Annotated in this window: 106 protein-coding genes (1 of these 106 cut by a window edge); 49 read left to right on the top strand and 57 right to left on the bottom strand. The window is 70.8% G+C overall.

Annotated elements, in window-relative coordinates; all coding sequences use genetic code 11:
• From AB0L37_RS27445 to AB0L37_RS27435, 3 genes are all read left to right on the top strand, one after another.
• Positions 1-406 carry the 3' portion of a DEAD/DEAH box helicase gene (locus AB0L37_RS27445; protein ID WP_365510783.1) on the top strand. 1730 nt of this gene lie to the left of the window's left edge, so only the last 406 of its 2136 coding nucleotides appear in the window; its start codon lies off the left edge, out of view; it ends in the stop codon at positions 404-406.
• A 107-nt stretch (positions 407-513) separates the two neighbouring features.
• On the top strand, positions 514-1386 hold the full coding sequence (locus AB0L37_RS27440) for an alpha/beta hydrolase (RefSeq protein WP_365510780.1): 873 nt from the start codon (positions 514-516) through the stop codon (positions 1384-1386).
• 204 nt (positions 1387-1590) lie between these two features.
• Positions 1591-1743: a hypothetical protein gene (locus AB0L37_RS27435; RefSeq protein ID WP_338700211.1), complete on the top strand. Its 153-nt coding sequence runs from the start codon at positions 1591-1593 to the stop codon at positions 1741-1743.
• Between the two features lie 74 nt (positions 1744-1817).
• Here AB0L37_RS27435 and AB0L37_RS27430 read toward each other — a convergent pair whose 3' ends face one another.
• From AB0L37_RS27430 to AB0L37_RS27420, 3 genes are all read right to left on the bottom strand, one after another.
• Positions 1818-2423, bottom strand: coding sequence for a MarC family protein (locus AB0L37_RS27430; protein WP_365510777.1), 606 nt, complete (start codon positions 2421-2423; stop codon positions 1818-1820).
• Positions 2424-2488: 65 nt separating this feature from the next.
• On the bottom strand, positions 2489-3361 hold the full coding sequence (locus AB0L37_RS27425; protein ID WP_365510774.1) for a PHP domain-containing protein: 873 nt from the start codon (positions 3359-3361) through the stop codon (positions 2489-2491).
• 121 nt (positions 3362-3482) lie between these two features.
• A complete protein-coding gene (locus AB0L37_RS27420) occupies positions 3483-4121 on the bottom strand; it encodes a DUF6758 family protein (RefSeq protein ID WP_365510771.1) in 639 nt (212 codons plus the stop codon).
• Between the two features lie 171 nt (positions 4122-4292).
• Here AB0L37_RS27420 and AB0L37_RS27415 point away from each other — a divergent pair, with 171 nt between their 5' ends.
• The gene (locus AB0L37_RS27415) at positions 4293-5549 is read left to right on the top strand and encodes an MFS transporter (protein ID WP_365510769.1); all 1257 of its coding nucleotides are present in this window, start codon (positions 4293-4295) and stop codon (positions 5547-5549) included.
• 3 nt (positions 5550-5552) lie between these two features.
• Here the strand turns inward: AB0L37_RS27415 and AB0L37_RS27410 are convergent, their stop codons facing one another.
• Complete coding sequence (locus AB0L37_RS27410) at positions 5553-6143, bottom strand: suppressor of fused domain protein (RefSeq protein ID WP_365510766.1); 591 nt, start codon at positions 6141-6143, stop codon at positions 5553-5555.
• Positions 6144-6618: 475 nt separating this feature from the next.
• On the opposite strand from AB0L37_RS27410, the gene AB0L37_RS27405 reads away from it, so the two are divergent.
• Together AB0L37_RS27405 and AB0L37_RS27400 are read left to right on the top strand one after the other, a co-directional pair.
• Positions 6619-7749: a magnesium and cobalt transport protein CorA gene (locus AB0L37_RS27405; RefSeq protein ID WP_365510763.1), complete on the top strand. Its 1131-nt coding sequence runs from the start codon at positions 6619-6621 to the stop codon at positions 7747-7749.
• A gap of 22 nt (positions 7750-7771) precedes the next feature.
• Positions 7772-8290, top strand: a complete 519-nt coding sequence (locus AB0L37_RS27400; RefSeq protein WP_365510760.1) for a hypothetical protein — start codon at positions 7772-7774, stop codon at positions 8288-8290.
• A gap of 57 nt (positions 8291-8347) precedes the next feature.
• On the opposite strand, the gene AB0L37_RS27395 is transcribed toward AB0L37_RS27400, so the two are convergent.
• A complete protein-coding gene (locus AB0L37_RS27395) occupies positions 8348-9046 on the bottom strand; it encodes a hypothetical protein (RefSeq protein WP_365510915.1) in 699 nt (232 codons plus the stop codon).
• A gap of 241 nt (positions 9047-9287) precedes the next feature.
• On the opposite strand from AB0L37_RS27395, the gene AB0L37_RS27390 reads away from it, so the two are divergent.
• Genes AB0L37_RS27390 through AB0L37_RS27380 form a run of 3 tightly spaced genes read left to right on the top strand, consistent with a single transcriptional unit; the run spans position 9288 to position 12299 of the window.
• Complete coding sequence (locus AB0L37_RS27390) at positions 9288-10565, top strand: CBS domain-containing protein (RefSeq protein WP_365510757.1); 1278 nt, start codon at positions 9288-9290, stop codon at positions 10563-10565.
• Positions 10555-11121, top strand: a complete 567-nt coding sequence (locus AB0L37_RS27385; protein ID WP_365510754.1) for a DUF1003 domain-containing protein — start codon at positions 10555-10557, stop codon at positions 11119-11121. The genes AB0L37_RS27390 and AB0L37_RS27385 overlap by 11 nt, the downstream gene beginning before the upstream one ends.
• Before the next feature lie 44 nt (positions 11122-11165).
• On the top strand, positions 11166-12299 hold the full coding sequence (locus AB0L37_RS27380) for an Mrp/NBP35 family ATP-binding protein (protein ID WP_365510751.1): 1134 nt from the start codon (positions 11166-11168) through the stop codon (positions 12297-12299).
• A gap of 81 nt (positions 12300-12380) precedes the next feature.
• On the opposite strand, the gene AB0L37_RS27375 is transcribed toward AB0L37_RS27380, so the two are convergent.
• From AB0L37_RS27375 to sigE, 5 genes are all read right to left on the bottom strand, one after another.
• Entirely contained in the window at positions 12381-13037 is a 657-nt protein-coding gene (locus AB0L37_RS27375; RefSeq protein WP_365510748.1) for a hypothetical protein, read from the bottom strand.
• A gap of 154 nt (positions 13038-13191) precedes the next feature.
• Complete coding sequence (locus tag AB0L37_RS27370) at positions 13192-13662, bottom strand: sec-independent translocase (RefSeq protein ID WP_365510745.1); 471 nt, start codon at positions 13660-13662, stop codon at positions 13192-13194.
• A 154-nt stretch (positions 13663-13816) separates the two neighbouring features.
• Positions 13817-15727 (bottom strand): trypsin-like peptidase domain-containing protein, encoded by a 1911-nt coding sequence (locus AB0L37_RS27365; protein ID WP_365510742.1) that lies wholly within the window; start codon positions 15725-15727, stop codon positions 13817-13819.
• Between the two features lie 93 nt (positions 15728-15820).
• Positions 15821-16777 (bottom strand): zf-HC2 domain-containing protein, encoded by a 957-nt coding sequence (locus AB0L37_RS27360; RefSeq protein WP_365510739.1) that lies wholly within the window; start codon positions 16775-16777, stop codon positions 15821-15823.
• Positions 16774-17550 (bottom strand): RNA polymerase sigma factor SigE, encoded by a 777-nt coding sequence (sigE, locus tag AB0L37_RS27355; RefSeq protein WP_338700194.1) that lies wholly within the window; start codon positions 17548-17550, stop codon positions 16774-16776. The genes AB0L37_RS27360 and sigE overlap by 4 nt, the downstream gene beginning before the upstream one ends.
• Before the next feature lie 94 nt (positions 17551-17644).
• Here sigE and AB0L37_RS27350 point away from each other — a divergent pair, with 94 nt between their 5' ends.
• Positions 17645-18343 carry an O-methyltransferase gene (locus tag AB0L37_RS27350; protein ID WP_365510912.1) on the top strand — a complete coding sequence of 233 codons (699 nt, stop codon included), beginning with the start codon at positions 17645-17647 and terminating at the stop codon, positions 18341-18343.
• Between the two features lie 103 nt (positions 18344-18446).
• Here AB0L37_RS27350 and AB0L37_RS27345 read toward each other — a convergent pair whose 3' ends face one another.
• Positions 18447-18614, bottom strand: a complete 168-nt coding sequence (locus AB0L37_RS27345) for a DUF3117 domain-containing protein (RefSeq protein WP_003966491.1) — start codon at positions 18612-18614, stop codon at positions 18447-18449.
• Between the two features lie 319 nt (positions 18615-18933).
• On the opposite strand from AB0L37_RS27345, the gene AB0L37_RS27340 reads away from it, so the two are divergent.
• Positions 18934-19737, top strand: coding sequence for an enoyl-CoA hydratase-related protein (locus AB0L37_RS27340; protein WP_365510735.1), 804 nt, complete (start codon positions 18934-18936; stop codon positions 19735-19737).
• On the opposite strand, the gene AB0L37_RS27335 is transcribed toward AB0L37_RS27340, so the two are convergent.
• Positions 19734-20321, bottom strand: a complete 588-nt coding sequence (locus tag AB0L37_RS27335) for a DNA-3-methyladenine glycosylase I (protein WP_365510909.1) — start codon at positions 20319-20321, stop codon at positions 19734-19736. The genes AB0L37_RS27340 and AB0L37_RS27335 overlap by 4 nt on opposite strands.
• An 8-nt stretch (positions 20322-20329) precedes the next feature.
• Positions 20330-20728, bottom strand: coding sequence for a DivIVA domain-containing protein (locus AB0L37_RS27330; RefSeq protein WP_365510733.1), 399 nt, complete (start codon positions 20726-20728; stop codon positions 20330-20332).
• Between the two features lie 136 nt (positions 20729-20864).
• Between AB0L37_RS27330 and folP the strand changes: the two genes are divergently transcribed.
• Positions 20865-21725: a dihydropteroate synthase gene (folP, locus tag AB0L37_RS27325; protein ID WP_365510730.1), complete on the top strand. Its 861-nt coding sequence runs from the start codon at positions 20865-20867 to the stop codon at positions 21723-21725.
• 7 nt (positions 21726-21732) lie between these two features.
• On the opposite strand, the gene AB0L37_RS27320 is transcribed toward folP, so the two are convergent.
• Complete coding sequence (locus AB0L37_RS27320; RefSeq protein WP_365510727.1) at positions 21733-22482, bottom strand: TIGR00730 family Rossman fold protein; 750 nt, start codon at positions 22480-22482, stop codon at positions 21733-21735.
• A gap of 102 nt (positions 22483-22584) precedes the next feature.
• Entirely contained in the window at positions 22585-23667 is a 1083-nt protein-coding gene (gene dapE, locus AB0L37_RS27315; protein WP_365510724.1) for a succinyl-diaminopimelate desuccinylase, read from the bottom strand.
• A 71-nt stretch (positions 23668-23738) separates the two neighbouring features.
• On the opposite strand from dapE, the gene AB0L37_RS27310 reads away from it, so the two are divergent.
• On the top strand, positions 23739-24677 hold the full coding sequence (locus AB0L37_RS27310; RefSeq protein WP_365510722.1) for a heavy metal transporter: 939 nt from the start codon (positions 23739-23741) through the stop codon (positions 24675-24677).
• A gap of 312 nt (positions 24678-24989) precedes the next feature.
• Positions 24990-25475, top strand: a complete 486-nt coding sequence (locus AB0L37_RS27305) for an ATP-binding protein (protein WP_365510719.1) — start codon at positions 24990-24992, stop codon at positions 25473-25475.
• A 141-nt stretch (positions 25476-25616) separates the two neighbouring features.
• On the opposite strand, the gene AB0L37_RS27300 is transcribed toward AB0L37_RS27305, so the two are convergent.
• Both AB0L37_RS27300 and fdxA read right to left on the bottom strand, forming a co-directional pair.
• Entirely contained in the window at positions 25617-26720 is a 1104-nt protein-coding gene (locus tag AB0L37_RS27300; RefSeq protein ID WP_365510716.1) for a bifunctional succinyldiaminopimelate transaminase/glutamate-prephenate aminotransferase, read from the bottom strand.
• Positions 26721-26823: 103 nt separating this feature from the next.
• Entirely contained in the window at positions 26824-27144 is a 321-nt protein-coding gene (fdxA, locus tag AB0L37_RS27295) for a ferredoxin (RefSeq protein ID WP_111666449.1), read from the bottom strand.
• 140 nt (positions 27145-27284) lie between these two features.
• On the opposite strand from fdxA, the gene AB0L37_RS27290 reads away from it, so the two are divergent.
• Positions 27285-28289, top strand: coding sequence for a GNAT family N-acetyltransferase (locus AB0L37_RS27290; RefSeq protein ID WP_365510713.1), 1005 nt, complete (start codon positions 27285-27287; stop codon positions 28287-28289).
• A 37-nt stretch (positions 28290-28326) separates the two neighbouring features.
• Positions 28327-29169, top strand: a complete 843-nt coding sequence (locus tag AB0L37_RS27285) for a transglutaminase-like domain-containing protein (RefSeq protein ID WP_365510710.1) — start codon at positions 28327-28329, stop codon at positions 29167-29169.
• A 109-nt stretch (positions 29170-29278) separates the two neighbouring features.
• On the opposite strand, the gene AB0L37_RS27280 is transcribed toward AB0L37_RS27285, so the two are convergent.
• The 8 genes from AB0L37_RS27280 to AB0L37_RS27245 form a co-directional block, all read right to left on the bottom strand.
• The gene (locus tag AB0L37_RS27280) at positions 29279-29902 is read right to left on the bottom strand and encodes a response regulator transcription factor (protein WP_365510707.1); all 624 of its coding nucleotides are present in this window, start codon (positions 29900-29902) and stop codon (positions 29279-29281) included.
• Positions 29899-31065, bottom strand: coding sequence for a sensor histidine kinase (locus tag AB0L37_RS27275; protein ID WP_365510704.1), 1167 nt, complete (start codon positions 31063-31065; stop codon positions 29899-29901). The genes AB0L37_RS27280 and AB0L37_RS27275 overlap by 4 nt, the downstream gene beginning before the upstream one ends.
• Positions 31062-31805 (bottom strand): ABC transporter permease, encoded by a 744-nt coding sequence (locus tag AB0L37_RS27270; protein ID WP_365510906.1) that lies wholly within the window; start codon positions 31803-31805, stop codon positions 31062-31064. The genes AB0L37_RS27275 and AB0L37_RS27270 overlap by 4 nt, the downstream gene beginning before the upstream one ends.
• Before the next feature lie 14 nt (positions 31806-31819).
• Positions 31820-32728: an ABC transporter ATP-binding protein gene (locus AB0L37_RS27265; RefSeq protein ID WP_365510701.1), complete on the bottom strand. Its 909-nt coding sequence runs from the start codon at positions 32726-32728 to the stop codon at positions 31820-31822.
• A 107-nt stretch (positions 32729-32835) separates the two neighbouring features.
• Positions 32836-34989, bottom strand: a complete 2154-nt coding sequence (locus AB0L37_RS27260; protein ID WP_365510698.1) for a hypothetical protein — start codon at positions 34987-34989, stop codon at positions 32836-32838.
• A 153-nt stretch (positions 34990-35142) separates the two neighbouring features.
• Positions 35143-35520 carry a DUF6113 family protein gene (locus AB0L37_RS27255; protein WP_365510904.1) on the bottom strand — a complete coding sequence of 126 codons (378 nt, stop codon included), beginning with the start codon at positions 35518-35520 and terminating at the stop codon, positions 35143-35145.
• Between the two features lie 86 nt (positions 35521-35606).
• The gene (gene mshB / locus AB0L37_RS27250) at positions 35607-36533 is read right to left on the bottom strand and encodes an N-acetyl-1-D-myo-inositol-2-amino-2-deoxy-alpha-D-glucopyranoside deacetylase (protein ID WP_365510696.1); all 927 of its coding nucleotides are present in this window, start codon (positions 36531-36533) and stop codon (positions 35607-35609) included.
• 37 nt (positions 36534-36570) lie between these two features.
• Complete coding sequence (locus tag AB0L37_RS27245; protein WP_365510693.1) at positions 36571-36765, bottom strand: hypothetical protein; 195 nt, start codon at positions 36763-36765, stop codon at positions 36571-36573.
• Between the two features lie 177 nt (positions 36766-36942).
• On the opposite strand from AB0L37_RS27245, the gene AB0L37_RS27240 reads away from it, so the two are divergent.
• Positions 36943-39057 carry a prolyl oligopeptidase family serine peptidase gene (locus tag AB0L37_RS27240; RefSeq protein WP_365510690.1) on the top strand — a complete coding sequence of 705 codons (2115 nt, stop codon included), beginning with the start codon at positions 36943-36945 and terminating at the stop codon, positions 39055-39057.
• A gap of 132 nt (positions 39058-39189) precedes the next feature.
• Here AB0L37_RS27240 and AB0L37_RS27235 read toward each other — a convergent pair whose 3' ends face one another.
• From AB0L37_RS27235 to AB0L37_RS27215, 5 genes are all read right to left on the bottom strand, one after another.
• Positions 39190-40335, bottom strand: coding sequence for a dipeptide ABC transporter ATP-binding protein (locus tag AB0L37_RS27235; RefSeq protein WP_365510687.1), 1146 nt, complete (start codon positions 40333-40335; stop codon positions 39190-39192).
• A complete protein-coding gene (locus AB0L37_RS27230) occupies positions 40322-41305 on the bottom strand; it encodes an ABC transporter ATP-binding protein (protein ID WP_365510685.1) in 984 nt (327 codons plus the stop codon). The genes AB0L37_RS27235 and AB0L37_RS27230 overlap by 14 nt, the downstream gene beginning before the upstream one ends.
• A 6-nt stretch (positions 41306-41311) precedes the next feature.
• Entirely contained in the window at positions 41312-42328 is a 1017-nt protein-coding gene (locus tag AB0L37_RS27225) for an ABC transporter permease (RefSeq protein ID WP_365510682.1), read from the bottom strand.
• Positions 42321-43244 carry an ABC transporter permease gene (locus AB0L37_RS27220; RefSeq protein WP_365510679.1) on the bottom strand — a complete coding sequence of 308 codons (924 nt, stop codon included), beginning with the start codon at positions 43242-43244 and terminating at the stop codon, positions 42321-42323. Before AB0L37_RS27220 ends, AB0L37_RS27225 begins: the two co-directional genes overlap by 8 nt.
• A 61-nt stretch (positions 43245-43305) precedes the next feature.
• A complete protein-coding gene (locus tag AB0L37_RS27215) occupies positions 43306-44946 on the bottom strand; it encodes an ABC transporter substrate-binding protein (protein WP_365510676.1) in 1641 nt (546 codons plus the stop codon).
• Positions 44947-45087: 141 nt separating this feature from the next.
• Here AB0L37_RS27215 and AB0L37_RS27210 point away from each other — a divergent pair, with 141 nt between their 5' ends.
• Positions 45088-45807, top strand: coding sequence for a methyltransferase domain-containing protein (locus AB0L37_RS27210; RefSeq protein WP_365510674.1), 720 nt, complete (start codon positions 45088-45090; stop codon positions 45805-45807).
• Between the two features lie 252 nt (positions 45808-46059).
• On the opposite strand, the gene AB0L37_RS27205 is transcribed toward AB0L37_RS27210, so the two are convergent.
• The 7 genes from AB0L37_RS27205 to AB0L37_RS27175 all read right to left on the bottom strand — a co-directional run bounded on the left by AB0L37_RS27205 (position 46060) and on the right by AB0L37_RS27175 (position 57601).
• Positions 46060-47184, bottom strand: coding sequence for a dipeptide ABC transporter ATP-binding protein (locus AB0L37_RS27205; RefSeq protein WP_365510671.1), 1125 nt, complete (start codon positions 47182-47184; stop codon positions 46060-46062).
• 26 nt (positions 47185-47210) lie between these two features.
• On the bottom strand, positions 47211-48272 hold the full coding sequence (locus tag AB0L37_RS27200) for an ABC transporter ATP-binding protein (RefSeq protein ID WP_365510668.1): 1062 nt from the start codon (positions 48270-48272) through the stop codon (positions 47211-47213).
• Between the two features lie 9 nt (positions 48273-48281).
• Positions 48282-49259: an ABC transporter permease gene (locus AB0L37_RS27195; protein ID WP_365510665.1), complete on the bottom strand. Its 978-nt coding sequence runs from the start codon at positions 49257-49259 to the stop codon at positions 48282-48284.
• 109 nt (positions 49260-49368) lie between these two features.
• Complete coding sequence (locus AB0L37_RS27190; protein ID WP_365510662.1) at positions 49369-51165, bottom strand: ABC transporter substrate-binding protein; 1797 nt, start codon at positions 51163-51165, stop codon at positions 49369-49371.
• Between the two features lie 108 nt (positions 51166-51273).
• On the bottom strand, positions 51274-52305 hold the full coding sequence (locus AB0L37_RS27185; RefSeq protein WP_365510659.1) for an ABC transporter permease: 1032 nt from the start codon (positions 52303-52305) through the stop codon (positions 51274-51276).
• A 797-nt stretch (positions 52306-53102) separates the two neighbouring features.
• Entirely contained in the window at positions 53103-55010 is a 1908-nt protein-coding gene (gene typA, locus AB0L37_RS27180; protein ID WP_365510656.1) for a translational GTPase TypA, read from the bottom strand.
• Positions 55011-55276: 266 nt separating this feature from the next.
• Entirely contained in the window at positions 55277-57601 is a 2325-nt protein-coding gene (locus AB0L37_RS27175) for an ABC transporter family substrate-binding protein (protein ID WP_365510901.1), read from the bottom strand.
• Positions 57602-58120: 519 nt separating this feature from the next.
• On the opposite strand from AB0L37_RS27175, the gene AB0L37_RS27170 reads away from it, so the two are divergent.
• The 7 genes from AB0L37_RS27170 (at position 58121) to AB0L37_RS27140 (ending at position 65145) form a co-directional block, all read left to right on the top strand.
• Positions 58121-58414: a hypothetical protein gene (locus AB0L37_RS27170; RefSeq protein WP_365510653.1), complete on the top strand. Its 294-nt coding sequence runs from the start codon at positions 58121-58123 to the stop codon at positions 58412-58414.
• Between the two features lie 40 nt (positions 58415-58454).
• On the top strand, positions 58455-59297 hold the full coding sequence (locus tag AB0L37_RS27165) for a hypothetical protein (protein ID WP_365510650.1): 843 nt from the start codon (positions 58455-58457) through the stop codon (positions 59295-59297).
• Positions 59297-61234 (top strand): fumarate reductase/succinate dehydrogenase flavoprotein subunit, encoded by a 1938-nt coding sequence (locus AB0L37_RS27160; RefSeq protein ID WP_365510647.1) that lies wholly within the window; start codon positions 59297-59299, stop codon positions 61232-61234. The genes AB0L37_RS27165 and AB0L37_RS27160 overlap by 1 nt, the downstream gene beginning before the upstream one ends.
• Complete coding sequence (locus tag AB0L37_RS27155) at positions 61231-62007, top strand: succinate dehydrogenase/fumarate reductase iron-sulfur subunit (protein ID WP_365510644.1); 777 nt, start codon at positions 61231-61233, stop codon at positions 62005-62007. The genes AB0L37_RS27160 and AB0L37_RS27155 overlap by 4 nt, the downstream gene beginning before the upstream one ends.
• A gap of 35 nt (positions 62008-62042) precedes the next feature.
• Entirely contained in the window at positions 62043-62960 is a 918-nt protein-coding gene (locus tag AB0L37_RS27150; RefSeq protein ID WP_365510641.1) for a hypothetical protein, read from the top strand.
• Positions 62961-63096: 136 nt separating this feature from the next.
• Positions 63097-64194 (top strand): LacI family DNA-binding transcriptional regulator, encoded by a 1098-nt coding sequence (locus tag AB0L37_RS27145; RefSeq protein WP_365510638.1) that lies wholly within the window; start codon positions 63097-63099, stop codon positions 64192-64194.
• 192 nt (positions 64195-64386) lie between these two features.
• On the top strand, positions 64387-65145 hold the full coding sequence (locus AB0L37_RS27140) for a GNAT family N-acetyltransferase (RefSeq protein WP_365510898.1): 759 nt from the start codon (positions 64387-64389) through the stop codon (positions 65143-65145).
• A gap of 46 nt (positions 65146-65191) precedes the next feature.
• Here AB0L37_RS27140 and AB0L37_RS27135 read toward each other — a convergent pair whose 3' ends face one another.
• Both AB0L37_RS27135 and AB0L37_RS27130 read right to left on the bottom strand, forming a co-directional pair.
• A complete protein-coding gene (locus AB0L37_RS27135; RefSeq protein WP_365510635.1) occupies positions 65192-65530 on the bottom strand; it encodes a hypothetical protein in 339 nt (112 codons plus the stop codon).
• Between the two features lie 154 nt (positions 65531-65684).
• Positions 65685-66677, bottom strand: coding sequence for an acetylxylan esterase (locus tag AB0L37_RS27130; protein ID WP_365510632.1), 993 nt, complete (start codon positions 66675-66677; stop codon positions 65685-65687).
• A 227-nt stretch (positions 66678-66904) separates the two neighbouring features.
• Here AB0L37_RS27130 and AB0L37_RS27125 point away from each other — a divergent pair, with 227 nt between their 5' ends.
• The 4 genes from AB0L37_RS27125 to AB0L37_RS27110 are packed head-to-tail and all read left to right on the top strand — an operon-like array spanning position 66905 to position 71291.
• Positions 66905-68152, top strand: a complete 1248-nt coding sequence (locus tag AB0L37_RS27125) for a sugar ABC transporter substrate-binding protein (RefSeq protein ID WP_365510630.1) — start codon at positions 66905-66907, stop codon at positions 68150-68152.
• 50 nt (positions 68153-68202) lie between these two features.
• Complete coding sequence (locus AB0L37_RS27120; RefSeq protein ID WP_365510627.1) at positions 68203-69177, top strand: sugar ABC transporter permease; 975 nt, start codon at positions 68203-68205, stop codon at positions 69175-69177.
• Entirely contained in the window at positions 69174-70034 is an 861-nt protein-coding gene (locus AB0L37_RS27115; RefSeq protein ID WP_365510624.1) for a carbohydrate ABC transporter permease, read from the top strand. Before AB0L37_RS27120 ends, AB0L37_RS27115 begins: the two co-directional genes overlap by 4 nt.
• A 45-nt stretch (positions 70035-70079) precedes the next feature.
• Positions 70080-71291: a family 1 glycosylhydrolase gene (locus AB0L37_RS27110; RefSeq protein ID WP_365510622.1), complete on the top strand. Its 1212-nt coding sequence runs from the start codon at positions 70080-70082 to the stop codon at positions 71289-71291.
• A gap of 135 nt (positions 71292-71426) precedes the next feature.
• On the opposite strand, the gene AB0L37_RS27105 is transcribed toward AB0L37_RS27110, so the two are convergent.
• The 6 genes from AB0L37_RS27105 to AB0L37_RS27080 all read right to left on the bottom strand — a co-directional run bounded on the left by AB0L37_RS27105 (position 71427) and on the right by AB0L37_RS27080 (position 78379).
• A complete protein-coding gene (locus AB0L37_RS27105) occupies positions 71427-74078 on the bottom strand; it encodes a SpoIIE family protein phosphatase (protein ID WP_365510619.1) in 2652 nt (883 codons plus the stop codon).
• A gap of 211 nt (positions 74079-74289) precedes the next feature.
• Positions 74290-74718 carry an ATP-binding protein gene (locus AB0L37_RS27100; RefSeq protein ID WP_365510895.1) on the bottom strand — a complete coding sequence of 143 codons (429 nt, stop codon included), beginning with the start codon at positions 74716-74718 and terminating at the stop codon, positions 74290-74292.
• 149 nt (positions 74719-74867) lie between these two features.
• Entirely contained in the window at positions 74868-75263 is a 396-nt protein-coding gene (locus AB0L37_RS27095) for a (deoxy)nucleoside triphosphate pyrophosphohydrolase (RefSeq protein WP_365510616.1), read from the bottom strand.
• A gap of 23 nt (positions 75264-75286) precedes the next feature.
• On the bottom strand, positions 75287-75490 hold the full coding sequence (locus tag AB0L37_RS27090; RefSeq protein ID WP_365510613.1) for an SPOR domain-containing protein: 204 nt from the start codon (positions 75488-75490) through the stop codon (positions 75287-75289).
• A 228-nt stretch (positions 75491-75718) separates the two neighbouring features.
• Positions 75719-77428 carry a hypothetical protein gene (locus tag AB0L37_RS27085; RefSeq protein ID WP_365510610.1) on the bottom strand — a complete coding sequence of 570 codons (1710 nt, stop codon included), beginning with the start codon at positions 77426-77428 and terminating at the stop codon, positions 75719-75721.
• A 198-nt stretch (positions 77429-77626) separates the two neighbouring features.
• On the bottom strand, positions 77627-78379 hold the full coding sequence (locus AB0L37_RS27080) for a GntR family transcriptional regulator (RefSeq protein ID WP_365510608.1): 753 nt from the start codon (positions 78377-78379) through the stop codon (positions 77627-77629).
• Between the two features lie 288 nt (positions 78380-78667).
• Between AB0L37_RS27080 and AB0L37_RS27075 the strand changes: the two genes are divergently transcribed.
• The 3 genes from AB0L37_RS27075 to AB0L37_RS27065 all read left to right on the top strand — a co-directional run bounded on the left by AB0L37_RS27075 (position 78668) and on the right by AB0L37_RS27065 (position 83147).
• Positions 78668-79792, top strand: coding sequence for a threonine synthase (locus tag AB0L37_RS27075; RefSeq protein ID WP_365510605.1), 1125 nt, complete (start codon positions 78668-78670; stop codon positions 79790-79792).
• 183 nt (positions 79793-79975) lie between these two features.
• A complete protein-coding gene (locus AB0L37_RS27070; RefSeq protein WP_365510892.1) occupies positions 79976-82570 on the top strand; it encodes a discoidin domain-containing protein in 2595 nt (864 codons plus the stop codon).
• A 163-nt stretch (positions 82571-82733) separates the two neighbouring features.
• Entirely contained in the window at positions 82734-83147 is a 414-nt protein-coding gene (locus AB0L37_RS27065; protein ID WP_365510602.1) for a VOC family protein, read from the top strand.
• Between the two features lie 56 nt (positions 83148-83203).
• Here AB0L37_RS27065 and AB0L37_RS27060 read toward each other — a convergent pair whose 3' ends face one another.
• Positions 83204-83641, bottom strand: coding sequence for a PPOX class F420-dependent oxidoreductase (locus AB0L37_RS27060; protein ID WP_365510600.1), 438 nt, complete (start codon positions 83639-83641; stop codon positions 83204-83206).
• A 53-nt stretch (positions 83642-83694) separates the two neighbouring features.
• Positions 83695-84123, bottom strand: coding sequence for a MarR family transcriptional regulator (locus AB0L37_RS27055; RefSeq protein ID WP_365510598.1), 429 nt, complete (start codon positions 84121-84123; stop codon positions 83695-83697).
• Between the two features lie 173 nt (positions 84124-84296).
• Between AB0L37_RS27055 and AB0L37_RS27050 the strand changes: the two genes are divergently transcribed.
• Positions 84297-84887: a hypothetical protein gene (locus AB0L37_RS27050; RefSeq protein WP_365510595.1), complete on the top strand. Its 591-nt coding sequence runs from the start codon at positions 84297-84299 to the stop codon at positions 84885-84887.
• A 43-nt stretch (positions 84888-84930) separates the two neighbouring features.
• Here AB0L37_RS27050 and ychF read toward each other — a convergent pair whose 3' ends face one another.
• A complete protein-coding gene (gene ychF / locus AB0L37_RS27045) occupies positions 84931-86019 on the bottom strand; it encodes a redox-regulated ATPase YchF (RefSeq protein ID WP_365510592.1) in 1089 nt (362 codons plus the stop codon).
• Positions 86020-86195: 176 nt separating this feature from the next.
• Between ychF and AB0L37_RS27040 the strand changes: the two genes are divergently transcribed.
• Complete coding sequence (locus tag AB0L37_RS27040) at positions 86196-86816, top strand: DUF6542 domain-containing protein (RefSeq protein WP_365510590.1); 621 nt, start codon at positions 86196-86198, stop codon at positions 86814-86816.
• Here the strand turns inward: AB0L37_RS27040 and ppgK are convergent, their stop codons facing one another.
• On the bottom strand, positions 86817-87572 hold the full coding sequence (ppgK, locus tag AB0L37_RS27035; RefSeq protein ID WP_365510587.1) for a polyphosphate--glucose phosphotransferase: 756 nt from the start codon (positions 87570-87572) through the stop codon (positions 86817-86819).
• Positions 87573-87601: 29 nt separating this feature from the next.
• Positions 87602-88600, bottom strand: coding sequence for a 4-hydroxy-3-methylbut-2-enyl diphosphate reductase (locus tag AB0L37_RS27030; protein WP_365510584.1), 999 nt, complete (start codon positions 88598-88600; stop codon positions 87602-87604).
• 92 nt (positions 88601-88692) lie between these two features.
• Here AB0L37_RS27030 and AB0L37_RS27025 point away from each other — a divergent pair, with 92 nt between their 5' ends.
• On the top strand, positions 88693-90090 hold the full coding sequence (locus AB0L37_RS27025; protein ID WP_365510581.1) for an APC family permease: 1398 nt from the start codon (positions 88693-88695) through the stop codon (positions 90088-90090).
• Between the two features lie 5 nt (positions 90091-90095).
• Here the strand turns inward: AB0L37_RS27025 and AB0L37_RS27020 are convergent, their stop codons facing one another.
• Positions 90096-91499, bottom strand: a complete 1404-nt coding sequence (locus AB0L37_RS27020; protein WP_365510578.1) for a choice-of-anchor A family protein — start codon at positions 91497-91499, stop codon at positions 90096-90098.
• A gap of 113 nt (positions 91500-91612) precedes the next feature.
• Here AB0L37_RS27020 and xseA point away from each other — a divergent pair, with 113 nt between their 5' ends.
• From xseA to AB0L37_RS27005, 3 genes are all read left to right on the top strand, one after another.
• Complete coding sequence (xseA, locus tag AB0L37_RS27015; protein WP_365510575.1) at positions 91613-92830, top strand: exodeoxyribonuclease VII large subunit; 1218 nt, start codon at positions 91613-91615, stop codon at positions 92828-92830.
• A gap of 14 nt (positions 92831-92844) precedes the next feature.
• Positions 92845-93093: an exodeoxyribonuclease VII small subunit gene (locus tag AB0L37_RS27010; RefSeq protein ID WP_365510572.1), complete on the top strand. Its 249-nt coding sequence runs from the start codon at positions 92845-92847 to the stop codon at positions 93091-93093.
• Between the two features lie 129 nt (positions 93094-93222).
• Positions 93223-93813, top strand: coding sequence for a malonic semialdehyde reductase (locus tag AB0L37_RS27005; protein WP_365510569.1), 591 nt, complete (start codon positions 93223-93225; stop codon positions 93811-93813).
• 73 nt (positions 93814-93886) lie between these two features.
• Here AB0L37_RS27005 and AB0L37_RS27000 read toward each other — a convergent pair whose 3' ends face one another.
• Positions 93887-94423 carry a DUF4245 domain-containing protein gene (locus AB0L37_RS27000; protein WP_365510566.1) on the bottom strand — a complete coding sequence of 179 codons (537 nt, stop codon included), beginning with the start codon at positions 94421-94423 and terminating at the stop codon, positions 93887-93889.
• A 193-nt stretch (positions 94424-94616) separates the two neighbouring features.
• On the opposite strand from AB0L37_RS27000, the gene glpX reads away from it, so the two are divergent.
• The gene (glpX, locus tag AB0L37_RS26995; RefSeq protein WP_365510563.1) at positions 94617-95651 is read left to right on the top strand and encodes a class II fructose-bisphosphatase; all 1035 of its coding nucleotides are present in this window, start codon (positions 94617-94619) and stop codon (positions 95649-95651) included.
• 60 nt (positions 95652-95711) lie between these two features.
• On the opposite strand, the gene AB0L37_RS26990 is transcribed toward glpX, so the two are convergent.
• Positions 95712-96080: a WhiB family transcriptional regulator gene (locus tag AB0L37_RS26990; RefSeq protein ID WP_365510560.1), complete on the bottom strand. Its 369-nt coding sequence runs from the start codon at positions 96078-96080 to the stop codon at positions 95712-95714.
• A gap of 159 nt (positions 96081-96239) precedes the next feature.
• Positions 96240-96914: a DUF1707 domain-containing protein gene (locus AB0L37_RS26985; RefSeq protein ID WP_365510557.1), complete on the bottom strand. Its 675-nt coding sequence runs from the start codon at positions 96912-96914 to the stop codon at positions 96240-96242.
• 155 nt (positions 96915-97069) lie between these two features.
• Here AB0L37_RS26985 and AB0L37_RS26980 point away from each other — a divergent pair, with 155 nt between their 5' ends.
• Complete coding sequence (locus tag AB0L37_RS26980) at positions 97070-98740, top strand: fumarate hydratase (RefSeq protein WP_365510554.1); 1671 nt, start codon at positions 97070-97072, stop codon at positions 98738-98740.
• Positions 98741-98747: 7 nt separating this feature from the next.
• On the opposite strand, the gene AB0L37_RS26975 is transcribed toward AB0L37_RS26980, so the two are convergent.
• Positions 98748-99122, bottom strand: a complete 375-nt coding sequence (locus AB0L37_RS26975) for a VOC family protein (RefSeq protein ID WP_365510551.1) — start codon at positions 99120-99122, stop codon at positions 98748-98750.
• A 106-nt stretch (positions 99123-99228) separates the two neighbouring features.
• Between AB0L37_RS26975 and AB0L37_RS26970 the strand changes: the two genes are divergently transcribed.
• The 5 genes from AB0L37_RS26970 to AB0L37_RS26950 all read left to right on the top strand — a co-directional run bounded on the left by AB0L37_RS26970 (position 99229) and on the right by AB0L37_RS26950 (position 104766).
• A complete protein-coding gene (locus AB0L37_RS26970; protein ID WP_365510548.1) occupies positions 99229-100623 on the top strand; it encodes a class II fumarate hydratase in 1395 nt (464 codons plus the stop codon).
• A 73-nt stretch (positions 100624-100696) separates the two neighbouring features.
• Positions 100697-101350 carry a DUF402 domain-containing protein gene (locus tag AB0L37_RS26965; protein ID WP_365510545.1) on the top strand — a complete coding sequence of 218 codons (654 nt, stop codon included), beginning with the start codon at positions 100697-100699 and terminating at the stop codon, positions 101348-101350.
• A gap of 133 nt (positions 101351-101483) precedes the next feature.
• Positions 101484-102185, top strand: a complete 702-nt coding sequence (locus AB0L37_RS26960) for a class I SAM-dependent methyltransferase (protein WP_365510542.1) — start codon at positions 101484-101486, stop codon at positions 102183-102185.
• A 37-nt stretch (positions 102186-102222) separates the two neighbouring features.
• Positions 102223-104229, top strand: coding sequence for a SpoIIE family protein phosphatase (locus AB0L37_RS26955; RefSeq protein WP_365510539.1), 2007 nt, complete (start codon positions 102223-102225; stop codon positions 104227-104229).
• Positions 104230-104313: 84 nt separating this feature from the next.
• Positions 104314-104766, top strand: coding sequence for a hemerythrin domain-containing protein (locus AB0L37_RS26950; protein WP_365510536.1), 453 nt, complete (start codon positions 104314-104316; stop codon positions 104764-104766).
• 15 nt (positions 104767-104781) lie between these two features.
• On the opposite strand, the gene AB0L37_RS26945 is transcribed toward AB0L37_RS26950, so the two are convergent.
• On the bottom strand, positions 104782-105819 hold the full coding sequence (locus AB0L37_RS26945; protein WP_365510533.1) for an Lrp/AsnC family transcriptional regulator: 1038 nt from the start codon (positions 105817-105819) through the stop codon (positions 104782-104784).
• Between the two features lie 90 nt (positions 105820-105909).
• On the opposite strand from AB0L37_RS26945, the gene AB0L37_RS26940 reads away from it, so the two are divergent.
• On the top strand, positions 105910-107193 hold the full coding sequence (locus AB0L37_RS26940) for an MFS transporter (RefSeq protein ID WP_365510531.1): 1284 nt from the start codon (positions 105910-105912) through the stop codon (positions 107191-107193).
• Positions 107190-108455 carry an amidohydrolase gene (locus AB0L37_RS26935; RefSeq protein ID WP_365510528.1) on the top strand — a complete coding sequence of 422 codons (1266 nt, stop codon included), beginning with the start codon at positions 107190-107192 and terminating at the stop codon, positions 108453-108455. Before AB0L37_RS26940 ends, AB0L37_RS26935 begins: the two co-directional genes overlap by 4 nt.
• A gap of 73 nt (positions 108456-108528) precedes the next feature.
• On the opposite strand, the gene AB0L37_RS26930 is transcribed toward AB0L37_RS26935, so the two are convergent.
• Complete coding sequence (locus AB0L37_RS26930) at positions 108529-110775, bottom strand: transglycosylase domain-containing protein (RefSeq protein ID WP_365510526.1); 2247 nt, start codon at positions 110773-110775, stop codon at positions 108529-108531.
• Between the two features lie 289 nt (positions 110776-111064).
• Between AB0L37_RS26930 and AB0L37_RS26925 the strand changes: the two genes are divergently transcribed.
• Both AB0L37_RS26925 and AB0L37_RS26920 read left to right on the top strand, forming a co-directional pair.
• Positions 111065-112003, top strand: coding sequence for an SPFH domain-containing protein (locus tag AB0L37_RS26925; RefSeq protein WP_365510523.1), 939 nt, complete (start codon positions 111065-111067; stop codon positions 112001-112003).
• Positions 112000-112242 (top strand): hypothetical protein, encoded by a 243-nt coding sequence (locus AB0L37_RS26920; protein ID WP_365510520.1) that lies wholly within the window; start codon positions 112000-112002, stop codon positions 112240-112242. The genes AB0L37_RS26925 and AB0L37_RS26920 overlap by 4 nt, the downstream gene beginning before the upstream one ends.
• Positions 112243-112297: the final 55 nt, after the last annotated feature.

Here is a 112297-nt window from a genome sequence, read left to right as displayed (position 1 = left end):
GGAGGCCGTCGAGGCCAAGCCGGCCACGCGCACCCGTAAGAAGGCCGTCGCCGCCGCTCCGGTGGAGGAGGCGCCCGCCGAGGCCAAGCCGCGCCGCACGCGCAAGAAGGCCGAGGCCGCGGTCGACACCGCGGAGGCCGTCGAGGCCAAGCCCGCGACGCGGACGCGTAAGAAGGCCGTCGCCGCCGCTCCGGTGGAGGAGGCGCCCGCCGAGGCCAAGCCGCGCCGCACGCGCAAGAAGGCCGTCGCCGCGGTCGACACCGCGGAGGCCGTCGAGGCCAAGCCGGCCACGCGCACCCGCAAGAAGGCCGCCGCCGCTCCGGTGAAGGCCGAGGAGGCGCCCGCCGCCGAGGCCAAGCCGCGCCGCACGCGCAAGAAGGCCGTCGCCGAGGCCCCCGAGGCCTGACCGGTCCGGTGCTGAAGCGCTGAAGGCCCGGTTCCCGCACTGCGGGGGCCGGGCCTTCTGCCGTGCCCGCCGAGGCGCACGGCCCCCTCGCCACGTAATGTCGCGGCATGAGCAGGCCGCCCACCTTCACTCCGCCGCCCGGTACGCGTGCCCACCGTCTGGCCACCGCACGAGGCGAGTTCGCCGCCCTCATCGGTGAGCCCGAACGCGGTCCTGTGCGCGGCACCGCGCTGCTGCTGCCCGGGTTCACCGGCAGCAAGGAGGACTTCATCGCGCTGCACGCCCCGCTCGGCGCCGCCGGGTACCGGACGGTCGCCGTGGACGGGCGCGGGCAGTACGAGAGCAAAGGCCCGGCGGACGATGAATCCCCCTACGCCCAGGGCGAGTTGGCGCAGGACGTGCTCGCGCAGGCGGCCGCGCTCGACGCGGGCCCGGTGCATCTGCTCGGCCACTCCCTCGGCGGCCTGATCGCGCGGGCGGCCGTGCTCCTCGACCCGGCGCCGTTCGCGACGCTGACCTTGATGGCGTCGGGCCCCGGCCCGGTCACCGAGCCGCAGCAACAGCGGGTGAAGCTGCTCCGGGACGCGCTGGCCGCGCTGGACATGGCGCAGGTATGGGAGGCGATCCAGGCCCTGGAGACCCCGGAGGACGTCGCGGACGTACGCGGCGACGAGGAGGATCTGCGGCGCCGCTGGCTGGCCAACAGCCCGGCCCAGCTCATCGCCACGGGGCGGCAGCTGTGCGAGGAACCGGACCGCGTCGCGGAACTGGCCGCGGTGACGCCTCCGGTGCACGTCCTGTCGGGCGAGCGGGACGACGCGTGGCCGGTGCCGCAGCTCGACGCGATGGCGGAGCGGCTCGGCGCGGAGCGGACGTTGATCACCGGGGCGGAGCACTCCCCCAACACGGACCGCCCGCTGGAGACGGCCGCCGCGCTGGCCGCGTTCTGGGACCGCCACCCAGGCCCCACTACTCGCTAGTAATTAGTTACTCGAAAAATTTCCTTAGCGTAGGGAATGTTTGCTGGGGGCAACCCGTTGTACCCATAGAGAACGCGGGGCACTGTAGCCACGCAATCCACTCTTAACGGTCAGGCAACCGCCTGGCCGTACAGCTGGACCAGACTCGTGGTCAGCACCAGTAGTTCTCCTTCAGGAGGATCACCAGACGAAGGGAGAAGCCACATGCGCTTCGAAATCATGCGACTCGACGACGTCGACGGCACCGCCGTGGACAGCACCGTCGTGGACGCCGCCTCCGTCAACCGGATCGTTCAGCAGGCCGCCGCCATCGGGCAGCGCCTCTACATCCGCCCGGCCGAGTCGGCCGCCTCGTAACGGGCAGCGACTCCCACACTTCGAAGCCCCCGTACGCACGCTGCGTACGGGGGCTTCGCGCGTGCGCACGATGCTCAGGAGCTCTGGATCACCTGGGTCACGCCGTTGATGATCTGCTGCACGGCGATCGCCGAGAGCATCATGCCCGCGAGCCGGGTGACCAGGACCACGCCGCCGTCCTTGATGACGCGGATGATCACCAGCGAGTAGCGCATCACGATCCACAGGACGACGTGGATCGCGACGATCGCCGTCCAGACCGAGACCTGGGTCGCGAACGAGTCCGCCTTCTGGACGGCCAGGATGACCGAGACGATCGCGCCGGGCCCGGCGAGCAGCGGCATGCCGAGCGGGACGAGGGCGACGTTCACGTCCTTCGTCTGCTTCGGCTCGTCCGTCTTGCCGGTCAGCAGGTCGAGCGCGATCAGCAGCAGGAGCAGACCGCCCGCGATCATCAGGGCGGGCACGGAGACGTGCAGATAGTCGAGGATCTGGTGGCCCAGGACACCGAAGACGGCGATCACGCCGAAGGCGACGCAGACGGCCTGGAAGGCCATCCGCTTCTGGACCTTGGCGGGGCGGCCCGCGGTGAGGGCGAGGAAGATCGGGGTGATTCCGGGGGGATCCATAATCACAAAAAGCGTGAGAAAAAGGGATCCGAAGACGGCGACGTCGAACACAGTGGGGCTTGCCTTGCAGAAGAGTTGAGCGGTGGAGGGCGTACGAGAGCGACGCGCGGGACGCGTCAGGCGCGGCGTCCGCCGGCGCCCGGCACCGGGAAGGCGCCCGTGGCGCGCCGGGTGATCTCCCCGTAGATCTCGGGGTCGGTCGTGTACTCGCCGAGCACACAGGTCTTGCGGCTGCCGTGGTAGTCCGAGGAGCCGGTGGTCAGCAGGCCGACGTCGGCGGCGAGGGCGCGCAGCCGCTCGCGGGTGGCCGGGTCGTGGTCCATGTGGTCGACCTCGATGCCGTCGAGACCGGCCTCGGCCAGCTTCGCGATCGAGTCCTCGGGAACCGTCTGCCCGCGCTTGGCGGCGCCCGGGTGCGCGAAGACGGTGACCCCGCCCGCGGCCTTGACCAGGCGGATCGCCTCGAAGGGATCGGTCTCGTGCTTGTCGACGTACGCGCGCCCGTCGTTGGCCAGCCAGTCCTCGGTGAACGCGTCGGAGACCGTCGGTACGACACCGAGCTCGACCAGCGCGGTGGCGATGTGCGGGCGGCCGACCGAGCCGTCGCCAGCGATGCGGGCGACCTGCTCCCAGGTGACGGGGACGCCCAGCTCGTTCAGCTGGGCGATCATGCCCTTGGCGCGCGGCACCCGGTCGTCACGGACCAGCTCGCGCTCGGCGAGCAGCGCCGGCTCATCGGGGTCGAAGAGGTACGCCAGCAGGTGCATGCTCACGCCGTCGAGACGGCAGGAGAGCTCGGCGCCGGTGACGAGGGTGAGCCCCGTGGACAGCTCGCGGAGCGCGGCGATCGCCTCGGCGTGGCCGCGCGTGGTGTCGTGGTCGGTGAGCGCCACGACGTCCAGGCCCGCAGCCGCCGCGTTGCGCACGAGCTCGGCCGGGCTGTCCGTGCCGTCCGACGCGGTGGAGTGGGTGTGCAGATCGATGCGCACGGCTGCGTACTCCAGGCTCGGACGGGCCGCCGACGGGCAGCGGGGGGACGCTCAAGGATAACGGGGATTTCCGACACTCCCGTCACCGCCGAAACCGGCCCCCACCCCTTACCCGTACGCGCTACTGAAGCAGCCTCGGCGACAGCGCCCCGCACGGCAGCAGGTCCACCTCGGCGCCCGCGTCGCGCAGATCGGTGAGGACCAGTTCGTCGTACATGAGCAGCCCGGACTGCTCGGGCCACACGATCGCCCACAGCCACAGGCCGCGCGCCTCGCCGGCGAAGACGGCGCGGTCGTCCGGGGTGCCCGACACATGCCAGAGCGGAGTGGGCCGGCCGGCCGCCATGAGCTTGGCCTGCGGCGGCTTCTCGACGCTCATCCGGGGGCCCGGGTCGGGTCCGTCGATGCCCGCGTAGCGCGAGCCGAGTCCGACGCCCAGCTCCTCGGCGACGAGCACCAGCTCGCCGATGCCGCCGAGCGGTCCGGGTCCCGAGCAGGCGACGGCGGTGGCGCGGCCGCCGTGCCGGTCGTCCCCCGCGTTGGCCACGCCCGTGAAGAGCCAGCCGACCGGGAGCGGCCACGGCATCCACACCGGTACCCGCGCACGATGCACCACGACGCTGAGGGCCTCGACGCTGGGCGGGATCACGGGCTGCAGCGGATGCACGGTCCCGTGCACATCACACTGCCAGGAGTCGGCAAAGAGTCCGGGAGCCCTGACCCGGCCACCACACTTCGGGCAACTGGGTTCGCCCCTCATAAAGCCCCACGGTCCTCCCCGTCCCGCGCCGCGTCAAGGACGATCACCCGTCCGGAGTGTGCCGGGCCGGACCTGCATATTTACATGTAGCTTGCATTAATTAGCGCGTCTAACTTAATATGTGCATACGCCAACGACCTCGCTCGGCCAGGAGCAGAAGGAGCATCAGGCATGAGCCACAGCAGTACAGGAGGTCCCGCCGAAGGGGACCCGTTCGACGCAGGTGCGGCCGGCATCCTGCGTCAACCGAAGGCGGTCTGGGCTACCGCCGGGGCATCCGTCGTCGCCTTCATGGGCATCGGGCTCGTCGACCCGATCCTGCCGTCGATCGCCAAGGGTCTGGAGGCGACACCGAGCCAGGTCTCCCTGCTCTTCACCTCGTACTTCCTGATCACCGCGGTCGCGATGCTGGTCACCGGCTTCGTCTCCAGCCGCATCGGCGGCAAGAAGACGCTGCTCGCCGGCCTCGCGCTCGTCGTCGTCTTCGCCGCGCTCGCGGGCACGTCCGGATCGGTCGGCCAGCTGGTCGGCTTCCGGGCCGGCTGGGGCCTGGGCAACGCGCTCTTCGTCTCCACCGCGCTCGCCGTCATCGTCGGCGCCGCGGCCGGCGGCAGCGCCGCCGCGATCCTGCTGTACGAGTCCGCGCTCGGCCTGGGTATGGCGTGCGGGCCACTGGTGGGCGCCCTGCTCGGCAACGCCAGCTGGCGCTACCCGTTCTTCGGCACGGCGGCCCTGATGGCCGTCGGGTTCCTCTGCATCACGGTGTTCCTGAAGGAACAGCCGAAGCCCGCGCGCAAGACGTCGATCCTCGACCCGATCAAGGCGCTGGGCCACGGCGGCCTCGCGTCCGCGGCCGTCTCGGCGTTCTTCTACAACTACACGTTCTTCACGGTGCTGGCCTTCACGCCGTTCGTGCTGAACATGACCCCGTACAAGTCGGGCGGTGTCTTCTTCGCCTGGGGTGTGCTGCTCGCGCTGTTCTCGGTGATCGTGGCGCCGCGCATGCAGGCGCGGTTCGGTTCGCTGAAGGTGCTCGGCGGTTCGCTGGTGCTGCTCGCCGCGGACGTGCTCGTCCTCGGGTACGGCAGCCACACCGCGGCCATCGTCTGCACGATCCTGTCCGGCGCCTTCATCGGCGTGAACAACACCGTCTACACGGAGCTCGCGCTCGGCGTCTCGGACGCCCCGCGGCCGGTGGCGTCCGCCGGCTACAACTTCGTCCGGTGGTTCGCCGCTGCGGCCGCCCCGTACTTCGCGCCCAAGATCGAGGAGTGGACCGACATCCACATCCCGTTCGTGGTCGCCGCGGTCACGGCACTGCTCGGCGCGCTCGTGGTCTGGGTGCGCAGGAGCGCCCTCACCCACGAGGCCGAGGAGCTGGAGCCGCGACACGCGAGCGAGGACGGCGTCTCCGTCTTCGCCAACTGAGGACTAGTCCAGGGACACGGGCCTGCGCAGCGGATCGCGCAGGTCCGTTCCGCTGCTCAGCCACTTCTCCTGGAGGGCGGCCGCGCCGTGCACCCGCTTCCACGCCGCCTCGTTCTGCGTCATGGGCAGCAGGGGCAGGAACCGTACGGGATCCAGCGGCTCGTCGAGCTCCAGGTCCTCGACCAGGCCGCCCGACTCCGCGACCAGGACCGAGGTGAACGGGGCGCCGGGCCACAGCGGTTCGCCCACGTCCAGCGAGGCGCCCGGCGCGACGACGACGCCCTCGACCTGCGGGGACGCGGCGAGCACGGCGAGCGGGCGCAGCGCCTTGTCCGTGTCGGAGAGGCCGGCCCTGACCGTCAGGATCAGCTCCGCGCGCGGGCCCTTGACCGGGTCGGCGAGCGCCGCCGTGGGGTCGGACATCGGGGACGCGGACATGCCGAGCGTCGCGTACCGCACCACCCCTTGGGAGGCATCCGTGAAGCGCAGCACCTCGATCCGGTCCGTGCCGAGAAACGTGACGGCCGCGCGCGCGTCCGGCGCGCCCAGGGCCGTGGTCAGCCGGGCTTCCACCAACGCAAGAACTTCTGCCATGCCGCGAGCATAGAACTCGCATGCAACGGGTAAAGAAGGGGCTTGCTTCTTCAGTCGGCTGATAGTCTTGGCCGCTGGTCGGGATGGTACGCACCGAGTACCCGCCGAGAGCCCCTCAGAGGGCACTCGAAGAACCGACCCACCAGACGTCCCCCACGGGGGACCGGCCGGAGGAGGTGGGGCTGTCATGGATCGAAGTCGACCGTGCAGTACCACCCGTTCTTCCGGCCGATAGGCCCGCATTTCATCTCGCAGTCGCCTGTCCTGAGGGCTGCCCGCGCGTGCCGGAAGAGCGCTTCGTTTCCGCCTGATCTTTCTGATCTTCCTGATCTGAATCAGTAAGCGAAGCCGCCCCAGTGCCGGTGCGGTGCTCCCCGCTTTGTGGACGTGCAGCATGTCCCGTTGGCCAGGACGTCCTCATTCCGGGTAGTTCCACCCGTCCCTGCGCGGCTCCCGCCCGCGAAGGAGCCTGCCCATGTCGATGATTCGCGACCTGCGTGCCGCCGTCCGCCCCTCGCTGCGCAAGAGCGTGGCCCCGTACGAGAACGAGGGGCGTTCCTCGTACGACAGCACGCGTGACCCGTCCGCGGTCTCGGCGGTCGTGGACTGCGCCGTCTACCGCGACGGTGCCCGCGTCGAGTCCGGCGAGTGCCTCACCCCGCGCGAGGCCCGCTACCAGGTGCGCCGTGACGGCGGCTTCGCCTGGATCGGTCTGCACGAGCCGACCGAGGCCGAATTCTCCGGTATCGCCGCCGAGTTCGGGCTGCACCCGCTCGCCGTGGAGGACGCGGTGCACGCGCACCAGCGGCCCAAGCTGGAGCGGTACGACGACACCCTCTTCGCCGTCTTCAAGACCATCCACTACGTCGAGCACGCCGAGCTCACCGCGACCAGCGAGGTCGTCGAGACCGGCGAGGTCATGTGCTTCACCGGACGGGACTTCTTCATCACCGTCCGGCACGGCGGGCAGGGCTCGCTGCGCGCGCTGCGCCACCGCCTCCAGGACGACCCCGAGCTGCTGTCCAAAGGGCCGAGCGCCGTGCTGCACGCCATCGCCGACCACGTCGTCGACGGCTACCTGGCCGTGGCCGACGCCATGCAGGACGACATCGACGAGGTCGAGACCGAGGTCTTCTCGCAGACCGGCAAGGGCGCGCCGCGCGGTTCCGACGCCGGCCGGATCTACCAGCTCAAGCGCGAGGTACTGGAGTTCAAGCGCGCCGTCGCCCCGCTGCGCCGGCCCCTCGCCCTGCTGAGCGAGCGGCCGATGCGGCTGATCGACCCGGACATCCAGAAGTACTTCCGTGACGTCGCCGACCACCTGGAGCGCGTCCAAGAGCAGGTCATCGGCTTCGACGAACTCCTCAACTCGATCCTCCAGGCCAACCTCGCGCAGGCGTCCGTCGCCCAGAACGAGGACATGCGCAAGATCACCTCGTGGGCCGCGATCATCGCCGTACCGACCATGGTGTGCGGCGTGTACGGCATGAACTTCACATACATGCCGGAGCTGCACTGGCGGTTCGGCTACCCGATGGTGATCGCCGTCATCGGTGCCGTCTGTTTCGGGATCCACCGGACCCTGAAGCGGAACGGGTGGCTGTGAACGTCGCGGCTACGCTTGCCGCATGACGACTGCTGAACTGCTCGATGCCGCCCTCGTCGAGGAAGCCACGAAGAAGTCCGGGCTCATCTGGGTCCGCGGTGCCCGGGGCGTCGAGCGCGCCCTGTGGCACGTGTGGCACGAGGGCGCGGCGCACGTGGTCGGCGACGGGCCCGGCGAGCAGCCGCTGCCCGATCTCGTGGACGGGGGCTCGGCCACCGTCACCGTGCGCAGCAAGGACAAGGGCGGGCGGCTCGTCGGCTGGTCGGCGAAGGTCGTGGAGCTGGTGTCCGGGTCCGAGGCGTGGGAGGGCGCTGTCGCTGAGCTCAAGGGGAAGCGGTTGAACGCGCCGGATTCTGAGGAGATGCCGGCGCGCTGGGGGCGGGAGTGCCGGGTGCTGCGGCTTGAGCCGGATCTCGGTGCGGGCGTCGTGCCGGAGTCGGACGGGGCGTTGGCCGCCCCGCCCCTGCCGTCGCCTGCCGTCACGCGCAATGCCGTGCCTGCCGGGCTTCCCCGGTTGTTGGCTCGGCGGAAGAAGGGCTGAGGTCTCGGGGCTCTGCCCCGGACCCCGCTCCTCAATCGCCGGAGGGGCTTGATCCGCTCAGGACGACGGTAGCGCCTTGCCGTAGTCGACCGTGTCGCCGTCGCCCGGTTCCTCCAGGGTGAAGTCCTTGCCCCAGTCGGTCAGTTGGAGGGTTCCCGCGCCGCCCGCGCGCTCCAGACGCATGGGGAACGCCCTGCCCTCCAGGGAGACGTCGAGCGTGCCGCCCGCGCCCTCGTCGCCGGTGAGTTCGATCGTGCGGACGCCGCCGGCGGAGCCGTGGTCGCCCTTCGCCAGGTCGCCGTGGAGCGTGAGCAGTCCGTCGAGCAGGACGTCCTTGTCGGTGAAGGTGCTCAGGCGCTTGTACGCCGGGTCGCCCGTCGGCACCTTCACGTACTTGCCGTCGAGCTTCTCGGCCGCCGCTCCCTCGCCGTGCCCGCCCTGAGCCTCGTCCGAATGCGTCCAGAAGTCGGCGTCCGCCTTGAGGTACAGGTGCTCGCCGACCCGCAGCAGCCGGAACGTGCTGCCGTTCGTCGTCACCGATCCCGTGCCGCCGTCGTCCTTGAGGCGCATGTCGAGCTTGTACGACTTGCCGCTGCTGACGACGGTGCCGGACAGGTGCACGGCGTCCGCGCCCTGGGCCGCCTTGACCGTGCGGCTCTGGATCGTGGCCGGTTCCAGTTTGCCGACGCCGTTCGTGCCGGCGTCCGGATCCTCTCCGCCGCAGGCCGCGAGTCCGGCCGCGAGCCCCGAGCACATCACGCCGACCAGGACGGTCCTGCGGGTACGGGGGGCCAGGGAAGCTGCGGTCACGGGTGGGGCTACCTCTCGTACGGCATCGGGCGCGGCGGCAGACGGCAGCGTACCCCTGCCATCTGCGGATACCCGTCGGGGTCCGGGTGGCCGCAGCGCAAAGGCGTGTTCTACGGGCACGGGCTAGCCTGAACCACGGATTGCTCGTGTATACGGATGAATGCCGGCGAAAGGGAGGTGGGAGCGGATGGCTGGTGGCGCGCCTCGGATCTTCGTCTCGCATCTCGCCGGTGTCGCCGTCTTCGATCCGAACGGCGACCAGGTGGGGCGGGTGCGCGACCTGGTGGCCATGTTGCGGGTGAGCAAGCGGCCGCCGCGGCTGCTCGGGCTCGTCGTCGAGCTGTCGACGCGGCGCCGCATCTTCCTGCCCATGACCCGCGTGACCGGCATCGAGTCGGGCCAGGTCATCACCACCGGCGTGCTCAACGTCCGGCGGTTCGAGCAGCGGCCCACCGAGCGCCTGGTGATCGGCGAGATGCTCGACCGGCGGGTGCGGCTCGTGGAGAGCGGCGAGGAGGTCACCGTCCTGGACGTCGCGATCCAGCAGCTGCCCGCGCGCCGCGACTGGGAGATCGACCGGGTCTTCGTACGCAAGGGACGCAGCAGCGCGTTCCGGCGGAACAAGGGCGAGACGCTGACCGTGGACTGGTCGGCCGTCGACGGGTTCTCCCTTGAGGAGCACGGACAGGGCGCGGAGAACCTGCTCGCCACCTTCGAGCAGCTGCGCCCCGCCGACCTCGCCAACGTGCTGCACCACCTCTCCCCCAAGCGGCGTGCCGAGGTCGCCGCCGCCCTCACCAACGAACGCCTCGCCGACGTCCTCGAAGAGCTCCCCGAGGACGACCAGATCGAGATCCTCGGCAAGCTGAAGGAGGAGCGCGCCGCCGACGTCCTGGAGGAGATGGACCCGGACGACGCCGCCGACCTGCTCAGCGAGCTGCCCGAGGAGGACAAGGAGCGCCTGCTCGCGCTGATGCAGCCGAGCGACGCGGCCGACGTACGGCGCCTGATGGCGTACGAGGACAGGACCGCGGGCGGTCTGATGACGACCGAGCCGATCGTCCTGCGCCCGGACGCGACCGTCGCCGACGCCCTGGCCCGCGTACGCAACCCCGACCTCTCGCCCGCGCTCGCCGCCCAGGTGTACGTGTGCCGGCCGCCGGACGAGACGCCTACGGGTAAGTACCTCGGCACGATCCACTTCCAGCGGCTGCTGCGCGATCCGCCGTACACACTGGTCAGCGCCGTGCTCGACGAGGACCTCCAGGCACTGTCGCCGGACGCCCAACTGCCGGAGATCGCCGGGTTCTTCGCGACGTACGACATGGTGGCGGCGCCCGTCGTCGACGAGAGCGGCTCGCTGCTCGGCGCCGTGACCGTGGACGACGTACTGGACCACATGCTGCCCGACGACTGGCGCGAGCAGGAATTCCATCTGTCCGGGGATGTGAACCATGCCGACTGAGGAGACCCAGACCCGCACCGGGGAAACCCCGCGGCGGCCGCGGATCCGGCTCGACCAGCCGCTGACGCCCCGCCGCAAGCTCATCCCCGACTACGACCCCGAGGCCTTCGGGCGGATGTCGGAGCGGATCGCGCGCTTCCTGGGCACGGGCCGGTTCATCGTCTGGATGACGGTGATCATCATCGCGTGGGTCGCCTGGAACGTGGCGGCGCCGGACGCCCTGCGCTTCGACACCTACCCGTTCATCTTCCTGACGCTGATGCTGTCGCTCCAGGCGTCGTACGCCGCTCCGCTGATCCTGCTCGCGCAGAACCGGCAGGACGACCGCGACCGGGTCAACCTCGAACAGGACCGCAAGCAGAACGAGCGCTCCATCGCCGACACCGAGTATCTGAGCCGCGAGGTCGCGGCCCTGCGGATCGGGCTCGGCGAGGTCGCCACCCGCGACTGGATCCGCTCCGAACTGCAGGACCTCCTCAAGGAGCTCGAGGAGCAGCAGCGGTCCGGGGTATTCCCGGCCGAGCGCGAGCACGGACGTGATGTAGACGACCGCTGACGGGGCTTTCCGTGCCCCGGTTACCGCGCCGTACTATCGGTCGTATGGCTACGGAAGACGCGGTGCGCGAGGCGCTCGCGACAGTGAACGACCCCGAGATCCAGCGACCCATCACCGAACTGGGGATGGTCAAATCGGTGGACATCGGTGCGGACGGAGTCGTCGCGGTCACCGTGTATCTGACCGTCTCCGGCTGCCCGATGCGCTCCACGATCGAGAACAACGTGCGGGACGCCGTCCTGCGCGTCGACGGCGTGACCGATGTCCAGGTCACCCTCGACGTGATGAGCGACGAGCAGCGCAAGGAGCTGGCCGCCGCGCTGCGCGGCGGCACCGCCGAGCGCGAGGTCCCCTTCGCCAAGCCCGGCTCGCTGACCCGCGTGTACGCGGTCGCCTCCGGCAAGGGCGGCGTCGGCAAGTCCTCGGTGACGGTGAACCTGGCGGCGGCGCTCGCCGCCGACGGCCTGAAGGTCGGCGTCGTCGACGCGGACATCTACGGCCACTCCGTGCCGCGCATGCTCGGCGCCGACGGCAAGCCCACCCAGGTCGAGAACATGATCATGCCGCCGTCGGCGAACGGCGTGAAGGTGATCTCGATCGGCATGTTCACGCCGGGCAACGCGCCGGTGGTGTGGCGCGGCCCGATGCTGCACCGCGCGCTCCAGCAGTTCCTCGCGGACGTGTTCTGGGGCGACCTGGACGTGCTCCTGCTCGACCTGCCGCCGGGCACCGGTGACATCGCCATCTCGGTCGCCCAGCTCGTGCCGAACGCCGAGATCCTCGTCGTCACGACGCCGCAGCAGGCCGCCGCGGAGGTCGCCGAGCGGGCCGGCTCCATCGCCGTACAGACGCACCAGAAGATCGTCGGCGTCGTCGAGAACATGTCGGGCCTGCCGTGCCCGCACTGCGACGAGATGGTCGACGTGTTCGGCACCGGCGGCGGTCAGCTGGTCGCCGAGGGCCTGACCAAGACGACGGGTACGAACGTGCCGGTCCTCGGCTCCATCCCGATCGACGTCCGCCTGCGCGAGGGCGGCGACGAGGGCAAGCCGGTCGTCCTGACCGACCCCGACTCCCCCGCGGGTTCGGCGCTGCGCGCCATCGCCGCGAAGCTGAGCGGCCGCCAGCGCGGCCTGTCGGGCATGTCGCTGGGGCTCACACCGCGCAACAAGTTCTGATCGCGTTCTCGGGCGTACGAGTACGGGCCGCATCCGGATCGACTCCGGATGCGGCCCGTACTCGTACGTGACGTGCGCGAACTACGCGAGTTCCGCGATGTCCTTGACGACGGAGAAGCCGAGACCGTACGCGCTCATGCCGCGTCCGTACGCGCCCAGGTGCACCCCGGCCTGCGTGGAGCCGGCGAGGACCCAGCCGTACTCGGACTCCCGGTAGTGGAACGGCGTCGGCACCCCGTCGACCGGCAGCGACAGCGTCGCCCAGTCCGAGGAGCCGAGATCGTCCGCGAGCACCCAGGCCGTCTCGGTCTGCTGGTCGAGCCAGTCGTCGCGCAGGGTGTGGTCCATCTGCCCCGGCCAGGTGAACGAGAGCAGTCCGACACCGGCCAGCCAGGCCGCTGATGAGACGGACGTCGCCTCCAGGACACCCGTGCCGTCGGAGCTGCGCCGCACCGGATTCGCGGCGACGGTCACCACGACCGCGAACCGCTCGGTGTCCTCCGTGCCTTCGCTGCGGACGGAGGGCTCGTCACCGTGCCCGATCGAACCGTGCTCGACGGAACCGTCCGCCGTGGTGCCGACCTGCATCAGCCAGCGCGGTCCCGTGAAGGCCTCGTCGAGGCCGTACCACGGGAAGGGCGCCAGCAGGTAGCCGTCGACCGTGCGCCGGGCCGTGGGAACCTGACCGGCCCCCTCGGTGGCCGGCGCCTGCGCGCCCACCCGACTCGTCGTCTCCATGTACCCGGCCGCCTCCTCGCTCAGTTACGGACCGGAGCGGCCCGCCCCCCTCGGGCGTTCTCACGTCCGGTCCGCGCAACAACAAGGCAGGATGCCACACCGGGTCCAGGAGGCCCGGTTCCACCGGTGTGGTTCAGGTCGCGTCGGGCGGGGTTCAGGTCGCGTCGACGTCGAAGGGCGGCGGCTCGACGGCGGCCGGCTTGTCCGCCTTCTGCATGTCGATCTTCGCGGGCTGCTCGGTGCGCTTCTGCATGTCGACGCTGCCGGCCGCGGTGCCCGACGAACCCGATTCCTCCAGGTCGCCCACGGTCTTCACCGCGTCGCCGACCTCGGCCATCTCCTTCTTCAGGTCGAAGCCGTTGCGGATCTCCTTGAGCCCCAGCTCGTCGCTGTCCAGCTGCTTGCGGATGAACGTCTTGGGGTTCAGGTCCTCGAACTCGAAGTCCTTGAATTCCGGGCCGAGTTCATTGCGGATGTCCTGCTTGGCGCTGTCCGAGAACTCGCGGATCTTACGGATCGTGCGCGAGACGTCCTGGATGACCTGCGGCAGCTTGTCGGGACCGAAGACGAGGACGGCCAGCACGACCAGCGCTATGACCTCCGGCAGGCCAATGTCGTTGAACACCTTGATCTCCTAGCGTGTCCTCGGCCCGCGGTCGGTCTTCAGTAGCAGGTCTTCGGCAGGGTCCGGCATCGGACCGGGTCCACGGTACCCGCCGATCCTGTCCATTTGGTAGCCACTGGGATACGTCCGAGATCGGCTCGGCCCGTATCTCCGGTCAGTTGCCGTCGGCCGAACCGAGAACAAGCGTCACTTTCCGGTCTTTTCCGCCTCGTTCGAGTGTGAGGTCCAGCTTGTCGCCGGGGCGATGGGCGCGGATCTTGACGATGAGTTCCTCGCCGGAGTGGACGCGGGTGCCGTCCACCGCGGTGATCACGTCGTGCGGTTCGATGCCGGCCTTGTCGCCGGGGCCGCCGGGGCTGACGGCCGAGCCGCCGCTGTTGCCCTTCGCTCCGACGCGGGCGCCGTCGCCGTTGTAGTCCATGTCGAGGGTGACGCCGATCACCGGGTGGGTGGCCTTGCCGGTGTTGATGAGCTCTTCGGCGACGCGCTTGGCCTGGTTGATGGGGATCGCGAAGCCGAGGCCGATCGAACCGGACTGGCCGCCCTCCAGCTCCGAGCCGCTGTCGGCGGAGCGGATCGCGCTGTTGATGCCGATGACGCGGGCCCGGGAGTCGACGAGCGGGCCGCCTGAGTTGCCCGGGTTGATGGGGGCGTCGGTCTGCAACGCGTCGACATAGCTGACGTCGCTGCCGTCCCCCTTCTCACCGCCCGCCGTGATGGGCCGCTCCTTGGCGCTGATGATGCCGGAGGTGACCGTGTTGGCCAGGTCGAAGGGGGCGCCGATGGCCACGACGGGGTCGCCGACCTGCACGTTCTCGGAGTTGCCGAGGGGCAGGGGCTTCAGCCCGCGTACGCCCTTGACCTTGATGACGGCGAGGTCGTAGCCGGTGTCGTGCCCGACCACCTCGGCGTCGGCGCTCTCGCCTCCGGCGAAGGTGACCGATATCTCACCGCTGCTGCCCGCGGGTTTCACGACGTGGTTGTTCGTGAGGATGTGGCCGCGGCTGTCGAGGACGAAGCCGGTGCCGGTGCCCTGCTCCGCCGAACCGCTGGTGTGGATCGTGACGACGCCGGGCAGGGCGCGGGCTGCGATGCCCGCGACGCTGCCGGGAGCACGGTGCGTGGACTCGGCGCCGGCCTGCGGGAGTTGGACCTCCGTGCCGCCGTTGCGCTCCAGGTAGGAGCCGAGGGCGCCGCCGACGCCACCGGACACGACGGCGATCAGCACGGCGGCGAGCACCAGGCCGCGCCGCCGCCGCACCGGCTTCCCCCCGACGGGCCCACCACTCTGCGACAGGGAGACGGGCCCGGCCCAGGGGTCGTACTGCTGCCAGGGCCCGGCCGGGGGGGGAGGGGCGGCGGCCAGGTGCGGGGTGGTCTGCTGCGAGGTGGGCGGCTGCGGGGTCAGCGGGTGCGGGGCTGTCGGCAGGGGCGCCGGAGCCGTGGCGTACGGCGGCTGCGGGGCCGGCGTGCCGTGGGCCGGGGTGGCAGCCGGGTGCTGCACGGGCGGCGCGGGGGCCCACGGCCCCGGCTCCCCGTACGGCGGCGTGCTGTACGGGTCGGGGTCGTGCAGAGGACGCGGGGCGCCGCGCCCGGACTCGGCAACGGCACCGGGGGCGGGGCTGGTTGCGCCAGCCGCGGTGCCGGTGACAGCGGACGCGACGGCAGCCGGGTCCGGGCCCGGGCCGGTGCCGGTGCCGGTCGGCGCGGCAGCAGCCGGGGACGGGTCCGGGCCGGTGTCGATGCCGGTCGGCGCGGCGACAGCCGGGGTCGGGCCCAAGCCGCTATCGACGACGGCACCCGGCGACGAACCCGGCTCGCCGGCCATGTCAGCGGCGGGATCGGTGGCGTCCGGCGCGGCAGCCGGGGACGGGGCCGGGCCGGGCGGGGTTACGGCGTCCAGGGGCGCGGCAGCCGGGGACGCCCCGCCTCCCGCACCGGGCTCGGTGGCAGGCGCGGGTGCCTGGAGGTGCCAGTCGCCGTCACCGTCGTCCCCCACGGAGTGCCCCGTGTCCGGTCGGGGGCGGCTCCACCACTTGGCCTTCGTGGGCTTGCCCTCGTCCATGTCGCGCTGCTCTCCCCACACCTGGCCCGCGGCACCACGCCACGGGCTCCCACGCGCGATTCAACCAGGTTCGACCGCGGGAGCGCAGGGGCGTCAGCGGAGCGAGGACGGGCGGGACGACGCGGTCGGCGCGGAGACGGGCGACGCGGCGAGCCCCGACGACGTCCCCTCGAAGGCGGTCGCCTCTGCGGCCGGCACATACGTGTCCTGCGCCGGGCGTATCAGCGGCGACATGCGTGCGGCGCCGGACAGCAGCGGGCTCGGGAACGGATACGTGGCGCTGTCCGCGTGGCCGCCACCGGGCAGCAGGGGCGCGCTCGCCTCCCTCGGCGAGACCGGTGCCGCGAGGGCGCCACCGCTCTGGCCGAGCAGCGGGGCCAGCGTACGGCGCCGCTGGGCCTCCGGCGTCGAGGCCGTGCCCGCGGCCTGGCTGCGCAGGGGCGTGACATTGCTGCCGCCGCCGCGCGCGTCCGACGCGTCGACCGGGGCGCCGGCCGAGACGCCGCCGAGCGCGATCGCGGCCAGCGAGACGGCCCCGGCCGCGGCGAACGCGAAGCGGCGCGAGCGCGAGGCCCGGTCGCTGTCGTGCCGGTCGGAACGGCCCACCTCGTGGATACGGAAGCCGCGCTGCGCACTGGGCAGCACGGCGGCGTGCGCCCCGGCCGGTGCGTAGCCGAACGGCTCGGGGTCCACGTCGAAGACGCCTTGCCCGAAGCCCCGGACGCTGCCGAAGGCGCGGCCGGTGGCGAACCCGCCGCCCCCGAAGGACGGCGTGCCGCCGTCACCGTCACCTCCCGCGGGAAGCCCCTGAAGGCGGGCGAGGAAGCTCTCGGAGGGCGGCGGCGGGGCCGCCTCGGCGAAGACACTCTTGAGGCGGCGCTGCGCGTCGGCCTCGGCCTTGCACTTCGCACAGGTCGCCAGGTGCGCGAGCACACGCTCGCGGGCGTCATGGTCCAACTCGCCGTCGACCAGAGCGGCCAGCCTGTCCCCCAGGTGCTGATCGGCCGCGGTCTGTTGGCGCTCGGCAGGATTGAGACGTGATCCACTCACGCGGGCGCGCCCCCTCCTCCAAGGACGGGGATCCCCGTGGTCGCGAGCGTGCGGCGCTCGGCGCGGGCCTCGGGCGAACGGTGCTGCAGCGCCTTGCGCAGCTGCGAGCGGCCGCGGTGGATACGGCTGCGCACCGTGCCCAGCTTCACGCCCAGGGTCGCGGCGATCTCCTCGTACGAGAGTCCTTCGATGTCGCACAGCACGACGGCGGCGCGGAACTCGGGTGCGAGGGTGTCGAGGGCCTGCTGGACGTCGGCGTCGAAGTGCGCGTCGTTGAAGACCTGCTGCGGCGACGGGTCGCGGCTGGGCAGGCGCTCGGCCGCGTCGTCCCCGAGGGAGTCGAAGCGGATGCGCTGCTTGCGGCGGACCATGTCCAGGAACAGGTTCGTGGTGATGCGGTGCAGCCAGCCCTCGAACGTGCCGGGCGTGTACGTCGACAGGGAGCGGAAGACACGGACGAAGACCTCCTGCGTGAGGTCCTCGGCGTCGTGCTGGTTTCCGGTCAGTCGGTAGGCGAGCCGGTACACCCGGCCGCTGTGCGTGCTGACGATCTCCTCCCAGGTGGGCGGAGTCCACGCCTGCGATTCCGCATCAGCGGCAAAGGTCGCGGTCTGCTGCGCGGAGTCAGTGGTGCGGATTCGGTCAGCGGTGTCGGTCACAGATTTCGGCTCACCCGCCGACCTGAGAAAGCGCCGCAGCACTCCTCCCCGATCCACAGGCGCAGCCGCACCTCCCCTGTCGGCTCTGGTGGTGTCCAGCGGAGCCCCTACCATAGCCACCTCGCCCGTTAGCTCCGGATAAGCGTTTTTACTCAGATTTGCCGGTCGGCTCCCCGCCGCCCGCCTGCCCTCTTAAACGCCCGGTCCCATCTGCGAGTTCCCGCCACCAACGGATAAAGTCACGCGCAGGCAACCACGGGGACAGGAGAGGGCCATTACCGGCAACCGGCAGACGAGCTGGGCGTTCGCCGACGCCTTTGTCGCCGAGGACGACGCGGTGCGCTGGGCCCGGGACCGGGCCCGTGAGTCGGGACTGCGCTCGGTGTCCCCCGGCGCGGGCGCCGCGCTGCGGATGCTCGCTGCCACGGTGGACGCGAAAGCCGTCGCCGAGATCGGTACGGGCACGGGCGTGTCCGGAATCCATCTTCTGCACGGGATGCGGCCCGACGGCGTCCTGACGACGGTCGATCCGGAGCCCGAGCGGCAGCAGTTCGCCCGGCAGGCGTTCCGCGCGGCCGGCTTCGCCAGCAACCGGGCCAGGTTCATCCCGGGGCGGGCGCTCGACGTGCTCCCGCGGCTCGCGGACAGCGGCTACGACCTGGTTTTCTGCGACGGCGACCGGATGGAGTCCCTGGACTACCTCGCTGAATCGTTGCGCCTGCTGCGGCCCGGGGGCCTGGTCTGCTTCGAGGGCGTCTTCGCCGACGGCCGGACCGTCGACTCCGGTCCGCAGCCGGTGGAAGTGGTGCGTCTGCGGGAGCTGCTGCGCGCGGTGCGGGAGTCGCCCGAGCTGGTGCCGTCCCTGCTTCCCGTCGGCGACGGGCTGCTCTGCGCCGTCAAGCGCTGAACCTGCCCGAACCCGCCCCAGAGCCCCTCTGACCTGCGAACACACGACTGCCCCGGCACCGAATGTGTGCCGGGGCAGTCGAAAAGGTATGGTCGCTTCCGCGTCAGCCGACGACCTTCTTCAGGGCGTCGCCGAGGGCATCGGCCTCGTCCGGCGTCAGCTCTACCACGAGCCGACCGCCGCCTTCGAGCGGAACGCGCATGACGATGCCCCGCCCCTCCTTTGTCACCTCGAGCGGGCCGTCACCCGTTCGCGGCTTCATGGCCGCCATGCTCGTTCCCCTTCCTGAAACCAGCTCATCGGTAGCCGACGGCCCTCTGGATGGGCACACGTCACCGGCATCGAACACATTGCTTCCAGGCCATTATCCCGCATCAGCGGACCCGATGACCAACATCAGTCGGCATCGCTTGCGCAACGCGCTTGAGCAAAACCACTCAATTCGGCGATGTGACTGCGATACTGCGCCTCCTTCGCACCCCTCCCGGAGCGGAATTGTTTGACGCAGGTCACACGCCGGGGGCGTTCCGCGGGCCGTGATCTCCGTCATGCTGAGCACGACGACTAAGCAACCGCATAGGAGGAGTCCCATGGCCGACACCGTGCTCTACGAGGTGAGTGACGGGCTCGCGACGATCACGCTGAACCGCCCCGAGGCGATGAACGCGATGAACACCGAGGCCAAGGTCGCCCTCCGCGACGCGGTGCAGTCGGCCGCGGCCGACGAGGCGGTGCGGGCGGTGCTGCTGACCGCGGCCGGCGAGCGGGCGTTCTGTGTGGGCCAGGACCTCAAGGAGCACGTGGGGTCGCTGATGGCCGACCGCGCGGACGGCAAGGGCCGCACCATGAACACGGTGCGCGAGCACTACAACCCGATCGTGCGGGCGCTGACCGGCATGCGGAAGCCGGTCGTGGCCGCGGTGAACGGCGTGGCGGCCGGCGCGGGCTTCGGCTTCGCGCTCTGCGCGGACTACCGGATCGCCGCCGACCACGCGTCGTTCAACACCTCGTTCGCGGGTGTCGCGCTGACCGCCGACTCCGGCGTGTCCTGGACGCTGCCGCGGCTGATCGGGCCCGGCCGCGCCACCGACCTGCTGCTCTTCCCGCGCTCCCTCAAGGTGCAGGAGGCGTACGAGCTCGGCATCGTGAACCGGGTCGTGCCCGGGGCCGAACTCGCCGCCGAGGCGCTGAAGGTGGCCCGCACGCTCGCCGAGGGCCCGACCGTCGCCTACGCGGCGCTCAAGGAGGCGGTGGCGTACTCCGCCGACCACTCCCTGGACGAGACCCTCGACAAGGAGGACGAGCTCCAGACGCGGGCCGGTGCGTCCGAGGACCACACCATCGCCGTCCAGGCCTTCCTCGCCAAGGAGAAGCCGAAGTACCTCGGGCGCTAGGGCTTCTTGGTGCGGGCTGTGCAGTCGGCCAGGTGGTCGTCGACCAGCCCGCACGCCTGCATCAGGGCGTAGGCCGTGGTCGGGCCGACGAAGCGCAGGCCGCGCTTCTTCAGCTCCTTGGACAGGGCCGTGGACTCGTCGGTGATCGCGGCCACGTCGCCGAGCACCTTCGGGACCGGGCGGTCCACCGGGTCCGGGGCGAACGACCAGATCAGCGCGTCGAGTTCACCGGGCGACCAGTCCGCGAGCACGCGCGCGTTGGCGAGTGTCGCGTCGACCTTGGAGCGGTTGCGGATGATGCCCGGGTCGGCGAGGAGCCGCTCGCGGTCGGCTTCCGTGAAGGCGGCCACGTCGGCGATCTTGAACCCGGAGAACGCGGCACGGAAGGTCTCGCGGCGGCGCAGGATCGTGATCCAGGACAGCCCCGACTGGAACGCCTCCAGGGACAGCCGCTCGAAGAGCGCGTCGTCGCCGTGGACCGGGCGGCCCCACTCCTCGTCGTGGTACGCCACGTAGTCCTCGGTCGACAGACCCCAGGGGCAGCGCAGTTTCCCGTCGGGCCCGGGGATCGCGGCGCCCGGCACCGGCTCGCTCACCGGAAGTCCCCGTCCTGCTCGCCCTGGTACCCGCCGGGCGGCGCGAAGCCGCGCGGATCGGGCTGCGGGTCGACGGGCTGCCGGGCCGCGCGCGCGTGGGCCGCGGCGAGAGCCGCCTCCAGCTCCCCGATGCGGGCCTCGCGCTCGGCGAGTTCGGCACCGAGGCGGTTCAGCGCGTCGTCCACCTCCGCCATGCGGTAGCCGCGCACGGCCGTGGGCAGGCGCAGCGCCTCCACGTCGGCGGGGACCAGGGGGCGGTCCGGCGGCAGCGGGTCGGCGTAGAACTGGGACGGCTCGTCGCGCAGCGCGCCGCCGTCACCGCCGCCGAGGACCGCGAGCGTCACCGCGGCGACCACCACGACCAGCGCGGCGACCAGAAACAAGAACATGACCATCTCTGCTGTCCCCTGGCTCGACCGGGCTGGCCATCAGTGCAGCCCGAAACCGTCAGGCTCCGATCGTGCCATGCCGCACCGACAGTTAAGGTCGCAGGCGACCGTTCACGAGGAATCCGAGGGAGAGTCACAGGGGATGCTCAGGCTGGGCCGGCGCGAATTCGGCGCTCACGAACCGGTGATCATGGCGATCGTCAACCGGACCCCGGACTCCTTCTACGACCAGGGCGCCACGTTCCAGGACGAGCCCGCCCTCGCCCGCGTCGAGCAGGCGGTGGCCGAGGGCGCCGCGATCGTCGACATCGGCGGCGTGAAGGCGGGGCCCGGCGAGGAGGTCGACGCCGAGGAAGAGGCACGGCGCACCGTCGGCTTCGTCGCGGAGGTGCGGCGGCGCTTCCCTGACGTGATCATCAGCGTCGACACCTGGCGGCACGAGGTGGGCGAGGCCGTGTGCGAGGCCGGCGCGGATCTCCTCAACGACGCGTGGGGCGGCGTCGACCCGAAGCTCGCCGAGGTCGCGGCCCGCTACAAGGTCGGCATCGTGTGCACGCACGCGGGCGGCGCCGAGCCCCGTACCCGGCCGCACCGGGCCACGTACGACGACGTGATGGCGGACATCCTGGACGTGACGGTCGGCTACGCGGAGCGGGCCGTGGCGCTCGGGGTGCCGCGCGAGTCCGTGCTGATCGACCCGGGGCACGACTTCGGGAAGAACACGCGGCACTCCCTGGAGGCGACGCGACGCCTTCCGGAGATGGTGGAGACCGGATGGCCGGTGCTCGTCTCCCTGTCCAACAAGGACTTCGTCGGCGAGACGCTCGACAAGCCGGTCAAGGAGCGGGTCATCGGGACGCTGGCGACGACGGCGGTCTCGGCGTGGCTGGGGGCGCAGGTCTACCGGGTGCACGAGGTCGCCGAGACGCGGCAGGTGCTCGACATGGTGGCGTCCATCGCGGGACACCGGCCCCCGGCGGTCGCCCGCCGGGGGCTCGCCTAGCAGCCCGCTACTTGCCGGTCTCCTTGGTGACCAGCGTGATCGCCTCCTCCACGTCGTCCGTGACGTGGAAGAGCAGCAGGTCGGCCTCGCTGGCCTTGCCCTGGGCGATCACCGTGTCCTTGAGCCAGTCGACCAGGCCGCTCCAGTACTGCGTACCGAAGAGGACGATCGGGAAGCGGGTCACCTTCGTGGTCTGGACGAGGGTGAGCGCTTCGAAGAGCTCGTCCAGCGTGCCGAGGCCGCCGGGCAGGACCACGAAACCCTGCGCGTACTTGACGAACATCGTCTTCCGCACGAAGAAGTAGCGGAAGTTGAGGCCCAGGTCGACGTACGGGTTGAGGCCCTGCTCGAAGGGCAGCTCGATGCCGAGGCCGACCGAGATGCCCTTGGCCTCCACGGCGCCCTGGTTGGCGGCCTGCATGGCGCCGGGGCCGCCGCCCGTGATGACCGCGAACCCGGCCTCCACGAGGGCCTTGCCGATGGCGACGCCCGCCGCGTACTCCGGTGAGTCCACCGGCGTACGGGCGGAGCCGAACACGCTGATCGCGGGCGGCAGTTCGGCCAGGGTGCCGAAGCCCTCGATGAACTCCGACTGGATGCGCAGCACCCGCCACGGATCGGTGTGGACCCAGCCCGAGGGCCCTTCGGTGTCGAGCAGACGCTGGTCACTCGTCCCGGGCTGCACCTGATCGCGGCGCCGGACCACCGGCCCCGTCCGCTGCTCCACAGGACGTCGCTTGCCCTCCGGGTTGCTCATCGTCTGCTCCCTCCATGCGCAGGTATCACGCGCTTACGTAGAGCAAGGGTAGGTCTACGCGGGTTACATACGAGGGACCTCGGCGTATCAGGCGTCGGAGGATCAGGAAGCCGTGAGCCATGCGGCGAGGCGCTTCTCCGCTTCCAGGATGAGCGCGGTGTCGACGCGCTCGTCGATCTTGTGGGCGTAGATCGGGTTGCCGGGTCCGTAGTTCACCGCGGGGACGCCGAGCGCGCTGAAGCGGGAGACGTCCGTCCAGCCGAACTTGGGGCGTGCCTCGCCGCCGACGGCGGCCATGAAAGCGGCCGCCACGGGGTGGGTGAGGCCGGGCCGGGCGCCACCTGTGTGGTCGTCCACGATGAACTCGTCGATCGGGCAGTCGGCGAAGAAGTCGCGGACGAACTGCTCGGCCTCCTCCATCGAACGGTCCGGCGCGTAGCGGAAGTTGACGGTCACCGCGCAGTCGTCGGGGATGACGTTCGTGGCGACGAAGCCCTCGATACGCACCGCATTGAGTCCCTCGTGGAACTCCAGGCCGTCGACGACCGGCTTGCGCGGCTCGTACGCGGCGAGCTTCTCCAGGATCGGGGACGCCGCATGAATGGCGTTCTTTCCCATCCACGCGCGCGCGGAGTGCGCCCGCTCGCCCTTCGTCTTCAGGATGACGCGCAGCGTGCCCTGGCAGCCGCCCTCGACCTCGCCCTCGGTGCCCTCCAGGAGGATGGCGAAGTCGCCCTCCAGCCAGTCGGGGTGCGCGTCGGCCACATGGCCCAGGCCGTTCAGGTGCGCGGCGACCTCTTCGTTGTCGTAGAAGACGAACGTGAGGTCGCGGTTGGGTTCGATGATCGTCTGCGCGATACGGAGCTGGACCGCGACGCCCGACTTCATGTCGCTGGTGCCGCAGCCCCACAGGACGCCGTCCTCGTCGAGGCGCGAGGGGACGTTGTCGGCGATCGGGACCGTGTCGATGTGACCGGCGAGGATGACGCGCTCGGCGCGGCCCAGGTGCGTGCGCGCCACCACGTTGTTGCCGTACCGGTCGACCGTGAGGTGCGGCAGGGCGCGCAGGGCCTCCTCCACGGCGTCGGCCAGCTCTTTCTCGCTGCCGCTGGGCGAGGGGAAGTCGACCAGCTGGGCGGTGAGGCGGGCGGCGTCCTGGGTGAGGTCAAGCGGCGTACGGTCCATGCCGTCGACCCTATATCCCGTGCGGGGACAGGCCTGTCCCCGTCCACGGCGGCCTCCAGTACCTTGGACGCGTGCCTGAGCCCCCCACCCTCGTCCGGCGCGGCCGCCTCCTGCGTATCGCAGCGGCTGCCGTCGTGCTGCTCGCCGTCGCCGCGTACGTGGCCGTCCAGTACGCCACCGGGGGCCGCGGCACGCCGAGATGCGTGGTCGTCTCGGCCAACGGGGACGGGGCGTCCTACGAGTTCACGGCCGAGCAGGCGGTGAACGCGGCGACGATCTCCGCCGTCGGCACCTCGCGCGGCATGCCCGAGCGGGCCGTCACGATCGCCCTCGCGACCGCGCTCCAGGAGTCGGGGCTGCGCAACATCCGTCACGGTGACCGGGATTCGCTGGGCCTGTTCCAGCAGCGGCCATCGGAGGGCTGGGGCACCGAGAAGCAGATCATGGACCCGGTGTACGCGGCGGACCGGTTCTACGCGCATCTGGCGAAGGTCCCCGGCTACTCGCGGCTGCCGCTGACGGTGGCCGCGCAGCGCGTGCAGCGCAGCGGCTTCCCGCAGGCGTACGCCAAGCACGAGCCGGACGCGACGCTGCTCGCCGCCTCGCTGACCGGGCGGGCCGCGGCGTCCCTGACCTGCGAGGGGCGGCCGAGCGGCGCGGACGGCGCGCAGGCCGGCGATCCCGCGCGTGTGAAGAGCGCGCTCGTACGGGACTTCGGCCGTGGGGTGACACCGGCCGCGCCCCGGGGCGGGCGCTCCGTCCGCGTGCCCGTGCCCTCGACCGTGGACTCCGCGGCGGGCGGGGAGCGGCAGCGCGGCTGGGAGCTGGCGCAGTGGGCGGTGGCCAACTCGTCCGCGTTGCACATCGAACGTGTCTCCTACGCGGGCCACGAGTGGAGCGCGGGCCAGAGGGGGAATGCATGGCGCAGGGCGGGTGCGAAGTCCGGTGCCGCGTCCGGCTCCGAGGCCTCGACGTCGGTCGACGAGGTTCGAATCGTCACTGGGCAGTAGTGCGGGCGATCACTCGATAGGGGCACGTGGATCATGCCCGGGTGACGTCGTCGACGGCTTTCCCCGCAGGATGCGGCGTCATCCTCAAACCCCTTGCCAGTAAAGGGCTGTAAGGATTTTTCAGGGCTGCGGAACCGGTGGTGTTTGCCCGTTTTTATCCGTAGCCGATTATGTGACGCATTGCCAACCCTTTACGTCGGGGACCCGCAACCTTCCTGGGCCTTGGGGCTGTTGTCACGGCGTCCGACCGCCGAGCGGCCCGAGCCGAACGGCGGACGGACAGCCAACGTTCTCTCCCGTCTAAGGAGCATCATGTCCCTCCCCCTGACCCGCCGGATCGCCCGTGTCGCGCTGCTCGTCGCGGCGGGAGCGGCGCCCGTGGTCGGTGCGGCCGGCTCCGCGAGCGCCGCAGACCTCCCGGCTGCCCCCAACCTGGGCGGTCTGACCGCTCTGGACGGTGCGGGCCTGGGTGACACCGTCGACGGTGCGGCTCAGAACGTCAGCGGGCTCGCGGGCGACACCGGCAGCAAGACCGTCAAGAAGGCCGTGCCGACGGCGGGCAAGGCGGTCGGCAAGGGCGCCAAGACCGCTACGCCGGCCGCGCAGAAGGCCGCGGGTGACCTGGCCGGCAGCGCGGGTGACGTGGTCGGTGAGACGGCCGGGACGGCGACCAAGGGCGGTCTGCCGGTCGCCGGTGGCGGGCTGCCCACCGACTCGCTCACCAAGGGTGGGCTGCCGGGTGTCGGTGGCGGGCTGCCGACCGACCAGCTGCCGGTCAAGGGTCTGCCGGTCGGCTGACCGCCGCACTTGCCGAACCGGGGTGCCCGGAGCCGTTCAGCTCCGGGCACCCCGGTTTTTTGCTGCGCCGCACGCGAGGCCTACCGACTCAGTGCCCGGCGCTGGGGCGGCCGCTTCACGGCGGAGGCCGGCCGTCAGGGCTCAGGTCAGGCGGGTTACCGCTGCCGCCACCCGCTCGTCCGTTGCTGTCAGGGCCACGCGGACGAACTGGTTGCCCGCCTCGCCGTAGAAGTCGCCCGGGGCCACCAGGATGCCGAGGTCCGCGAGGTGGGCGACGGTGTCCCAGCAGGACTCGTCGCGGGTCGCCCACAGGTACAGGCTCGCCTCGCTGTGCTCGATGCGGAAGCCGTGCCGCACGAGAGCCGCACGCAGCTGCTCGCGGCGGGCCGCGTACCGCTCGCGCTGCTCCTGTACGTGGGCGTCGTCGCCGAGCGCGGCGACGACCGCCGCCTGCGTCGGGGCCGACGTCATCATGCCGCCGTGCTTGCGGATCTGGAGCAGCGGGTCGAGAACCGCCGGGTCGCCCGCGATGAACGCGGCGCGGTACCCGGCCAGGTTCGAGCGCTTGGACAGCGAGTGGACGGCGACCAGACCCTCGTACGAACCGCCGTTGACGTCCGGGTGCAGGACCGAGACCGGGTCGGCCTCCCAGCCCAGCTCCAGGTAGCACTCGTCCGAGAAGATCAGGATGTTGTGCGAACGCGCCCACGCGACGATGCGGGTCAGGTCCTCCTGGGACAGGACCTTGCCGGTGGGGTTCGACGGGGAGTTCAGCCAGAGGAGCTTGATGCCCTCCGGGTCCAGGTCCGTGGGGTCGTCGTACGTGACGTACTCGGCGCGGGCCAGGCGCGCGCCGACCTCGTACGTCGGGTACGCGAGCCGCGGGTAGGCGACCTTGTCGCCCGGGCCGAGGCCCAGCTGCGTCGGGAGCCAGGCGACCAGTTCCTTGGAGCCGACCACGGGCAGGACGTTGCGGTGCGTGAAGTCGCGGGCGCCGAGGCGGCGTTCGCACCAGGAGACCAGGGCGTCGCGCAGTTCCGGGGTGCCCCACACCGTCGGGTAGCCCGGCGAGTCCGCGGCGTCGATCAGCGCCTTCTGGATCAGCTCGGGCACCGGGTCGACGGGCGTGCCGACGGAGAGGTCGACGATGCCGTCCGGGTGCGCCGCGGCCGTCTTCTTGTACGGCTCCAGCTTGTCCCAGGGGAAGGCCGGGATGCGGTCGATGGGGGCTGGGACTGCGGACACCTGACGGCTCACTTTCCTCGTGGTGGACAAATGCCTCGGTCCCGTACGGCAGTTGAAGCCGTACGGGACCGGGGCAGCGCCTGTGCGTACCGCTACTGCAGGATTACTGGTTCTGCGGCGGCAGCGCGGCGATGAACGGGTGGTCCTTCTCGATCAGGCCCATCTTCGAGGCACCACCGGGCGAACCGAGCTCGTCGAAGAACTCGACGTTCGCCTTGTAGTAGTCCTTCCACTCCTCCGGAGTGTCGTCCTCGTAGAAGATCGCCTCGACCGGGCAGACCGGCTCACAGGCACCACAGTCGACGCATTCGTCCGGGTGGATGTACAAGGACCGGGAGCCCTCGTAGATGCAGTCGACCGGGCACTCCTCGATGCACGCCTTGTCCTTGACGTCGACACAAGGCTGCGCGATGACGTAGGTCACGCTGTCGTTCCTCCTCGATAGGGCGCTGGCGGGCCTCCACAGGCTCCGCCGCCTGGCGCGCGGGAGCGCGGCGTCGTCGATGCCCGCCCCTAGTATCTCCGTTCCTGGGCATGATCCGAACAGGAGGGGTGGACCGAGCTGTGGAATTCACTGCGGGCGGACGGCTCGAGGTCCGTATCACCGGCGCTGACGTGGGAAAACGTGTCTCCGTGCGACGGGTGAGTGAAGAGGGGCCCGCGGGTCGGAAGTTCACCGACACGGTCGGAGTTCTCACATCGTGGAACGACGGTGTGCTGCTCATCACACGACGGAACGGCGAGCGCGTCGCGATCGACGCGTCGTCGCTGGTCGCCGGGAAGGTCGTGCCGGCCGAGCCGGCACGGCGCCGGGGGCCCTCGGCGACGTACCCGGAACTCGCGCGGATCGCCTCGCGGGCCTGGCAGCCCGTCGAGCGCGAGCTGCTCGGGGAGTGGGAGCTGCGGGCGGCCTCCGGGTTCACGCGCAGGGCCAACTCGCTGCTGCCCGTGGGCGACCCGGGCCTGCCGCTCGACGACGCGCTGCGTTACGTGGAGCAGTGGTACGGGGACCGGGGGCTGCCCGCGTACGCGCAGACGGCGACCGGGGCGCAGGGGACGCAGGAAGTGCTCTGCGCGGAGCTGGAGGCGCGCGGGTGGGCGCGGGAGGTCAGTGCCGAGCTGCGGATCGCGGCGCTCGCGCCGATCGGGGACGCGGCGGACGACCCCGGGGTGGTGCTCAGCCGGGAGCCCGGGGAGGCGTGGCTCGGGCGGTACCAGCGCAAGGGTGCGGACGAGGTCGCGCTGAAGGTGCTGTGCGCCGGTCCCTCGGTGTGGTTCGCGACCGCGCCCGGCGCGGGCGATGTGCCCGCGGCGATCGGGCGGTGCGTGGTCGACGGGCGGTGGGCCGGATTCGCCGCCGTCGAGGTGGACCCGGCGCAGCGGCGCAGCGGGCTCGCGACGCGGGTCATGACGGCGCTCGCGCGACGGGCCCTCGACGAGGGCGCGTCGGCGGCCTGGCTCCAGGTCGAGGCCGAGAACGACGGGGCGCGCGCGCTGTACGACCGGATGGGTTTCGCCACACACCACACGTATCACCACTACCGTGCTCCGGAACGCCGCTGCGGCTGACCCGCTATCGATCGGTCTGAGAGGGCACGACCCACGTATGTCCCCCCACCTTTCCCCCCGTTCCGCGGAACTTCGCCGTCGGTTCGCCGAACTGGCGCGGGCCGAGCGGCCCGATCTGGCACAGCTGTGCCTGCTGCTCGCGGCGCAGGCGGACGGCGCGCTCGACGAGGCAGGCATGGACGCCGTGGAGATCGAACTGGACGAGCTGGCCGGGCGGCTGCCGTTCCGTCCCGGCGGGCCGCGGTCCTGGGCCACCGCGCTGAGCGAGCTGCTCGGCGCGCGGCTCGGCTTCCACGGGACGCCCGGCGACTACCAGCGTCTGGAGTCGTCGCTGCTGCACGAGGTCGTACGGCGGCGGCGCGGGCTGCCGATCCTGCTCTCGGTGGTGTGGATGGAGGTCGCGCGGCGGGCCGGGGCGCCGGTCTACGGGGTCGCGCTGCCGGGTCACTTCGTCGTCGGCTTTGGGCCTCCGGAGGAGCAGGTGCTCGCCGATCCGTTCGCCGGGGGCCGGGTGCTCAGCGGGCCCGACACGGAGCTGCTCGTGGCCGGGGCGACGGGGGCGCCGCTGGACCCGTCGATGCTCACGCCCGCCGACCCGCTGGAGGTCGTGCTGCGGATCCTGAACAACGTACGGGCGTGGGCGGCGACGCGGCCCGAGCGGTCCGATGTGTCGCTGTGGGCCGTGGAGTTGTCGCTGCTGCTGCCGTCGCATCCGGCGCGGTTGCGCTATGAGCGGGCCCAGCTGTTGGTTCAGCGGGGGGATTTCGTGACGGGGGCCGTGGAGTTGGAGGCGTACGCGGAGGTGGTCGAGGCGGTTGACGCCGCCGCGGCTGAGCAGGTGCGCGGGCAGGCTGTTGCGGCTCGGGCCAGGTTGAACTGACGCCCAGTCACAGAAAGGCCGCGGACGCGTCTGCTCGGTGCACGAGCAGACGCGTCCGCGGCTTGTCGTGGGTTGCTCGCGCCGTTCCCCGCGCCCCTGGCGGGGCGCTCTACAGCCAGCCCTTCTCTCGCGCTCGGGTGACCGCCTCCGCCCGATTGCGGACCGCCAGTTTCTGGATCGCGACGGAGAGGTAGTTGCGGACCGTGCCCTGGGAGAGGTTCAGGGCGTGGGCCAGTTCGGCGTTGGTGCGGCCGTCCGCCGCCGCGCGCAGCACCTCGCGCTCGCGGTCCGTGAGGGGGTTCGCCCCCTCGGCCAGCGCCGCCGCCGCGAGGGTCGGGTCGATGACGCGCTCCCCCGCGAGGACCTTGCGGACGGCGTCCGCGAGCTGCGCCGCCGGGGCGTCCTTGACGAGGAACGCGGCCGCGCCCGCCTCCATGGCGCTGCGCAGATAGCCGGGCCGGCCGAACGTGGTGAGCACGACGACCTTCAAATCCGGGAGTTCGGCGCGCAGTTGGGCCGCCGCCTCGATGCCCGTACAGCCCGGCATCTCGATGTCGAGGAGCGCCACGTCCACCGCGTGCGCGCGGGCCGCCGCGAGGACCTCGTCGCCGCGCGCGGCCTGGGCGACGACCTCGATGTCCGGCTCCAGGCCGAGCAGCGCCGCGAGCGCCTCGCGCACCATCGACTGGTCCTCGGCGAGCAGCACCCTGATCGTCGTGTTCTCCGGGCTCATGCGGCGGATCCTACGGATCCTGCCGGGACCCGGGCCACCAGGTGGAAGCCGCGGCCGCGCGCGGCGCCGGTCTCCAGGGTGCCGCCGACCTCGGCGAGGCGTTCGGCGAGGCCGGTCAGGCCGTTGCCCGCGGAGGTGCCGGCGGGGCCGCGGCCGTCGTCCTCGACGGTCAGCTCGACGAGCGGCCCGCCGAGGGTCTCGCGGCGGGTGACGTCCACGACGCAGTGCCGTGCGCGGCTGTGCCGTACGACGTTGGTGACGGCCTCGCGCAGCGTCCAGGCGAGCGCCGCCTCCTGCGCCTCGGGCAGCACGGGGGTCTCGGCGGGCACCTCCGCGGCGATGCCGGCGGCCGTCAACGCGGCCTGGGCGCCCGCGAGTTCGGTGGCCAGGCGGGGCCGTCGGTAGCCGGTGACGGCCTCGCGCACGTCGACCAGGGCCTGCCGGCTGACCTTCTCGATGTCGGCGACCTGATCCGCGGCCTTGTCCGGGTGGCCGGGCAGCATCCGCCCGGCGAGTTCGCTCTTGAGGGTGATCAGCGAGAGGGAGTGGCCGAGCAGATCGTGCAGGTCGCGGGCGAGGCGCAGCCGTTCCTCGCTCGCGGCGAGCTGGGCGACACGCGCCCGCGCCTCACGCAGCTCCCTGGTCGTGCGCACCAGTTGCCGTACGCCGGTCATCGAGAAGCCGCCGAGCAGCGCGGGGAAGACGAGGTCGAGGTCGGGGCCCGCGCCGAGCCCGAGCGCGATGGCGACCATCACGGCGGTCGACGCGAGGATCATGGCCCGCGCCTGCCGTATCGGCAGGACCGCGCCGCAGGACACGGCGACGTACACGAACAGGACCAGCCACGGCTCGCCCAGCGTGAGGGACAGGGCCGTGGCGAGGGCGGGCAGGGCCGCGAGGATCACGTACACGACGGTGCGGGCCAGCGGTGTGCTGGTGTGCCGGAAGACGAGGACCACGTACGTGAGCGTGAAGACGGCGAGGCCGGTCCAGCCCCAGAAGGTGCCCGCGGGGGTGTGGGCGCCGTCGAGGAGGTCGTCGACGGGGGCGCCGAGGAAGATCAGCCACATGCCGATCCACAGCAGCTTCACCACGAACTCGCGGCGGCTCTCCGGCGCCCGGCCGATCCCCACGTCCCCCACGTCCTGTCGCGTCCCGCTCACGCCTTCAACGTGTCCTTCCGGTACAGCCAGGCCGCGCCGCCCGCGAAGAGCAGGAAGTACGCGACGATCAGCGCGACGTCCTTGGCGTGCGGGGCGTTGCCCAGCTCGATGGCCTGGCCTAGGGCAGCGTACGCGTGCGTGGGCAGCCACTTGGCGACGTTCTGGAGCCAGCCGGGGAAGGACGTGGTCGGCATCCACAGGCCGCCGAGGATCGACAGGCCGAAGTAGACGATCATCGTGATGGGGCGGACGGCGTCGCCGGACGCGACGTAGCCGATGGCGACACCGAGGGCGGCGAAGCAGAGGCTGCCGGCCCAGATCGCGCCGGTCAGCGCGAGCCACTGCCAGGCGTCGAACCGTACGTCCTTGAAGAGCGCGGCCACGACGAAGACGACGACGATCGAGGGCAGGGAGACCACCGCGGCGCTCGCCGTCTTGGCGAGGACGTAGCCGCGCCCCGGCAGCGTGGTGAGCCTCAACTGCCGTACCCAGCCGCTCTCCCGCTCCTTCGCGATGCGCTCGCTGTTGCCCATCAGGACGGCGGTGAGCGCGCCGAAGGAGGCCATGGAGACCATCATGAACGCGGCGAGGTTCAGGCCGCCGGTGCCCGTGACGATGTCCGAGGTCGTGGACTGACCCGCGATCAGGAGGAACAGGACCGACGGGTAGATCACGGAGAAGAACAGGAACTTCTTGTTGCGCAGGGCGCGCACGAGTTCCAGCCTGATCAGGCTGTACATGCCGTTCATGCCATTCATCGGACCTTGGCCTCCTCGGCTTCGGTGATCGCCACGAACGCCTGCTCAAGGCCGAGTCCGGCGACTTCGAGGTTGCGGGGGTAGACGCCGAGCGCGTACAGCGCGTGCACGGTCGCGTCGGCGTCGGTGGACTGGATGCGGACGGTCTGGCCGCTGATGTCGACGGCGGTGAGGAACGGCAGCGCCCTGACGGCGGCGGCGTCGATCTCGCCCTCCAGGTCGAAGGAGACCTTGCGGGCGCCCGCCTTCGCCTTGATCTCGGCCGCGGTGCCGTCGGCGAGGAGCCGGCCGCGGTGCAGCACGAGGACGCGGTCGGCGATCGCGTCCGCCTCCTCCAGGTAGTGCGTGGCGAAGAGGACCGTACGGCCCTGGTCGGCCTGCTCGCGCATGGTCGCCCAGAACGCCTGGCGCGCGGTGACGTCCATGCCCGTGGTCGGCTCGTCGAGGACGATCAGATCGCTGTCGCCCGCGGTGGCGAGGGCGAAGCGGACGCGCTGCTCCTGGCCGCCGGAGAGCTTGTTGACCTTGCGGTCGGCGATCTGGGTGATGCCGGCGCGGGCCAGCACGTCGCCGGGCTTGTACGGCTTGGGGTGCAGGGCGCAGGCGAGCTGGACGAGTTCGCGCACGGTCACCTCGTCCATCAGGCCGCCGCTCTGGAGCATGGCGCCGACGCGGCCCGCGACGATGGCGTCCCGCGGGCTCGTGCCGAAGACGGTGACGTCACCGGTGTCGGCCGGGCGCAGGCCGAGCAGCAGGTCGAGGGTGGTGGACTTGCCCGCGCCGTTGGGGCCGAGGAGGGCGACGGTCTCGCCCGGGTGCAGGTCGAGGCTGAGGCCGTCGACCGCCTTCACGGTGCCGTAGGTCTTCGTCACCCCGGTGAAGGTGACCGCTGCGGTGGTGTTCATGACGTCATCGTCGCCGGTGGGCGGCGGTGCGCGGCAGTGTCACGCGTCGCGGGTCCCGCATGACGGATGTCATGCGGGACCTGCGGGGAAGCCCTGAGGGACGGGCTCTAGCCGGGGTTCGTCTCGATCGTGGCGACGCGCTCGGCCGGCGTCTTGCCGAGCAGTGCCTTGGCCATCGCCTGGGCGACGTCCGTGGGCTGCACCGGGGTCTTCTTGCCGGTGCCGCGCGTGATCAGGACGCCGTCGAAGGTGTTGCCGTAGAGCGCCTTGAGGGCCTGAAGGTCGTACGTCTCGACGAGCTTGCCGTCGACCGCCTTCATCCCGAGGATCTTGGGCAGCGACTTGTCCGGGCCGAACTGGATGGACGCGGTCGGGCCCGCCTTGATCGTGATCAGACCGGACATCGCGGGCTCGGCGAACTGCTTCATCTTCCGGTCGACCTCGGCGTTCGAGACCGTGGGCTCGCGCGTCGTGGTGGCCACCCGGACCGGCGTGGTCGCGCCCGTCTCGACCTGTGCCCTGTACGCCTCCGCGACCGCGGCCGTCGACTTGTCGACGTCGATGCCCTTGCCGGTCTTGCCGTAGACGGGGACGGCCTTGCCCGGGACGAACTTGATCGTGCCGTCACCGGAGGCCGCGGCGCCGCCGGCCGCCCGCTCCAGGGCGGCGGCGAGCTTCTCCTCGTCGACGGGCATGACCGGCTCGACGACCCGTTCGTTGCCGAACAGCGAGCCGATCACGGAGACCGGGTTGTAGTCGCTGCCCGCGGCGGCGGACACGGTGGCGGCGCTGTCCAGGGACAGGCCCGCCTGGTCCGGCTTGAGGGCGACCGTCTCGCCGTCGACCTGGAGCTTGAGGGCCTGCTCGGTGCGCTTGTGCAGGGCGTCGTCCAGCTTGGCGGCCGCCTCGTCGCGGGTGCCGCCGCCGATGTCGACGCCGAGGACGGTGGTGCCCTTCGGCACGTCCGAGTGGTTCATCAGGAGGCCCGCGCCGTACGCGACGCCGGCCACGCCGACGACGCCCGCGCCGAGCAGGACCAGCTTGCTGCGGCCCTTCTTCTTCTTCGCGGGGGCCGCGGCCGGTGCGGTCTGCACCGGGTCCGGCAGCTTCGGCGGGGTGTGCGGCGAGGGGGCGGTGCCGGGCCCCGCGGGGGAGAACGGCGAACCGGGGCCGTGGCCCTGCCCTGCCTGCGGGACGACGGGGATGCCGCTGGTGAGCGTGTCCCCCGAGACGTTGCCCCCCGCGGCGCCGTGGTCCGGGGCCGGCTTCTGCGGGGTCAGGATCGCGGTGTCGTCGCTCATCCGGGGCGGGGTCTGCGCGCCGCCGACCAGCGGGTTGGGCGCGCTCGGCGGCACCATCGGGCCGTCGCCGGTGGCGGGCCCCGTCGTGGGACCTGCCGGACCGTTCGGCCCGCCGGGACGCGGGGCGCCGGCGTCCGCGCCGCCGGAGAAGTAGGGGAGGTCGCCGCCCTGGCCGTCGGGGCGCTGGGCGCGCGGGGCCGGGCCGCCGAGCGGGCCCGCGGCCAGCGCGCCGGTCACGTCGAAGCCGCCGGAGGAGCCACCGGCGGGACCGCCCGAAGTGCCGGACGGGGAGCCTCCGTTGGGGCTGCCGTTCGGACCGGGCGGCGGGGTCATGGGACCGCGCGCACCGGGGCCACCGGGCGTCGGAGCGCCGGGGGTCGGGCCGCCGGTGTTCGGGCCGCCGGTGGAGGCCGCGGCACCCGCCCCGTTGGCGGCGGCGCCGCCGCGCGGGCTCGGGGACGACGGCTTGCGCGGGGCGAACCAGTCGCTGGTCTTCTCCTCGCGGACCGGCTTGGCCTCGGGCTCGTCGGCGACGGAGGCCGCGGCGGGGCCGGGTCCGGTCTCCGTCGCGCCGTCCGCGTAGGCGGACAGGGCCGAGGCACGCCCGGCCGACGGAGCCGACTGAGCGGACTGGGCCGCCTGAGCGGACTGCGGGGTCTGCGCGCCGTTGTCGGCCGCGCCCTCGGACTTGCCGTCGACGTCGCTCATCGGCGTACGCATCACGACTGGCGGGATCGGCCGGGACCCGGGGATGTTGATCCGGATCCGCGTCGTCAGCGTGGTCTCGGTCTTGGGTGCGTCCGGGGCGCTCTGCTCGCCCGCGGGCCCCTGGCCAAGCGGGTCGGCATCGCCGGACGTCGGGCCCTGCGCGGACGTTCCGTACGGAGGCGTCCCCGACGGGTAGGCGGCAGCGCCGCGCCCCTGGGGCCCGGAGGACGAACTGTCAGTTTCACGACTCAAAGCAGGTTCTCCCGGTTGGCTCCGCCGCCCGTCTCGACCTCGCGCGGGCTGCTCGGCGGCGCGCACCACCATACTGGCCGCCGCCGGAAGTCACTGTGTGACGGATGGTGAATCCCGTGCGGAGGACCAGGGGTGCTGGTAATAAGTGCGACGTCACTTCCCAAGTCGGGCGGCGGACGCGGGTGGTTGCCGCGGAAGTCCAAGGGTGGCGCACATCACAGCCACGGTCATCCCTCCGAGGAGGAAGACGTACGAGCCGAGGCCGGCGCCGAACAGGAAGTCGCCCTCGGGCCGGCTCGCGGTCAGCAGGACGACCGCGACGACCCAGCCCGCGGCGGGTGCGAGGGCCCCGGATCTGCCGCGGGTCAGCCGGGCGCCGCCGTGGAAGAGGCCGGCCGCGCCGAGCAGCGCCAGGAGCAAACCGCCCGGGAACCAGCCCCCTTGGACGAGTGCGCCCGCGGCCCCCGCACCGGCGCCGAGCACGAAGAGGACGAGGAGGACGCCGGCCCGTCCTGCCGAGAAGCCGCTCATGCTGAAGGGCAGGTCGACCTGCTGGACCGGGGTCGCGCCGCCCTTGCCGGAGGCCGCCGCGGCCCGCCCGTTGCCACCGCTGCTCATCACGCGCGCGCTCCCTCGGTGCCGTCGAGGCCCTCGATGCCCTCGAACAGGTCCTTCTCGTACGCCGATCCGGGCTCGCCCCGCACCAACTCGTAGTACTCGGTGTCGAACAGCGGCTGTGCCAGCGCGTTCGACAGCGCGAAGACCCTGAAACCCTCCGGCCCGTCGGCGACGTCGACCTGAGTGGCGTGCGCGGCCATCGCGGCGGCCTTCCGCGCGGCGTACGCGCGGCCGTCGATCTCCGCGGTGACGCGCTCGTCGTCGACGACGCCCGGTACGTCACCGACGACCGCGGCGACGCCGAAGGGTGTGGTGTCGAGCACGTCCGCGAGGCGGCGGAAGCGCTCCTCGACGACCGTGCGCGGCACGCGGTTCCAGTAGATCTTGGAGATCGTGTGCGGCTCTCCGAGGTCGCGGCGGAAGGCGGTCTCGGCGGCGAGGTCGGCGGCACGCATCGCGACGCGGTGCGCCTGGATGTGGTCGGGGTGGCCGTAGCCGCCGTCCGGGTCGTACGTGACCAGGACCTGCGGGCGGATCTCGCGGATGACGGCGACGAGGTGGGCGGCGGCCTCGTCGAGATCGGCGGACCAGAAGGCGCCGGGCCGCCCGTTCTGCTCGACGCCCATCATTCCGGAGTCGCGGTAGCGGCCCGGGCCGCCGAGGAAGCGGTGGTCGGTGACACCGAGTTCCTCCATGGCGGCGGCCAACTCGCCGATCCGGTGCGGTCCGAGAAGGTTCTCCCGGTCCGGCGCGAGATGGGCGAGTTCATCCGGAATGACCTCGCCCTCTTCGCCGAGGGTGCAGGTCACGAGCGTGACGTGGACGCCGTCGGCCGCGTACCTGGCCATGGTGGCGCCGTTGTTGATCGACTCGTCGTCGGGGTGCGCGTGCACGAGGAGCAGACGCCGGTCGGGCAGTTCCGTCATGCCCCCAGCCTAGAACCCTCTCGGCGAGCGGCTACCGCTAGAACTTGATGTCGCCGATCATGCCGGCGACGTTCGTCGTCAGCTCCGTGATCGTGGGGGCGACGGAGGAGCTCGCCAGATAGAAGCCGAGGAGCACGCAGACGATCGCGTGCCCCGCCTTCAGGCCGGACTTCTTGATCAGGATGAAGACGATGATCGCGAACAGCACCACGGCCGAGATCGAAAGTGCCACAGCGGTCCTCCTCCAAAGTGATCAGGGGCCGGTCGAGGTCACCCCCGACCGACTCATACCCACGCAGCGCTACGAATCATAACTATCCGTCGCCACGCATGAGTCACGCACCGGGAGCACGGATGCGGCGGGGAGCGCGCGGGGGCGCATGCCCCTTTGACGTCCTAGTCTTCTGGGATGACCTCCGAGACGTACTCCTTCCCCCGTCGGCACGCGCGGACGCAGCGCTTCTCGTTGGGGGCGCCGCGGGCGTTCACCGTGGCGCCCGACGGGGAGCGGGTCGTGTTTCTGCGGTCGAGCTCGGGGACCGACCGGGCCAACGCGCTGTGGGTGCTCGACGTGACGAGCGGTCAGGAACGCGTCGCAGCCGACCCGGTGGCGCTCCTCGGCGGCGCGGCGGAGCGCCTCTCGGCGCAGGAGCGGGCGCGGCGCGAGCGCAGCCGGGAGGGCGGCGCGGGCATCGTGGGCTACGCGACCGACGCCGCGGCCGAGCTGGCGGCGTTCGCCCTGTCGGGGCGGCTGTTCACGGCCGAGCTGCGGGCCGGTACCGCGCGTGAACTCCCCGCCCACGGGCCGGTGTTGGACCCCCGCCCCTCCCCCGACGGCCGGCACATCGCGTACGTCGCGCAGGGCGCCCTGCGGGTCGTCGGCGCGGAGGGCGACGGTGACCGGGTGCTCGCGTCGCCGGAGTCGGAGACGGTGACGTACGGGCTCGCGGAGTTCATCGCGGCCGAGGAGATGTCCCGCTCGCGCGGCTACTGGTGGTCGCCCGGCTCGGACCGGCTGCTCGTGGCCCGCGCCGACGACGCGGACGTGAACCGCTGGTGGATCGCCGACCCGGCGCACCCGGACCGGGAGCCCGCGCACACCGCCTATCCGGCGGCGGGCACGCCCAACGCCGAGGTGCGGCTGTTCGCGTACGCCCTCGACGGCAGCCGCACCGAGATCAACTGGAACCGGTCCGCGTACCCGTACCTGGCCCGCGTGCACTGGTCTGCGGACGGCGCCCCGCTGATCCTCGTCCAGGCCCGCGACCAGCTCAGCGCGCTGTACCTGGCGGTCGACCCGGACGACGGCTCGACGCGGATGGTGCACGCCGACGAGGACGACCAGTGGCTGGAGCTGCTGCCCGGCGTGCCGTGCTGGTCGCCGAGCGGACAGCTCGTGCGGATCGCCGACGAGGGCGGCGCGCGGGTCCTCGCGGTGGGCGAACGCCCGCTGACCGGACCGCAGTTGCATGTCCGGGCGGTGCTCGACGTGGGCGCGGGCGACGTCCTCGTGTCGGCGTCGGCGGGCGCGGACGCCGAGTCGCCGGAGACCGGTGAGGTGCACGTGTACCGCGTCAACGAACTGGGCGTGCAGCGTCTGACCACCGAGCCCGGCGTGCACTCGGCCGTCCGCTCCGGCGACGTCACGGTCCTCGTCTCGGCGACGCTCGACTCCCCCGGCGCCCGGGTGCGCGTGGAACGCGACGGCAAGCACGTCGCCGAGATCGTCTCGCACGCCGAGGACCCGCGGCTCACCCCGCGTGTGACCCTCACCGAGGCGGACGGCATCCCGTGCGCCGTCCTGCTGCCGACGTCGTACGAGGAGGGGGACGGCCCGCTGCCGGTCCTGATGGACCCCTACGGCGGCCCGCACGGCCAGCGTGTGGTCGCGGCGCACCACGCGTATCTGACCTCGCAGTGGTTCGCCGACCAGGGCTTCGCGGTGATCGTCGCCGACGGCCGGGGTACCCCCGGCATCTCCCCCGGCCGCGAGAAGGCGGTCCGCGGCGACTTCACCCTCACCCTCGACGACCAGGTCGCGGCGCTGCACGCGCTCGCCGACCGGTTCCCGCTCGACCTCTCCAAAGTGGCGATGCGCGGCTGGAGTTACGGCGGTTACCTCTCCGCGCTGGCCGTGCTGCGCCGCCCCGACGTCTTCCACGCGGGCATCGCGGGCGCCCCGGTGACGGACTGGCGGCTGTACGACACGCACTACACGGAGCGGTACCTGGGTGATCCGGCGGCGTCCCCGGAAACGTACGCGAAGAGCTCCCTGGTGACGGACGACGGTCTGTCGGAGGCGGCCGGGCAGCACCGGCCGATGCTCATCGTGCACGGCCTCGCCGACGACAACGTGGTCGTGGCGCACGCGCTGCGGCTCAGCTCCGCGCTGCTCGCCGACGGCCGGCCGCACGAGGTGCTTCCGCTGTCCGGGGTCACGCACATGACGCCGCAGGAGCAGGTCGCCGAGAACCTGCTGCTGCTCCAGGTCGACTTCCTGAAGCGGTCGTTGAGGCTCGACTGAGACGGCGACCGGGCCGGAGCGACATGGCGCGCTCCGACCCGGTCCACGGCACCCGCACGGCCGTACACCGCACACCTTGGTCCGTTCGTATATCGGCGCCGCTTCCGCCGAGTTGCCTGCGTGTAAAGACGGTCACTCCGTCGGGACGACCTGCTTCTCCTCGGCGAAGTGGCAGGCCGACGGGTGCTTGGCCGGGCTGTCGCCGATGCGGAACACGGCGGGCACGGCCAGCTCGGGCACCTCGTCCTCGCAGCGCTGCTGCGCCTTCCAGCAGCGGGTGCGGAAGCGGCAGCCGGAGGGCGGGTTGGCGGGCGAGGGCACGTCGCCGGTGAGGATGATCCGCTCCCGGTGCTCGCGCGCCTGCGGGTCGGGGACGGGGACGGCGGAGAGCAGCGCCTGCGTGTAGGGGTGCGTCGGATGCTCGTAGATCTCGGCGTCGGAGCCGATCTCGACGATGCGCCCGAGGTACATGACGCCGACCCGGTCGGAGATGTGCCGCACGATGGACAGGTCGTGCGCAATGAAGACGTACGACAGGTCGAACTCGTCCTGGAGGCGCTCCAGGAGGTTGACCACCTGCGCCTGCACCGACACGTCGAGCGCGGAGACCGGCTCGTCGGCGACGATGATCTCGGGGCGCAGCGCCAACCCCCGTGCGATACCGATGCGTTGGCGCTGGCCGCCGGAGAACTGGTGCGGGTAGCGGTTGATGTACTCGGGGTTGAGGCCGACCACGTCGAGGAGTTCCTGGACCCGCTTCCTGCGGTCGCCCTTCGGCGCGACCTCGGGATGGATCTCGTACGGCTCGCCGATGATGTCGCCGACCGTCATCCGGGGGTTCAGGGACGTGTAGGGGTCCTGGAACACCATCTGGATGTTGCGGCGCACGGCCTTGAGGGCGCGGCCGGAGAGCGTGGTGATGTCCTCGCCCTTGTACTTGATCTGGCCCGCCGTGGGGCGCTCCAGGTTGACCAGCATCTTGGCGACGGTCGACTTGCCGCAGCCGGACTCGCCGACGATGCCGAGCGTCTCGCCCTGTCCGAGGTCGAAGTCCACGCCGTCGACGGCCTTGACCGCGCCGACCTGCTTCTTGATGACGACGCCCCGGGTGAGCGGGTAGTGCTTTACCAACCCCCGTACTTCCAGGAGGGGTTCGTGCCCGGAGGCCGAGCCGTTCTTCGCGTACGAGGACTCGGCCTGCGCCTTGTGGAGGAGGTGCTCGGCGATCTCGCCCTCACGCTTCAGGTCGTCCTTGCTGACGTGTTCACTGTGCGGCATCGAGCGTCTCCTTCCAGAAGTGGCAGGCACTGCGGCGCTCTTCGGAGACCTTCGCGAGCGGCGGGACGTCGGTGCGGCACACGTCCTGGGCCATCGGGCAGCGCGGGTTGAAGGCGCAGCCGGGCGGGATGTTCATGAGGTTGGGCGGCAGACCCTTGATGGCGAACAGCTCCTGGCCCTTCTGGTCCAGGCGCGGGATCGACTCCAACAGGCCCTTGGTGTACGGGTGGGCGGGCGCCTTGTAGATCTCGTGGACCGGCGCCTGCTCGACGATGCGCCCCGCGTACATGACCGCGATCTTGTCGGCGACGTCGGCGACGACGCCCAGGTCGTGCGTGATGAGGATGAGGCCCATGTTGAGCTCGCGCTGCAACTCCGCGAGCAGGTCCATGACCTGGGCCTGGACGGTGACGTCGAGGGCGGTGGTCGGCTCGTCGGCGATGATCAGGTCGGGTTCGAGCGCGAGCGCCATCGCGATCATGATGCGCTGGCGCATACCGCCGGAGAACTGGTGCGGGTACTGGCCGACCCGTTCCTTCGCGGCGGGGATGCGCACCCGGTCCATCAGCTCGATGGCCTTCGCCTTCCCCTCCTTCCGCGACGTCCCCTTGTGGACGACGAACAGTTCGCCGATCTGTTCACCGACCGAGAGGACGGGGTTGAGGGAGGACAGCGCGTCCTGGAAGATCATCGCCATCTCGGCGCCGCGGACCTTCCTGCGCTCCTCCTCCTTCAGCTTCAGCAGGTCCCGGCCCTTGAAGAGGATCTCGCCGCCGGCGATCTTCCCGGGCGGGACGTCGAGGATGCCCATGACGGCCTGGGCGGTGACGGACTTGCCGGACCCGGACTCGCCGAGCACGGCGAGGGTCTCGCCCTCGTCGACCGTGTAGTTGACGCCGTTGACGGCTTTGGCGACACCCTCCCGGGTGCGGAACTCGACGTGCAGATCGCGTACTTCGAGCAGCGGCATGGTCGGCTACCTCAGCTTGGGGTCGAGGGCGTCGCGCACCGCGTCGCCGAGCATGATGAACGCGAGCACCGTGATCGCCAGCGCACCGGCCGGCCACAGCAGCATGTGCGGGGCGTTGCGGATGTACGCCGAGGCCGCCGAGATGTCGATGCCCCAGCTGACCGCCGGCGGCTTCAGACCGACACCCAGGTACGAGAGCGTCGCCTCGAGCGCGATGTACGTACCGAGCGCGATGGTGCCGACGACGATGACCGGCGCGACCGCGTTCGGCGTGATGTGCCGCAGCAGCATCCGCGAGTTGGAGGCGCCCAGCGCGCGGGCCGCCTGCACGTAGTCGTTCTGTTTGGCCGTGATGACCGAGCCGCGCGCGATGCGGGAGATCTGGGGCCAGCCGAGCAGCACCATGAAGCCGATGACGGGCCAGACGGTGTTGCTGGTGACGACCGACAGGAGCACCAGACCGCCGAGGACGACGGGGATGGCGAAGAAGATGTCGGTGATACGGGAGAGGATCGCGTCCCACACCCCGCCGAAGAAGCCCGCGAGTCCGCCGAGGACGGAGCCGAGGAGCGAGACGCCGACCGTGGCGCAGACGCCGACGGTGATCGAGTTGCGGGCGCCGTACACGGTGCGCGTGTAGACGTCGCAGCCCTGGCCGTCGAAGCCGAAGGGGTGGCCGGGCTGGGAGCCCTGCTGTGCCTTGGCCAGGTCGCAGGAGAGCGGGTTGCCGGAGGCGATCAGCTGCGGCCAGATCGAGATGAGCACCAGGAAGGCGATGATCAGGCCCGAGATGATGAAGATCGGGTTGCGGCGCAGGTCCCGCCAGGCGTCGGACCACAGGCTGCGCGGCTTGTCCGAGGGGCCCGTGCCGGACGGGCCGCCGGTCCCGCCCTCCAGGGCCGTGCCCTCGCTGGTGGCGAGGTCCATCGCGCCGCCCATGCCGGTCGCGGCGATGGCTCCGTCCTCGGGCGCCCGTCCGCCGCCGGACCAGGACGAGGGCTGTGGCTGCTCGGGTTCAGGCATAGCGGATCCTCGGGTCGAGTACGGCGTACAGGAGGTCGACGATCAGGTTCACCGCCAGGAACACCAGGACGAGGATGGTCACGAAGCCGACCACGGTCTGGGTGTTCTGGCGGAGGATGCCCTGGTAGAGCTGGTAGCCGACGCCGTGGATGTTGAAGATGCGCTCGGTGACGATGGCGCCGCCCATCAGGGCGCCGACGTCGGCGCCGATGAAGGTGACCACCGGGATCAGGGAGTTGCGCAGCAGGTGCCGGGTGATGACGCGGCGCCGGGGCAGGCCCTTGGCGATGGCGGTGCGGACGTAGTCGGCACGCTTGTTCTCGGCGATCGAGGTGCGGGTCAGCCGGGTCACGTACGCCAGGGAGACCGAGGCGAGCACCAGGCCCGGCACGATCAGTTCGCTGAACGGCGCCTCGGTGGACACGGCCGGGTTGATCCAGCCCAGTTGGACACCGAGCAGCAGCTGGAGCAGCAGACCGGTGACGAACGTCGGCACGGAGATCACGACGAGCGTCAGGAGCAGCACCGTGCTGTCGATGGGGCGGCCGCGCTTGAGGCCGGTGATGACACCGAGCGTGATGCCCACGACGATCTCGAACAGGATGGCCACGATGGTCAGCCGGATGGTGACCGGGAACGCGCTCGACATCAGCTCGGTGACCTTCTGCCCGTTGAACGCGGTGCCGAAGTCGCCGGTGAAGACGTTCCCCATGTACGTGAGGTATTGCTGCCAGACGGGCTTGTCGAGGCCGTACTCGGTCTTGAGCTGGGCCTCCGTCGCGGGGTCGCAGGCCCGGTCGCCGCACAGGCCCGCGATGGGGTCGCCCATGACGTTGACCATCAGGAAGATCAGCAGCGTCGCCCCGATGAACACGGGGATCATCTGGAGCAGCCGCCGGATCACATAACGTCCCATGAGGGCTCCGGTTCGGGGTCGGGCCGTGGGAGCGGCAGCGTCAACTGCCGCTCCCCGGGCGTCAGTTGACCTTGATCTCGTTGTAGACCGGAACGCTGAACGGGTTCAGCGAGACGTTGGAGACCTTGTCCGAGTAGCCGGCGCTGCCGTTCTGGTACCAGAGCGGGATGGCGGCCATGTTGTCCCGGACGACCTCCTGGGCCTGCTGGAACGTCTTGACCGCGGTGGCCTGGTCGGCCTCGCCGTTCGCCTTGTCGACGAGCGAGTCGAACTCATTGTTGGACCAGTGCCCGTCGTTGGACGAGGCGTTGGTGTAGTACAGCGGCTGGAGGAAGTTCTGGATGAGCGGGTAGTCCATCTGCCAGCCGGCGCGGAACGGGCCCGTCATCTTCTTGTCGGTGATCTTGTTGCGGAAGTCCGCGAACGTACCGGTGGGCGAGCCGACGCAGGCCTTGTCGTTGTCCAGGGCGTTGTTGATGGAGTTGCAGACCGCGTCCACCCACTCCTTGTGGCTGCCGGTGTCGGCGTTGTACCCGATGGTGACCTGCCCGTTCGGCAGCCCACCGCCCTCCGCGACCAGCTTCTTGGCCTCGGCCGGGTTGTAGTCGCAGTACTTGCCGCACAGCCCTTCCTTGTAGCCGCCGTCCTCGCCGAGCACGGGCGAGGTCCAGTCGGTGGCGGGCGTGCGGGTCTTGGCGAAGATCGTCTCGGTGATCTGCTTGCGGTTGATCGCCATGGACAGGCCCTGGCGGACCTTGTCGCTGTTCGCCTTGTTCCAGTCGTCGTCGTAGAACGGGAAGGCGAGCGTCTGGATGATGCCGGCCGGGGTGTTGATGTAGCGGCCGTTGAGGTCGCTCTCCACGTTCTTGAGCTGCGAGGCGGGGACGTCGTCGACGAGGTCGAGGTTGCCCGCCGTCAGGTCGGTGTAGGCGGTGTTGTTGTCGGTGTAGACCTTCAGGTCCACGCCGCCGTTCTGCGCCTTGTCGTCGCCCGGGTACTTGTCCCACTTGCGCAGGGACATCTGGGAGCCCTTTTGGTACGAGTCCACGGTGTACGGGCCGTTGCCGACCGGCTTGCTGACCCAGGCGTCGTGGTCGTCGAAGAACGCCTTCGGCAGCGGCGCGAAGGCCGCGTAGCCGAGGGTGTCGGGCCAGGTGGAGAACTTCTGGTTGAGCTTGACCGTGAAGGTGTTGTCGCCGGTGACCTTCAGGCCGGAGAGGGTGTCGGCCGACTGGCTGCCGGAGTCCGGGTGCACCTTGTCGTAGCCCTCGATGTACCCGAAGAAGTACGCGTTCTTCTGGTTGTTCTTCAGGCTCGCGCCGTAGTTCCAGGCGTCCACGAAGGACTTCGCGGTGACCTTCTCGCCGTTGGAGAAGGTCCAGCCGTCCTTGACCGTGATCGTGTAGTTCATCTGGTCGGAGGTGTCGATCTTCTCCGCCAGCATGTCCTCGGCGGCACCCGTCTTCGGGTTGTACCGCTTCAGGCCGCGGAAGATCATGTCGAGGACCTTGCCGCCCTGCACCTCGTTGGTGTTCGCGGGCTCGAGCGGGTTCTGCGGGTCACCCCACGAGGAGCGCACGACACCGGAGCCGTCACCACCACCGCCGCCGCCCCCGCTGTCACCGCCGCCTCCGCAGGCTGTCGCCGTCAGGGCTACGGCGGCCGCGGCCGCGGCCCACTTGGCGTGCGTGGCTCCACGCATGGAGTGCCTCCTCATTACCGACTCGTCGATCACGTGACACGTACGCCTAAATATCGACCCAAGCCGGGCATATCGCACTCCGGCATCGGCCTTACGGGAAATGCCTCGCGGCGGTCGCGTACGGCGCGCGATGATCGCCCGATGGTCGACCACGCCTTTGCCGACACCCGCCTCGCCCGCCTCTACGACGCCATGAACCCGTGGGCACCCTGCGACGACTTCTATCTCGGCCTGGTGCGCGGCGCCGGATCGGTGCTCGATGTGGGGTGCGGTACGGGGGCCCTGCTGATCCGGGCGCGGGAGGAGGGACACCCGGGGCGGCTGGTCGGACTCGACCCGGCGGCGGGGATGCTCGCCGTGGCGCGGGAGCGGGCGGCCTCCGGCGTCGAGTGGGTCGCGGGAACGCTGGCGTCGGCGCGGGTGACGGGCCCCTTCGACCTGGTCCTGATGAACGGGCACGCGTTCCAGGTCTGGGTCGACGACGACGAGATACGCCGGTCCCTCGCCGCGGTGCGGGAGCTGCTCGGGGCCGGGGGACGGTTCGCGTTCGAGACGCGGAACCCCGCGGTGCGGGCGTGGGAGTCGTGGGGCGCGTCCGAGGTCGCGGGCGTCCGGGTGGCACACGAGGTGGTGGGCGACTTCGACGGGCGGACCGTCACGTTCACGACGACGTTCGAGGCGCCGGGGTGGGCCGCGCCCGAGCTCAGCCGCAGTACGCTCCGCTTCTTGGCGCCGGGTGAGCTGGACGGGTTCCTGGGTGAGGCGGGGCTGGTGGTCGAATCCCGCTTCGGTGACTTTGCCGGTGCCCCTTTCGACGCGGCGACCAGTCCGGAGATCGTCAGCGTCTGCCGGGTGCGGTGAGATTCCGGCTGCGGCGTGCATGGGGGCTGGTCGCGCAGTTCCCCGCGCCCCTGAGATGCAGGCCCTTCGGGCCGCATCTCATCGGGGGAAGGCTGCGCGCAGCGCATGCCTTCCAGGGGCGCGGGGCTGTGTCATTAGCGGCTCCGCCGCGGGGCGCGACCAGCCCCCACGCACCCGCAGACAAAAAGACCGCGGCCCGGCGCCGGTGAACAAGTCACCAGGGCCGGGCCGCAGCCTCGTACAAGCCGAGCGTCAGGACTTGTCGTCCTCCAGCGCCGCAAGCGCCGGGTCAAGAACGATGTCCTCGGCACGCGCCTCGATCGACGGCTCCTCCGGGAAGTGGCAGGCAGTCAGATGCCCCGCCTTGGACCCGGAGATCTGCACCAGCGGCGGCTCCTCCGTGGCGCACTTGTCCTGCGCCTTCCAGCACCGGGTGCGGAAGCGGCAGCCGGACGGCGGAGCGATCGGCGAGGGCACGTCGCCCTCGAGGCGGATGCGCTCCTTCTTGTTCGCGTCGATGTCCGCGTCGGGCACGGCCGACATCAGCGCGTGCGTGTACGGGTGACGCGGCCGGTTGTACAGGGAGTCGCGGTCCGCGATCTCCATGACCTTGCCGAGGTACATCACCGCGACGCGCTGCGAGAAGTGCCGCACGATCGCCAGGTCGTGGGCGATGAAGACGAACGCGATGCCCATCTCCCGCTGGACCTTCTGGAGAAGGTTCACCACCTGGGCCTGGATGGAGACGTCGAGCGCCGAGACGGGCTCGTCCGCGACGATCAGCTTCGGCTCCAGGGCCACCGCGCGGGCGACACCGATGCGCTGGCGCTGACCGCCGGAGAACTCGTGCGGGAAGCGGTTGTAGTGCTCCGGGCTGAGGCCGACGATCTCCAGGAGTTCGCGGACCCGGTTCTCACGGCCCCCGGGCGGGTTGATGCCGTTGATCTCCATCGGGCCGGAGATGATCGAGCCGACCGTCTGCCGCGGGTTGAGCGACGCGTACGGGTCCTGGAAGATCATCTGGATCTCGGACCTGATGGGCGCCAGCTGCCGGCGGCTGGCCGTGCTGATGTCCTGGCCCTTGTACGTGATCGTGCCCTGCGTGGGCTCGTACAGACGGGTCAGGAGACGGCCCGTCGTCGACTTGCCGCAGCCGGACTCGCCGACCAGACCCAGGCTCTCGCCGGGGTACACGTCGAAGTCCACGCCGTCGACGGCCTTGACCGCGCCGACGGTGCGCCGGATCGGGAAGCCGCCCTTGATCGGGAAGTGCTTGTGCAGGTTACGCACCTGCATCAGCGGGGCGGTGTCGCCGCCGCGCTGCTCGGGGATCGCCGCGTCGGCGACCGCCGTGGTCGTGCTGTTGTTGTCGCTCATGGTCTGCCCCAGTCGCCGGTTTCAGCTCAGCCCAGCCGGGGCTGAATCGTGTCGATGAACACCTGCTGCTTCTGGTCCGCCGTCAGGTGGCAGGCGGAACCGCGCCCGGCCGGGAGCAGCGGACGCTCGCCCGAGCAGCGGCCGTCCGTCACCTTGTCGGTGAACGTGCAGCGCGGGTGGAACGGGCAGCCCGAAGGCGGGTTCAGCAGCGACGGCGGCGAGCCGGGGATCGGCAGGAGCGGCTCGTCGACGTCCGAGGACAGGCGCGGCATCGAGCTCAACAGGCCCCAGGTGTAAGGGTGCTGAGGCGACTTGAGCACCTCGCGGGTGCTGCCGCGCTCCACGGCACGGCCCGCGTACATCACGAGGATGTCGTCCGCCATGTTCGCGACCACACCCAGGTCGTGGGTGATCATGATGATCGCGGAGCCGAACTCCTGCTGGAGGTCCTTGAGCAGGTCGAGGATCTGCGCCTGCACCGTCACGTCGAGCGCGGTGGTCGGCTCGTCCGCGATCAGCAGCTCGGGGTTGCAGGCCAGCGACATGGCGATCATGGCTCGCTGGCGCATACCGCCGGAGAACTGGTGCGGGTAGTCGTCCACGCGCTGCTTGGGCTGCGGGATGCCGACCTTGCCCAGCATCTCGATGGCCCGGTCGCGGGCCTCCTTCTTGGAGGCACCGGTGTGCTTGCGGAAGGGCTCGGCGATCTGCCGGCCCACCGTGTAGTACGGCGACAGGGCGGTCAGCGAGTCCTGGAAGATCATCGCCATCTTGTTGCCGCGGAGCTTCTCCAGCTCATGCTCGGAGGCGGTGAGCAGCTCCTTGCCGTCGAGGACGATCTCGCCGTCGATGGTGGCGGTCGCCGGGTTGTGCAGGCCGAGCACGGTCAGGTTGGTGACCGACTTGCCGGAGCCCGACTCACCGACGATACCGAGCGTCTTGCCGCGCTCGAGGTCGAAGGAGAGCCCGTCCACCGCCTTGACGGCGCCGTCCTCGGTGGAGAACTGCACCCGCAGGTCGCGTACCGACAGGAACGCTTCGGAACCGGTCGGGGCCGGGGCGTCCTCGGTCTTGGTGAGTGTGGTCACGGGGTTCTCCTAGGACAGGCGCACGCGCGGGTCGATCACGGCGTACAGGGCGTCCACGACGATGTTGCAGATGATGATGAAGGCGGCGCTGATGATCATGACGCCCATGAGAACCGGCAGGTCCTTCAGGATGACCGAGTCACGCGCGAGGCGTCCGAACCCGGCCAGGCCGAAGGTGAGTTCGGTGACCATGCCACCACTGAGCAGGGCGCCGATGTCCATGCCGAGGATGGTGATGATCGGGATCACGGAGCCGCGCCACGCGTACCGGTAGAAGACGTAGCGGCTACTCATGCCCTTGGCCTTGGCAGCGCGTACATGTTCTTCCTGGAGCTGCTCGATCATCGAGGAGCGGGACATACGCGTGTAGTTGGCCGTGAAGATCGTCGCCATCACGATCCAGGGGATCAGCAGGCCCATGAACCAGCCGGCCGGATCCTCGGTGATGGGTACGTACTTGGGCTTGTCCAGCCATCCCGTGCTGTAGACGAAGATGCCGAGCACGATCGGGCCGAGGAAGTAGATCTGGAACGAGCTGAGCACCAGCGAGCCGCCGCTGAAGAGCTTGTCGAGCCAGGTGCCGCGGTAGCGGGCGGCCATGAGGCCGGCGCCGAGACCGACGAACAGGAAGACGATGAGGCCGCCGAAGGTGAGCGAGAGCGTCAGCGGGAGGCGGTCCATGATGGTGTCCCACACCATCTGGTTGTTGCGGAACGAGACGCCGAAGCACGGCGCGTCGCAATGTCCCACCCCGAAGTCACGTCCGACGAAGATGCCGGAGAGGTAGTGCCAGTACTGCACCGGCACCGGGTCGTTGAGCCCCAGGTTCTTGTGGATCACTTCGAGCGCGGCCTTGGTGCAGTTCTTGCCGCACGCGAGTGTCGCCGGGTCCTGTGGGATGGCGAAGTACATGAAGAACGTGAAGGCGCTGATCAGCAGGAGGATGAGTGCTGCGCCAGACGCCCGGCGTATGAGAAATCGAAGCATGGCAGGAAGCTGCTCTCAGGACGGCGGCGGTGGGAGGCCAGGAGGGGACCGGCGGTCCGGGGGTGAAGGCTCCGCCGCGCCTTCACCCCCGGGAACTGCCTTGAGCTGGTTACTTCTTCAGGTAGATCGTGGTCGGGTCGGTGTAGCTGACCACCTGGCCGTAGCGCAGGCCGCCCACGTTCGAACCGGCGATCTGGAACACCTTGGTGTAGTAGATCGGAGCAGCCGGGTTGATCTTCTCGGAGATGTACTTCGAGAGCTTCGCGTACTCAGAGGCGCGCTCGTCGGCGTCCGCGATCTTCTGGATGCGGGCGAGCTCCGAGTTCACGTGCTTGTCGTTGGTGTGCGAGTAGTTCGAGGCACCGTCCTGGATCTGCGCACCGTCGAAGGAGGGCGGGAAGACGGTGTTGCCGTCGGCCCAGTCCTGACCCCAACCGGTCATGTACAGGTCCATGCCGTTCTTGACCTTGCCCATCTGCTCGTACCAGGTGGCCTGGTCGACTTCCTTCTTCTGGATGTCGAGCCCGATCTTCTCAAGGTTGTTGATGATCAGGTTGGCCTGCGTGGTACGCACCGGGGTGTTGGCGTAGGCGTAGACGAGCTTCTTGCCCTCGGCGCCCGCCTCCTTGACGAGCTTCTTCGCCTTCTCGATGTCGCCGTTCGGCTTCTTGACGCGGTCGAACGGGTCGTACGTCTTGTCGTAGCCCGGGGTGGTGGGCGACATCAGCGACGTGGCCGCGTCACCGCCGTAGGCACCACCGTCGGCGCGGGCGGCCGCGGTGGCCGGGATCGCGAGGGCGATGGCGTCACGGAGCTTCTTGTCCTTGACGCGGTCCATGTTGAAGTTCAGCTGCCACACGTACGGGGCGTAGCCCTGGATCGTGCGCTTCATCACGGTCTTGTTGGACGTGATCTTCTGCAGCTGGGTGGCGTCGACCTGGCCGGTGAACATGATCGCGTTCTTGGCCTCGCCGCGGTCGGCCAGGATCGTCTTCGTCTGGTCGGCCTTGTCGTGGTTGAACTCGATGTTCCAGCCGTCGACGTAGGCGTGACGCAGCGGGTCGGTCTTCTCGTCCCAGTTCTCGTTGCGCGTCAGGGAGAGGGACTTGCCCGACTTGTACGAGGCGACCTTGTACGGACCGGTGGCGACGGGCGCCTGGTCGTACTTCTGCTTCGTGTCCGTCTTCTCGGGCACGACGGAGTAGGCGGCCATGGCGAGCGCCTGCGGCACGTCGGTGTGCGCCTCGAGGAAGTGGAAGACGATGGTCTTGTCGTCCGGCGTGTCCAGGACCGACTTCGGCAGGTGCTTGCCGCCGTACGGGCCCTTGTAGGCCTCGCGGTACTTGGTGCCCGCGCCCGACAGCCACTGCTGGATGTAGGTCGGACCGTCCGTCTCGAAGTCGGCGTACAGACGCTCGATCGAGTGGCGCATGTCGGCTGACGTGATGACGTGGCCGTTCTGGTCCTTGATCCCGTCCTTCAGCGTGAAGGTCCAGGTCTTGCCGCCGTCCGAGGACTTGCCCGGGTCGGTGGCGAGGTCGCCGACGACCGTCTGGTTGCCCTGGGCGTCCTCGGTGTACGTGGTCAGGCCACGGTAGAGGAGCTTGGCGAGCATGCCGGCGTCGGAGACGTAGATCTGCCCCGGGTCCAGGTGCGAGAAGTCCGCCTCCTGGTAGACCTGGACGGTGCCGCCCTTCTTGGCACCGGCGACCGGCTTGGCCGGGCCCACCGAGTCCTGGGCGGTGCCCATGGCGACGGGCTTGGCCTGCGCCTTGGCGTCCTCCTGGGACTTGCCGGCCGGCTTGTTGTCGCTCTTGCTGCCGCTGCTGCAGCCGGTCAGTGCGAGTGCGCCGACGGCTGCCGCGGCGACCGTTGCCTGCGCCGTGCGCGATCGAAGGATGCTCATGGAGTTGAGTCCACCTGCCTGTGAGTAGTGATCCTTTGGTGCTGCCTGGCGCATCCGGTTGGTCCCCCCGGTGCCCGGGTGGCAGCTAACCCCCTGGGTGATGCCGGTTCAGCGTCCGGTCTTGGGATCGAAGGCATCCCGGACCGAGTCACCGAGGAGGTTGAACGCCACGACGAAGACGACCATGGCGACACCCGGGAAGAACATGTAGGTCGGGTCCTGCTCGTAGATGTTCGCGGCGGTGGCGAACATCAATCCCCAGTCGGGAGTGGGGTCTTGATAGCCCACGCCGACGAAGGAGAGGAAGGCGACCGAGAGGATGGTGCTGGGGAGGAGGTACGTGCCCTGCACGATGATCGGCGTGACCAGGTTGGGCAGCAGCTCCTTGCGGACGATGCGCCAGGGCGAGGCGCCCGCGACCCGAGCGGCCTCCACGAACTCCCGCTCACGCAGGGAGAGGGTGACGGCGCGGATCAGACGCGACAGGCTCATCCAGGTCAGCATCCACATCACGCCGGTGATGGCGAGGAAGCGCACGTAGGTGGGCGTCTCCTCGTCGGGCGCGACGAACACCGTGACGACGACGGGCATGACCGCCACCATGAACAGCTGGCTGGGCAGCGCCAGCATGAAGTCGGTGAACCGACCCAGCCAGTAGTCGGTCTTGCCGCCGAAGTAGCCGCCGACCAGACCGATGACGATGCCGATCAACACCATGCCGATGGTGGCGAGCAGCGCCGTGCCGAGCGACGTACGCATTCCGTACAGCAGGTACGCGAAGACGTCGCGCCCGTAGTTCGGGTCGATGCCGAACCAGTGCTCGGGCGACATACCGCCGTTGGGCCCGGCCGGCAGGTTGAACTCGTTGAGCAGCGTCGGGTCGTCCTGGCCGTAGAACGTGTACGGGTCCTTGCCGTACAGCTTCGTGATGACCGGCGCGAGCGCGGCTATCGCGAAGAAGAACAGCACGATGCAGGCGGAGATGATGCCCGTCTTGTCGCGCTTGAACCGGCGCCACATCAGCTGTCCAGGGCTGCGCCCCTCCAGCTTCTTGGGCTCCGGGGCGTCGCCCTGCGGCGCGCTCTCCTTGTCCAAGGCGGAAGAGGTAACGGCGCCCTCAATCTCGATTGGACTCGTCATGATTCGTCCATTTCACAGGTGTTGGAGGTCGTCGGGGGTACGAGACGGACCCGACGGCCATCGCACGGCGTACGTCATTCGAAGCGCGCGAGGGGAACAACGACTGGGGTGAACCCACCCCTGGGGAACCCTGGCCCTGCTGTACGTCGGCCGCAGCCGGTCGTCAACAGGCCGAGCCGTCAAGCGCGTTCGCGACGCTGGATCGTTACCTCGGCCACCAGAACGGGACTGGACGTGCCCGCGGGGCCTACAACACCTGTCATCGGGGACGACGCGACCCATATGGCGCTTGTGGCACCTCGCATGGGTTCCTCCTCATGAGTCCACTTTGTTCACTGCAAGTGGAGGCACGATTCACCAAGCCGACACCCCTGACGGCGAAGGTGCATGTGCCCCTAGTGTGCTCGCGAGTCGGCGCGCTCCCCACAGCGCGTGACCCATTGACCCGAGCTCTACGCGGTCAACTATTAGCCACGTCGGCTGTCGCGACCACACTCTTTTGGTCTCGGTTCGATCACACCTGACACGTACTTCTCCCGAAATCCGGACAAACAGATCCGAGATAGATGACCGCGAAACGGACGTGTTACATACCTATCGACCACTCGCGCCCGGATACCGGACACCACCGTGGACTTAATCACTTGCGCCGGGGCGGTATTTGACCCTTTGTTGGGCGACGCCTTACCCGCCCTGTCCCCGGCCGCGGTCACCCCGCGTAGACACCGGCAGATTAGCGGCAACGCAAAGGGCCCGGCACCCCTTTCGGGGGACCGGGCCCTTCAACTGGCCTGAGGTCAGCTGTGCTTGGCGCGCGAGGCCGAGCGGCCGCGCTCCTTCTGGTCCAGGACGACCTTGCGGATGCGCACGGCCTCCGGGGTCACCTCGACGCACTCGTCGTCGCGGCAGAACTCCAGGGACTGCTCCAGGGAGAGCTTGCGCGGCGGGACGATCGCCTCGAAGGAGTCGGCGGAGGCGGAGCGCATGTTGGTGAGCTTCTTCTCCTTGGTGATGTTCACGTCCATGTCGTCGGCGCGCGAGTTCTCGCCGACGATCATGCCCTCGTACACCTCGGTGCCGGGCTCGGTGAACAGCACGCCACGCTCCTGGAGGTTCGTCATCGCGAACCCGGTGACGGCGCCGGCGCGGTCGGCGACCAGCGAGCCGTTGTTACGGGTCGTCAGCGTGCCGAACCACGGCTCGTGGCCCTCGTGGATGGAGTGCGCGATACCCGTACCGCGGGTGTTCGTCAGGAACTCCGTACGGAAGCCGATGAGGCCGCGGGACGGGACGACGAACTCCATGCGGACCCAGCCGGAGCCGTGGTTCGACATGTTGTCCATACGGCCCTTGCGGACGCCCATGAGCTGCGTGACGGCGCCCATGTGCTCCTCGGGGACGTCGACCGTGAGGCGCTCGACCGGCTCGTGGACCTTGCCGTCGATGATCTGGGTGACGACCTGCGGCTTGCCGATGGTCAGCTCGAAGCCCTCGCGGCGCATCTGCTCGACCAGGATGGCGAGCGCCAGCTCACCGCGGCCCTGCACCTCCCAGGCGTCGGGACGCTCGGTCTCCAGGACACGCAGCGAGACGTTACCGATCAGCTCGCGGTCGAGGCGGTCCTTGACCTGGCGGGCGGTGACCTTGCGGTCCTTGACGGCCGACTTGGCGGCCGCGCCCTTGCCCGTGCCACCACGGCCGACGAGCGGCGAGGTGTTGGTGCCGATGGTCATGGAGATGGCCGGCTCGTCCACCGTGATGAGCGGCAGCGCGATCGGGTTCTCCGGGTCGGCCAGGGTCTCGCCGATCATGATGTCCGGGATACCGGCCACGGCGCAGATGTCACCGGGGCCCGCCATCTCGGCCGGCTTGCGGGTGAGCGCCTCGGTCATCATCAGCTCGGTGATGCGGACGTTCTGGATCGTCCCGTCGCGCTTGATCCACGCGACGGTCTGGCCCTTGCGCAGCTCGCCCTGCTCGACGCGCAGGAGCGCGATACGGCCGAGGAAGTTGTCGGCGTCCAGGTTCGTCACGTGCGCCTGGAGGGGGGCCTCCGGGTCGTACGTCGGGGCCGGGACGTGCTCCAGGATCGTGGAGAAGAACGGCTCCAGGCTGGTGGAGTCCGCCGGGACCGTGCCGTTCTCCGGCTTGGTCAGCGACGCGATGCCGTCACGGCCGCACGCGTAGACGATCGGGAACTCGATCTGGTCCTCGTCGGCGTCCAGGTCGAGGAAGAGGTCGTACGTCTCGTTGACGACCTCGTCGATCCGGGAGTCCGGGCGGTCCGTCTTGTTGATGCACAGGATGACGGGCAGACGCTGCTGGAGCGCCTTGCGCAGCACGAAGCGGGTCTGCGGGAGCGGGCCCTCGGACGCGTCCACGAGCAGCACGACGGCGTCGACCATCGACAGGCCGCGCTCGACCTCACCACCGAAGTCGGCGTGGCCGGGGGTGTCGATGATGTTGATCGTGATGACGTCGCCGCCATCCTTCGGGTGGTACTTCACCGCCGTGTTCTTGGCGAGGATCGTGATGCCCTTCTCACGCTCCAGGTCATTCGAGTCCATCATGCGATCGTCGAGGGACTCGGCAGCGTGCGCGGCGAAGGAGCCGGCCTGCTTGAGCATGGCGTCGACGATGGTCGTCTTGCCGTGGTCGACGTGGGCGACGATGGCGACGTTTCGGATGTCGTGGCGCGTGGCCATATTGCGGCGTACTCCCGGAGTGAGTGGACGGCTGCGCGTACATCAGTGATACGCGCGCCCTGCCGGGCTGGACACGCCACGGCCTTACCCCATGGTACGTGGCTCGACGGGTGGGGGCTCTGCCGGGCCGTGCGGGGCGGCGGGCAGACAGAGAAAACCGCAGGTCAACGGGTGTAACGAACCTTGCCCGCCGGACGGTCCGGCGGGCAAGGGAATTGAGCTTGATCTGAGCTAAAGAATCTTGATGCCGGTGTGCGGGCCCCGCTCTACGAGTCCGTGGAGGGGGACGACGACGGCTTGGCGCCCGGCTTCAGGAAGCCGATGTCCTCGTACTCCGGCTCCTGGAAGCCGAAGGCACCCGCGTTGGCCAGGTTCGGCCTGGCCGCGACCAGCTCCGGGCGCTGGTAGAGCGGAATCGATCCTGCGGCGGCCCAGATACGGGCGTCCGCCTGCTTCACCAGCGCACGCTCCTCGTCCTCGTCGAGCTCGCCGATGGCCTGGTCGAAGAGCTGGTCGATGTGGTCGGTGCCGACCCGCGTGTAGTTCTGCTCGACGGTGAGCGAGCCGTCGGCGGCCGGGACCGGCTTGGCGTAGATGGGGCGGGCGTCGGTGGCCGGGTAGGCCGAGGCGGGCCACGAGTACAGCGCCAGGTCGTACTGGCCGGACGCGATGTGGTCCTTGAAGTAGCTGTCGTCGTCGACCTTCATGACGTCCGTCCGCACGCCGATCTTCTGGAGCATCTGCGTGATCCGGTCGGCGACCGCGCGCAGCTGCTCCGAGCCCTCGCCGGAGGGGAGCACGAAGCGCAGGGTCAGCGGCTTGCCGTCCTTGGCGAGCGGGCCCGCGGCGGCGCCGGCCGGGGCGGCCGTGCCCTTGGGTGCGTACGCGCCGGGGGCGCCGCCGTGCCGGGCCGCGCTGTCCTTCTTGCCGGCGTGCTCGGAATGCCGGGAGTGCTGGGAGTGCTGTGAGTTCTTGTGGGCGGGGTGCTTCTTCTTCTCCTTGTCGGCCTCGCGGACCTTCATCGCGTCGGCCTGGTGCAGCAGCGCGGCGTACTGGGCGGCGGCGACCGGGCCGGGGCCGAGCAGCGGCGGCGCGTTGTCGGCGGGCTTGTCGTCGGAGGGCTTGTCGTCCTCGCCGACGATGTACGTGCCGTCGCCGGAGTCCTCGGAGTCGCCGGCCGCGTCGGTGTCGGACTCGCCGCCCGCCGTCTTCGGCTTCTCCTTCTTCTCCTTCAGCGGGCCGCCCGGCGTCCAGCCCGCCTCCGCGAGCAGCGCCTGCGCCTCGGCGGTGTCCTGGTCGCCGAGCGCGTCGCTGTTGTCGGCGTACGCGTCCTGCCCGGACAGGGCGAGGTGGTTGTCGACGGTGGTGACCGGCAGGCCGAGCGGCTTGAGGACGGCCTCGGCGAGCTGGGTGCGGTCGAGGGCGCGGGCGACGGCGCGGCGCACGCGCTCGTCGGCGAGGGGGCCCTCGGAGCCGTTCAGGGCGAGCTGGGTGTAGGCCGGTTCGAGGGACTTGCGGACCTGGAAGCCGTGCAGGTTCGCCTGTTCCCTCGCGTACTTCTTGATGGCCTTGCGGGTCTTCTTGCGGGCCGCGATCTCCTCCTCGGCCGCCTCCTCGTCGTCCCCGTGCACGATCGCCCAGGAGCGCAGCGCCTTGCCGGGGGTGAGGGCGGCGCCCGGGCCGTGGGCGAGCGGGCCCGACGCGCCCTTGTCGCGGGCCGCGTACGAGATGCGGTCGGCGCCGCCGGTGTCGAGGTCGGCCAGGTCGAGCTTGCCCGCGGCGAGGGCGGCGGCGCGCTCGGAGCGGGGTACGGCGGTCAGGACGAGCTTGTCGAGCTTGGCGGGGCGGCCCCACCAGCGCGGGTTGCGCTTGAGGCTGACCTGCTTGTCGTCGCGGTCGATCCCGTCGATGGCGAAGGGTCCCGCGGTGACCTTGAGCTTGCGGCGCGCGCCCTCATTGAAGTTGTCCGGGGTCCCCATGACGTCCTTGGGGTACAGCGGCGAGAACAGGGAGCGCCAGTCCGCGTACGGCTTGGCGAACGTGACCCGGACCTCCAGGTCGTTCGCGCCGCGCTCGATCTTCTCGATGCGGTCGTAGCCGGCGTTGTGCGCGGTCCAGTACGCGGTGTCCTTGCCGGACAGGGCGCGCCACTGGGCGGCGAAGTCGGGGGCGCCGATCTCGCGGCCGTCGCTCCAGACGGCCTGCTGGTTCAGCTTGTACAGCACGACCTGCTTGGGCTCGGTCTCGATGACCTGGGCCTTCTCCAGGTAGTCGGCGTCGCGCCGGGGGCGGCCCTGCGCGTCGATGCGGAACATCGCCGGGAGCACGGCGCCGGTGATCCGGCTCGTGCCTCCGTCGGCGTCCGCCTGGAAGGAGTTGAGGGTGCCGGGCATGGCGTCGATCGCCCAGCGCAGGGTGCCGCCGTCCCTGATCTGGTCACGGGCTGCGGGGGCGATGTCCTGCCCGGCGGAGGGGGCGCTCGCCTCGTCGTCGGCGCCGCACCCCGCGAGGGCGGTCACGGCGAGCGCGCTGCTCACGAGAAACGCGGCCGAGCGGGCGGCTGCGCCTGGGCGCCTGGGGTTGGGGTGCATCTCGGCGAGTACCTCCGGGGCGGGCCGGTTGATCACGTTTGGCGGTATATGTCGCTGATCACATCTATTGGCCCACTGAAGTGGTTGGGGTGCGCTGGGCGCGGGCGACACGGCGGCGCGCCGCTGCAAGGCCACTCGTGCGGCTTAACCGGGGGCGCCTTCCGGGGGTGCCGGTGCCGTGCATCGCGGCTGCGGGTGGGTGGGTGGCTGGTCGCGCAGTTCCCCGCGCCCCTGAAATGCACACGCTTCGCGTCGCATTTCCCCGACACGAACGCGCCCCATGAGATGGCGCACGAAGTGCGCATCTCAGGGGCGCGGGGCTGTGTCATGAGCGGCTCCGCCGCGGGGCGCGGCCAGCCCCCACCGGAGCCGCACCCGAAATGCCCGGCGTGAAATGGGGGGCGCGCAACCAGCGCAGCCCCCGAATCCGCCCCGCTCTCTTCACAAACGGCAATGTGACGCGCGACACTCGCAGGCGCATGAGCATCTCCGCCGCACCAGCGGAAGCGAGGGCAAGTCATGTCCCTGAACGACGACTTGGCGGCAGTGCAGCGCTGCGTCGACGAGCTCACCCGCGCGGTGGGCCGCCTCACGACGGACCCCGCCGGACCGGACCTGCGCCGCGTCCGCGCCGACACCGACCACCTGCGCGAGAGCGTGGCCCTGCTGCGCGCGACGGCCACGACACAGGGCCGGAGCCGCCCGCACCGCCCGGAGGGCTTCGTCACGATCCCCGACACCCCGTACGACAGCTCCCTGTGGACCGATTCGGACGACGAGGGGCTCGGCGCGCGGGACCGGCACGCCCCCTGACGCACACCCACGACCCGAGTCCCTTCGAGCGGAGGCTTCGTTGGCCACCGGCACGGAACCCACCAGTACCGAAGAACCCCATCCCGTGAGCGGCACCGGCGTCCGCGGCCGGACGCGTGCCGCGATCTCCGCGCCGCATCTGCGCACGGACCGCTGGTGGCTGGCCCCGGCGGCGACCGCCGCGGGCCTGTTCGCCTTCGTCGTCTACTCGACGTGGCGGGCCTTCGCCAATGCGGACTACTACGCGGCGCCGTACGTCTCGCCGTTCTACTCGCCGTGCCTCGCCGACAACTGCGCGCCGATGCGGCACGGCCCCAACTGGGAGCTGTTCGGCGGCTGGTGGGGCCTGTCCCCCGCCCTGCTCATCCTGATCTTCCCGCTGGGCTTCCGGCTGACCTGCTACTACTACCGCAAGGCCTACTACCGCGGCTTCTGGGCGTCGCCGCCGGCCTGCGCGGTGGCCGAGCCGCACAAGAAGTACAGCGGGGAGACGAAGTTCCCGCTGATCCTTCAGAACATCCACCGGTACTTCTTCTACGCGGCCGTGCTCGTCGCCTGCATCCTCACGTACGACACCGTGCTCTCGTTCCGCAACGAGAAGTACGAGTGGGGGCACATGGGGCTCGGCTCCCTCGTGTTCCTGCTCAACATCGGGCTGATCTGGGCGTACACCATCTCCTGCCACTCGTGCCGGCACATCGTCGGCGGGCGGCTGAAGCACTTCTCGAAGCATCCGGTGCGGTATCGGCTCTGGGGCTGGGTGGGGAAACTGAATGCCCGTCACATGCTGCTCGCCTGGGCCTCGTTGGTGAGCGTGGCGCTCGCCGACTTCTACGTGTACCTGGTCGCGTCCGGCGCTTTCGATGATCCGAGGTTCTTCTGATGTCAGTTGTGGAGCGGCAGCAGTGGGATGTTGTCGTGGTGGGCGCCGGCGGCGCCGGACTGAGGGCGGCGATCGAGGCGCGTGAGCGCGGTGCTCGTACGGCCGTGATCTGCAAGTCCCTGTTCGGCAAGGCCCATACGGTGATGGCGGAGGGCGGCATCGCGGCCGCCATGGGCAATGTGAACTCCGGGGACAGCTGGCAGGTCCACTTCCGCGACACGATGCGCGGCGGCAAGTTCCTCAACCAGTGGCGGATGGCCGAGCTGCACGCGCGCGAAGCACCCGACCGGGTATGGGAGTTGGAGACCTGGGGCGCCCTGTTCGACCGTACGGCCGACGGGCGGATCTCGCAGCGCAACTTCGGCGGGCACGAGTACCCGCGGCTCGCGCACGTCGGTGACCGTACGGGTCTGGAGCTCATCCGCACGCTCCAGCAGAAGATCGTCCAGCTCCAGCAGCAGGACTTCAAGGAGACCGGCGACTACGAGTCACGCCTGAAGGTCTTTCAGGAGTGCACCGTCACCCGGGTGTTGAAGGACGAGGGCGGGGAGCGGGTCTCCGGGGCCTTCTGCTACGAGCGCGAGAGCGGGCGCTTCTTCGTCCTTGAGGCGCCGAGTGTCGTGCTGTCGACCGGCGGCATCGGCAAGTCCTTCAAGGTGACGTCGAACTCGTGGGAGTACACGGGTGACGGGCACGCCCTCGCCCTGCTCGCGGGCGCTCCCCTGCTCAACATGGAGTTCGTGCAGTTCCACCCGACGGGGATGGTCTGGCCGCCGTCCGTGAAGGGGATCCTCGTCACGGAGTCGGTGCGCGGCGACGGCGGTGTGCTGCGCAACTCCGAGGGCAAGCGGTTCATGTTCGACTACATCCCCGACGTGTTCAAGGAGAAGTACGCGCAGTCGGAGGAGGAGGGCGACCGCTGGTACGAGGACCCGGACCACAACCGGCGTCCCCCCGAACTGCTGCCGCGCGACGAGGTGGCGCGGGCGATCAACGCCGAGGTGAAGGCCGGGCGCGGCTCCCCGCACGGCGGCGTCTTCCTGGACGTGTCGACGCGCATGCCGGCCGAGGTCATCCGGCGCCGGCTCCCTTCCATGTACCACCAGTTCAAGGAGCTGGCGGACGTCGACATCACGGCCGAGGCGATGGAGGTCGGGCCGACCTGTCACTACGTGATGGGCGGCATCGCCGTCGACTCGGACACGGCGGCGGCGCGCGGCGTGCCCGGCCTGTACGCGGCCGGCGAGGTGGCCGGCGGTATGCACGGCTCCAACCGGCTCGGCGGCAACTCGCTGTCCGACCTGCTGGTCTTCGGGCGGCGCGCCGGACTGCACGCCGCGCAGTACGCCACCGGGTTCGACGGCGACCGTCCCGGCGTCTCCGATCTCCAGATCGACGCGGCCGCCGCCGAGGCGCTGCGCCCCTTCTCCGCCGAGGGCCAGGAGGAGGGCACCGTCCCCGAGAACCCGTACACGCTGCACCAGGAACTCCAGCAGACGATGAACGACCTGGTCGGCATCATCCGCCGCGAGGGCGAGATGGAGCAGGCGCTGCGCAAGCTCGCGGATCTGCGGGTGCGGGCGCGGCGGGCCGGGGTCGAGGGGCACCGGCAGTTCAACCCCGGCTGGCACCTCGCGCTCGACCTGCGCAACATGCTCCTGGTCAGCGAGTGCGTCGCGCGGGCCGCCCTGGAGCGCACCGAGTCCCGCGGCGGGCACACCCGCGAGGACCATCCGGCGATGGACCGGCAGTGGCGCCGGGTGAATCTGCTGTGCCAACTCCGCGACCCCACGGGCGGGTTGGCCGCCACCGATCCGGTCCGCGGCCAGATCAGTCTCGTACGCGAGACCACCGAACCCGTCCGCCCCGACCTGCTCGCCCTCTTCGAGAAGGAGGAGCTGGTGAAGTACCTGGCCGAAGAGGAGCTCTTCGAGTGAGCGACGCGTACGAGGCGCACTTCAAGGTGTGGCGCGGGGACACGGACGGGGGCGGTCTGGAGGACTTCGCGGTCGAGGTGAACGACGGCGAGGTGGTCCTCGACATCGTCCACCGCATCCAGGCAACTCAGGCCCCCGACCTGGCAGTTCGCTGGAACTGCAAGGCGGGCAAGTGCGGGTCGTGCTCCGCCGAGATCAACGGGCGGCCGCGGCTGATGTGCATGACGCGGATGTCGGTGTTCGGCCGGGACGACACGATCACGGTGACGCCGCTGCGCGCGTTCCCCGTCGTACGGGATCTGGTGACGGACGTCGGCTTCAACTACCAGAAGGCCCGCGAGGTGCCGGCGTTCGTGCCGCCGCAGGGCGTCGGTCCGGGTGAGTACCGGATGATGCAGCAGGACGTCGACCGCTCGCAGGAGTTCCGCAAGTGCATCGAGTGCTTCCTGTGCCAGGACACGTGCCATGTGGTGCGCGACCACGAGGAGAACAAGCCCGCGTTCGCAGGACCCCGCTTCCTGATGCGCGTCGCCGAACTGGACATGCACCCGCTGGACGCGGCGGCCGAGGAAGGCCTCGACCGCAAGCGGACGGCCCAGGACGAGCACGGCCTCGGCTACTGCAACATCACCAAGTGCTGCACGGAGGTCTGCCCCGAGGGCATCAAGATCACGGACAATGCGCTGATTCCCTTGAAGGAAAGGGCAGTTGACCGTAAGTACGATCCGGTGGTGTGGCTGGGGAACAAGATCCGGCGGCGTTCACAGCAGTGACCGGACCGTGATCGGCGGCTGCGAGACTGGCCGCCATGCGGATGACCAGGAAGTGCGTGGTGACGGTGCTCGTCGGAGCGCTGGGGGCGGCGGGGCTGGTGTCGTGCGGTGCGGACGACTCGGGCGACGGCGAGGGGACCGGGCTGACGGCGGCCCTGTCGGGCGTCCCCGCGTCGCAGGCCGAGCAGGCCATCACGTACCGCGACGTGAGCGCCGCCCGGCGTCTGGTCGCGGCCGACAAGTCGCTGTACCGGGGGCTCGACGGCTACGGGATCATCGAGTTCATGCAGGGCGCCCACACGGCCCGGCCGCGGTCCTACGGCTTCGAGGCGAAGGACGTCACCGCGTCGGTCCTGCTGAGCAACGGCTACAGCCAGCGGCTGACCGGCACCTTCGACGTGGACGCCGTCCGCAAGGCCATGAGGAAGCGCGGCTACACGGCCACCGAGGGCGACGACGGCGCGGTACGGCTGCGCAAGAAGGGCCAGGCCGACATCGAGGTCTCCGCGGACGCGCGGACCTCGCAGTACGTCGACGGCGTGAAGCTGCCGCTCGACCCGCCGGACCGCTCCGTGACGGACGACCCGGCGTACAAGGCGGTCGTCTCCTGCCTCGGCGACGACGTCTACGAAGCCTCGCTCTACGGGAAGAACCCCGGCTACCGCAAGCAGGGCATCACGCTCCTCGGCATCGGCGGCCACGCGGACGACGCCGCGCACCCGACGGAGAAGCTGTGCGCCCGCACCACGTCCGAGGACGCCGCCGAGAAGGTCGCGGCCGAACTGCGCGCGAAGACGGCCCCCGGCGAGCGGTTCACGGGGGCGAAGGTGAACGTCGGCGACGGTGACACCCCCGTCGTCTCGATCATCTGGAAGAACAGCACGAAGCCGGGGATGCGCCCGACCGACCAGGACCGCACGGGCGAACTGCCCATGGCGCTGCTCCGGCCGTGATCCCGTCCGGCTCCTGTCCGGCTCCGCGTCCTTGAGCAGGTCCGCTCTTGCTCGGACGGGCCACCCCGACCTAGGGTGAATGCGCTTTCATCCACTGTCACCCGCCGTCCCACGAAGCCCATGGGGGTCCCACCCGGTGAGCACAGCCCCCACGGTGTACGACGTCGCCGAGCGGTCCGGCGTCTCCATCGCCACCGTGTCCCGCGTCTACCGCAACCCGGACTCGGTCCGCGCCCAGACCCGGGAGCGGGTCCTCGCGGCGGCCCGCGAGCTCGGATACGTACCGAGCGGGAACGCCCGCGGTCTGGCCAGCCGGTCCACCGGGGTCCTCGGCCTGTGCTTCCCCGACTACTCCGACCCGGACGCCGAGTCCGAGGCGGAGACCGGCGCCGGGGACGAGGCCGACGACGACGCCGCGATGCTCTACTCCGACCAGATCATCCGCGGCATGGAGCGCGCCGCGCGCCGCCACGGGTACGCGCTGCTGATCGCCGCGTCGCTGAAGGGCGGCCCGGAGAGTCTCGTGGCGAAGGTCGCGGGCCGGGTCGACGGGTTCGCCGTGCTTGCGAGGACCGTGCCGACCGAGGAGCTGGAGGTCATCTCGCGGCGGCAGCCGGTCGTGATGCTGGCGGGGCCGCGCGAGTCCGACGACCTCGACCACCTGGACCACATCGAGGTCGCGAACGCGGACGGCCAGCGCGAGCTGACCCGGCACCTGATCGAGGAGCACGGGCTGCGCCGGCTCGCCTACGTCGGCTCCGCGGAGGAGTCGCCGGACGTGGAGGCGCGCTTCCGCGGCTACGTCGAGGCGTGCCGCGCGGCGGGCGTACCGGTGCGCGACGAGCCCGATCTGCGGGTCGGCATGATGACGCAGGCCGAGGGCGCCCGCGCCGCCGGCACCCTCCTCGACCGGCCGGGCGAGCGCCCCGAGGCCCTGCTGTTCGCCAACGACCAGATGGCCGTCGGCGCTCTGCACACCCTGGAGCGCCGGGGCGTACGCGTCCCCGACGACATCGCCGTCACCGGCTTCGACGGCATCGCCCTGAGCCGTCTGGTGCGGCCCGCGCTGACCACCGTCCGCCAGCCGATGCGGCGGATGGGCGAGGAGGCGGTGGAGCTCCTTGTGCGCCGCCTCACCGGGCAGCAGGACAAGGACCCCGTGTCGATGATGCTGCCGGTGTCGGTGGCCCGCCGGGAGAGCTGCGGCTGCGGGCGGGGCGCCACTCGGCCGTGAGCGGGTGTGCGCGGGCGTGAGGGCGTAATCCGGGTGCGCCCGGCTCCGGTGCGCACGCAGGATGGCCGTATGCCCGAGCGCCCTCTCCCCACCGACACCGCCGTCGATACCGACACCGCCGTCGATACCGACACCGCCATCGATACCGATACCGATACCGCCGTCGATACCGACACCGCCCTCCTGGCCGCCATGGAGCGCAACCTCGCCGAGCACGCCTGCCACCTGCACCGCGCCCTGGCCGGTGCACGGGTCGTGGACGGCGACGATCTGCTGGTGGCCGACAGCGGTCTGCCGGACGACACGTTCAACATCGTCGCCGCGGCCCGCTTCGAGGCCGCCGACGCCGACCGGCGCATCGCCGAGACGGTGCGTGAGGTGCGCGGCACGGGCCGCCCGTTCTCCTGGTGGGTGGGGCCCGCCGGCGAACCGGCGGACCTCGGCTCCCGGCTCACCGCCGCCGGGCTCACCGCCTCCGAACGGGAGAGCGCCCTGTGGGCCCGCCTCGACGGCGGCCTCCCCGCACCGGCCGCACCGGACCTCGACATCCGCCCGGTGACGACCCCGGCCGCACTCGCCGACTACGCCGACGTCCTCGCCGCCAACTGGAACCCGCCGGCCGCGACCGTCCGCCGCTTCTACGCCGATGCCGCCCCGCAGCTCCTGGCCGCGGGCAGCCCGTCCCACTGCCTGGTCGGGTACGTGGCGGGCCGCCCGGTCTGCTCGGCCGAGATCTTCGACCACGCGGGCGTGGCCGGCGTCTACAACATCTGCACCCTCGCCGCCCACCGCCGCCGCGGCTACGGCGGCGCGATGACGCTGGCGGCCCTGCGCACGGCCCGTTCCCTGGGGCGCGGCATCGCGGTGCTCCAGGCCTCGGAGGAGGGCGAACCGGTCTACCGGCGGCTCGGCTTCACGGGGTGCGGGCACTTCACGGAGTACGCGCTGTGAGCACCCGTACGGCTTCCAGGGCGCCCGGGACCGCGCCGGACAGGCCCTACGTCCAGGCGACGGCCACGACGACCGTCGCCGCCGTGAGCACCCCGACGCCGTAGAAGGCCCACGCCTGCTTGGTGCGCATGCCCGCCAGCGCCACCGCCGCGATCAGGACGTCCAGGCCCAGCTTCACGCCCATCTTGGCGTCGTCCACCGGCAGGTCGAGGGACGTGCGGGTCCAGATGAGCCCGGCCCCGGTGACCAGCTGCACGACCGTGCTGGTGACCATGTAGCCGCCGGTCACCGGGTCCTTCCCTCTCAGCTGGTAGAACAGGCCGCCCATGATCGCGGCGAACCCGAAGAGGTGGACGACGAGGAAGACGTAGCGGAGAGTCTCCATGACCGTGATGACCGTGCTTTCTGCGAGGCGGGCGGGCCGGAGCGCCCCCTCGGACCCCGCCGACCCACGGACCCGGACGACGGGTTCCGCCCCCGAGACGAGACAGCGGTCCCGCCTGTGACATCCCCGCCCGGCGGAATCAGCCGCCTGTCGCCTACTTGAGCACCCGGCCGAAGAACTCCCCCTTGGCCGCGGCCAGTTCGGCCAGCGCCGCGTCCTTGCCCGGGAAATCGAAGTGCCCGGCCTCAAGGACCGTCAACTCCCCGCCCCCGGCCAGCGAGTTGTGCACGGCGAACTGCCCCGGCGGCGGCACCGACGGGTCGAACAGCGCGGCCGCGACCAGGACCGGCTTCGTGATCCGTGTCGCCGCCGTCGCCGCGTCGAAGTACCGCAGTACGTCGACCACTTCGGGGTGCGTCTCGCGGTAGGCGCGGACGGCGGCGCCGCTGCCGATGCAGTCCAGGGTCAGCCGCAGCGGATGGTTGCCGAAGGTGGGCACCGTCAGCTCCCCGGCCGCGAACCGCTCGTCCCACGGCAGCGCCAGCGCCCCGAGCCCGCCCCCGAAGCTCTCACCCAGATAACCGAGCCCTTCGCCGGACGCCACCGACTCCCCCAGTTCCGGGACGAGTTCGAGCAGGGCGCTCGCCGCGCACCACAGGTCGGCGACGCACTCCCCGATGACATACGTCTCGCGCGACTCGATCCCGTGCAGCACGTGCTCGGCGGAGACGGACGGCACCCCGTCGACGAGGCCCCGCTCCACCATTCCCCGCACACAGGGCAGGATCGCCGCCGACCGGGGCAGCGGCAGCGGCACGTCGGGGCCCGCCTGATCGCGGCCGCCGTACCCGTGCCCGATGACGAAGCCGTGCTCCGCGCGCCCCTCGACCGGCAGCGCCAGCCACCCGCCGAGGCGGACGCCGCCCACGGACGCGTAGGACACCTCGAAGATCCGTACGCCGTCGCGCTCCTCGACGAGCGGCCCGAGCTCGGGCCGGGTCTCCACGGCGCGCGCGGCCTCGTACCGGCCCCGCCAGAACGCGTCGAAGTCGTCCGGGGCGCCGCCGGGGCCGGGGACGGCGAGCAGGGTGTCGAGTGTGTAGCCGTACGTCGGATCGAACGGGAAATCGTGTGTCAGAGCTGTCATGGCCGCGACCTTAGGTCAGAGATCACACCCGGTACAGGCCAATTCTTCCTAGGTGGCCCGGCTGAAAACGGAATGTCTCTTTTACTCTCGACTTACGCGCGTCATCCCTCCCGTTACGGGAGTGTGACCAAGACCCCTCTTGCCACATCGGAGGGACCTGCCACAGAGTGATGTATGCGCTTACAGACAGCGCATACATTCTCGGTCCGCTCAAGGAGGAGCCGTCCATGAACCGCCGCGCCACCACCGCCGCGATCGCCGTAAGCCTGGCGTCCGCACTGACCCTCACCGCCTGCGGCGGCTCCGGCGGCGACTCGGTCGCGGCCGACGCGAAGCAGACGCTGACCGTGTGGGCCATGGGCACCGAGGGCGAGAAGCTCGCCGACGTCGCCAAGGCCTACGAGAAGGCCAACGCGAACATCACGGTGAAGGTGACCCCGATCGGCTGGGACGTCGCGCACCAGAAGCTCGTCGCCGCGGCGGCCGCCAACAAGCTGCCCGACGTGATGCAGATGGGCGGCAGCTACCTCACCGAGTTCGCGGACATGGGCGCCCTGGAGCCGGTCGACACCAAGGCCTTCCAGGAGAAGGACTTCTTCCCGGCCGGCTGGCAGCAGGGCGAGTACGACGGCAAGGCCTACGGCGTGCCGTGGTACGTCGACACGCGCGTCCTGTACTACCGGACCGACCTCGCAAAAAAGGCCGGCATCGAGAAGGCCCCGGCCACGATGACCGAGCTGCGGCAGGACGCGGAGCAGTTCCAGAAGAAGGCCGGCACGAAGTACGGCCTGTCGATCCAGCCCAACGGCCTCGACTCGGTGCAGAGCTTCTACCAGTTCCTGTACTCGGCCGGCGGCGAGATCGTCACCCAGGACGGCAAGGCCGTCGCCAACAGCCCGGCCGCCGTCAAGGCCCTGGAGAACTACACCGGTTACTTCAAGAAGGGCATCGCCGCGAAGTCGGTGCGCCCCGGCTACGACGTGACCAAGGACTTCAACAACGGCTCCGTGCCGATGTTCTTCGGCGGCCCCTGGCACATGGGTCTGCTCGACGACAACTACCCCGACCTGAAGGGCAAGTGGGCCATCGCCAACGTGCCCGCCGACAAGACCTCCGCCTCCATGGCGGGCGGCTCGTCCCTGGCGGTCTCCGCGGACAGCGAGCACAAGGCCGCGGCGAAGAAGTTCGTCACCTACCTCACGGACGCCAAGGGCCAGGCCGACTGGTACCAGCGCACCAAGGACCTCCCGGCGAACATGGACGCCTGGACGTCCGGTGAGCTCGCCACGGACCCGAACATGAAGGTCTGGAAGAAGCAGATGGAGTCGGCGAAGGTCTCGCCGGCCCAGCCCAAGTGGTCCGAGATCACCTCGAAGATCGACGCCGCGATCGAGAAGGCCGCGCAGGGCAAGGCCTCGCCGAAGGCCGCGCTCGACGAGGCCCAGTCCGCGATCGAGAGCCTCGTCCAGAAGTAGTGACGCCCGCCGCCCTCGTGGCGTAACTCCCCCACAGCGAAGGTCCGTTCATGTCCACCACGACACCCACCCCCGCGCGGTCGGGGCCCGTGAAGGTCCCGGCCGGCGAGCCCGGCACCGGCAAGGGACGGCGCGGAAAGCGCTCGATGGGGAAGCAGAACCTGGCCGGCTGGCTGTTCTCCACCCCGTTCCTGGCCCTGTTCGGCGTCTTCATGCTCTTCCCGATCGTCGCGACGCTCGTCATGAGCTTCACCGACTTCGGGCAGCGCAACGTCCGGCGCCCGATGGAGGCGAACTTCGTCGGCCTGGACAACTACACCAAGCTGTTCGGCGACGACCAGTTCCTGACGGCGCTGTTCAACACCGGGTACTTCGTGGTCGTCGGGGTGCCGCTGACCATCGGGCTCGGCCTGCTCGTGGCGGTGCTGCTCAACAACGGCATCGACCGGGCGCGGACCTTCTTCCGCGTGGGCTTCTACGCGCCGGTGGTCACGACGATCGTCGCGGTGGCGATCGTGTGGCGGTTCGTGCTCGACCCCTCCGACGGACTGATCGCCGGGCTCGGTGACGAACTCGGCTTCACCGCACCGGACTTCCTCGGCTCCGAGACCTGGGCGATGCCGTCGCTGATCCTGATGGCGGTGTGGCGCAACCTCGGCACGGTGATGGTCCTGATGATCGCCGGTCTCCAGGCCATCCCGGCCGAGGTCCGCGAGGCGGCCCGGCTCGACGGGGCGAACGCCTGGCAGGAGCTGCGGCGGATCACCATCCCGCTGCTGCGGCCCACGCTGCTCTACGCCACCGTCATCACCACGATCGGCTATCTCAACGTCTTCGAGGAGCCGTTCGTGATGACGCAGGGCGGCCCGTCCGACGCCACGCTGACCGTGTCGCTCGACATGTACAAGCAGGGCTTCAGCTTCTTCAACATGGGCTACGCGAGCGCCATGGCGTACGTCCTGTTCGTCGTGATCATGGGCATCACGGTGCTGCAGCTGCGACTGATGAAGGACAACACCAAGTGAGCGCGCACGCCCCCGCCCGCCGCCGCCAGGGCGGCCGGTTCAGCAAGCCCGTCCTGTACCTCGTGGCCTGTCTCGGCCTCCTGGTCATGGCCACGCCCTTCCTGTGGATGGCGCTCAGCGCCTTCAAGACCAAGAAGGACCTCACGGCGAGCCCGCCGGTGTGGATCCCGAGCGAGTGGACGCTGAAGAACTTCAGCGATCTGCTCGACCAGCTCGACATGCCGCGCTACTTCATGAACTCGGTGATCGTCGCCGTGCTCGTGACCGTGTGCAACCTGCTGTTCTGCTCGATGCTCGGCTACGCCCTCGCGAAGCTGAACTTCACCGGCCGCTCGAAGGTCTTCGGCATCGTGCTCGCCGCGCTGATGGTCCCGGCGAACCTGATGGTCCTGCCGCTGTTCGTCCTCATCAACCAGCTGAACCTGCTCGACACCTACGCGGGTCTCGTGCTGCCCTTCGCGGCCGGCGCGTTCGGTGTCTTCCTGATGCGGCAGTTCATGCAGTCCATCCCCGACGAGCTGCTCGAAGCGGCCCGGATGGACGGCGCCGGCGAGTGGTACATCTTCTGGCGGATCGTGCTTCCGCTGGTCAAGCCCGCCCTCGCGACGCTGACGATCTTCACGTTCCTCGGGTCGTGGAACAACTTCATCTGGCCGCTCATCGCGACCAACGACCCCGACAAGTACACACTCCCGGTGGCCCTCGCGACCTTCGCCAACGACCCCAACCGCACGGTGGGCGGCGGCAACGGAATGCTGATGGCGGGCTCACTGCTCGTCGTCCTGCCCGTACTGGTCGTCTTCGCCGTCCTCCAGCGGCACTTCACCCAGGGCATCGCCACCGCCGGCATGAAGTAGCCCCGCTCCCCCACACACGTACGCAGAAAGACAGGCCTCACCACCATGACGCTCAGCCCTGCCCGCACGGCCGCAACCCCCTTCCCCGACGGCTTCCTCTGGGGTGCCTCGACCGCCGCCCACCAGATCGAGGGCAACAACGTCAACAGCGACTGGTGGCGCAAGGAACACGACCCGGCGGCGAAGATCCAGGAGCCGAGCCTGGACGCCTGCGACAGCTACCACCGCTGGGAGCAGGACATGGACCTGCTCGCCGAACTCGGCTTCACCGACTACCGGTTCAGCGTCGAGTGGGCCCGCATCGAGCCCGCCCGCGGCCACTTCTCGCGCGCCGAAATAGCCCACTACCGGCGGATGGTCGAGGGCGCGCTCGCCCGCGGTCTGCGGCCGATGGTGACGCTGCACCACTTCACGATCCCGCAGTGGTTCGAGGACCTGGGCGGCTTCACGGCCGACGGCGCGGTCGAGCTCTTCGCGCGGTACGTGGAGGAGTGCGCGCCGATCATCGCCGACGGCGTCAGCCATGTGTGCACCCTCAACGAGCCGAACATGATCGCCGTGATGGCCGGTCTCGCCAAGCGCGGCGACCAGGGCTTCCCGCCCGCGGGGCTGCCGTTCCCCGACGAGGAGACGACGCACGCGGTGATCGCGTGCCACCACGCCGCCGTCAAGGTCGTCCGCTCGATCAACTCCGACATCCAGGTGGGCTGGACGATCGCCAACCAGGTCTACCAGGCCGAACCGGGCGCCGAGGACGTCACCGCCGCCTACCGCCACCCCCGCGAGGACATCTTCATCGAGGCGTCGCGCGGCGACGACTGGATCGGCGTGCAGTCCTACACCCGCACGAAGATCGGCTCCGACGGTCCGGTCCCGGCGCCCGCGGACGCCGAGCGCACGCTGACGCAGTGGGAGTACTACCCGCAGGCCGTCGGGCACGCGGTGCGCCACACCGCCGAACTCGTGGGCCCCGGCGTCCCGTTGATCGTCACCGAGAACGGGATCGCCACCGATGACGAGGACCGTCGTATCGACTACTACGCGGGCGCGCTCGACGCCGTCGCCGCCTGCATCGAGGACGGCATCGACGTCCGCGGCTACCTCGCCTGGAGCGCCCTCGACAACTACGAGTGGGGCACCTACAAGGCGACCTTCGGGCTGATCGGCTGGGACCGCGAGACCTTCGTGCGCATGCCCAAGCCGGCCGCCCACTGGCTCGGCGGCCTGGGCCGCGAGCGCGTGCTGCCGCGCGTCTGACGCCGGCACACGCACCGAGACACGTCCGGGACCGCGGCACCCTGACCCCCGCGGTCCCGGACGGCTCATCCAGACCGGTGCCGCGGCCCGGCGCGCTGTGGGGGCGCCCCGGTCGCGGCACCTTCGTACACCGTTCTAGAAGAGGCTGAGCAGCGCCTCCGTGGGATCCACGAGGCCCGACTCGCCGTCTGGCAGCGGGAGTTCGAACCAGACCGTCTTGCCGCGCGGGGTGCGGCGCGATCCCCATGAAGCGCTGAGCAGGCCGACGAGCTGGAGGCCGCGGCCGCCCTCGTCGGTGTCGCGGGCGCGGCGGCGGCGCGGCTGGACCAGGCCCGCGTCCCACACCTCGCACACCAGCGTGCGGTCGAGCAACAGGCGCAGCCGGATGTCGCCCTCTCCGTAGCGCAGGGCGTTCGTGACGAGCTCGCTGACGAGCAACTCCGTGGTGTCGACGAGGGCTTCGAGGTCCCAGCCGGTCAGCTGGGCCCGCGTGTACTCACGGGCCCGGCCCACGGACTTCGGCTCGCGCGGCAGCGTCCAGTCGCCGACGTTCTCGGTCGGCAGGCCCTGGACGCGGGCCATCAGGAGGGCGATGTCGTCCTCGCCGTGCCGGGTGTCGAGGGCGTTCAGGACGTGGTCGCAGACGTCCTCGAGGGCGGGCGCCGGGTCGTCGAGCGCGGCGCGGAACGCGGAGAGGCCCTCGTCCAGCGGGTGGTCGCGGGACTCGACCAGGCCGTCGGTGTAGAGGGCGAGCAGCGCGTTCTCCGGGAGTTCGACCTCGACCTCCTCGAAGGGTTCGCCGCCGACGCCGAGCGGCATGCCGGGCGGCACGTCGAGCATGAGCGCGCCCTCGCCGGGCTCGACGAGGACCGGCGGCAGGTGGCCCGCGTTGGCGAAGGTGCAGCGCCGGGTGACGGCGTCGTAGACCGCGTAGACACACGTGGCGAGGTAGACCTCGGAGAGGTCCTCGCCGCCGAACGAGTTCGCGGTACGGGCCGTGCGCGTGGCCTGCTGGACACCGCCGGGCGCACCGAGCCCGCGCGCGATCTCGTCCAACGCGCTGAGCACCTCGGCCGGTTCGAGGTCGAGGAGCGCCAAGGTACGGACGGCGGTGCGCAGTTCGCCCATGGCGACGGCGGCGCGCAGGCCGCGCCCCATGACGTCGCCGACGACCAGCGCGGTTCTGTGGCCCGGGAGTTCGATGACGTCGAACCAGTCGCCGCCGACCTCGGTCGCCGCGTTGCCCGGCAGGTAGCGGCAGGCGATGTCGAGGCCGGACGCCTCGGGGTTGTCGGGCGGGAGCAGCGACCGTTGCAGTATCAGCGCGCGCTCGTGCTCGCGGCGGTACAGGCGGGCGTTGTCGATACAGACCGCGGCGCGCGCGGCGAGCTCCACCGCGAGGGACCTGTCCCGGTCGTTGAAGGGCTCGCTGCCCTTCGTACGGGAGAACTGCACGAGGCCGACGACGGTGTCGTGCGCGACCATCGGCACCGCGAGGGTGGACTGGACGAGGCCGCCCGGTTCGGCGGGGAGCAGCTGCGGCCGCGCGGTGCGCAGGGCGTCCGCGCAGGCCGAGTTGAAGGTGAAGCGGTGCACGGCGCCGACGCTGACCGGGACCTCGCCGCCGAGCCCCAGGAAGGGGACGTCCGCGACGGCGCTCGCGGCGGCGACCCGGCGCAGTTCGGCGCTGCCGTCGGCGAGGCTGTGCCGGGTGAGCGCGGTCTCGTCGCCCGTGAGCAGCCCTTGGTACAGGTCGACGGAGGCGAGGTCGCAGAAGCCGGGGACGACGACGTCGAGGAGTTCGCGGGCGGTGGTCTCCAGGTCGAGCGAGTTGCCGATCCGGGCGCCCGCGTCGTTCAGGAGTGCCAGGTTGCGGCGGGCGTGCGCGGCCTCGCGGGCGGCGGCGTGCCGGCGGGTGACGTCGGTGGCGAGCCCCGCGATGCCGATCGGCCGGCCCGAACCGCTGTGCACGCGATAGAGGTTGATGGACCAGTGGCGCCGCTCGGCCGAGTCGGGCGCCGGGCCGACGAGCTGCATGTCGGTGACGGCCTCGCCGCTCTCCATGACCCGGCGCAGCGCGCCCTGCACCCGGTCTGCCTCGTGGCGCGGCAGGTAGTCGTGGACGGTGCGGCCGCGGTGGTCGTCGACCTGCCCGCCGAAGACCGCGGTGAACGTGCGGTTGGTCCGCTGGACCTTGAGATCCAGGTCGAACAGCAGGAAACCGAAAGGGGATTGACCGAAAATCGCCTGCGAGGCGGCGAGGTCGGTCTCGATGTGCCGGAGCGTCTGTACGTCCACGACGATGCAGAGCGCGGCACGCTCGCCGGACTCGGTGGTCGTCGGCATGACATAGACCTCGGCGAAGCCGGCCTGCGGCTCATCGCCTTCGCCGGCGGGCGGCATCCGGAACGGGACGACGCCCGTCCACTCGCGCCCGTCCAGGATCTCGGCCATCTTGCGGTGGCCCTCGTCGCGCAGGTCCGCGGGGACGAACGCCTCGATCGGGTCCTTGCCGACGGCCGCCGCGGGCTCGACACCGAAGAGCTGCGCGGCCCGCCGGCTCCACTGGTCGATCAGCCCGTCGGGCCCGAGGGAGAAGGAGGCGACCTTGATGTAGTCGTAGATCGAGCCGGGCGGGCTCGACTGCCACACATCGGCCTGTTCCGGCCGCTCGTCAGGGGCGGAAGGCGACCTGTTCCCGTCGTCGGGTGCCCGGCCCGCCTGTGGCGCCGGCTCCGCGCCCGAGGAACCCTCGGACGAACTGGCCTTCGCTGGTATCTCGCTCACGCGAACCGTCCCCTCCAGCTCACCGCGTCCGGCACCGGTCACCGGGGCGGCTGCCCGCAGTATCCAGCACTACGGAGCCGCGCAACACGGTGTTCACGATCACACCACGCTCCCGACGCTTTTTGGCCCGTCGGGACCGACTGTTTCCGTACCCAGAGTGCGGGTGCGTCCACACACCGCCTCCACTTTCTCCGTTCCGCTCCCCCGTCTCCTAACCAGGCAGCGCCAGCTCGAACCACACCGTTTTCCCGCCCGCCCCGCCCGTCCCGTCGCGCGGGGCGGGCCGGGTGCCCCAGCGGCGGGAGGTGAGCGCGACCAGTTGCAGGCCACGGCCGCCTTCGTCGTCGGCGCCGGCGGCGCGGGCGCGGGGCGGGTCGGGCAGCGGGTCGGAGACCTCGACGAGGAGGGCGGCGCGCGGGCCCGTGCGGCGTACGAGGCGGACGCCGATGGGGCCCGACGCGTGCCGCAGGGAATTGGTGACCAGCTCGCTGACCAGCAGCGCCGTCACATCGGCGAGTTCGTCCAGGCACCAGCTCGCCAGTTGCGCGCGGACGGCGGCGCGGGCTCTGCGGACGGCCGTCGGGTCGGCGGGGAAGGCCCACTCGGCGCTGTCGCCTTCGGTGTGGAGCACTCCGATCACTTCCCTGGCCGCCGCGATTGGCTCTGCCGGCACTCGGTTCAGCTGTCCCGGTTTCAGAGGGTTAATCGGGATATACCCGGGCACAGTGGAGTGCTATCGCATCAGTGGGTGCGTGGTGGCACGGACGGCGTAGGGGTGGTTCGCGGGGGTCACGGGGCGCGCACCGTCTCCTTGACGGCGGGGACGTCCTGATCGAGCCAGTCCACCGACCAGATCTCGTCGGGGGCGAGCCAGCGCAGCTCGTCGTGGTCCTCAAGGGGAAGGGGGTCGCCGGAGCGCAGGTCACAGCGCCAGACCCGCAGCACGTACCCCGGTTTCAGGGGCCATTCGCCCGGCACCCGCCCGACCGGCTCGGCCTCCACGCCGAGCTCTTCGCGCAGCTCGCGCACGAGGGCCCGCTCGGGGCTCTCGCCGGGTTCGACCTTGCCGCCGGGCAGCTCCCAGCGCCCCGCGAGCTCGGGGGGCGCACTCCGTCGCGCGGCGAGCAGGCGCCCGCCGGTGTCGTACAGGGCCGCGGCGACCACGACCACGATCGGTTCCGTCATGTGCGGGAGCCTACGGCTCCGCGTCAGTTGACCGTTCCGTTGCTCCCCGGCGCCGGAGTCTGTCCGAGCCGCTCCACCCAGTAGAGCTGTTTGTGGCCCCGGTCATCGAGGCTGTCGGCGATCCGCTGGGCTTCCGCCCTGGTCGCGTACCTGCCGACGCGATAGCGGTTGCCGTTGTCGTCCTGGCGGATGACAAGCCACGGAAGTGTGGTCGTGCTGTCCGTCATCGCCCCCCGGCCCTCCCTCGTCGCCCCGGCTCCAACTCGCATCGCGCCCCACCCCCTGATCCTGAGGAAACCGCAATCCGCATATGCCCGAGCCTACGCCTGACCTTTACGGAGCGGATACGCATTGGCACAAAGAGGTACGCAACAAGCCACGGAAGGGACACCGGGTGGACACGGCGAGGGGGCGCATCCGCATGGATGCGCCCCCTGTCCCCCAGTGGTGCGGTCTCAGCTCGCCCGTACCGTCGGGATCGGCATCAGGACCGGCTCGCCGGTGGGCTTCTTCGTGCACACGTCGCCGCACTCCGCGTCCAGCGAGCAGCACAGCGAGCAGATCGGCCCCGACTGCACGGGGCAGTCGGCGATGTCCGGGAGTTCGTACGCGGTCTCGCAGACGCTGCACTCGTGGGTCGCGGTGACGTCCTCGATCTCGACGCCGGGACCGTTCACCGGGTTCGGCCGGGCCAGGTAGTACTTGCCCTTCGTGGCCCAGGCGATGAGCGGGCACAGGATCAGCGCGAGACCTGCGGCGATGAACGTCGAGAAGGCTTCCGCGTACGCGCCGAAGAGCCCGAAGAAGGCGAGGATCGAGACGGTCGACGCGATCACCATCGAGCCGAATCCCGCCGGGTTCACGGCGTACAGGTACGCCCGCTTGAACTCGATGTACTTGGGGCTCCAGCCCACCCGCTTGTTGATGACGAGGTCGGCGGCGACGGCCGCGATCCAGGCGATGCCCACGTTCGAGTAGAAGCCGAGCAGCTTGTTCAGCGCGGCGAACATGTTCATCTCCATCAGCGTCAGCGCGATGGCGAGGTTGAGGAAGATGTACCAGACCCGGCCCGGGTGCTTGTGCGTCACGCGGGAGAAGAAGTTCGACCACGACAGCGAGCCGCTGTAGGCGTTGGTGACATTGATCTTGATCTGCGACACGACGACGAAGAGCGCGGCGGCGGGCAGGGCGACCGAGCCGAGCCACGGCTTGAGCGCCTCGACCTGCGGTGCGATCGGTTCGAGGGCGTGGGTCTTGCCGACCGCCTCGAGGGCGACGAAGGCGAGGAGCGCGCCGCCGATCTGCTTGGCGGCGCCGATGATCACCCAGCCGGGACCGGCGGCGAGAACGGCCAGATTCCATCGCTTGCGGTTGGCCTCGGTCCTGGCCGGCATGAAGCGCAGGTAGTCGGCCTGCTCGCCGATCTGCGCGATGAGCGAGAGCGCGACGCCCGTACCGAGCCCGAAACCGATCCAGTCGAAGCCGCTGCCCGCGCCTTCCGTGCCGCCGAAGTGCGTGAAGTCCCCGAAGGAACCGGGCGAGTTGAAGGCCAGGACGACGAAGGGCAGGACCAGACCGATCAGCCAGACGGGCTGCGTCCACGCCTGCACCTTGGCGAGCGCACCCATCCCGCGGAACACGATCGGGATGACGATGAGCGTCGTCAGCAGATACCCGACGGGCAGCGGAAGACCGACGACCTCGTGCATGGCCTGCGCCATGATCGAGCCTTCGAGGGCGAAGAAGATGAAGGTGAACGACGCGTAGATCAGCGAGGTCAGCGTCGAGCCGAAGTAGCCGAAGCCCGCGCCGCGCGTGATCAGGTCCATGTCCAGGCCGTACTTGGCGCAGGCCCGGGCGATCGGTATGCCGGTCACGAAGATGATCGTCGCCGCGCAGAGGATCGACGCGAAGCCGCTGGTGAACCCGTACGTGAAGACGATCGAGGCGCCGATCGCGAAGTCCGCGAGGTAGGCGATGCCGCCGAGCGCCGTGGAGGCGACCATGGTCGGCGACCAGCGGCGGTAGGAGTGCGGGGCGTACCGCAGCGAGAAGTCCTCGCGGGACTCGTCCGCGGCGAGCTTGGCGTAACTGCGCTTGGGTTCCCGGCCGTGGGGCGGCTCGGGCGCCGCCGGGTCGGCGGTGGGCAGAGCGGTCTCTGTCATCGTCGGCTTCCCGTTCGTCCATCGTTCAGCGGTATACCGGTACGGTCGGTACGCCTCAGGAAGGTAGGAGCCGTGCATGACAATCTGTTGCAGCGGAGGATTGCCTGGGGGTTACGGGAGTTGATCCCGCGTTAACTCCGGATCACGACGGCCGGACGGCGGGGTCCGGGTATCGGTCTCGCGGCCTCACTTCCGGCCTCATTTGACCGGCAGGTGGTATGCGATGCGGTAGCGGTCGGCGGGGACCACGACGTCGGCCGTCTCGACCGGTCTGCCCGACGCGAAGAACGTCCGGTGGATGACGAGGACGACATGGCCGGGCACACCGCCGAGCGCGCTCAACTCCTCGGCGAGGCCGGGGCGGGCGGCCACTTCCTCCGTCACGTTGTCCACGATCACGTCGATCGCGGCCATGCGCTCGACCACGCCGCAGCCGCCGAGCGGGCCCTCCTCGGGGAGCATCACGGGGGTGCGCCCGGTGACCGCGAGGGGCTCCCAGGAGGTGGCGAGCATCATCGCCTCGCCCGCGTCCCGGTACACGTACTTGGTGCGCATCACGCGGTCGCCCGCGCGGATGTCGAGCCGCTCGGCGATCCCCGCGTCGGCCTCGGCCTGCTCGCTGCGCGACTCCCAGGTGCCGCGCGCCGCCGGGTCGGACTGCTCCTGGCGGAACGGGGTGGAGCCGCTGCTCGTCCGGTATCCGGAGCGGGCGACGCGGCGCGGCACGGGGCGCTCACGGACGTACGTGCCCGATCCCGAGCGGCCCTCGACGAGCCCCTCGGCCATCAGGACCTTGCGGGCCTCCAGGGCGACCGTGTCCGAAACCCCGTACTCCTCACGGATCTTGGCCTGGGAGGGGAGGCGGGTGTGCGGCGGCAGCGAGCCACTGACGATCTTCTTGCGGAGATCACCCGCGACGCGCAGGTACGCCGGCTGCTCACCGAATGTCACTGATTGTTCCCCTCGCTCCCCGCGGATTCCTCACCACACGCCCCATCTGATTGACAGACAGCAACAGCGTGGCAACCGTGGGTTGAGGTGTGCAAGCAAAGGCCAGAGAATCACTCGAAGTGATGACATGCGCCCGCTCAGGTCTTTACGCAGGGACTTTCTCCAGGTAGTGCGCCATTCACACATCGAATCCCGCATCGGCCGCGCGTACGATTCCGGCGCCGCCGACGGACGGCTCGTCGGCTGTCCGCGCCCGGCTTTCGGCGCCCGGCTGTCTACGCTCTCCCCATGACCGCCCTCCCGGACTGCTACTGCCCCACCGACGGCACCCGCGTCCCCGCCGGCTCCCTCGACTGGTGCTGCCCGGTCTGCCGTGGCCCGCTCGACCTCGACTACTCGCCCACCCCCGCGACCCTCAAGTCCCTGTCCGGGCGCGTGAGTTCCCTGTGGCGCTACGCGGAGTGCCTGCCGCTGCCCGTGCCCGACTGCACGCTCGGCGAGGGCCGTACGCCGCTCGTGCCGCTCACCGGCACCGTCTCGGCGAAGCTCGACTTCCTCATGCCGACGCTGTCGTTCAAGGACCGCGGCGCCGTGCTGCTGGCCGCGCTCGCCGCCCGCCTGAAACCCGGCCATGTCCTCGCGGACAGCAGCGGCAACGCGGGCACGGCCGTCGCCGCGTACTGCGCACGCGCCGGACTCCCGTGCACCGTCTACGTCCCCGAGGCAACCTCCGCCAAGAAGCTGGAGCAGATCCGCGCCCACGGCGCCCGCCTCGTCGTGGTCCCCGGCGACCGCGAGACGACCGCGCGGGAGGCCCGCGCGGCGGCCGACGCACCGGACGTCTTCTATGCCAGCCACGTCCACAACCCGTACTTCCTGCACGGCACGAAGACCTACGTCCATGAACTCTGGGAGGACCTCGGCGGCCGGCTGCCCGACGCCCTGGTCGTCCCCGTGGGCAACGGCACGCTGCTCCTCGGCGCGGCCCTCGCCGTCACCGAACTGCACACGGCGGGCCTCATCGACCGCCGCCCCGCGCTGCACGCCGTCCAGGCCGCGGCGGTCGCCCCACTGGCCGAGGCCTGGCGGGCCGGCGCGGACGACCTCGTCGGCACCACGCCCATGGCCCCCACCTTCGCCGAGGGCATCGCGATCCCCCGCCCGGCGCGGGCCCGCCAGATCCTGCGCGCGGTACGGGAATCGGGCGGCGCCTTCCACACGGTGACGGAGGACCAGATCCGCCACGCCCAGCGCGATCTGGCCTCCCGCGGCCTGTACGTGGAGTCGACGGGCGTCGCCTGCTGGGCCGCGACCCGCGAGGGCACCCCGCTCGCCGCGACCCTGAACGGCCGCAGCGCGGTGGTGCCGTTGTGCGGGGCGGGCGTGAAGACGGGGCTCGCCGGGGGCGCCTAGGGGCTGCTCCTGGTCGCCCGGGCGGCCCCGTCCCCGGCGCGCATGCCGAGCCGGGGACGGAGCAGCCCGCACGCTCGGTCCGTGAGCACCTCGAGACACCCGAACGCCCTGCGATCCCCGAGATCCCCCAGCCGCCCCCGTACCGTTCTCGCCGTATCCGCCCTCGTCCTCACCGCGACGCTCGTGCCGCACCCCGGCACCCCGCGCGCGTCCGCCGCCCCGCCCGGCTGCGCGGCCTCGTCCCCCGGCTGGACCCTGTCGACCCGCGCCCCGGCCGCCCTGGAGCAGCACCCGTACGCCGGGAACGGATATCTCGGCGTGCGCGTCCCGCCCGTCGGCGCCGGGTACGTGCCGCCCTCCGGCGACGACGCGAAGGCGAAGACCGGCTGGCCGCTCTACACCCCGCCCTACGACGGCGCCTTCGTCTCCGGCCTCTACGGGCGCGGCCCCGCCGGCACCGCCCACCGCGAGGCGATCGCCGCGCTGCCGAACTGGACGGGCCTGGAGGTGAGCGCGGGCGGCGAGACGTACGGGCCCCGCAGCCGCACCACCGGCTACCGCCAGAGCCTCGACCTGCGCTGCGGCATCGTCCGCACCACGCTGACCTGGGTGCACCGGGACGGCCGCCGCACCGACCTGGCGTACGAGGTGCTCGCCGACCGCGCCGACCCGCACGTCGGAGCGGTACGCCTGCGCGTCACACCGCACTGGTCCGGCACCGTCACCGTCACCGACCGCATCGACGGCCGCGGCGCCCGCCGTATCGCCCCGGCCGGCAGCGGCCCCGCGGGCAAGCGCACCACCGCGGTCGGCTTCACGACGGACGGCTCGCGCACCGCGGGCACGGTCGCCTCCACCCTCCGCTCCCCCGGCCGCACCCACCCGGCCCACCGCGCCGCCGGCACCCTGAGCAGCGCCCAGTCCGCCGACTTCCGGGCCACGGCCGGCTCCCGGTACGACGTCGTCAAGTACGTCGGCGTCGACACCGCGCTGACCTCCCGCACCCCGCACGACGACGCCGTGGGCGCCTCGCAGCGGGCGGCGGCGGCCGGCTGGGACACGCTCATCGCCCAACACGGCACGGCCTGGCGGGAGTTGTGGACCTCGGACATCGTGCTCCCCGGCCGTCCCGAGCTCCAGGCGCAGGTCCGCGCCGCCCAGTACGGGCTGCTCGCGTCGCTGCGCGCCGGCGCCCGCGACAGCATCGCGCCGACCGGCCTGAGCAGCGACAACTATGCGGGCATGGTGTTCTGGGACGCCGAGACGTGGATGTTCCCCTCGCTCCTCGCCACCCGCCCGAAGCTGGCCGAGCCGGTCCTCGCGTACCGCTACCGCACCCGCGCCGCGGCCGCCCGCAACGCCCGCAAGACGTCCGTCCAGGGCCTCATGTACCCCTGGACGAGCGCGAGTTCGGGCCACCTCTGGACGGAATGCCAGAGCTGGTACCCGCCCCACTGCCTCATCCAGAACCACCTCCAGGGTGACATCGCCCTCGCCGCGTGGCAGTACTACCAGGCCACCGGCGACCGCACCTGGCTGCGCGAACAGGGCTGGCCGCTCCTCAAGGGCCTTGCCACGTACTGGAGTTCACGCGTGACGCAGAACGCGTCCGACGGCACGTACTCCATCAAGGACGTCGCAGGGCCCGACGAGTACAGCAACGGCGTCGACGACGGCGTCTACACGAACGCGGTCGCGGCGACGTCGCTGCGCGCCGCCACGAAGGCGGCGCGCCTCGTCGGTGAACGGCCTTCGCCCACGTGGGACCGGATCGCCGCGCGCCTGCGCATCCCGTACGACCCACGCCGCAAGGTCTTTCTCCAGTACGCCGGTTACGACATCGAGCACGCCGCCGACATCAAGCAGGCGGACGCGGTACTGCTCCTGTACCCCTTGGACTGGCGCCCGATGCCGAAGGGCGCGGCCGCGGCCACGCTCGACTACTACGCGGCGCACACCGACCGCGACGGCCCCGCGATGACCGACTCCGTGCACGCGGTCGCCGCGGCGGCGACCGACGAGCCGGGCTGCTCCGCGTACACCTTCCTGGAACGGGCTTCGCGCCCCTTCTTCCGGGGCCCGTTCGGTACGTTCTCGGAGTCGCGCGGCGCGAAGGCGGGCGCGGGCGACGCGCTCGCGGGCTCCCCCGCGCAGGACTTCCTCACCGGCAAGGGCGGCTTCCTCCAGGTGTTCACACACGGCCTGACGGGCCTGCGGCTGCGCGACGACGCGGCGATCACCCTGAACCCGACGCTGCCGCCCCAGCTCTCAACAGGCGTCATCCTCAAGGGACTTCACTGGCGCGACCGCGTCTACGACATCGAGATCGGCCCGCACCGCACACGGGTCCGCCTGACCGCGGGCACGCCCTTCACGGCCGTCACGCCCGACGGCACCCGGCACACGGTCACCTCCACCGGCCTGACCCTCCCCACCCGCCGCCCCGACCTCACCCCGACCACGGACGCGGCCCGCTGCCGCCCGGCGACGGCGACGTCCGAGGACCCCGGCCAGTACGCGGGCGCGGCCGTCGACGGCAACCCCGCCACGACCTGGCTCCCGTCCCGCGCGGGCGCCGCACTGACGGTGGACCTGGGCACGGCGCGCCCCTTGTCCCGGGTGACGGTGACGGGCGCACACGCGTACCGGATCGAGACGTCACCGGACGGCCGCCGCTGGACGCGGTTCACGGCGGGCGCGGAGGGACGGTACGTGCGGCTCACGCAGACGGGCCCGTCGGCGGAGCCGGTGGGCGAATTGGGGGTGGAGACCCGGTAGGGGCCCGGGCTAGGGTCGACCCCGTGACTGCCGGGTCGGCCTTGAGCCATGTACGAGTGGGGGTCCCGGCCCCGGCGTGATCCCGGGGCGGGCGAGAGGCCCGCCGTTCCTCCGTGTCCTCGCAGCCCGCACCAGCTCACACCGGACCGGAGACCTTCCCTTGATGCCCTCTGCCCAGCCGTCGCCGTCATCGGCCACGACCGTCCAGCTCAACCACACCGCCGTCTACGCGAGCGACCGCCACCTGTCCGCGGAGTTCCTCGCGGTGGTCCTCGGCCTGGAGGTCGGCGCGCCGTTCGGCCCGTTCCTGCCCGTCGACCTCGGCAACGGCGTCACCCTCGACTACTACGAGAAGCGCGACGAGCCGATCCAGTCCCAGCACTACGCGTTCCTCGTACCGGAGGACCGCTTCGACGCGATGATCGCCCGCCTGGAGGCGCTCGGCGTCACCTACTACGCCGACCCCGGCCACACCGACCCCGGCCGGGTCAACGACCTGTTCGGCGGCCGCGGCGCCTACTTCGCCGACCCGGACGGCCACAACATGGAGATCATGACGCGTCCGTACGCACGCTGACGGGCGGTCAGTCCCCGACGACGGGGCGCACCGGTGACAGGAACGGGTCGAGCCGCTCAGGCAGTTCGGCGAGGCCCTGGTACGTCGACGGAGCGGCCGTCGGGCATGGCCGGGTCGATGTGCCAGCTGATGATGCGCCTGGGGTGGATGCGGATGATCTCGGGGGCGGACGCCCCCGAAGGACCGGGCGGGTCGTCCACGGTGAGCGTCTCGGCGTGGCCACGGATCTCCACTCCGCGACCCATGCCCGGCTTGATCGCGTCAGGACCGGCGGGTGTCATGTCGTCGACGACGAAGCTCACCCGCGGGTTGGCCCGGACGTTGCGCCAGCGCTGGGTGCGGGCCACCCACGGCCCGCCGAGGTCGACGGTCCCGTCCGGGTTGAGGCGGAATCCCAGCGGGCGCGCCTGTGGCGTCCCGTCGGGTCCGACGGTGGCCAGTCGGCCCATGGGCTGGGAGTCGAGGTAGGCGCGCTCGGCGTCGTTGAACGGCATGGGGGTTCCACTCCTTCTTCGTCGTACGAGATGTCCGGCCGCGCCTGCCCGCACTACATCGCGTCGAACAGGCCGGCCGCCTTGCCGATGACCCGGATCGCGGCTTCCAGCTCCTCGGGCGGGACGTCCGCCATCGCCTCCTGCCACCGGCGGCGCCACCGCTCCCGGGCCTCCGCAGCCATGGCGGCGCCCTGGTCCGTGAGGACGATCTGCATGGCGCGCCGGTCGGTGAGGCTGCGCTCCCGCCGGATCACGCCCTTGGCTTCGAGGCTGTCCAGCATTCCGGTCATGGTCGCCGGGGTGACGTCCGCGTAGTCGGCCAGCTGCCGTGCGGTGGCCTGTCCCACTTCGGCCAGCCCGTCCAGCGCGCGCAGTTGAGTACCGGAGAGGTCCCCGCCGACGGCCTGCTCGCGCCCTCGCTTGCGCCGGAACGCCGCGAACAACTCGGCGACGGCTCGCTCCACCCGTTCGACTTCGCTCATGCACGGGATCTTAACAGTTCGGAGCCTAATAATATCCCTATCGACCATCCGGAACAATAATGTATGGTTCCAAACTATTGGGTCGAGCGGCGAACAGCCGACGCGGAGGCTCGTACGACCCCGCCACGTTCGCCGGCCTGTCGAGCTGCCACCCCGCCGCCGGAACCGCCTTGATGAGCGAGTGGCTCACCGGCACGGCCGAACGTTCCCGCGCTGCCGCAGCCGTCGTTGCCGACGAGTGGGCGGCGGCCCCGGCTCCCCCCGGACGTCTGGCGCAGCACGTCTTCCTGGCCCTGGACGGCGCGGGCCTCCTCTTCTACGCGCAGTGGACCAGCGACGACGCACATCTGGCGTGGGCCCGCGCCCACCGGGGCGACATCGTCAGCCGCGTCGACACGATCGTCCCCGGCATCGAGCGCCCCGGACTGCACCGAACCCGGTTCCACCGCAGCGTGATCCACGACGGCGAACGCCCCGCCGGCGTCATCGCGGTGCGCACGACGGGCGCGGATGCCATCGAAGACACGCTCATGGCGCGGCCGGGCATGCTCGCCGCGCACGTCCATCTGACGCCTGACGGTCAGCGCGCGCACATCATCACGGAATGGGCCGATGCCCCCTCGTACGAAGAAGCCCGGACGGCCCGGCCCGGCTTCACGGGCTACGCACTCCACCGCGCGCTCGTCGACCGCCCGTACCAGGTCACTCCTCCCGGCACCGGACAACACAAAGGGCCCGACCCCGAAGAGCCGGACCCCATCTGACCTGCATGTGTGCGAGATCAGCGATGTGGTGAAAGGTCAGCCGCTACACGTTGAAGCGGAACTCCACCACATCCCCGTCCTGCATCACATACTCCTTGCCCTCCATACGCGCCTTGCCCGCAGAGCGCGCCTCCGCGACCGAGCCCGTCTCCACCAGGTCGGCGAAGGAGATGACCTCCGCCTTGATGAAGCCCTTCTGGAAGTCGGTGTGGATGACGCCGGCCGCCTCGGGGGCCGTCGCGCCCTTCTTGATGGTCCAGGCGCGGGACTCCTTGGGGCCTGCCGTGAGGTAGGTCTGGAGGCCCAGGGTGTCGAAGCCGACGCGGGCGAGGGTCGCGAGGCCCGGCTCCTCGGCGCCGACGGACTGGAGGAGCTCCATGGCGTCCTCCTCGTCGAGCTCGGCGAGGTCCTGCTCCAGCTTGGCGTTGAGGAAGATCGCCTCGGCGGGAGCGACCAGGGCGCGCTGCTCGGCCTTGAAGTCGTCGTCCGTCAGCTCGTCCTCGTCCACGTTGAAGACGTAGAGGAAGGGCTTGGTGGTGAGGAGGTGCAGGTCGTGGAGGAGTTCCTCGTTGCCGGAGCCCTGGACGATGCCCTGCGAGAAGAGCGTGTCGCCCTTTTCGAGGATCTCCTTGGCCGCCTCGACCGCCGCCACCTTCGGGGCGATGTCCTTCTTGATGCGCGACTCCTTCTGGAGGCGCGGCAGGACCTTCTCGATGGTCTGGAGGTCGGCGAGGATCAGCTCGGTGTTGATCGTCTCGATGTCGTCCTTGGGCGAGACCTTGCCGTCGACGTGCACGACGTTCTCGTCCTTGAAGGCGCGGATGACCTGGCAGATCGCGTCCGACTCACGGATGTTCGCCAGGAACTTGTTGCCCAGGCCCTCGCCCTCGCTCGCGCCGCGCACGATGCCCGCGATGTCGACGAAGTCGACCGTGGCCGGGAGGATCTTCTGGGAGCTGAAGATCTCCGCCAGCTTGGTGAGGCGGGTGTCGGGGACGCCCACGACTCCGACGTTGGGCTCGATCGTGGCGAACGGGTAGTTGGCCGCGAGCACGTCGTTCTTGGTCAGGGCGTTGAACAGGGTCGACTTGCCGACATTCGGCAGACCGACGATTCCGATCGTGAGCGACACGTTGCGACTTCCCGTACAAGAGGTGAGGTGTGGGCGATCCCCCAGTCTACGGCCTCGGCGCCCCGGCGCCGGCGCCGCCGGTGACGTATCGAACACCCGACCCAACCTCAGTCAAGCTCGTCCAAAGCGCGTGTCCCGCGGCCTATTCCGCACATAAGCCCACCTATGTTGGGCCTGTGGAGCAACCCAGGACGCGTCCCGCGCAATCCCGACCCCGCCGCCCGGCCCCTCTTCCGCCGCAGGCGCAGGGCGGGGCATCCGGCGAGCGTGCCGCCGCCCCCGCGGAGTCCGCCACCGTCTACCGGGCCGCGGGCAAGGCCCGCAGGCCGGTGCCGCCCGTCGTGCAGGCGCTGCGCCGCTTCCCCAACCCGCGGCTCACGGGTCTGGGCAGCGGGCTGTTCTGCGCCGGCACGATGCTGGTGCTCGGGCTGCTCGACGGGCTGCTTCTCGGAGGCTCGGCCGCCGTGTACGGGGTGCTGTTCCTGCTGGTCAGCGGGCTTACCGCGGGATGGGTACGAAAGGCCGACCTGGTGACGGCGCCCATCGTCGTACCGATCGCGTTCGCCGTCGGGGCGGCGCCGATCTCCGACGGCGCCGGCGGGTTCGGCGCCCGCGTGATGGGTGTCGTGACGGCCCTCGCCATGAACGCGGGCTGGCTGTACGGAGGCACGCTCGTCGCCGGTGTCGTGGTGATCGTGCGCAAGGTGCGGCTGATGGCCCGGCGGGCGGCGCAGCGGCGGGCCGGTCAGGTGCCGCCCGCGAAGAAGGCTCCTCAGCCGCGCCGCCGTACCGCGTAATCAGCCGCGCGACGCCGTCATCGCCGCTCCCACGATCCCCGCGTTGTTCTGCAACTGCGCCGGGACGATCTCCGCCTTGACCTGACCGCTCTCCTCGATCAGCGGCAGGAACTTCTGCGCCTTGCGGCTGACGCCGCCGCCGATGATGAACAGCTCCGGCGAGAACAGCATCTCCACGTGCGCCAGGTACTTGGTGACGCGCTTGGCCCAGTGCTCCCAGCTCAGGTCGTGGTCCTCCTTGGCCTTCGTGGAGGCGCGCCGCTCGGCGTCGTGACCGTCGAGCTCCAGGTGACCGAGTTCGGTGTTGCGGACGAGGACGCCGTCGCTGAAGAGGGCCGAGCCGATGCCCGTACCGAAGGTGAGCAGCAGGACGGTGCCCTTGCGGTCGCGCCCCGCGCCGAACTGCATCTCGGCGACGCCCGCCGCGTCCGCGTCGTTGAGGATCGTGACCGGCAGGCCGCCGAGCTTCTCGCTGAGCAGGGCGCGGGCGTCCACGTCGATCCAGCTCTTGTCGACATTGGCCGCGGTACGGATCGTCGAGCCGCCGGTGACCACGCCCGGGAAGGTGATACCGACCCGGTCGCAGCCGCCCGCGAAGTGCTCGACGACCTCTTTGACGCCGTCGGCCACCGCGTCGGGGGTGGCCGGGTGCGGTGTAAGGACCTTGAACCGCTCCTGCGCGAGATCCCCGCGCTCCAGGTCTACCGGAGCGCCCTTGATCCCGGATCCGCCGATGTCCACGCCGAAGATCTGCATGACTCCACGCTACGACGTGACACGGGCGGTCACTTCCCGGAGGTGCGCTCCTCGATGAGGGCGGCGGCCTCGGCGCGCAGGTCGCGGCGGAGTTCCTTGGGCAGCGAGAAGGTGAGCGTCTCGTCGGCGGTCTTCACGATCTCGACGTCGCCGTAGCCCTTCTCCGAGAGCCAGGCCAGGACCTCCTCGACCAGCACGTCCGGCACGGAGGCACCGGAGGAGACGCCGACCGTGGAGACGCCGTCCAGCCACGCCTCGTCGATCTCGCTCGCGAAGTCCACCAGGTGGGCCGCGGGGCAGCCGGCCTGCTGGGCGACGTCCACCATCCGCTGGGAGTTGGAGGAGTTCTTCGAGCCGACGACGATCACCAGGTCGGACTGGGCGGCCAGTTCCTTGATGGCCGTCTGCCGGTTCTGGGTGGCGTAGCAGATGTCGTCCGAGGGGGGCGAGATGAGACCGGGGAACTTGGCCTTCAGGGCGTCCACGGTCTCCATCGTCTCGTCGACGGAGAGGGTGGTCTGGGAGAGCCAGACGACCCGCTCAGGGTCCCTGACCTCGACGTTCGCGACGTCCTCGGGGCCGTCGACGAGCTGGATGTGGTCCGGCGCCTCGCCCGAGGTGCCGATGACCTCCTCGTGGCCCTCGTGGCCGATGAGGAGGATGTCGAAGTCGTCATTGGCGAACCGGACGGCTTCCTTGTGGACCTTGGTGACCAGCGGGCAGGTCGCGTCGATGGTGGCGAGCTGCCCCTGGCGGGCCTCGTCGTGCACGGAGGGCGCGACGCCGTGCGCGGAGAACATCACGATGTTGCCGGCCGGGACCTCGGTGGCCTGGTCGACGAAGATCGCGCCCTTCTTCTCCAGGGTCTGCACGACGTACTTGTTGTGCACGATCTCGTGGCGGACATAGATCGGGGCCCCGTACTGCTCCAGGGCTTTCTCGACGGCGATCACGGCACGGTCCACACCGGCGCAGTAGCCCCGGGGGGCGGCGAGCAGGACACGGCGGGAGCCAGTCGTAGCAGTCATGGGTCCCATCGTAAGGCCGACCCCAGGAGGCCAAAGATCCCCCGCCCGTGAAGACTGGGGGCCTGCGTGATCACGCCGTCAACGGAGGACCGATGTCCGCACCATCCACCCCCGACGCCACCGGCGAGGTCCCCGACGGTTCGCTCCGCCGCGACCTCGGCTTCCGTGACCTCGTCGTCTACGGGCTTCTGTTCATCGCCCCGATGGCGCCCGTCGGCGTCTTCGGCACCCTGGACGCCAAGTCGCACGGCGCCGTCGCGCTCGTCTACATCGTGGCGACGGTCGCGATGGCGTTCACCGCATTCAGCTACGCGCAGATGGTGCGGGTCGCTCCGCGCGCGGGCTCTGTGTACGCCTACGCGCGCGTGGGGCTCGGCAAGGGGCCGGGCTTCATCGCGGGCTGGATGGCGATGCTGGACTATCTGCTCATCCCCGCGGTGGCGTACCTCTTCTCCGGGATCGCGATGAACTCGCTGGTCCCGTCGGTCTCGCGGTGGGTGTGGACGGCGCTCGCGGTGGTCATCACGACACTGCTCAACCTGTGGGGCGTGCGCGCGGCGGCCCGGGTCGGCTTCGCGGTCCTGGCCCTGGAGATCGTGGTGCTGCTCGTCTTCATCGTGTCGGCGATCGTGATCCTCGCCCGGGACGGGGCGCAGCGCGGCTGGCTGTCGCCGCTGTCGGGCGACGGGACGCAGGGCGCGTTCGCGCTGTCGGCGGTGATCGGCGCGGTGTCCATCGCCGTCCTGTCGTATCTGGGCTTCGACGCGATCGCGACGTTCGCGGAGGAGGTCACGGGCGGCTCGGCGAAGGTGGCGCGGGCCGTGCTGTTCTGCCTGGCGCTGACCGGTGTCCTGTTCGTGGCGCAGACGTACCTGGTGGCGCTCCTGGAGCCGACGACGTCGGCGCAGCTCGCGAAGGATCCCGGGTTGCAGGGCTCGGCGTTCTACGACGCGGTCGACGCGTCCGTCGGCGGCTGGCTGCACGACCTGGTGGCGGTGAGCAAGGCGATCGGGGCGGCGTTCGCGGCCCTCGCCGGGCAGGCCGCGGCGGGCCGGCTGCTGTTCGCGATGGCCCGCGACCGCCGCCTGCCGAAGGCCCTGTCCCGTACGAACTCGGGCGTGCCGCGGCCCGCGCTGCTCATCGCCGCGCTGATCACGCTGGTCGCGGCGGTGTGGGCGGCCAGCCGCGACGACGGGATGGACCACCTGGTCTCGGTCGTCGACATCGGCGCCCTGACCGCCTTCACGCTGCTGCACGCGAGCGTGGTCGGGTACTTCGCCGTACGGCGCCGGGGCGGGCCCGTGATCTGGTGGCGGCACATCCTGGTCCCCGTCGTCGGCGCGGCGATCACTGTCGCGGTGATCGTGGAGGCGTCCGGGGCCGCGCAGGTCGTGGGCGCGATCTGGCTGGTGGTGGGGCTCGTGGTGCTGCTGGTGCAGAACCGCCGGGGCATCGCGGACTCCGCTCCGGCGGCGGAGCACTCCTCGTAGACGCCTCAGCCCTCGTGCTGCCCGCGGCGTCTGCGTGACCACAGCGTCAGGGTGGTGCCGGTGCCGGCGAGGACGGCGGCGACTCCCGAGAGCAGCCACAGGGCGCGGCCTGTGCCGGTGTTCGCCAGTTCGCCGCCGGTGGGCGTGGGCCGGGGGGCCGGTGGTGTGGTGGCCGGCCCCGGGGACGACGGGGTCGGGCTCGGCTGCGGGGTGCTCGTGGACGGCGAGGGCGTCGGCTCCGTGGTGGTCTGCGACGGGCTCGGGGTGGGGGTCGCCGTCGACGGCATGGTGTCGCCGCACTCCAGGCTCGCGTCGAACGGGAAGTAGTGGATCTCCCCGGCGTTCACGTACTGCTGGGTGACGGGGCTGACCGGCCCGGCGATCAGCTCCTTCACGATGACGTCGCCCTCGATGTTGGAGGGGTCGAGGTCGGTGAGCCGGGCGCGCGGCGCGAAGATCGTGCCCTCGACGGTGTCGCCGTCCGCGATCGTGATGTCGGTGGCGTCGGGGAAGTCCCACAGCATGTACGGGGCCTGCGCGCCGGAGACGCCCGCGAGGGTCGGCGTGTGCCAGGTGAACTGCGAACCGGTGCCGGTGGTGTCGACCACGACGAGCAGCGGGGTGTCGGCTGACGGCTGGTCGTCGAAGGTGAGCGTGCCGATGTTGTCGAGCTGCTCGCCCGTCAGGCGCAGCACATTGGTCTGCCCGCTCCGAAGGGAGATCCGCACCTGCCCGCCGGGCGTGATGTCCTCGGGACCGGACAGCACGGTGCCGCCGCCGTCGCGCAGTTCTACGGTGCCGGCGCACTCGGCCATGGTGTCGGCGCGGGTGCGGTAGGTGCTGAACAGCGAGGCGAAGTCCATGGGGCGCTGCCCGACGGAGGCCGCGGACTGGGTGGTGGTGAGTTCGATGCGGGGCGTGGCGTCGTAGGCCGCGCCGGTGGCGTCGATGTGGGTGTGGACGGTCGCGCCGTTGGTGTCCGTGTTCAGGACCTGGCTGCCGCTGAGGTCGCCGATCTTGACGTAGCCGTCGCGCAGGACCTTGAGGACGCCGTCCTGGGCACTGTCGGTGTAGTTGATCCTGCCGCCGACGATGAGGGCGGTGGGGCTGCTGTCGCCGGGGGCGGTGTACGTGCCGGTGTCGTTGAGGGCGACGTTGTAGCCCGGGCCGATGGTGAGGTCGCCGCCGATCGCGACGGGCCCCTCGGACTCGGTGGAGCCGAGGGTGGCGTCGCCCTCGGTGACGACGCCGAATCCGTTGCTCCCCTCGACGGGGTTGCCGATGGTGACGGTGTCGCGGGCCACGGCGGCGCCGGCCGGGGCCCCGGACAGGGCGGTGACCGCGGCGGTGCAGACGACGCAGCCGGCGGCCAACGTGATCCCTTTTGTCAGTTTTGTCGCTCTTGTCATGAAAGGAAGTTAAAACCGCGCACCGTTCCCACGGTGGCGCGCCACGCCCCGCCCCGGGCCGGACCACCCCCAGGACCTCCGGCGATGTCGGTCCCGGCGACTACCCTCACGGCATGGCTGCCAACACGTCCCCGGACGCCCCCCTCCCCGTAGGCGAGGTCTCCCGTCTCATCGGCGGGTGGATCGACCGGCTCGGCGCGGTGTGGGTCGAGGGGCAGATCACGCAGTTGTCGCGCAGGCCCGGCGCCGGTGTCGTGTTCCTGACGCTGCGCGATCCGTCGTACGACATCTCGGTCTCGGTCACCTGCTACCGGCAGGTGTTCGACGCGGTGGCGGACGTGGTGCGCGAGGGCTCACGGGTCGTCGTGCACGCGAAGCCGGAGTGGTACGCGCCGCGCGGTCAGTTGTCGCTGCGCGCCGCCGAGATCAAGCCGGTCGGCGTCGGTGAACTCCTCGCGCGGCTCGAGCAGTTGAAGAAGTCGCTGGCCGCGGAGGGGCTCTTCGCGGCCGACCGCAAGAAGCCGCTGCCGTTCCTGCCGCAGCTCATCGGGCTCGTCTGCGGCCGCGCCTCGGCGGCCGAGCGCGACGTCCTGGAGAACGCGCGGCACCGCTGGCCCGCCGTCCGCTTCGAGGTGCGCAACGTACCGGTACAGGGTGTCCATGCGGTGACCCAGGTCGTCCAGGCGGTCAAGGATCTGGACGCGATGGAGGACGTGGACGTCATCGTCGTCGCGCGCGGCGGCGGCAGCGTGGAGGACCTGCTCCCGTTCTCCGACGAGCAGCTCGTACGGGCCGTGGCCTCCTGCCGTACGCCCGTCGTCTCGGCGATCGGCCACGAGCCGGACAACCCGCTCCTCGACCACGTCGCCGACCTGCGCGCCTCCACCCCGACGGACGCCGCGAAGAAGGTCGTGCCGGACGTCGGCGAGGAGTACGAGCGGGTGCGCTTCCTGCGGGACCGGGCGCGGCGCAGCGTGGAGGCGTTCATCGACCGGGAGGAGCGGGGGCTCGCCTCGGCGCTCGCCCGGCCGTCGATAGAGGACCCGCACCGCATGATCGACGAGCGCGAGCAGCAGATCGCGGCGCTGGCCGAGCGCAGTCGCCGCACCCTCGGCCATCTCCTGGACCGGGCCGACTCCGAGCTGACCCACACGCACGCGCGCGTGGTCGCCCTCTCCCCCGCGGCCACGCTCAAGCGTGGCTACGCGGTGCTGCAGAAGGCGGACGGCCACGTGGTGCGGGCACCGGACGAGGCGGAGCCCGGGGAGCGGCTGCGCGCCCGGGTCGCCGAGGGCGAGTTCAGCGTAGAAGTGACCGAGAACGAAGCGTGAGGACGGACAGCAGCATGGCCACGAAGACGGCGGACGAAGCACTCGGCTACGAGCAGGCGCGGGACGAACTGATCGATGTCGTACGGCGGTTGGAGGCCGGCGGCACGACACTGGAGGAGTCACTCGCCCTGTGGGAGCGCGGCGAGGAGCTGGCGAAGGTGTGCCGGCGCTGGCTGGACGGGGCGCGGGCCCGGCTCGACGCGGCGCTCGCGCAGGACGCCGAGGGGGAGGACGCGGAGGACGCCCCCGACGAAGAGGAGTGAGCGGGGGTGAACAGGGTCACTCAGGGGTTTGTTGAAAGTTGAACCTCATCGGCGTACTGTCGTGACGGTCGGCCGGTCACCTGACCGTGCCGGCGGTTCGTATCGAAGTCGTACCGAGAAGGTTGATCGATGTCTCTCGTTCTTGACCCCGCCGCTCAGGACCTGCTCTTCCGCGAGGCCCGCACCGCGAACACGTTCACCGACGAGCCGGTGACCGACGAGCAGGTTCAGGCGATCTACGACCTGGTCAAGTACGGCCCGACCGCCTTCAACCAGTCGCCGCTGCGCATCACCCTGGTCCGCTCCGCCGAGGCCCGCGAGCGCCTCGTGAAGCACATGGCCGAGGGCAACCAGCCGAAGACCGCGTCGGCCCCGCTGGTCGCGATCCTCTCCGCGGACAACGAGTTCCACGAGGAGCTCCCGCAGCTCTTCCCGCACTTCCCGGCCGCCAAGGACGCCTTCTTCTCCGAGCGCCCGGTCCGCGAGGGCGCCGCCGCGCTGAACGCGACGCTCCAGGCCGCCTACTTCATCATCGGCGTCCGCGCCGCAGGCCTGGCCGCGGGCCCGATGACCGGCCTCGACTTCGCCGGCGTCCAGAAGGAGTTCCTGGACGACGACCACACCCCGCTGATGGTCATCAACATCGGCAAGCCGGGCGAGGACGCCTGGTTCCCGCGCTCCCCGCGCCTTGAGCTCGACCAGGTCATCACCACCGTCTGAGCCGCACCGCGTACGTGAAGAGGGGCTCCCGGCAACTGTGCCGGGAGCCCCTCTTCCGTATGCGTGGGGGCGGTCAGGCCGCCGTCGACTTCTTCATCTTCAGGGCGTCGGCCATCTCCGCCAGGCCGTCGAAGCCGGCGGTGCCGGTGACCACCGTCGTCGAGCCGTTCTTCTCCAGCACCAGGGCGTCGTACTTCTCGCCCTTGTAGCGCCGCCACGTCTCGCCCGCGATCCGCTGCGTGCGGCCCGTCTTCTCCGCGCCCTGGCTCGCCTCGTCGATGAAGCGGGACGGGCGGTCCGTCGACTGCTCGACGGCGACGTACTGGCCGTCGGGGTCGAGGAAGCCCAGGTGCCAGGACTCGTTCGACTCGCCCTGGTAGCGCACGGACGTCGGCTTCCACGCCTTCGGCAGGCCCTCGGGAGCGGCCACCGGGTACGACGCCGCACGGCGGGCCGTCAGCAGCTCGATCCTGTAGTCCACGCGCTTGATCGGCGTCTTCTGCGACTCGTCGTGCGGGACGAAGACGTAGATCACGCCGGCCGCGACGACGCAGGCACCGAGGGAGAGGACGAGACTCCCGACCGTTTTCTTGCCGTTTCTAGCTGCCACGCGCTCCATCGTCGCAGGTCGCCCGATGATCTCCGCCGGGAGGTCCGGAAACGTACGGTCTGACATGCACTCGCCCGCTCATCCGTGGGGCGGTCTGCTCAGATTGTCGGACTGGCGATAGAGTCAGCCCCATCAACCCTCATCCGGCCGTCGTCGTATCCCGGTGAAATCCGGAACAGAAAGGTGCGTCTCGATGACCGAGCATCACCAGCTTCCGTCCGAACTCGAGGTCCCCTCCGAGGCCCCCGACCGCAACCTCGCCCTGGAGCTCGTCCGGGTCACCGAAGCGGCGGCGATGGCCGCGGGCCGCTGGGTCGGCCGCGGCGACAAGAACGGGGCGGACGGTGCGGCCGTCCGCGCCATGCGCACGCTCGTCTCCACCGTGTCGATGGACGGTGTCGTCGTCATCGGCGAGGGCGAGAAGGACGAGGCCCCGATGCTCTTCAACGGGGAGCGGGTGGGGGACGGCACCGGCGCCGAGTGCGACATCGCCGTCGACCCGATCGACGGCACGACGCTGACCGCGAAGGGCATGCCGAACGCGGTGGCCGTGCTCGCCGCCGCCGACCGCGGCACGATGTTCGACCCGTCCGCCGTCTTCTACATGGACAAGCTGGCCGCCGGCCCCGAGGCCGCGGACTACGTCGACATCAACGCCCCGGTGGCCGTGAACATCCGCCGCGTCGCCAAGGCGAAGAAGGCCTCCCCCGAGGACGTCACCGTCGTCATCCTCGACCGGCCGCGCCACGAGGGCATCATCAAGGAGGTCCGCGAGGCCGGCGCCCGGATCAAGCTGATCTCCGACGGCGACGTCGCGGGCTCGATCCTCGCCGTCCAGGAGGAGAGCGGCGTCGACCTGCTGCTCGGCATCGGCGGCACCCCCGAGGGCATCATCTCGGCCTGCGCGATCAAGTGCCTCGGCGGCGTGATCCAGGGCAAGCTGTGGCCGAAGGACGACGAGGAGCGCCGGCGCGCGATCGACGCCGGGCACGACCTGGACCGGGTCCTGTCCACGGACGACCTGGTCTCCGGCGAGAACGTCTTCTTCGTCGCCACCGGCATCACCGACGGCGAACTGCTTCCCGGCGTGCGCTACGGCTCCGAGCGCGCCCACACCTCGTCCCTCGTGATGCGCTCCAAGTCCGGCACGATCCGCCGCATCGACTCCACGCACCGGCTGAGCAAGCTGCGCGCGTACAGCTCGATCGACTTCGAGCGCGCCAAGTAGCCTTTGACCGTACGCAGTTGAGGGCGCCCCGCGCATCGCGGGGCGCCCTCGGCACACGTCCTAACCGGCCGCCGCTATGGTGTGCGCCGCCGTCTTCAGTTCCACGTCACGGCGCCGCCGCCGGGCGAGGACGACGCGGCGCTCGGCCGCGGTGAGGCCGCCCCACACCCCGTACGGCTCCGGCTGGACCAGGGCGTGCTCACGGCATTCGACCATCACGGGGCAGCGGGCGCAGACCCGCTTGGCCGCCTCTTCGCGCGCGAGGCGCGCGGCGGTGGGTTCCTTGGAAGGGGCGAAGAAGAGGCCCGCCTCGTCGCGCCTGCACACGGCCTCCGTGTGCCACGGTGCGTCCTGATCCCTGTCCTTCAGCGGCACCCGCTGCTGCGGAACAGTGGCGACCTGCAGGGACTGATGCGGCGGATGCAGCACGGTCTACTCCTGACGACGGCTTACGACGGCTTTCGCGAGCGAGAGACGATGCAGCAAGCTCTACCCGCTGTGTCGACGCCTATGCACTGAGTTCCGAAGCACGGGAGTTCGCCGCGGCATACGGGAGTTCGTCGCCGGAGTGTGCCCTTCGGGCCGGCCTCAGCCCAGGTGCTTGCGCAGGTGCTTGTGCAGATCGCGGATGATGCGGCCGCGCTTGGGCTTCGCCTCGATGTTGCCCAGGACCGCGACGCCGTCCACGTAGACGACGGGGGCCTCGGGCTCGGCCGCGTCGAGCGTGTCCACCTCGAAGTTGCCGAGGACGCCGCCGCCGCTGCCGCGCAGCGAGATGTTCTCGGGGACGGTGATCTCCACGTTCCCGAAGACGGAGACGGCCTTGATGTAGACCTGCGGGTACTCGAAGATCGCCTCGCTGAGGTCGATCTCCACGTTGCCGAACACGGCGTACGCGTGCGTGCGGCGGCCCACCCGCCAGCGCCCCCTGCGGGTGGTGCTGCTGAACACCGCCACCAGGTTCTCGCCGGGCAGCGGCGGGATGGTGCCGGGCGCCGGCTGGTTCGGCGGCGGCCCGTGCGGGACCGCGGCGCGCGGGGTGTGGGCGCCGGGCAAGTCCCGCACCAGCGGCTCCAGTTCACCCACGGTCTTGGCGCGGTAGACCCCCTCGATCCGCTCGGCGTGCTCCTCCGCGTCGAGCCGGCCCTCGGCGAGCGCCTCGCGCAGGATGTCCGCGACACGGTCCCGGTCGGCGTCGGACGCGCGCAGGTCGGCGGGGTCCGCGGCGGGAGCGGTCGGCTGGGGGTGCTTGTGAAGGTCCACGGACAGCAGCGTACCGAAACGCGATAGATCGCGACAGGGCCCCGGACCGCGAACTGAGCCTTACCTCACAGATCCGGCCCGCCCGCCAGGTTCTACGCTGGTTGACGCTGCCAACGGATGCCAGCTGCTACCCGGCCGAAAGAGGAATGGGCGAGATGCCTGAGTTCGCGTACACCGATCTGCTCCCCCAGGGCGAGGACACCACCCCGTACCGCCTGGTGACCTCGGAGGGCGTCTCCACCGCCGAGGGGCCGGACGGCCGTACGTTCCTGAAGGTCGAGCCGGAGGCGCTGCGCAAGCTCGCCGAAGAGGCGATCCACGACATCCAGCACTACCTGCGCCCGGCCCACCTCGCGCAGCTGCGCCGTATCGTCGACGACCCCGAGGCGTCGAACAACGACAAGTTCGTGGCGCTCGACCTGCTGAAGAACGCGAACATCGCGGCGGCCGGCGTGCTCCCGATGTGCCAGGACACCGGCACCGCGATCGTCATGGGCAAGCGCGGCCAGAACGTGCTCACCGAGGGCCAGGACGAGAAGGCGCTCTCCAAGGGCATCTACGACGCCTACAAGAACCTGAACCTGCGGTACTCGCAGATGGCGCCGCTGACCATGTGGGACGAGAAGAACACCGGCTCGAACCTGCCCGCGCAGATCGAGCTGTACGCGACCGACGGCGGCGCCTACAAGTTCCTCTTCATGGCGAAGGGCGGCGGCTCGGCCAACAAGTCGTTCCTCTACCAGGAGACGAAGGCCGTCCTGAACGAGTCCTCCATGATGAAGTTCCTGGAGGAGAAGATCCGTTCACTCGGTACGGCCGCGTGCCCGCCGTACCACCTCGCGATCGTCGTCGGCGGCACGTCCGCCGAGTACGCGCTGAAGACCGCCAAGTACGCCTCCGCGCACTACCTGGACGAGATTCCGTCCGAGGGCTCGGAGCTCGGCCACGGCTTCCGTGACAAGGAGCTGGAGGAGAAGGTCTTCGAGCTGACGCAGAAGATCGGCATCGGCGCGCAGTTCGGCGGCAAGTACTTCTGCCACGACGTGCGGGTCGTCCGGCTTCCGCGGCACGGCGCCTCCTGCCCCGTCGCCATCGCCGTCTCCTGCTCGGCCGACCGCCAGGCCGTCGCGAAGATCACCGCCGAGGGCGTCTTCCTGGAGCAGCTGGAGACGGACCCGGCGCGCTTCCTGCCGGAGACGACGGACGAGCACCTGGAAGAGGGCGATGTCGTGAACATCGACCTGAACCAGCCGATGGACGCGATCCGCGCCGAGCTGACCAAGTACCCGGTCAAGACCCGGCTCTCGCTGACCGGTTCGCTGGTCGTGGCCCGCGACATCGCGCACGCCAGGATCAAGGCGCGGCTCGACGCCGGCGAGGACATGCCGCAGTACATGAAGGACCACCCGGTCTACTACGCGGGCCCGGCCAAGACCCCCGAGGGGTACGCGTCCGGCTCCTTCGGCCCGACGACGGCCGGCCGCATGGACAGCTACGTCGAGCAGTTCCAGGCCGCGGGCGGCTCGATGGTGATGCTCGCCAAGGGCAACCGCTCGCAGCAGGTCACCGACGCGTGCGACACGCACGGCGGCTTCTACCTCGGCTCCATCGGCGGTCCCGCCGCCCGCCTCGCCCAGGACTGCATCAGGAAGATCGAGGTCCTGGACAACGAGGAGGACGGCATGGAGGCCGTCTGGAAGATCGAGGTCGAGAACTTCCCGGCGTTCATCGTCGTCGACGACAAGGGCAACGACTTCTTCCAGAACCCGGCGCCCGAGCCGACGTTCACGCACATCCCGGTGCGCCAGGGCTCGCAGCTGTCGTAGCGGCCGTTCAGGCGCCCGGCAGGAACAGGCAGAAGGGGTGGCCGTGCGGGTCGCGCAGCACCCGTACGTCCTTCTGCGGCTGGTGCGCCTCCAGCGTCGCCCCGAGCGCGCAGGCCCGCTCCGTCTCGGCCTCCAGGTCGTCCACCTGGAGGTCGAGATGCGCCTGCATCTGCTGGGTGCCGGGGCGCTGCGGCCAGACCGGCGGGGTGTGGTCGGTCTCCAGCTGGAAACTCAGACCGGGTCGCTCGCGGCCCGGTTCGCCCAGCCGCACCCACCCGGGGTCGCGCTCGATCTCCTCCCAGCCGAGCAGGGCGCGGTAGAAGTCGGCCAGGGCCGAAGGGTCGGGGGTTCCGAGGACGTAGCAGCCCAGAGTCGTCGTCATGTGCCCCGAGTGCCCACGACACCGGCACGCCATACAGGCGGAATACCGGCCGGGTGGGCGACGCTGGCAGGGACGGGGTCACGACGACACGAGGAGGACCACGGCCATGCCGAATGACGCCGGTTTCCGGATCGAGCACGACTCCATGGGCGAGGTGCGGGTGCCCGCCGACGCCAAGTGGCGGGCACAGACGCAGCGCGCCGTGGAGAACTTCCCCGTCTCCGGGCAGCGCCTCGAGCGCGCCCACATCGAGGCCCTGGCCCGCATCAAGGGCGCCGCCGCGAAGGTCAACGCGGACCTCGGCGTCCTCGACAAGGACATCGCCGACGCCGTCGCGGACGCGGCGGCCGAGGTCGCCGAGGGCCGCTGGGACGACGAGTTCCCCGTCGACGTGTTCCAGACGGGCTCCGGCACGTCCTCCAACATGAACACCAACGAGGTCATCGCCACCCTGGCCACCGAGCGACTCGGCCGCGACGTGCACCCCAACGACCATGTGAACGCCTCGCAGTCGTCGAACGACGTCTTCCCCTCCTCGATCCACATCGCGGCCACGGCCGCCGTGAGCCACGACCTGATCCCGGCCCTTGAGCACCTCGCGGAGTCCCTGGAGCGCAAGTCGGCCGAGTTCGCCGACGTCGTGAAGTCGGGCCGTACGCATCTGATGGACGCGACGCCCGTGACCCTCGGCCAGGAGTTCGGCGGGTACGCGGCGCAGGTCCGCTACGGCGTCGAGCGGCTCACCGCGTCCCTGCCCCGCCTCGCCGAACTCCCCCTGGGCGGCACGGCGGTCGGTACCGGGATCAACACGCCGCCCGGGTTCTCGGCCGCCGTCATCGCCGAGGTCGCACGGGCCACGGGCCTTCCGCTGACCGAGGCCCGCGACCACTTCGAGGCGCAGGGCGCGCGCGACGGGATCGTGGAGACCAGCGGGCAGCTGCGCACCATTGCCGTCGGCCTGACGAAGATCGCGAACGACCTGCGGTGGGCCGCGTCCGGGCCGCGCACCGGGCTCGCCGAGATCAACCTGCCCGACCTCCAGCCCGGTTCGTCGATCATGCCGGGGAAGGTGAATCCGGTCATTCCCGAGGCGACCCTGATGGTCGCCGCGCAGGTGATCGGCAACGACGCGACGGTGGCCACGGCCGGCGCCGCGGGCAACTTCGAGCTGAACGTGATGCTGCCCGTCATCGCCAAGAACGTCCTGGAGTCGATCCGGCTGCTCGCCAACGTCTCCCGGCTGCTCGCCGACCGCACCGTCGACGGCATCACCGCCAACCGCGAACGGGCCCGCGAGTACGCCGAGTCCTCCCCCTCCGTGGTCACCCCGCTCAACAAGTACATCGGCTACGAGGAGGCCGCCAAGGTCGCCAAGAAGTCCCTCGCCGAGCGCAGGACCATCCGCGAGGTGGTCCTCGACGGCGGGTACGTGGAGCGCGGCGACCTGACCGTCGAGCAGCTCGACGAGGCGCTGGATGTCCTGCGGATGACCCACCCGTAACAGCGGGTGGCGTTCTGACGCATTCGTGACGCGGACCGCTGCGTCGTATGCCCTTGGCACCTAATATCTGCGCATGACAGACGACTACTGGGCGCCAGGGGAGCGGATCCTGTGGCGCTACCGCGCCAACGGGGGCGACGGCTTTCACATCTGCCGTCCGGTCACCGTCGTCGAGGACTCCCCCGACCTGCTCGCCGTGTGGATGGCGCCCGGCACCGAGTGCGTGAAGCCGGTGCTCGCCGACGGCACGCCGCTGCACCGGGAGCCGCTCGCCACCCGCTACACGAAACCGCGCACGCTCCAGCGCGACCGCTGGTTCGGCGCGGGCGTCCTGAAGCTCGCGCGCCCCGGTGAGCCGTGGTCGGTCTGGCTGTTCTGGGACCAGGACTGGACGTTCCGCAACTGGTACGTGAACCTGGAGCAGCCGCGGGCGCGCTGGTCCGGCGGCGTGGACTCCGAGGACCACTTCCTCGATCTGTCGGTGTACGCGGACCGCAGCTGGCGCTGGCACGACGAGGACGAGTTCGCGCAGGCCCAGACCGTGGGGCTGATGAGCGCGGAACAGGCCGCGTCCGTACGGGAGGCGGGGCGTGCCGCGGTCGAGGTGATCGAGGGCTGGGGCAGACCGTTCTCGGACGGCTGGCAGCACTGGCGGCCCGATCCCGGGTGGCCGGTTCCGGCGCTTCCGGCCGACTGGGACCGTACGCCCGCGCACGTGTCCTCATGAGACCCTTGATGCGCCCCCATGGGGGAAACGTAGGATCGTCCTCCGCAAGTGCACGCAGGGGCGCATCACGGTCGCGCGGGATTCATCACAGGCGACAACTCTCTGCGTGGGCTGCATGTCTGACACGATGTCAATGAGGTCATCGAGGGGCGGCGGGACCGTGAACGTGGGTGGAACGGGCAGGGCGGACCGGTCGGGACAGGCCGCGGCGTTCGACGCGATCGGCGGGCGCTACGACGAGGCCTTCCCGCACAAGGAGGGCCAACTGGCCGCCGTGGAGCGGATGCTGGACGGCCTCGGGCCCGGCCCCCGGGTGCTCGACGTGGGCTGCGGCACGGGCCTTCCGACGGCGCGTCAGCTCGTGGACGCCGGAGCGCGGGTGGTCGGCGTCGACCTGTCGGCGGGCATGCTGGAACTGGCCCGGAAGAACGTGCCGGAGGCCGAGTTCCACCACGCCGACCTGACGGACCTCACCCGTCCGATCACCCAAGGTGCGGACGGTGGCGGCGAGTTCGACGCGATCACGTGTTTCTTCACGCTGCTGATGCTGCCGCGCGCGGAGATCCCGGGCGCGCTGCGTCTGCTGCACGGACTGCTGCGGCCCGGTGGCCGGTTGGCGTTGTCGATGGTCGAGGCCGACCTGGATGACGCGGAGATTCCGTTCCTGGGGCACACAATCCGGGTATCGGGATTCCTGCGGGCCGAACTTCACCAGGTCGTACGCGACACGGGCTTCGAGATCACCGGGGCGGAGACGTACGCGTACGCTCCGGCGAGCCCGGACGCCCCACCCGAGCACCAGCTGTTCCTCAACTGCCGGCGCACCGGCACGTGACACGGCGCGCAGCCCCGGACGGACGGATTCGACACGCGTGACGGAGCACTCAGCCTCTTACCAAGGCTCCCACGAAGGCCGCCACCACGGCACGGCGGCCCGCCCCGCAGATCCCCGCGGGGCCCTGCGGCGTACCCCGGAAGCGTCCGGAAACCCGGCGACCGGCGGCTTACCGGAACAGCCGCGCCGCGCCCCGGCAGCGCCACCGCCGCCCCCGGCGGACGCCGAGCACTCGCAGCCCGAGTCGCCCTCGCCCGAGCCGGTGCGCCCCGCGGGCCCGCCGGACGGGACCGAGCGCCGCTCCGGGCAGCCGCGCCCCGCGGGGCAGCCGCCGGCGATGCGGCGCGACGGGGACCGGCTGCGGTTCGTCGGCGCCGCGACCCGGCGGATCGCCCGCGGCATCGACCTCGACGAGATCGTGATGGGGCTGTGCCGGGCGACGGTGCCGACGTTCTCGGACGCGATCCTGGTCTATCTGCGCGAGCCGCTGCCCGTCGGCGACGAGCGGCCGACCGGCCCCATGGTGCTCCGGCTGCGCCGCACCGACCGGATCCCGGACGCCGACGACACGGAGACGGAGAGCGGCGCGCCGGCCGCGCTCGTCGTGCCGCAGGGTGAACTGGCCGCCGGGTGCGCCGAGTTGTGCGAGGTGCGGTCCGGCGGAGCGCTCGCCGAGGTGCTGCGGGGGGTGCGCCCGGTGTTCGCGGACTCGCCCGCGGCGCTCGCCGCACTGCCCGAACTCCTGGGCGTGGAGCAGCCGTTGCCCACCGGACACCGCGCGATCCTGGCGCCGCTGCGGGGGCGGCGCCGGGTGATCGGCGCGGCCGTCTTCCTGCGCCGCCCGGACCGGCCCGCCTTCGACGCGGACGACCTCCTGGTGGCGGGGCAGCTCGCCACGCACAGCGCGCTGGGCATCGACAAGGCGGTCCTGTACGGGCGCGAGGCCTATATCGCGGACGAGTTGCAGCGCACGATGCTGCCCGAGACGCTGCCGAACCCCACGGGCGTACGGCTCGCCTCGCGCTACCTCCCCGCGGCGGAGACCGCGCGGGTCGGCGGCGACTGGTACGACGCGATCCCGCTGCCGGGCAGCCGGGTCGCGCTGGTGGTGGGCGATGTCATGGGGCACTCCATGACATCGGCGGCCATCATGGGGCAGCTGCGGACGACCGCGCAGACCCTCGCCGGGCTCGACCTGCCGCCGCAGGAGGTCCTGCACCACCTCGACGAGCAGGCGCAGCGGCTCGGCACCGACCGCATGGCCACGTGCCTGTACGCGGTCTACGACCCCGTCGCGCACCGCATCACGATCGCCAACGCCGGGCATCCGCCGCCGGTCCTGCTGCACCTGGGCGGGCGCGCCGAGGTGCTGCGGGTGCCGCCGGGGGCGCCGATCGGTGTCGGCGGCGTCGACTTCGAGGCCGTGGAGCTGGACGCGCCGGCCGGAGCGACCCTGCTCCTGTACACGGACGGGCTCGTCGAGTCGCGGCTGCGCGACGTGTGGACGGGGATAGAGCAGCTGCGTGAACGGCTCGCCGCCACCGCGCAGTTGACCGGCCCCGACCATCCGCCGCCGCTCGAAGCGCTCTGCGACGAGGTGCTCGACATGCTCGGCCCGGGCGACCGGGACGACGACATCGCGCTGCTCGCCGCCCGGTTCGACGGGATCGCGCCGAGCGATGTCGCGTACTGGTTCCTCGACCCGGAGGACGCGGCCCCCGGCCGGGCCCGACGCCTGGCCCGAAGTGCCTTGGCCCGCTGGGGACTCGAGGACCTCTCCGACTCGCTCGAACTCCTCGTCAGCGAGGTCGTGACGAACGCCGTGCGGTACGCCTCGCGCCCGGTGACGCTGCGCCTGCTGCGCACCGACGTGCTGCGCTGCGAAGTCGGCGACGACGTACCGCAGTTGCCGCGCCTGCGCCAGGCGCGGGCCACCGACGAGGGCGGTCGCGGCCTCTACCTCGTGAACCGCCTCGCCCGGCGGTGGGGCGCGACGCGCCTGTCGACGGGGAAGGTCGTGTGGTTCGAGCTGCCGGTGCCGTAGAGCCTGTCGGCCGGGCGGGTGAGCGGTGCCCCCCGTCCGGCTGTCGGGCTGGTGCGGCCGGTGGCGGGCGTCTGCAATGAGGGCATGTGCCACTACTGCGGATGCCGTGAGATCCCGCTGATCAAGGAGTTCATCGCCGAGCACGAGCGCGTCACCGATGCCGCGGGTGACGCGGTGCGGGCCCTGGAGCGCGGGGACGCGGTGGCCGCGCGGGTGCTCGTCGACACCATGGCGGCAGAGCTGGCCGCGCACTGGAAGGGCGAGGAGGACGGCCTGTTCGCGGCGATGCACGCCGACCCGGAGTACGCGGGCTACATCGACGCCCTGGTCGCCGAGCACCGTGAACTCGCCGCGCTGCTCCCGGAGTTGGACCTCACAGACCCTGGTGACGTACGCCGGTTCAAGGAGGCGGCCGACGAGCTGCACCGACACATCGCCAAGGAGGAGGACGGCCTCTTCCCCGCCTCGCTGACGGCGCTGAACGGTGACGACTGGGACGCGTCGATGGCGGCGTGGCGCGCGGCGCACCCGCGGTAACCGCCTCAGGAGCCCTCAAAGACCCACGGGTACGTACCCCGTCGCCCGGCCCGTGTCGTCGAGGACGCGGCCCATGCGCTTCGCGGTGCGCAGGGTCACCGACCGGTCCTCGACGCGCAGCCCGGGGAAGCGGTCGTCGAGGAGGGACTCCAGGGTCGTCATGCCGTCGAGGTCGCGCAGCCAGACGGAGAAGAGCAGATTGCAGGACCCGGTGACCGAGGTGCACATGCGCATCTGCGGCAGCCGGGCCAACGCGGCTCCCGTGGCGTCGAGTTCGCCGTGCGGGACGGTCGCCCGGTAGGTGGCGAGCGCGGGCCAGCCGGCGAGCTGCTGGGCCAGGTCGCAGCGGAGCAGGATCTCGCGGTCGCGCAGTTCGCGGGCGAGCCTGCGCCGTACGGTCGACTCGCTGATGCCGACGCGCTCGGCCAGCTCCGCGTATCCGGCGCGGCCGTTCTCGCCGAGGGCGAGCAGCAGCTGCGTGTCGACCTCGTCGCGGGGCCGGAACGCGCGCCGCGTCGGGAGGTGCCCGGCGGCCGGCGCGAGCCGGGCGCGCCCCGCGGGTTCCAGGGCCCGCACCTTCCAGCCGCTGCCCTCCTGGTAGAGCCGCATGCTCAGCCGGGTCCGGGTGGCGCGCACCCCGGGCAGGCGGCCGAGGGAATCGCTGACGCGGCGCCCCAGCGCGGGCAGGTCGCGGGCGGCGACCGACAGGAACAGGTCGAAGTCGCCGGCCACGTGCTCCGCGCTGAACACCCAGGGCAGGGCGACGAGGCGGGCCGTCAGCTCCTCCACCGCGCCCGGTGTGCAGGTGAGTTCGACGTACGCGACGGTCGCCGTGGCCGGACCCGCGTACGCCGTGACCCAGGCCAGGCCCTCCCGCTCCAGACGCGCCCAGCGGCGGGCGGCGGTCGTCGCGTCGATGCCGACGGCCGGTCCGATCCGGCTCCAGGGGGCGCGCGGATCGGTCTGGAGAGCGTCGACGAGGGCGAGATCCGCCTCCCCGAAGGCTGCGGCGGATTCCGGCACGAGTGGTCCCGTGCCGCCGATTTCCTGCATCTGAGTCGCCTTCCCGCACGGCGGCCGGATTCTGTCCCCACTTCCGAGCCGCATCCCCGCACCAGCACGCCCACTCTAGAAGGAGTGCCCGTGGCCACATCTGCGAGCGCCAGCACCAGGGAACGCCTCGACCGGAGCGCGAAGATCACGGTCGGGCTGCTCTTCGCGGCCTGGCTGATCGACTACGTCGACCGGCTCGTCATCAACCTCGCCCTGCCCTCGATCGGCGACGAGTTCGACCTCAGCCGCACCCAGCAGGGCATCGCGGTCTCCGTCTTCTTCGTCGCGTACGCCGTCTGCCAGATCCCCGGCGGCATGCTCGCCGACCGCTTCGGCGCGAAGCGGGTCACCTGCTGGGCGCTGCTGATCTGGTCGGTGTTCACGGCGCTGACCGGGCTCGCCGGGTCGTTCGCGATCCTGCTCGTGGTCCGCTTCCTGTTCGGGGTGGCCGAGGGGATCTTCCCGGGCGCCTCGATGAAGGCGGTCAGCGAGCGGACCACGCCGGGGCAGCGGATGGGCGCCAACGGTCTGGTGCAGTCCTCGAACGCGGTGGCGGCGGTCGTCGCGCCGCTGGTCGCGGCCCCGCTCATCGCGCACTTCGGCTGGCGTTCGGCGTTCTTCAGCGTCGCCGCCGTCGGTGTCTTCGTGTACGCGGCGGTACGGCTGTGGCTGCCCGAGCCGCGGGCCGCGGTCACCGCTCCCCCGGCGGGCGGCACCGGGGCCGTGGTGCGCTCGGGCACGATGTGGGCGTTCGCCGGGATGTTCTTCGGCTACGACATCATCGTGTGGGGCCTGAACACCTGGGTGCCGTCGTACCTCAACGACGAGCGCGGCCTCTCGCTGACCTCGGCGGGCGCGCTCGCCGTGCTGCCCGCGGGCGCCGCGACCGTCGCCGTGATCGCGGGCGGCCGGCTCGCCGACCGCTTCGAGGGGCACCAGCGCAAGATCGTCGTCCCCGCCATGACCGTCTCCTCGCTGGCGCTGCTCCTGATGGCCACGGCGTCGGGCACGGTCGCGTTCGTCGCCTGGATGACCGTGGCCATCTCCGCCGCGTCCCTCTCCTACATGCCGATCTTCGCGGTGCCGCTGCGCAGCCTGCCGCCCGAACTGACCGGCGCCGCCGCCGGGTTGATCACCTTCGGCGGCCAGCTGGGCGGGGTCGTCGCGCCGACCGCGATGGGGCTGCTCGCGGACGCGGCGGGGTTCGGTGCCGCGTTCGGGTTCCTCGTCGTGGGCGCCGTGATCGCCGCCGTCCTCGCGTGCCTCACACCGCAGGACTCGGTCTCCTTCCGGCGGGCGCTGCGGCTGCCCGAGCCCCTCCCCGTAAAGACCACAGACACCGCAGACACCGCAGAAAGCGAGCTGACTCCGTGACCGTCTCCCTCTTCGAGGGCCTCGACGCCCTCCTGCCCGACCTGCGCGCGCTCTACCAGGACCTGCACGCGCACCCCGAGCTGTCCCTCCAGGAGACCCGCACCGCGGGCATCGTCGCGGCGCGGCTGCGCGCGCAGGGCGGCTGGGAGGTGACGGAGGGCGTCGGCGGCACCGGCGTCGTCGGCGTGCTGCGCAACGGCGAGGGCCCGGTCGTCCTGCTGCGCGCCGACATGGACGGGCTGCCCGTCCTGGAGGCGACCGGCCTGCCGTACGCGTCCGTGGCGCGCGGCATCGACCGCGACGGCAACGACGTACCGGTGATGCACGCCTGCGGACACGACATGCACGTGACGTGTCTGCTGGGCGCGGCGGCGCAGCTCGTCGCGCACCGCGACGCGTGGCGGGGCACGGTCGTCGCCGTGTTCCAGCCCGCCGAGGAGATCGGCGAGGGCGCGCGGGACATGCTGGCGGACAACTTCGCCGAGCGGTTCCCGAAGCCCGATGTGTGCCTGGGCCAGCATGTCGGCCCGTTCCCCGCGGGGGTCGCGGTGACCCGGCCGGGCCCTGTCATGGCGGCCTCGGACAGCTACCGCGTACGGCTCTTCGGGCGCGGCGGGCACGGCTCGACGCCCGAGTCGACGGTCGACCCGGTGGTGATGGCGGCGGCCGTCGTGCTGCGGCTCCAGACCGTGGTCGCCCGGGAGGTCGGCGCCTCGCAGGCGGCGGTCGTGACGGTGGGCTCGATCCACGCCGGCACGAAGGAGAACATCATCCCGGACGAGGCCGAGCTGAAGCTCAACATCCGCTCGGTGGACCCCGTCGTGCGCGAGCGGGTGCTCGCCGCGGTGCGCAGGATCGTACGGGCGGAGTGCGAGGCGTCGGGTGCGCCGAAGGAGCCGGAGTTCACCTCGCTGGGCTCCTTCCCCGTGACCGTGAACACCGCGGACGCCACCGCGACGACCGTCGAGGGCCTGCGCGGCGTCCTCGGCGAGCAGGCCGTGCTCGTGCTGCCGCAGCCGATCAACGGCAGCGAGGACTTCGGGCTGTTCGGCGAGGCGCTCGGGGTCCCGTCGGTGTTCTGGCACTTCGGCGGGGCGGACCGGGCGGCGTTCGAGGGCCTGGAACCGGGGACGCTCGCGTCGCGTGGCCTGCCGCCGGAGGTCGCCGTGAACCACTCGCCGCAGTACGCGCCGCTCCAGGACCCGACGATCGAGCTGGGTGTACGGGCCATGCTGGGGGCGGCGCGCACCTGGCTCGGCTGAGAGCCTGTCTTTGAACGACGCGAAGGGGCGCCGGGAACCTCGTGGTTCCCGGCGCCCCTTCGGCTGTGCGCGGTCAGTTTCTGCCGTTGCCGTTGCCCGTGTCGTTCTGCGGGTCCACCGGATCGAGCGTGATCCCGCCGGTCGGGTCCCCCGTGTCGGTCGGGTCCGTGGTCGGCTCGGTCGGCTCGTCCGTCGGCGGCTCGGTGGTCGGCTCCTCGGTCGGCGAGGTCGACGTGGACGGCGGCTCCGTGGTCGGCTCCTCCGTGGGCGACTCGGTCGTCGGCTCCTCGGTCGGCGTGGCCGGCGCCGTGGTGGTCGGGGCGACGCCCGCGCCCATGTCGGTGTCGAGGTCGAACTTGCCGTTGGCGCTGGACGAGTTGAAGGTGTACTGCGCCCAGATGCGAGCCGGGAAGCTGCCGCCGTCGACGCGCGGGAGGCCGCCGGCGCCCTTCATGGAGACGTGCTTGCCCGCCTCCGCCGTCTTCAGCGGGCCCTCGCCGAACAGGCCCACCGACGTGACCAGGTCCGGCGTGTACCCGGTGAACCAGGCCGACTTGTTGTCGTCGGAGGTACCGGTCTTGCCCGCGACCTGCTGGCCGTCGCGCGCCGGGTTGTCCCGCACCGAGGCCTTCGCCGTACCGTCGTCGACCACGCCGGTCAGGACCGAGGTGACCGAGTCGGCGGCGCCGCGGCTGATGACCTGCTCACCGTCCGACTCCGGCAGCTCGACCTCCTCGCCCTTCACGGACACCGACTTCACGATGTGCGGGGTGACCTTCTTGCCGTGGTTGTCGAGGGTGGCGTAGACGCCGGCCATCTCCATCGGGCTCGCGCCCATGGTGCCGAGCGTCTGGGCCGCGTACGGCTTGAGGTCGTCGCCGGACATGCCGAGCTTCTCGGCGGTGTCCATCACCTGCTGCATGCCGACGTCGGCGCCCATCTGCGCGAAGACGGAGTTGATGGACTTGTTCATGGCGGTCTGCACGGTGACCGGCCCGTAGCTGTGGTCGTCCTCGTTCGGCGGGGCGAAGCCGACCTTCTTGCCGTCGTTGACGACGGGCCGCCTGTTGGTGCCGTCGTAGATCGTGCTCGCCTCGATCGACGAGCCGTTCTGCGTCTTGGCGTTGTTCTCCAGGGCGGCCGCGAGGATCAGCGGCTTGAAGGTGGAGGCGGGCTGGTAGTCGGTACGCGTGGCGTTGTTCGTCCAGTGCTCGGAGATGCCCGTACCGCCGTACATGGCGACGACCCTGCCGGTCTTCGGGGCGACCGAGACGGCACCGGCCTGCACGCGCGCGTCGGCCTTCTTGCTCTTCGGGTCGAGGTTGTCGGTCAGCTGCTCCTTGACCGACTTCTCCAGCTGCTTCTGCTTCTTGCGGTCGATGCTGAGCGTGACCGTGTAGCCGCCGGCGTCGAACTGCGCGTCGGTCAGGTTCAGGTCCTTCATCACCTCGGCCTTGGCGGCCTGGTAGAGGTACCCCTCCTGCCCCTGGAGCCCGCTCGCGGCCTTCGGCTCGTGCGGCGTGGGGAACTTCCGCATGCCCTGGCGGTCGCTCGCGCTGAGCCAGTGCATGTCGACCATGTTGTCGAGTACGTAGTTCCAGCGCGCCTTGACCAGTTCCTTGCCGGTCTCCGAGGCGTTGGCCCAGTCGTACTGGCTGGGGGCCTGGAGCAGCGCGGCGAGGTACGCGCCCTGCTGGACGTTCAGCTCCTTGGCGTCGATGCCGTAGTACGCCTGCGCCGCGGCCTGGATGCCCCAGGCGCCGCGGCCGTAGTAGCTGGTGTTGATGTACCCGGCGAGGATGTCGTCCTTGGACTTCTTCTGGTCCACCTTCAGCGAGATGACCAGTTCCTTCAGCTTGCGCGTGACGGTCTGGTCCTGCGTGAGGTAGTAGTTCTTCACGTACTGCTGGGTGATCGTCGAACCGCCCTGCTTGCCCTTGCCGGTGATCGTGTTGATCATGCCGCGGGCGGTGCCCTTGAGGTCGACGCCCTTGTCGCTGTAGAACGACTTGTTCTCGGCGGCGACGAACGTCCGCTGTACGGGCTTGGGCACCTCGGCGAGGTCGACGAGCTCGCGGTTGACCTTGCCCGTGCGGGCCATGGTCGAGCCGTCGCTGTACTTGAAGATGTTGCTCTGCATCTCGGCGTCCGGGTTGCCCTCGGGCACGTCGATCACCAGGTACAGCACCACGAACGCGCCCATGCACAACAGCACGAACCCGAAGAACGCGCCCAGGAGCTTCTTCCACGTGAAGAAGCGGCGTATGCCCGAAGGCCGCGACGCGCGCTTGCGCGCTTTCCTCGCATCGGCTCGGCCCATGACCTCAGTTGCTCCGCTTCTCGTTCGGGTACCCATTCGTGCACTCGCGTGTACTCGGTCGTCCGCTGTGTCTTCCGTGCTGAATCAGCTCATGAAGCTAACACCGCCACTTATGGCAAAACCCTGCCGATCCGGTCATTTCCGGACGTGACAATCAGCACCTACCCCATGGGAACCGACGATCGGGGCGTGCGGATGGTTGCCGAGGGGCGTAAAGTGATATCACTTTGCTAGACCGGTTCACGGCACACCTGTCGTGAACCCCCAGCTCAGAGAAACGGGGACCGCCATGTCCGAGACGGACGCCACATCCGCCACACCCGACGTACCGCAGATGCCCAAAGCACGCGTCCGCGAAGTCGCCGCCCACAGCATCGGCGGCGGGCTCGCGCTGCTGCTCGGCCTCGTCGGTCTGCTCGTCGGCGCCGGGCTCATCGCCATCGGCTCGGCGAGCGGTTCGGACGGCGCCAAGGCGGCGCTGATCATCCTGGGGGTCGTGATCGCGATCGCCGCGTTCTTCGCCATGTGCGGCCTGAACATGGTGGCGCCGGGCGAGGCCCGCGTCGTCCAGCTCTTCGGCCGCTACCGGGGCACGATCCGCACGGACGGGCTGCGCTGGGTCAACCCGCTCACCTCGCGTACGAAGATCTCGACGCGGGTCAGGAACCACGAGACCGCCGTCCTGAAGGTCAACGACGCGTACGGCAACCCGATCGAGCTCGCCGCGGTCGTCGTGTGGAAGGTGGAGGACACCGCGCAGGCGTCGTTCGAGGTCGACGACTTCCTGGAGTTCGTCTCCACGCAGACCGAGGCCGCCGTACGTCACATCGCCATCGAGTACCCCTACGACGCGCACGACGAGGAGGGCCTCTCGCTGCGCGGCAACGCCGAGGAGATCACCGAGAAGCTCGCCGTCGAACTGCACGCGCGGGTCGAGGCGGCCGGCGTCCAGATCATCGAGTCCCGCTTCACGCACCTCGCGTACGCCCCCGAGATCGCCTCGGCGATGCTCCAGCGCCAGCAGGCCGGGGCCGTGGTCGCGGCCCGTCGCCTCATCGTGGACGGCGCGGTCGGCATGGTCGAGGACGCACTCGCCCGCATCACGGAGCAGGACTTCGTGGCGCTGGACGAGGAGCGCAAGGCGGCGATGGTCTCGAACCTGCTCGTCGTGCTCTGCGGTGACCGCGCGGCGCAGCCGGTGCTCAACACGGGGACGCTCTACCAGTGACCCCGCCACCGCCTCCGGCGCGTAAGCAGGTTCTGGTGCGGCTCGATCCGGCGGTGTACGAGGCGCTGGCGCGGTGGGCCGGGGACGAGTTGCGGTCCGCCAACGCGCAGATCGAGTTCTTGCTGAGGCGGGCGCTCGCCGAGGCGGGGCGGTTGCCCGGTTCCGCGGCGCCTATTGCCCGGCGGGGGCGTCCGCCGAAGAGCCCGGGGGGCTCGGAAGGGTCGGCGGCTGACGGTTGAGTCGGGCTGGTCGCGCAGTTCCCCGCGCCCCTGATGGGGCGCGGGGAACTGCGCG

Origin of the sequence: Streptomyces sp. NPDC052225, assembly GCF_040679615.1 — a bacterium.
GTDB lineage: Bacteria > Actinomycetota > Actinomycetes > Streptomycetales > Streptomycetaceae > Streptomyces.
This window is presented reverse-complemented; position numbering and strand designations above follow the sequence as displayed.

Excerpts from the sequence above, each read along its gene's own strand:
- AB0L37_RS27440 (WP_365510780.1), top strand. The coding sequence starts at position 514 with ATGAGCAGGCCGCCCACCTTCACTCCGCCGCCCGGTACGCGTGCCCAC.
- AB0L37_RS27435 (WP_338700211.1), top strand. The coding sequence starts at position 1,591 with ATGCGCTTCGAAATCATGCGACTCGACGACGTCGACGGCACCGCCGTG.
- AB0L37_RS27420 (WP_365510771.1), bottom strand. The coding sequence starts at position 4,121 with ATGAGGGGCGAACCCAGTTGCCCGAAGTGTGGTGGCCGGGTCAGGGCT.
- AB0L37_RS27415 (WP_365510769.1), top strand. The coding sequence starts at position 4,293 with ATGAGCCACAGCAGTACAGGAGGTCCCGCCGAAGGGGACCCGTTCGAC.
- AB0L37_RS27410 (WP_365510766.1), bottom strand. The coding sequence starts at position 6,143 with ATGGCAGAAGTTCTTGCGTTGGTGGAAGCCCGGCTGACCACGGCCCTG.
- AB0L37_RS27405 (WP_365510763.1), top strand. The coding sequence starts at position 6,619 with ATGTCGATGATTCGCGACCTGCGTGCCGCCGTCCGCCCCTCGCTGCGC.
- AB0L37_RS27400 (WP_365510760.1), top strand. The coding sequence starts at position 7,772 with ATGACGACTGCTGAACTGCTCGATGCCGCCCTCGTCGAGGAAGCCACG.
- AB0L37_RS27395 (WP_365510915.1), bottom strand. The coding sequence starts at position 9,046 with ATGTGCTCGGGGCTCGCGGCCGGACTCGCGGCCTGCGGCGGAGAGGAT.
- AB0L37_RS27390 (WP_365510757.1), top strand. The coding sequence starts at position 9,288 with ATGGCTGGTGGCGCGCCTCGGATCTTCGTCTCGCATCTCGCCGGTGTC.
- AB0L37_RS27385 (WP_365510754.1), top strand. The coding sequence starts at position 10,555 with ATGCCGACTGAGGAGACCCAGACCCGCACCGGGGAAACCCCGCGGCGG.
- AB0L37_RS27380 (WP_365510751.1), top strand. The coding sequence starts at position 11,166 with ATGGCTACGGAAGACGCGGTGCGCGAGGCGCTCGCGACAGTGAACGAC.
- AB0L37_RS27375 (WP_365510748.1), bottom strand. The coding sequence starts at position 13,037 with ATGGAGACGACGAGTCGGGTGGGCGCGCAGGCGCCGGCCACCGAGGGG.
- AB0L37_RS27365 (WP_365510742.1), bottom strand. The coding sequence starts at position 15,727 with ATGGACGAGGGCAAGCCCACGAAGGCCAAGTGGTGGAGCCGCCCCCGA.
- sigE (WP_338700194.1), bottom strand. The coding sequence starts at position 17,550 with ATGGTAGGGGCTCCGCTGGACACCACCAGAGCCGACAGGGGAGGTGCG.
- AB0L37_RS27345 (WP_003966491.1), bottom strand. The coding sequence starts at position 18,614 with ATGGCGGCCATGAAGCCGCGAACGGGTGACGGCCCGCTCGAGGTGACA.
- AB0L37_RS27340 (WP_365510735.1), top strand. The coding sequence starts at position 18,934 with ATGGCCGACACCGTGCTCTACGAGGTGAGTGACGGGCTCGCGACGATC.
- AB0L37_RS27330 (WP_365510733.1), bottom strand. The coding sequence starts at position 20,728 with ATGGTCATGTTCTTGTTTCTGGTCGCCGCGCTGGTCGTGGTGGTCGCC.
- folP (WP_365510730.1), top strand. The coding sequence starts at position 20,865 with ATGCTCAGGCTGGGCCGGCGCGAATTCGGCGCTCACGAACCGGTGATC.
- AB0L37_RS27320 (WP_365510727.1), bottom strand. The coding sequence starts at position 22,482 with ATGAGCAACCCGGAGGGCAAGCGACGTCCTGTGGAGCAGCGGACGGGG.
- dapE (WP_365510724.1), bottom strand. The coding sequence starts at position 23,667 with ATGGACCGTACGCCGCTTGACCTCACCCAGGACGCCGCCCGCCTCACC.
- AB0L37_RS27305 (WP_365510719.1), top strand. The coding sequence starts at position 24,990 with ATGTCCCTCCCCCTGACCCGCCGGATCGCCCGTGTCGCGCTGCTCGTC.
- AB0L37_RS27285 (WP_365510710.1), top strand. The coding sequence starts at position 28,327 with ATGTCCCCCCACCTTTCCCCCCGTTCCGCGGAACTTCGCCGTCGGTTC.
- AB0L37_RS27280 (WP_365510707.1), bottom strand. The coding sequence starts at position 29,902 with ATGAGCCCGGAGAACACGACGATCAGGGTGCTGCTCGCCGAGGACCAG.
- AB0L37_RS27270 (WP_365510906.1), bottom strand. The coding sequence starts at position 31,805 with ATGTACAGCCTGATCAGGCTGGAACTCGTGCGCGCCCTGCGCAACAAG.
- AB0L37_RS27265 (WP_365510701.1), bottom strand. The coding sequence starts at position 32,728 with ATGAACACCACCGCAGCGGTCACCTTCACCGGGGTGACGAAGACCTAC.
- AB0L37_RS27255 (WP_365510904.1), bottom strand. The coding sequence starts at position 35,520 with ATGAGCGGCTTCTCGGCAGGACGGGCCGGCGTCCTCCTCGTCCTCTTC.
- mshB (WP_365510696.1), bottom strand. The coding sequence starts at position 36,533 with ATGACGGAACTGCCCGACCGGCGTCTGCTCCTCGTGCACGCGCACCCC.
- AB0L37_RS27240 (WP_365510690.1), top strand. The coding sequence starts at position 36,943 with ATGACCTCCGAGACGTACTCCTTCCCCCGTCGGCACGCGCGGACGCAG.
- AB0L37_RS27235 (WP_365510687.1), bottom strand. The coding sequence starts at position 40,335 with ATGCCGCACAGTGAACACGTCAGCAAGGACGACCTGAAGCGTGAGGGC.
- AB0L37_RS27230 (WP_365510685.1), bottom strand. The coding sequence starts at position 41,305 with ATGCCGCTGCTCGAAGTACGCGATCTGCACGTCGAGTTCCGCACCCGG.
- AB0L37_RS27225 (WP_365510682.1), bottom strand. The coding sequence starts at position 42,328 with ATGCCTGAACCCGAGCAGCCACAGCCCTCGTCCTGGTCCGGCGGCGGA.
- AB0L37_RS27220 (WP_365510679.1), bottom strand. The coding sequence starts at position 43,244 with ATGGGACGTTATGTGATCCGGCGGCTGCTCCAGATGATCCCCGTGTTC.
- AB0L37_RS27215 (WP_365510676.1), bottom strand. The coding sequence starts at position 44,946 with ATGCGTGGAGCCACGCACGCCAAGTGGGCCGCGGCCGCGGCCGCCGTA.
- AB0L37_RS27210 (WP_365510674.1), top strand. The coding sequence starts at position 45,088 with ATGGTCGACCACGCCTTTGCCGACACCCGCCTCGCCCGCCTCTACGAC.
- AB0L37_RS27205 (WP_365510671.1), bottom strand. The coding sequence starts at position 47,184 with ATGAGCGACAACAACAGCACGACCACGGCGGTCGCCGACGCGGCGATC.
- AB0L37_RS27195 (WP_365510665.1), bottom strand. The coding sequence starts at position 49,259 with ATGCTTCGATTTCTCATACGCCGGGCGTCTGGCGCAGCACTCATCCTC.
- AB0L37_RS27190 (WP_365510662.1), bottom strand. The coding sequence starts at position 51,165 with ATGAGCATCCTTCGATCGCGCACGGCGCAGGCAACGGTCGCCGCGGCA.
- AB0L37_RS27185 (WP_365510659.1), bottom strand. The coding sequence starts at position 52,305 with ATGACGAGTCCAATCGAGATTGAGGGCGCCGTTACCTCTTCCGCCTTG.
- typA (WP_365510656.1), bottom strand. The coding sequence starts at position 55,010 with ATGGCCACGCGCCACGACATCCGAAACGTCGCCATCGTCGCCCACGTC.
- AB0L37_RS27175 (WP_365510901.1), bottom strand. The coding sequence starts at position 57,601 with ATGCACCCCAACCCCAGGCGCCCAGGCGCAGCCGCCCGCTCGGCCGCG.
- AB0L37_RS27170 (WP_365510653.1), top strand. The coding sequence starts at position 58,121 with ATGTCCCTGAACGACGACTTGGCGGCAGTGCAGCGCTGCGTCGACGAG.
- AB0L37_RS27160 (WP_365510647.1), top strand. The coding sequence starts at position 59,297 with ATGTCAGTTGTGGAGCGGCAGCAGTGGGATGTTGTCGTGGTGGGCGCC.
- AB0L37_RS27150 (WP_365510641.1), top strand. The coding sequence starts at position 62,043 with ATGCGGATGACCAGGAAGTGCGTGGTGACGGTGCTCGTCGGAGCGCTG.
- AB0L37_RS27140 (WP_365510898.1), top strand. The coding sequence starts at position 64,387 with ATGGAGCGCAACCTCGCCGAGCACGCCTGCCACCTGCACCGCGCCCTG.
- AB0L37_RS27135 (WP_365510635.1), bottom strand. The coding sequence starts at position 65,530 with ATGGAGACTCTCCGCTACGTCTTCCTCGTCGTCCACCTCTTCGGGTTC.
- AB0L37_RS27130 (WP_365510632.1), bottom strand. The coding sequence starts at position 66,677 with ATGACAGCTCTGACACACGATTTCCCGTTCGATCCGACGTACGGCTAC.
- AB0L37_RS27125 (WP_365510630.1), top strand. The coding sequence starts at position 66,905 with ATGAACCGCCGCGCCACCACCGCCGCGATCGCCGTAAGCCTGGCGTCC.
- AB0L37_RS27120 (WP_365510627.1), top strand. The coding sequence starts at position 68,203 with ATGTCCACCACGACACCCACCCCCGCGCGGTCGGGGCCCGTGAAGGTC.
- AB0L37_RS27110 (WP_365510622.1), top strand. The coding sequence starts at position 70,080 with ATGACGCTCAGCCCTGCCCGCACGGCCGCAACCCCCTTCCCCGACGGC.
- AB0L37_RS27095 (WP_365510616.1), bottom strand. The coding sequence starts at position 75,263 with ATGACGGAACCGATCGTGGTCGTGGTCGCCGCGGCCCTGTACGACACC.
- AB0L37_RS27090 (WP_365510613.1), bottom strand. The coding sequence starts at position 75,490 with ATGACGGACAGCACGACCACACTTCCGTGGCTTGTCATCCGCCAGGAC.
- AB0L37_RS27085 (WP_365510610.1), bottom strand. The coding sequence starts at position 77,428 with ATGACAGAGACCGCTCTGCCCACCGCCGACCCGGCGGCGCCCGAGCCG.
- AB0L37_RS27075 (WP_365510605.1), top strand. The coding sequence starts at position 78,668 with ATGACCGCCCTCCCGGACTGCTACTGCCCCACCGACGGCACCCGCGTC.
- AB0L37_RS27065 (WP_365510602.1), top strand. The coding sequence starts at position 82,734 with ATGCCCTCTGCCCAGCCGTCGCCGTCATCGGCCACGACCGTCCAGCTC.
- AB0L37_RS27060 (WP_365510600.1), bottom strand. The coding sequence starts at position 83,641 with ATGCCGTTCAACGACGCCGAGCGCGCCTACCTCGACTCCCAGCCCATG.
- AB0L37_RS27055 (WP_365510598.1), bottom strand. The coding sequence starts at position 84,123 with ATGAGCGAAGTCGAACGGGTGGAGCGAGCCGTCGCCGAGTTGTTCGCG.
- AB0L37_RS27050 (WP_365510595.1), top strand. The coding sequence starts at position 84,297 with ATGAGCGAGTGGCTCACCGGCACGGCCGAACGTTCCCGCGCTGCCGCA.
- ppgK (WP_365510587.1), bottom strand. The coding sequence starts at position 87,572 with ATGCAGATCTTCGGCGTGGACATCGGCGGATCCGGGATCAAGGGCGCT.
- AB0L37_RS27030 (WP_365510584.1), bottom strand. The coding sequence starts at position 88,600 with ATGACTGCTACGACTGGCTCCCGCCGTGTCCTGCTCGCCGCCCCCCGG.
- AB0L37_RS27025 (WP_365510581.1), top strand. The coding sequence starts at position 88,693 with ATGTCCGCACCATCCACCCCCGACGCCACCGGCGAGGTCCCCGACGGT.
- AB0L37_RS27020 (WP_365510578.1), bottom strand. The coding sequence starts at position 91,499 with ATGACAAGAGCGACAAAACTGACAAAAGGGATCACGTTGGCCGCCGGC.
- xseA (WP_365510575.1), top strand. The coding sequence starts at position 91,613 with ATGGCTGCCAACACGTCCCCGGACGCCCCCCTCCCCGTAGGCGAGGTC.
- AB0L37_RS27010 (WP_365510572.1), top strand. The coding sequence starts at position 92,845 with ATGGCCACGAAGACGGCGGACGAAGCACTCGGCTACGAGCAGGCGCGG.
- AB0L37_RS27005 (WP_365510569.1), top strand. The coding sequence starts at position 93,223 with ATGTCTCTCGTTCTTGACCCCGCCGCTCAGGACCTGCTCTTCCGCGAG.
- glpX (WP_365510563.1), top strand. The coding sequence starts at position 94,617 with ATGACCGAGCATCACCAGCTTCCGTCCGAACTCGAGGTCCCCTCCGAG.
- AB0L37_RS26980 (WP_365510554.1), top strand. The coding sequence starts at position 97,070 with ATGCCTGAGTTCGCGTACACCGATCTGCTCCCCCAGGGCGAGGACACC.
- AB0L37_RS26975 (WP_365510551.1), bottom strand. The coding sequence starts at position 99,122 with ATGACGACGACTCTGGGCTGCTACGTCCTCGGAACCCCCGACCCTTCG.
- AB0L37_RS26970 (WP_365510548.1), top strand. The coding sequence starts at position 99,229 with ATGCCGAATGACGCCGGTTTCCGGATCGAGCACGACTCCATGGGCGAG.
- AB0L37_RS26965 (WP_365510545.1), top strand. The coding sequence starts at position 100,697 with ATGACAGACGACTACTGGGCGCCAGGGGAGCGGATCCTGTGGCGCTAC.
- AB0L37_RS26960 (WP_365510542.1), top strand. The coding sequence starts at position 101,484 with ATGAGGTCATCGAGGGGCGGCGGGACCGTGAACGTGGGTGGAACGGGC.
- AB0L37_RS26950 (WP_365510536.1), top strand. The coding sequence starts at position 104,314 with ATGTGCCACTACTGCGGATGCCGTGAGATCCCGCTGATCAAGGAGTTC.
- AB0L37_RS26945 (WP_365510533.1), bottom strand. The coding sequence starts at position 105,819 with ATGCAGGAAATCGGCGGCACGGGACCACTCGTGCCGGAATCCGCCGCA.
- AB0L37_RS26930 (WP_365510526.1), bottom strand. The coding sequence starts at position 110,775 with ATGGGCCGAGCCGATGCGAGGAAAGCGCGCAAGCGCGCGTCGCGGCCT.
- AB0L37_RS26925 (WP_365510523.1), top strand. The coding sequence starts at position 111,065 with ATGTCCGAGACGGACGCCACATCCGCCACACCCGACGTACCGCAGATG.